This window comes from Bacteroides sp. DH3716P, assembly GCF_025914115.1.
Lineage (GTDB): Bacteria > Bacteroidota > Bacteroidia > Bacteroidales > Bacteroidaceae > Bacteroides > Bacteroides ovatus.
Genome location: NZ_CP083673.1, coordinates 383,693 through 499,035 on the forward strand (window position 1 = coordinate 383,693; position 115,343 = coordinate 499,035).

At 42.1% G+C, this 115,343-nt stretch carries 96 protein-coding genes, 1 tRNA gene and 1 pseudogene; 47 read left to right on the plus strand and 51 right to left on the minus strand.

Annotation, left to right across the window (positions count from 1 at the left end):
• From KQP79_RS01255 to KQP79_RS01305, 10 genes are all read right to left on the minus strand, one after another.
• The coding region (locus KQP79_RS01255; protein ID WP_264386611.1) for an endonuclease/exonuclease/phosphatase family protein at positions 1-890 on the minus strand (890 nt) is incomplete at its 3' end.
• Positions 891-935: 45 nt separating this feature from the next.
• On the minus strand, positions 936-3,593 hold the full coding sequence (locus tag KQP79_RS01260) for an ATP-binding protein (protein WP_008775888.1): 2,658 nt from the start codon (positions 3,591-3,593) through the stop codon (positions 936-938).
• 70 nt (positions 3,594-3,663) lie between these two features.
• Positions 3,664-4,878 carry a glycosyltransferase family 2 protein gene (locus KQP79_RS01265; RefSeq protein WP_004311596.1) on the minus strand — a complete coding sequence of 405 codons (1,215 nt, stop codon included), beginning with the start codon at positions 4,876-4,878 and terminating at the stop codon, positions 3,664-3,666.
• A 49-nt stretch (positions 4,879-4,927) separates the two neighbouring features.
• Complete coding sequence (locus KQP79_RS25880) at positions 4,928-7,420, minus strand: acyltransferase family protein (protein WP_004311597.1); 2,493 nt, start codon at positions 7,418-7,420, stop codon at positions 4,928-4,930.
• Between the two features lie 6 nt (positions 7,421-7,426).
• Positions 7,427-8,281: a glycosyltransferase family 2 protein gene (locus KQP79_RS01280; RefSeq protein WP_004311598.1), complete on the minus strand. Its 855-nt coding sequence runs from the start codon at positions 8,279-8,281 to the stop codon at positions 7,427-7,429.
• An 87-nt stretch (positions 8,282-8,368) separates the two neighbouring features.
• Positions 8,369-9,529 carry a glycosyltransferase family 4 protein gene (locus KQP79_RS01285; RefSeq protein ID WP_004311599.1) on the minus strand — a complete coding sequence of 387 codons (1,161 nt, stop codon included), beginning with the start codon at positions 9,527-9,529 and terminating at the stop codon, positions 8,369-8,371.
• A gap of 38 nt (positions 9,530-9,567) precedes the next feature.
• Positions 9,568-10,686, minus strand: coding sequence for a glycosyltransferase family 1 protein (locus tag KQP79_RS01290; RefSeq protein WP_234120556.1), 1,119 nt, complete (start codon positions 10,684-10,686; stop codon positions 9,568-9,570).
• Between the two features lie 20 nt (positions 10,687-10,706).
• Entirely contained in the window at positions 10,707-12,182 is a 1,476-nt protein-coding gene (locus tag KQP79_RS01295; protein ID WP_004311601.1) for a lipopolysaccharide biosynthesis protein, read from the minus strand.
• A complete protein-coding gene (locus KQP79_RS01300) occupies positions 12,175-13,287 on the minus strand; it encodes a hypothetical protein (protein WP_004311602.1) in 1,113 nt (370 codons plus the stop codon). The genes KQP79_RS01295 and KQP79_RS01300 overlap by 8 nt, the downstream gene beginning before the upstream one ends.
• Positions 13,288-13,361: 74 nt before the next feature.
• Positions 13,362-13,700 (minus strand): hypothetical protein, encoded by a 339-nt coding sequence (locus KQP79_RS01305; protein ID WP_022199356.1) that lies wholly within the window; start codon positions 13,698-13,700, stop codon positions 13,362-13,364.
• A gap of 148 nt (positions 13,701-13,848) precedes the next feature.
• Between KQP79_RS01305 and KQP79_RS01310 the strand changes: the two genes are divergently transcribed.
• Positions 13,849-14,817, plus strand: a complete 969-nt coding sequence (locus KQP79_RS01310; protein WP_022199357.1) for a Lin1244/Lin1753 domain-containing protein — start codon at positions 13,849-13,851, stop codon at positions 14,815-14,817.
• 181 nt (positions 14,818-14,998) lie between these two features.
• Entirely contained in the window at positions 14,999-16,792 is a 1,794-nt protein-coding gene (locus KQP79_RS01315; RefSeq protein WP_008997724.1) for a bifunctional DNA primase/helicase, read from the plus strand.
• Positions 16,793-16,888: 96 nt separating this feature from the next.
• Here the strand turns inward: KQP79_RS01315 and KQP79_RS01320 are convergent, their stop codons facing one another.
• Positions 16,889-17,146, minus strand: coding sequence for a DUF4248 domain-containing protein (locus KQP79_RS01320; protein ID WP_004311607.1), 258 nt, complete (start codon positions 17,144-17,146; stop codon positions 16,889-16,891).
• Positions 17,147-17,326: 180 nt separating this feature from the next.
• Here KQP79_RS01320 and KQP79_RS01325 point away from each other — a divergent pair, with 180 nt between their 5' ends.
• From KQP79_RS01325 to KQP79_RS01340, 4 genes are all read left to right on the plus strand, one after another.
• Complete coding sequence (locus KQP79_RS01325; protein WP_004311608.1) at positions 17,327-18,886, plus strand: ATP-binding protein; 1,560 nt, start codon at positions 17,327-17,329, stop codon at positions 18,884-18,886.
• 185 nt (positions 18,887-19,071) lie between these two features.
• Positions 19,072-19,614 carry an HU family DNA-binding protein gene (locus KQP79_RS01330; RefSeq protein WP_004306334.1) on the plus strand — a complete coding sequence of 181 codons (543 nt, stop codon included), beginning with the start codon at positions 19,072-19,074 and terminating at the stop codon, positions 19,612-19,614.
• 56 nt (positions 19,615-19,670) lie between these two features.
• Entirely contained in the window at positions 19,671-19,976 is a 306-nt protein-coding gene (locus KQP79_RS01335; protein ID WP_004300375.1) for a hypothetical protein, read from the plus strand.
• A gap of 4 nt (positions 19,977-19,980) precedes the next feature.
• Positions 19,981-20,424: an N-acetylmuramoyl-L-alanine amidase gene (locus tag KQP79_RS01340; RefSeq protein WP_004311609.1), complete on the plus strand. Its 444-nt coding sequence runs from the start codon at positions 19,981-19,983 to the stop codon at positions 20,422-20,424.
• On the opposite strand, the gene KQP79_RS01345 is transcribed toward KQP79_RS01340, so the two are convergent.
• From KQP79_RS01345 to KQP79_RS01375, 8 genes are all read right to left on the minus strand, one after another.
• The gene (locus tag KQP79_RS01345; protein WP_004311610.1) at positions 20,425-21,534 is read right to left on the minus strand and encodes a glycosyltransferase; all 1,110 of its coding nucleotides are present in this window, start codon (positions 21,532-21,534) and stop codon (positions 20,425-20,427) included.
• The gene (locus KQP79_RS01350) at positions 21,524-22,684 is read right to left on the minus strand and encodes a glycosyltransferase (protein WP_004311611.1); all 1,161 of its coding nucleotides are present in this window, start codon (positions 22,682-22,684) and stop codon (positions 21,524-21,526) included. Before KQP79_RS01350 ends, KQP79_RS01345 begins: the two co-directional genes overlap by 11 nt.
• Entirely contained in the window at positions 22,681-23,583 is a 903-nt protein-coding gene (locus KQP79_RS01355; RefSeq protein ID WP_004311612.1) for a glycosyltransferase family 2 protein, read from the minus strand. The genes KQP79_RS01350 and KQP79_RS01355 overlap by 4 nt, the downstream gene beginning before the upstream one ends.
• 5 nt (positions 23,584-23,588) lie before the next feature.
• The gene (locus KQP79_RS26000; RefSeq protein WP_004311613.1) at positions 23,589-24,611 is read right to left on the minus strand and encodes an acyltransferase family protein; all 1,023 of its coding nucleotides are present in this window, start codon (positions 24,609-24,611) and stop codon (positions 23,589-23,591) included.
• Positions 24,608-25,888, minus strand: coding sequence for an O-antigen ligase family protein (locus KQP79_RS01360; protein WP_032856183.1), 1,281 nt, complete (start codon positions 25,886-25,888; stop codon positions 24,608-24,610). The genes KQP79_RS26000 and KQP79_RS01360 overlap by 4 nt, the downstream gene beginning before the upstream one ends.
• Positions 25,875-28,106, minus strand: coding sequence for a GumC family protein (locus KQP79_RS01365; protein WP_004311615.1), 2,232 nt, complete (start codon positions 28,104-28,106; stop codon positions 25,875-25,877). Before KQP79_RS01365 ends, KQP79_RS01360 begins: the two co-directional genes overlap by 14 nt.
• Positions 28,107-28,119: 13 nt before the next feature.
• The gene (locus tag KQP79_RS01370) at positions 28,120-28,866 is read right to left on the minus strand and encodes a TolC family protein (protein ID WP_004311616.1); all 747 of its coding nucleotides are present in this window, start codon (positions 28,864-28,866) and stop codon (positions 28,120-28,122) included.
• A 137-nt stretch (positions 28,867-29,003) separates the two neighbouring features.
• Positions 29,004-30,275, minus strand: coding sequence for a BamA/TamA family outer membrane protein (locus tag KQP79_RS01375; RefSeq protein ID WP_032856184.1), 1,272 nt, complete (start codon positions 30,273-30,275; stop codon positions 29,004-29,006).
• 217 nt (positions 30,276-30,492) lie between these two features.
• On the opposite strand from KQP79_RS01375, the gene KQP79_RS01380 reads away from it, so the two are divergent.
• From KQP79_RS01380 to KQP79_RS01455, 16 genes are all read left to right on the plus strand, one after another.
• Complete coding sequence (locus KQP79_RS01380) at positions 30,493-31,887, plus strand: C1 family peptidase (protein ID WP_004311618.1); 1,395 nt, start codon at positions 30,493-30,495, stop codon at positions 31,885-31,887.
• A gap of 172 nt (positions 31,888-32,059) precedes the next feature.
• Positions 32,060-33,409: a Na(+)-translocating NADH-quinone reductase subunit A gene (locus KQP79_RS01385; RefSeq protein WP_032856189.1), complete on the plus strand. Its 1,350-nt coding sequence runs from the start codon at positions 32,060-32,062 to the stop codon at positions 33,407-33,409.
• A 133-nt stretch (positions 33,410-33,542) separates the two neighbouring features.
• A complete protein-coding gene (locus tag KQP79_RS01390; protein ID WP_004311620.1) occupies positions 33,543-34,715 on the plus strand; it encodes an NADH:ubiquinone reductase (Na(+)-transporting) subunit B in 1,173 nt (390 codons plus the stop codon).
• Between the two features lie 13 nt (positions 34,716-34,728).
• A complete protein-coding gene (locus KQP79_RS01395) occupies positions 34,729-35,403 on the plus strand; it encodes a Na(+)-translocating NADH-quinone reductase subunit C (protein WP_004311621.1) in 675 nt (224 codons plus the stop codon).
• 21 nt (positions 35,404-35,424) lie between these two features.
• On the plus strand, positions 35,425-36,066 hold the full coding sequence (locus KQP79_RS01400) for an NADH:ubiquinone reductase (Na(+)-transporting) subunit D (RefSeq protein WP_004300389.1): 642 nt from the start codon (positions 35,425-35,427) through the stop codon (positions 36,064-36,066).
• A 110-nt stretch (positions 36,067-36,176) separates the two neighbouring features.
• On the plus strand, positions 36,177-36,803 hold the full coding sequence (nqrE, locus tag KQP79_RS01405) for an NADH:ubiquinone reductase (Na(+)-transporting) subunit E (protein ID WP_004306319.1): 627 nt from the start codon (positions 36,177-36,179) through the stop codon (positions 36,801-36,803).
• 18 nt (positions 36,804-36,821) lie between these two features.
• Positions 36,822-38,096: an NADH:ubiquinone reductase (Na(+)-transporting) subunit F gene (gene nqrF, locus KQP79_RS01410; protein WP_004306318.1), complete on the plus strand. Its 1,275-nt coding sequence runs from the start codon at positions 36,822-36,824 to the stop codon at positions 38,094-38,096.
• 249 nt (positions 38,097-38,345) lie between these two features.
• Positions 38,346-38,525, plus strand: a complete 180-nt coding sequence (locus KQP79_RS01415; RefSeq protein WP_004306317.1) for a hypothetical protein — start codon at positions 38,346-38,348, stop codon at positions 38,523-38,525.
• 46 nt (positions 38,526-38,571) lie between these two features.
• Positions 38,572-39,906 carry a DEAD/DEAH box helicase gene (locus KQP79_RS01420; protein ID WP_004311622.1) on the plus strand — a complete coding sequence of 445 codons (1,335 nt, stop codon included), beginning with the start codon at positions 38,572-38,574 and terminating at the stop codon, positions 39,904-39,906.
• 205 nt (positions 39,907-40,111) lie between these two features.
• Complete coding sequence (gene serC, locus KQP79_RS01425) at positions 40,112-41,179, plus strand: 3-phosphoserine/phosphohydroxythreonine transaminase (protein WP_004300395.1); 1,068 nt, start codon at positions 40,112-40,114, stop codon at positions 41,177-41,179.
• Between the two features lie 99 nt (positions 41,180-41,278).
• Complete coding sequence (locus tag KQP79_RS01430; RefSeq protein ID WP_004300396.1) at positions 41,279-42,199, plus strand: NAD(P)-dependent oxidoreductase; 921 nt, start codon at positions 41,279-41,281, stop codon at positions 42,197-42,199.
• A gap of 162 nt (positions 42,200-42,361) precedes the next feature.
• Entirely contained in the window at positions 42,362-43,609 is a 1,248-nt protein-coding gene (locus tag KQP79_RS01435) for a DUF1015 domain-containing protein (protein ID WP_004311623.1), read from the plus strand.
• Between the two features lie 255 nt (positions 43,610-43,864).
• Entirely contained in the window at positions 43,865-44,482 is a 618-nt protein-coding gene (locus tag KQP79_RS01440; RefSeq protein ID WP_004300400.1) for an IMPACT family protein, read from the plus strand.
• 96 nt (positions 44,483-44,578) lie between these two features.
• Positions 44,579-45,328, plus strand: coding sequence for a C39 family peptidase (locus KQP79_RS01445; RefSeq protein ID WP_004300401.1), 750 nt, complete (start codon positions 44,579-44,581; stop codon positions 45,326-45,328).
• A gap of 79 nt (positions 45,329-45,407) precedes the next feature.
• Positions 45,408-46,493, plus strand: a complete 1,086-nt coding sequence (locus tag KQP79_RS01450) for an HpaII family restriction endonuclease (RefSeq protein WP_004311625.1) — start codon at positions 45,408-45,410, stop codon at positions 46,491-46,493.
• 68 nt (positions 46,494-46,561) lie between these two features.
• Positions 46,562-47,092, plus strand: coding sequence for a nitroreductase family protein (locus tag KQP79_RS01455; protein WP_264386612.1), 531 nt, complete (start codon positions 46,562-46,564; stop codon positions 47,090-47,092).
• Between the two features lie 225 nt (positions 47,093-47,317).
• Here KQP79_RS01455 and gcvP read toward each other — a convergent pair whose 3' ends face one another.
• From gcvP to KQP79_RS01485, 6 genes are all read right to left on the minus strand, one after another.
• Positions 47,318-50,167, minus strand: coding sequence for an aminomethyl-transferring glycine dehydrogenase (gene gcvP, locus KQP79_RS01460; RefSeq protein WP_004315900.1), 2,850 nt, complete (start codon positions 50,165-50,167; stop codon positions 47,318-47,320).
• 112 nt (positions 50,168-50,279) lie between these two features.
• Positions 50,280-50,918, minus strand: a complete 639-nt coding sequence (locus KQP79_RS01465; RefSeq protein WP_004311627.1) for an MBL fold metallo-hydrolase — start codon at positions 50,916-50,918, stop codon at positions 50,280-50,282.
• Between the two features lie 43 nt (positions 50,919-50,961).
• Positions 50,962-51,582 (minus strand): 16S rRNA (guanine(527)-N(7))-methyltransferase RsmG, encoded by a 621-nt coding sequence (gene rsmG / locus KQP79_RS01470; RefSeq protein ID WP_004300406.1) that lies wholly within the window; start codon positions 51,580-51,582, stop codon positions 50,962-50,964.
• Positions 51,583-51,695: 113 nt separating this feature from the next.
• The gene (locus tag KQP79_RS01475) at positions 51,696-52,547 is read right to left on the minus strand and encodes an RsiV family protein (RefSeq protein WP_004326964.1); all 852 of its coding nucleotides are present in this window, start codon (positions 52,545-52,547) and stop codon (positions 51,696-51,698) included.
• A 144-nt stretch (positions 52,548-52,691) separates the two neighbouring features.
• Positions 52,692-52,925: a YecH family metal-binding protein gene (locus KQP79_RS01480; RefSeq protein ID WP_004306297.1), complete on the minus strand. Its 234-nt coding sequence runs from the start codon at positions 52,923-52,925 to the stop codon at positions 52,692-52,694.
• Between the two features lie 72 nt (positions 52,926-52,997).
• The gene (locus KQP79_RS01485) at positions 52,998-54,083 is read right to left on the minus strand and encodes a metallophosphoesterase (RefSeq protein WP_004306295.1); all 1,086 of its coding nucleotides are present in this window, start codon (positions 54,081-54,083) and stop codon (positions 52,998-53,000) included.
• Positions 54,084-54,279: 196 nt separating this feature from the next.
• Here KQP79_RS01485 and KQP79_RS01490 point away from each other — a divergent pair, with 196 nt between their 5' ends.
• The 4 genes from KQP79_RS01490 (at position 54,280) to KQP79_RS01505 (ending at position 59,726) form a co-directional block, all read left to right on the plus strand.
• The gene (locus KQP79_RS01490; RefSeq protein WP_004306293.1) at positions 54,280-54,678 is read left to right on the plus strand and encodes a hypothetical protein; all 399 of its coding nucleotides are present in this window, start codon (positions 54,280-54,282) and stop codon (positions 54,676-54,678) included.
• A gap of 124 nt (positions 54,679-54,802) precedes the next feature.
• Positions 54,803-57,025 carry a TonB-dependent receptor gene (locus KQP79_RS01495; RefSeq protein ID WP_032844527.1) on the plus strand — a complete coding sequence of 741 codons (2,223 nt, stop codon included), beginning with the start codon at positions 54,803-54,805 and terminating at the stop codon, positions 57,023-57,025.
• A 69-nt stretch (positions 57,026-57,094) separates the two neighbouring features.
• Positions 57,095-57,418, plus strand: a complete 324-nt coding sequence (locus KQP79_RS01500; RefSeq protein ID WP_032844524.1) for a heavy-metal-associated domain-containing protein — start codon at positions 57,095-57,097, stop codon at positions 57,416-57,418.
• A 97-nt stretch (positions 57,419-57,515) separates the two neighbouring features.
• A complete protein-coding gene (locus KQP79_RS01505; RefSeq protein ID WP_004300414.1) occupies positions 57,516-59,726 on the plus strand; it encodes a heavy metal translocating P-type ATPase in 2,211 nt (736 codons plus the stop codon).
• A gap of 179 nt (positions 59,727-59,905) precedes the next feature.
• Here KQP79_RS01505 and KQP79_RS01510 read toward each other — a convergent pair whose 3' ends face one another.
• Positions 59,906-60,745, minus strand: coding sequence for a helix-turn-helix domain-containing protein (locus KQP79_RS01510; RefSeq protein WP_004311631.1), 840 nt, complete (start codon positions 60,743-60,745; stop codon positions 59,906-59,908).
• A gap of 66 nt (positions 60,746-60,811) precedes the next feature.
• Between KQP79_RS01510 and lipB the strand changes: the two genes are divergently transcribed.
• Positions 60,812-61,495, plus strand: coding sequence for a lipoyl(octanoyl) transferase LipB (lipB, locus tag KQP79_RS01515; RefSeq protein WP_004311632.1), 684 nt, complete (start codon positions 60,812-60,814; stop codon positions 61,493-61,495).
• Here lipB and KQP79_RS01520 read toward each other — a convergent pair.
• From KQP79_RS01520 to KQP79_RS01550, 7 genes are all read right to left on the minus strand, one after another.
• Positions 61,452-62,369, minus strand: coding sequence for a PorV/PorQ family protein (locus tag KQP79_RS01520; RefSeq protein WP_004311633.1), 918 nt, complete (start codon positions 62,367-62,369; stop codon positions 61,452-61,454). The two genes, lipB and KQP79_RS01520, sit on opposite strands and share 44 nt — an antisense overlap.
• Positions 62,370-62,371: 2 nt before the next feature.
• Entirely contained in the window at positions 62,372-63,928 is a 1,557-nt protein-coding gene (locus tag KQP79_RS01525) for an N-acetylmuramoyl-L-alanine amidase-like domain-containing protein (protein ID WP_004311634.1), read from the minus strand.
• 6 nt (positions 63,929-63,934) lie between these two features.
• Positions 63,935-65,923 (minus strand): OPT family oligopeptide transporter, encoded by a 1,989-nt coding sequence (locus KQP79_RS01530; RefSeq protein ID WP_004300419.1) that lies wholly within the window; start codon positions 65,921-65,923, stop codon positions 63,935-63,937.
• A gap of 105 nt (positions 65,924-66,028) precedes the next feature.
• A complete protein-coding gene (locus KQP79_RS01535) occupies positions 66,029-66,424 on the minus strand; it encodes a DUF1573 domain-containing protein (RefSeq protein ID WP_004300420.1) in 396 nt (131 codons plus the stop codon).
• Between the two features lie 97 nt (positions 66,425-66,521).
• Entirely contained in the window at positions 66,522-67,145 is a 624-nt protein-coding gene (locus KQP79_RS01540) for a DUF4923 family protein (protein WP_004306277.1), read from the minus strand.
• Positions 67,135-67,740 (minus strand): ribosome biogenesis GTP-binding protein YihA/YsxC, encoded by a 606-nt coding sequence (gene yihA / locus KQP79_RS01545; RefSeq protein WP_004311636.1) that lies wholly within the window; start codon positions 67,738-67,740, stop codon positions 67,135-67,137. Before yihA ends, KQP79_RS01540 begins: the two co-directional genes overlap by 11 nt.
• Before the next feature lie 124 nt (positions 67,741-67,864).
• Positions 67,865-69,319 carry a sodium:solute symporter gene (locus tag KQP79_RS01550; protein WP_022199365.1) on the minus strand — a complete coding sequence of 485 codons (1,455 nt, stop codon included), beginning with the start codon at positions 69,317-69,319 and terminating at the stop codon, positions 67,865-67,867.
• 91 nt (positions 69,320-69,410) lie between these two features.
• Here KQP79_RS01550 and recR point away from each other — a divergent pair, with 91 nt between their 5' ends.
• Genes recR through KQP79_RS01565 form a run of 3 tightly spaced genes read left to right on the plus strand, consistent with a single transcriptional unit; the run spans position 69,411 to position 71,046 of the window.
• Entirely contained in the window at positions 69,411-70,028 is a 618-nt protein-coding gene (gene recR / locus KQP79_RS01555) for a recombination mediator RecR (protein ID WP_008775856.1), read from the plus strand.
• 26 nt (positions 70,029-70,054) lie between these two features.
• Positions 70,055-70,513, plus strand: coding sequence for a hypothetical protein (locus tag KQP79_RS01560; protein WP_004311639.1), 459 nt, complete (start codon positions 70,055-70,057; stop codon positions 70,511-70,513).
• Positions 70,510-71,046 (plus strand): GNAT family N-acetyltransferase, encoded by a 537-nt coding sequence (locus tag KQP79_RS01565; RefSeq protein WP_004311640.1) that lies wholly within the window; start codon positions 70,510-70,512, stop codon positions 71,044-71,046. The genes KQP79_RS01560 and KQP79_RS01565 overlap by 4 nt, the downstream gene beginning before the upstream one ends.
• A 4-nt stretch (positions 71,047-71,050) precedes the next feature.
• Here KQP79_RS01565 and KQP79_RS01570 read toward each other — a convergent pair whose 3' ends face one another.
• Positions 71,051-71,641 (minus strand): YqgE/AlgH family protein, encoded by a 591-nt coding sequence (locus tag KQP79_RS01570; RefSeq protein ID WP_008775855.1) that lies wholly within the window; start codon positions 71,639-71,641, stop codon positions 71,051-71,053.
• 94 nt (positions 71,642-71,735) lie between these two features.
• Positions 71,736-73,052, minus strand: coding sequence for an aminotransferase class I/II-fold pyridoxal phosphate-dependent enzyme (locus KQP79_RS01575; RefSeq protein ID WP_004300428.1), 1,317 nt, complete (start codon positions 73,050-73,052; stop codon positions 71,736-71,738).
• 152 nt (positions 73,053-73,204) lie between these two features.
• Here KQP79_RS01575 and KQP79_RS01580 point away from each other — a divergent pair.
• A tRNA-Asp gene (locus tag KQP79_RS01580) sits at positions 73,205-73,278 on the plus strand.
• A gap of 73 nt (positions 73,279-73,351) precedes the next feature.
• On the opposite strand, the gene KQP79_RS01585 is transcribed toward KQP79_RS01580, so the two are convergent.
• Both KQP79_RS01585 and KQP79_RS01590 read right to left on the minus strand, forming a co-directional pair.
• A complete protein-coding gene (locus tag KQP79_RS01585) occupies positions 73,352-74,356 on the minus strand; it encodes a beta-ketoacyl-ACP synthase III (protein ID WP_004300429.1) in 1,005 nt (334 codons plus the stop codon).
• 432 nt (positions 74,357-74,788) lie between these two features.
• On the minus strand, positions 74,789-75,085 hold the full coding sequence (locus KQP79_RS01590) for a DnaB-like helicase C-terminal domain-containing protein (RefSeq protein WP_225483439.1): 297 nt from the start codon (positions 75,083-75,085) through the stop codon (positions 74,789-74,791).
• 379 nt (positions 75,086-75,464) lie between these two features.
• Between KQP79_RS01590 and KQP79_RS01595 the strand changes: the two genes are divergently transcribed.
• The 13 genes from KQP79_RS01595 (at position 75,465) to KQP79_RS01655 (ending at position 90,626) form a co-directional block, all read left to right on the plus strand.
• A complete protein-coding gene (locus KQP79_RS01595) occupies positions 75,465-75,872 on the plus strand; it encodes a hypothetical protein (protein ID WP_004300432.1) in 408 nt (135 codons plus the stop codon).
• A gap of 112 nt (positions 75,873-75,984) precedes the next feature.
• On the plus strand, positions 75,985-76,392 hold the full coding sequence (locus tag KQP79_RS01600) for a hypothetical protein (RefSeq protein WP_008647328.1): 408 nt from the start codon (positions 75,985-75,987) through the stop codon (positions 76,390-76,392).
• Positions 76,393-76,395: 3 nt separating this feature from the next.
• Complete coding sequence (locus tag KQP79_RS01605; RefSeq protein WP_004306263.1) at positions 76,396-77,700, plus strand: DUF3440 domain-containing protein; 1,305 nt, start codon at positions 76,396-76,398, stop codon at positions 77,698-77,700.
• Entirely contained in the window at positions 77,697-78,239 is a 543-nt protein-coding gene (locus KQP79_RS01610; protein WP_004300435.1) for an IbrB-like domain-containing protein, read from the plus strand. The genes KQP79_RS01605 and KQP79_RS01610 overlap by 4 nt, the downstream gene beginning before the upstream one ends.
• A gap of 483 nt (positions 78,240-78,722) precedes the next feature.
• On the plus strand, positions 78,723-78,998 hold the full coding sequence (locus tag KQP79_RS01615; protein ID WP_229065730.1) for a hypothetical protein: 276 nt from the start codon (positions 78,723-78,725) through the stop codon (positions 78,996-78,998).
• Positions 78,999-79,076: 78 nt separating this feature from the next.
• Complete coding sequence (locus tag KQP79_RS01620) at positions 79,077-79,442, plus strand: hypothetical protein (protein WP_004308193.1); 366 nt, start codon at positions 79,077-79,079, stop codon at positions 79,440-79,442.
• A 21-nt stretch (positions 79,443-79,463) separates the two neighbouring features.
• Positions 79,464-80,036 (plus strand): DUF3575 domain-containing protein, encoded by a 573-nt coding sequence (locus tag KQP79_RS01625; protein WP_004300438.1) that lies wholly within the window; start codon positions 79,464-79,466, stop codon positions 80,034-80,036.
• An 8-nt stretch (positions 80,037-80,044) separates the two neighbouring features.
• The gene (locus KQP79_RS01630) at positions 80,045-81,556 is read left to right on the plus strand and encodes a DUF3868 domain-containing protein (RefSeq protein WP_008640570.1); all 1,512 of its coding nucleotides are present in this window, start codon (positions 80,045-80,047) and stop codon (positions 81,554-81,556) included.
• A 57-nt stretch (positions 81,557-81,613) separates the two neighbouring features.
• Positions 81,614-83,326 carry an Mfa1 family fimbria major subunit gene (locus tag KQP79_RS01635; RefSeq protein ID WP_032849480.1) on the plus strand — a complete coding sequence of 571 codons (1,713 nt, stop codon included), beginning with the start codon at positions 81,614-81,616 and terminating at the stop codon, positions 83,324-83,326.
• Between the two features lie 274 nt (positions 83,327-83,600).
• Positions 83,601-84,599, plus strand: coding sequence for a FimB/Mfa2 family fimbrial subunit (locus KQP79_RS01640; protein WP_008640566.1), 999 nt, complete (start codon positions 83,601-83,603; stop codon positions 84,597-84,599).
• A gap of 2 nt (positions 84,600-84,601) precedes the next feature.
• Positions 84,602-85,714 carry a hypothetical protein gene (locus tag KQP79_RS01645; RefSeq protein WP_008775792.1) on the plus strand — a complete coding sequence of 371 codons (1,113 nt, stop codon included), beginning with the start codon at positions 84,602-84,604 and terminating at the stop codon, positions 85,712-85,714.
• Between the two features lie 41 nt (positions 85,715-85,755).
• Entirely contained in the window at positions 85,756-87,363 is a 1,608-nt protein-coding gene (locus KQP79_RS01650; RefSeq protein ID WP_008775791.1) for a fimbrillin family protein, read from the plus strand.
• A 44-nt stretch (positions 87,364-87,407) separates the two neighbouring features.
• Positions 87,408-90,626, plus strand: coding sequence for a fimbrial protein (locus KQP79_RS01655; RefSeq protein ID WP_061448360.1), 3,219 nt, complete (start codon positions 87,408-87,410; stop codon positions 90,624-90,626).
• Positions 90,627-90,740: 114 nt separating this feature from the next.
• Here KQP79_RS01655 and KQP79_RS01660 read toward each other — a convergent pair whose 3' ends face one another.
• Both KQP79_RS01660 and KQP79_RS01665 read right to left on the minus strand, forming a co-directional pair.
• The gene (locus KQP79_RS01660) at positions 90,741-91,700 is read right to left on the minus strand and encodes a hypothetical protein (protein WP_004306253.1); all 960 of its coding nucleotides are present in this window, start codon (positions 91,698-91,700) and stop codon (positions 90,741-90,743) included.
• A gap of 237 nt (positions 91,701-91,937) precedes the next feature.
• Entirely contained in the window at positions 91,938-92,897 is a 960-nt protein-coding gene (locus tag KQP79_RS01665) for a hypothetical protein (protein WP_032845048.1), read from the minus strand.
• Positions 92,898-93,097: 200 nt separating this feature from the next.
• On the opposite strand from KQP79_RS01665, the gene KQP79_RS01670 reads away from it, so the two are divergent.
• Positions 93,098-94,027: a UDP-glucuronic acid decarboxylase family protein gene (locus tag KQP79_RS01670; RefSeq protein WP_004300450.1), complete on the plus strand. Its 930-nt coding sequence runs from the start codon at positions 93,098-93,100 to the stop codon at positions 94,025-94,027.
• A 19-nt stretch (positions 94,028-94,046) separates the two neighbouring features.
• Positions 94,047-95,180 carry a hybrid sensor histidine kinase/response regulator gene (locus tag KQP79_RS01675; RefSeq protein ID WP_004300451.1) on the plus strand — a complete coding sequence of 378 codons (1,134 nt, stop codon included), beginning with the start codon at positions 94,047-94,049 and terminating at the stop codon, positions 95,178-95,180.
• A gap of 96 nt (positions 95,181-95,276) precedes the next feature.
• Here the strand turns inward: KQP79_RS01675 and KQP79_RS01680 are convergent, their stop codons facing one another.
• Genes KQP79_RS01680 through KQP79_RS01705 form a run of 6 tightly spaced genes read right to left on the minus strand, consistent with a single transcriptional unit; the run spans position 95,277 to position 104,224 of the window.
• On the minus strand, positions 95,277-98,156 hold the full coding sequence (locus KQP79_RS01680; RefSeq protein ID WP_061448361.1) for a PD-(D/E)XK nuclease family protein: 2,880 nt from the start codon (positions 98,154-98,156) through the stop codon (positions 95,277-95,279).
• Between the two features lie 31 nt (positions 98,157-98,187).
• The gene (locus tag KQP79_RS01685; protein ID WP_022199373.1) at positions 98,188-99,195 is read right to left on the minus strand and encodes an energy transducer TonB; all 1,008 of its coding nucleotides are present in this window, start codon (positions 99,193-99,195) and stop codon (positions 98,188-98,190) included.
• A 4-nt stretch (positions 99,196-99,199) separates the two neighbouring features.
• Complete coding sequence (locus KQP79_RS01690) at positions 99,200-99,817, minus strand: radical SAM protein (RefSeq protein ID WP_004300454.1); 618 nt, start codon at positions 99,815-99,817, stop codon at positions 99,200-99,202.
• On the minus strand, positions 99,814-102,984 hold the full coding sequence (locus tag KQP79_RS01695) for a UvrD-helicase domain-containing protein (RefSeq protein WP_061448302.1): 3,171 nt from the start codon (positions 102,982-102,984) through the stop codon (positions 99,814-99,816). The genes KQP79_RS01690 and KQP79_RS01695 overlap by 4 nt, the downstream gene beginning before the upstream one ends.
• Positions 102,985-102,992: 8 nt before the next feature.
• Positions 102,993-103,619 carry a YhcH/YjgK/YiaL family protein gene (locus KQP79_RS01700; RefSeq protein WP_061448303.1) on the minus strand — a complete coding sequence of 209 codons (627 nt, stop codon included), beginning with the start codon at positions 103,617-103,619 and terminating at the stop codon, positions 102,993-102,995.
• The gene (locus KQP79_RS01705) at positions 103,616-104,224 is read right to left on the minus strand and encodes an RNA polymerase sigma-70 factor (RefSeq protein ID WP_004313621.1); all 609 of its coding nucleotides are present in this window, start codon (positions 104,222-104,224) and stop codon (positions 103,616-103,618) included. The genes KQP79_RS01700 and KQP79_RS01705 overlap by 4 nt, the downstream gene beginning before the upstream one ends.
• 160 nt (positions 104,225-104,384) lie before the next feature.
• Here KQP79_RS01705 and KQP79_RS01710 point away from each other — a divergent pair, with 160 nt between their 5' ends.
• Positions 104,385-105,377 (plus strand): FecR family protein, encoded by a 993-nt coding sequence (locus tag KQP79_RS01710; protein WP_004306246.1) that lies wholly within the window; start codon positions 104,385-104,387, stop codon positions 105,375-105,377.
• 333 nt (positions 105,378-105,710) lie between these two features.
• On the opposite strand, the pseudogene KQP79_RS01715 reads toward KQP79_RS01710, so the two are convergent.
• From KQP79_RS01715 to KQP79_RS01740, 6 genes and pseudogenes are all read right to left on the minus strand, one after another.
• Positions 105,711-106,664 (minus strand): annotated as a pseudogene (locus tag KQP79_RS01715) (DUF4999 domain-containing protein).
• Positions 106,665-106,687: 23 nt separating this feature from the next.
• Positions 106,688-107,878, minus strand: a complete 1,191-nt coding sequence (locus tag KQP79_RS01720) for a DUF1735 and LamG domain-containing protein (protein WP_004308164.1) — start codon at positions 107,876-107,878, stop codon at positions 106,688-106,690.
• An 8-nt stretch (positions 107,879-107,886) separates the two neighbouring features.
• Positions 107,887-109,020, minus strand: coding sequence for a glycoside hydrolase family 18 (locus tag KQP79_RS01725; protein WP_004308163.1), 1,134 nt, complete (start codon positions 109,018-109,020; stop codon positions 107,887-107,889).
• 27 nt (positions 109,021-109,047) lie between these two features.
• Complete coding sequence (locus KQP79_RS01730; RefSeq protein WP_022199376.1) at positions 109,048-110,598, minus strand: SusD/RagB family nutrient-binding outer membrane lipoprotein; 1,551 nt, start codon at positions 110,596-110,598, stop codon at positions 109,048-109,050.
• Positions 110,599-110,614: 16 nt separating this feature from the next.
• The gene (locus tag KQP79_RS01735; RefSeq protein ID WP_061448304.1) at positions 110,615-113,419 is read right to left on the minus strand and encodes a SusC/RagA family TonB-linked outer membrane protein; all 2,805 of its coding nucleotides are present in this window, start codon (positions 113,417-113,419) and stop codon (positions 110,615-110,617) included.
• Between the two features lie 625 nt (positions 113,420-114,044).
• Positions 114,045-115,280: a site-specific integrase gene (locus KQP79_RS01740; protein WP_004310779.1), complete on the minus strand. Its 1,236-nt coding sequence runs from the start codon at positions 115,278-115,280 to the stop codon at positions 114,045-114,047.
• Positions 115,281-115,343 lie beyond the last annotated feature (63 nt).

Here is a 115,343-nt window from a genome sequence, read left to right on the forward strand (position 1 = left end):
GACGGCAGAGAGTTAAAGTCACCGCAGACTAGAGTAGGATAGGGGGAGGCGGCTATCAGTTGCTTGAGAAGATCAGCTTGTACGGCCCGTTTCCGGAAATTCTCATGTAAGCCGTCGATAAGTCCCAGGGCAGCATGTTCCACTCTTTGGGAATCATCCGTACGAAGTCCCTTTTCCAGTTTGCGCTTGTTCTGGCTTACTTCCGTTGTTTGGAGATGATTGTTGAACAGGCGGATGGTGCGACCATTGATTTCAATATCACATGCAAGACTGCAATTTTTCGAATCAGGATAGATGATAAGATGCTCCTCCTTGATAGGATAACGGCTGAAAACAGCCAGTTGCAACAGATTCTTCCCTTCGGGCGAAGAAGGAATATAATGATACGGCCAATTAGAAAGAGCTGCGTATATACTATCGATGCCAAACTCATCGTTAATGCCAAATTCTTGAAAACAGAGAATATCTGCTTGCAGATTTCTCATGTAAGAAGCAATCTCCTTGCATGAGTAGCCGGTATGCTCGTGGTTAAAGGCATCGACGTTGTAAGTAGCAACCGTCAACACTCCCGGAGTATATACATTCATTTTAACCATCGGTGACGAAGCCGGACTGAAAAAAGGCGATTGTAATACACAGCTTATATACCCCCAATTGCTGAATATAGCAATCAGAGGGATGAAAACCCAGCACCGCCAACGAATCGTCCAGTAGATAGCAGAAGCAAGATTAGCCAATAAAAGTATCGGCAGTATCAAACCGATGAAAGGCATAAATTTGAAACTATCCGGTGCGGCATTGCCTACGAAAGCACCCGCAATGGTAACTCCTGCCAAAATACTGGTCAGCACGATGGATATGTAATAAAACAGTCTGTAAAAGGCTTTCATTTAATCTAAATTATTTGCTGGTTGTATCATGAGGGATTAAGCTCTCTACGAAGGAAGCAACCATTTATGAATCATTGCTTTCAATTTATCATCCGCTATTGGTTTAGCTATAAAATCATTGCACCCCGCTTCTTCAGCCGCTTTCCTGTCCTGTTCGTATGCAAAGGCACTTTGAGCAATAATAGGAACAGTGGCAGACAGTTCACGGATGATTTTTGTAGCTTCCAGTCCGTCCAGATTCGGCATCTTGATATCCATCAAGATAAGATCCGGTTTCACCTCATCGAACATCGTGACAGCTTCCATTCCGTCATGCGCACGTATAAGCTGATGGTCTTTACCTAGAATAGCCTCCAATAAGTCGAAGTTACTGTCCGTATCTTCGGCAACCAAAATACAGGCGTGCCGTGTATTTGCAGAACTGTCAACACTCGAATCTGCAGTTTTCCCGGCAGATGCTATTCCAGCAATGTTCCCTTCACCATTCTCTTTCTTTGAAGAATCCACATTTGCAGGATTTGCAATCGTGTATGGTAAAGTAAATGTAAACGTCGTTCCCTTACCAAATTCGGAGCTGACGGAAATCTTGCCCCCGAGACGTTCAACGATAGACTTACAGATAGATAATCCCAACCCAGTGCCCTGTGCATGATTGTTCAGCTTTGCGAAACGCTCGAACACACGCCCCACTTTCTCCGGTTCAATTCCTGTTCCGGTATCCGTTACGTGGAATACAATCTGATTGTCCGCCAGTTTGTAACCATAACTGATGCTTCCTTCCTTCGTAAACTTGACAGCATTTCCAATCAGATTTGAAATCACCTGGAATACCCGGTTCTTGTCCGTTTCAATCATCAGACTTTCGTCCGAGGATTCATAGACAAGGCTTACTCCCTGCGGAGTACGGAATATATGAGCATCGTGCACTTCCCGGCAGAGATTATGGAGACTAGCCGGTCCGAAGGAAAACTCGATGGTTCCCGATTCAATCTTCGAGAGGTCGAGAATCTCGTTGATAAGTTGCAGGAGACGTTCGTTGTTCGCGTTTACGATGTTATAATACGTCTTCCGTTCTTCCGCATCGTCGCTTTCGGCAATGAGATGCGAGAAACCTACGATAGCATTCAGCGGCGTACGTATTTCATGACTCATATTGGCGAGGAAGGCCGACTTCAGGCTATCAGACATTTCCGCTTTCTCTTTCGACGATTGAAGTTCCCGTTTTATCATTTCCAGCTCCGTGATGTCCCATTCGATGCTGACGATGATAGGCGAAGACAATTCGTCACCGTCCACCCGGATTTTCCGTTTGTCGAGGATAATCATGTTTCCGTTTCTGTCCTTTCCTTCAGCAGTCCAGTGCAGACCTTTTCCGGTGGTGGCCACCTGGATATCTTCTTGTCTCTTCTTTTCGGCTACGATAGGCGGGTAGAAATCGAAGTCATTCTTGCCGACAGGGTCGTTCTTATAAAGATCGCGGTTGTAGGCCTCCCGATTCCGGTAAATGTATCGGAAGTCGTTGTTGATTTCCTTCACTACAATCCCGGCAGGGAGATTGTTGATGGTTGTATCCATGATTTGGTTGAGCCGTTTGATTTGGGCTTCGTACCGAATCCTCTCGGAAATATCATGGGCAAACGACCAGTAACTTTCTTCTCCGGAATCATTGGTCACGTTGTACATCGTGCCTTCATAAGCCAATATACCTTTATTGATTTTAGATGGGTGATGAGCCACAAAGTTACTGCTGCCACCGTGTATGACATCTTTGCAACGTTCGTTCCAAGCCTCTTGTGTAGGCATATCTGCGGCGACATTGTAAATCTTTAATTGACTGATGTCTTCGTTTTCTGAAATACCATGATTGTACAGGAAACGACGGTTGGCAAAGATAATCGTGCCATCGGGCTTGGCGGCAAAGATACTTTCTTTGGCGTTGTTGATGGCATGAGTCAGTGTATTGATGTCATTTCTACGATGCTGTATGTCCGTGATGTTCTGGATATAGCCTTCGATATTGAAACTACCGTCGGAGCGTTGTTCACGCAGATAAGTCTGGATACGCATATAGAAGATTTCTCCGTTCAGGCGGACACGGTAGCTGATGCTTTCCATGTTGAGTTCTTTTTCGTTCACCCGACACCATTCCATAAAACTCTGACGGTCTTCTTCTACAATCAGTTCCACATATTTCTCAATGGCAAGGTTTTGCACATTTTCCTCGCACAAAACACCGGTATATCCAAGATAATGAAAAATATTCTGTTTCGTATTGTACGTCCATTGTCCTATCTGGGCTACCTTTTGGATAGCCCGCAGGGTGAGATTTGCCTGTTCCAACTGTCTTTTTACGTTGCTTCTTTGCGTGATGTCGCGATATTGGCAAAGCACCATACCGTCATAAGGGAACATGAGGCATTTGAAGTAAAAAGTTTCGCCTTTCAGCACCAACTTGAAGTTCTTGCTGATGCTTCTTTGTTCTTCGAGTACAATCTGGAAGATGGGCATCACCCTCTCTCTCGTATATTCTGGTAAAAGCTCAAATATATTTTTTCCTAAAAGTATATCCTCTTGCAGAAACCATAGATCACAATGAGGCTCAATGTCTACGCAGACTCCGTGCCTGTCAACCAATAGCATTGTATCTGCCGTCAGTTTCAATATTCTTTGTGCGTTATTCGCATCATGTAATATTCTGTTCATGTCTGTTTTTTATTAGATGATAGAGACTAATGTCTTATAGTAAGGATAACAAAAGATAATAGCATTTGTTTTACTTTTCAGCGCGTTTCGCCTTTTCCCAGGCTCCGCTTCCTTTTTTCTTTTTCAGATAACGGATGCCTTTCAGCACATTGACATTCATAAATAAGAAATAGTAGGGGATAAAAAGCAACTTGTTTTTTATCTGTTTGGTGGATAGATAATATCCCCAATATCCCAATCCGTAAAAAAGAACCTGCATGGCAAGCAGCACTCCGTAGAATATCGCGGAACCGCCCAACAGCAGAATTGCAATATTCAGCGGGAAGAGAGCAAACAACAGGAACGGAGTAATAGACCATCGCAATACCCGGTGAGATGTATATTGAAAGCTAAGTATCCCGTAGCGGAAAGGATTCAGTAACGGACGAAGTCGCCAGATGGACTGCAATCCTCCGGCAGCGATGCGCACTTTCCGCTTTTCTTCTTCGCGCATATCTGCCGAACCGCTTTCGATGGCGTAAGCATTGGTGCAATAAGCAATGGTATAACCTTTCATGGTGATCCGGAGCGAAAGAATAAAATCATCGAGCAACGTATCCGGTTCCATTGCTTCGAATAGTTCACGACGCACGGCAAATAGTTCGCCTGCTGCTCCTACAGCAGAGTAGAGGCGGGCGTCAAGTGCTTTCAGTGTTGATTCGTATTTCCAGTAAATACCTTCCCCACCGGCAGCGGCTCCGTCTTTGGTCTGTACGGCGATCCGTTTTTCGCCGGCCACGCAGCCCACTTTCGGGTCTTGGAAAGCAAGTACGATTTCCCGTATTGCCTCCCGGTTTACCATGGTGTTGGCATCCGTAAAGACGACGAGCGGAGTGTCCACCAGCGTCATTCCACGTGTCATTGCGGCTGTCTTACCCTGTCGTAGGGGTTGGAAGTGTACGGTCGCTTTTCCCTGCCAACGGGTTTGCAGTCGTTCGTTTGTACTGTCGTCGCTTCCGTCTGTCACCCATACGATATGCAGTTTGTCCGCAGGGTAGTCCAGTTCAAGACTGTTCTCCATCTTTTCGTCTACAACATCTTCTTCGTTGAATGCTGTAATGAAGAGAGTCACTTCCGGCAAACCAGCGTCCGATGCCGGCAACGAACGCTTCACAGGTTTCACGAAAAGTTCTTTCAACTTGACGAGAACGTAAAGCACAATTCCGTAGCCCAGATAGGTGTAGAACACAATGAATAGGGCAAGCCAGAAAATAATTTCAAGGCAGAGGGTAATGGTTTCGTTCATGGTTAATATATATTTATTACTTTTTCTGTGTCTGATTTTTATAAACCGTTCACTTGATTCGCTTTTTTAATTCCTCCTTTTTATCCGAGTCTTTTAGCATATTTACAAAATAGAGGGCATCCGCTTTAACAGAAGCATCTGCTGTATTTGCTTCATACCGTTTCACGAAGTTTTCGGCATGTTCTGTCAGATACTTCCTGCAATCGATATTGAGCATAATCCCATTTTCATAGTTACTATAAGACAGTCCTGTAACACTGCTTCCGGCCTCAAGGGAGGTAATATCTTCTTTCTTTATACCAGATAGGTTGACTGTGAGAGAAGGATAATAAAAGTCTTCCTCACTGGGCAGATGAACGGTCAGTTTCAGTTTATGTTCATCTATCTTTGTCACTGCTGCTGTGCCGTGTGTACGATAGAAATTGTATTCATAATATTCTTCCTGGTTGGGTATCCACACGTTGTCCGCTCCCTTTTTTCCATAGTTATTGTTAATCCAGAGCAACAGATCCGCCCAAGAAGCATCTGTGCCATGAACACCGACATTGATAGCCATTCGTTCTTCCGGTGATAATTGTAGCTGTTTGTCGATTTCTTTTTTCAGATCCTCAATGGAATAGAACCCTCTGTTTAGTACCACCTTTTTTAAATCGTTTTCCGTTTTTGCCGGACATAGTGTTTCACCGTCGTTGGAAGTCATGGTCTGTATAGAAGAATGGACTTGTCCAGCGGTGATATATTCAGCAATTCCGCTTGGTTTAGCCAGCATTTTACATCCTCTGCCAGACAATTTCTCTTTGATGATATTCAAGGCAATGTCGTAATGTTTAAGTAGGTTATCGACAGTGATTTCTTCATTATCTATATTCACATCATGTATGGAGATGCCTGTTCCATAGTTCAGCATCTCTTTGACATCTCCCCATGTCAGCCCTGATTTCATGAAGAAGCGATAATATTCTTGCGTCTGTCCTTTGTAGATTTGTGTTTTGGCGTCCATCCATTCCCATTCTGGTGAGAGGGTGGTGGTAAATGAGAACCTGACTTCGTTTCCGGCTCCGTCCGTACTTCCCAATGTTTCACCAAGATAATAAATATCGGGTGGAAGGTCATCATATTGCAGGTGGCCGAGTTGATAATAATAACCGCTAGTCAAAGGTTTGCCATTGATGGCAGCCCACGTCCATGAGAAGGCGGCTTGTTTGCAGTCGTCTTGGGTAAGCATTAGGAGCCACGACTTATTGTATTTTAGTGCGGGAATAACCGTTTTTATGGTATTTTCTTCGGGCAAAGTGTTGCGGGTGTTGATTGTAATTTCCGCAGTATAGTTTTGGCTTTCATCCCCGAAAGGGTAGAAGAAGTCTGTGTCTACGATGATGTCTTTCCTTTGGGGAGAATTGTTGTTTCCTGAATTATCTTCTTTTTCATCGTCTTTGTCTCCTTGATATAAATTGATTTTTTTGATACAGGATACGTTAATAAGGCAGATTGCTAATAGCATGATGACTGTTTTTGTTTTTCCTAAAAACAATAAGCTGCTGAAGCGTGTCATTTCCAACAGTCTGATTATTCCCACGCAGAGAAGAATCAATAGAATGGAGATAGCTGGCGTTATAATAAAGTTGAACATGAAGAACCCGGTGTCCAACAGGTTGAACCGACTCAATACGTTGCCTTCAATCAAGATATGTATGGTATAGATGCCAAGTGTATATGTGCCCACTTTTTCGATTGCACGGAAATGCGGACGATAGATACGTTGCAGTAGCAAGAAGATAAACAGGCTTCCTGCGAAACCGATCAAATAGCGATAACAGATGATCGGCAATTTTTCCCATGGCGGATAACAAACGAACTTTCCTCCCAGATAATCGTACATACTCATTCCGGTGATGTAGATATAATCTTCTTTCTGATAGAAAGGGAGGAGTACAGCGAAAACGAGGAGTGAAGCGACCAGTAGTTTTCCCCGGTGTTTCATGATTACATCGATATATTTGTGCATAAAATACCCCATCCAAAAGAATGGATACATAAACTTGTCGAGGTGCAGACGTCCGTTGTCCGGCAATGCGAGGAAACACAGAAGCGAGATGACGAAAGCGGCTGTATCTTTTTTGAATATTTTCATGCTGACGATGGCAAGTGTGAAACAGATGAAAACGGAGCGTAAGAACCAGAAACGGGTGAATGTCTCTATAAAAAGAGATTTCAACGTTCCGGTTGGAGACGGGATCATTCCTTCATAGAGCATATATCCGATGTTGATTGCGACCAACACTAATGACCAGCCGAAACAAGGAATTATTAACTGTTTGAATCTTCGGGTTACATTCGGTATGAGTGGCTTTCCGATGGATTTACTGAAAAAGAAACCGCTGACCAACATGAATATGGGCATGTGGAAAGAACAGATAAATTCATGTACCGGATTGGTCCAGAAGTCGTTGCCGTCTCCCATATTTTGGATAGAATGTCCCCAGACTACAATAAAAATGCAGATACCTTTGATGAAGTCAATATATTCTATTCGTTTTCCCATACTTGTTTATTTGTTCTTTATCAGATTGCTGTCTTCGTCTTTATATTCTTTCTTTTTAGTAAATATTCCCCCCAGTCCTTTCAGACCTTTGGCAACGCGCACTTTAAAGCTGTTGAACAGGCTTCCGTCAGCTCCCACCGTTCCATATCCTGTTACGGCGCGTGCTTTGCGGTTGCGGATAAAGGCTATTTTGCCGAATTGCTTGAGTTGCAGAGCAAGATAACCGTCTTCACCTCGGATGATATCGGTGCGTATGCCGGTTTTCCGTGCATACTCTGTGCGATAGGCAAGAACCAATCCACGCACACTAAGTTCGGGACGTTTGAATGATTGCATCCACAAGTGCAAATCGCGGGCAGCTTCGTAGATTTTCAGTCCCCATCGCGAGTGTTTCTCATCCGGAATGTAGCTCCATAAAGAGCAGACGGCCACAATGCCCGGGCGTTCGAGGGTGTTTACCATCATTTCTACGTATTTCGGAGGGTACATAGTGTCGGAGTCAATATTGATATGATATTTACCTCGGGCATGGTTCAGTCCGCAAAGGCGGGCGAATCCGCAACTATGTTGGGTTTCTGTATAATAAGGTACACCGCATTGCCGGAATATCTCCGCCGTGCTGTCTTTCGATTCGTTGTCTACCCCGATAATTTCTACAGGATATTTGCATTCCATCTCGCTCAAAGACCACAGGCAGGCAAGCAGATGTTTCTCTTCGTTGTAGCCGATAATTGAAACGGTGACAAGCGGTTCATCACTTTGCAGCTTTGCAATATTCTGCCGCACTTCTTCAATGGCAGATGCGGGTGCTTCTGCAAACGGTTTTTCATAAACTTGTAAATACTTACTATACCAAATCATCTTTATAAAGGATTAAATTAAGTATTAAGTATCAAGTATTAGCCATGTGGGATAAATGTACTAGCAGCCACGCTTAATACTTGATACTTAATACTTAATACTTAAATTTGTTTCAAATAATTTTTTCCATTCTCGGGCAATATGTTCAATTTTAAAACGCTCTACGTCGGTGCGGGCTTGTATTCCCATCTTCCGGCGGACGTCTTCATGTTCTATCAGGTAGCAGATTTTGTCTGCCAGTCCTTCTATATCTCCATTTTCCACAAGCAGACCGTCTTTGCCATCGGTGATGATGTCTTTCGGGCCGCAGGGACACGTGAACGATACGGGTGGTACTCCACACGCCATTGCTTCGATGATCACCATGCCGAATCCTTCGAAACGTGAGGACAGAACAAAGATGGAACTTTCACAATATTTCTCAACAATATTCTGCACGTTATGTTCCAGGATACAGTTGGAGGTGATTCCGAGTTCGTCAATCTGCCGCTGGAGTTGCTCTCTCATGCCATCGCCGTAGATTCGTAATACCCAGTCCGGATGTTTCTTGCTGACGATGCTCCATGCGGGGATAAGTCGGTCAAATCCTTTCTGCGGCACATATCTGCCTACTGCGATTACTTGTTTCCGTAATCCGTCGGACTGACGTTCGGGGAAGAAAGGAAGCGGATTATAGATTACTTTTACATTATCGAGTTCCGTCCATTCAGCGGCATCTTCGTGGCTAAGCACAATGAAATTCCGCAGTTGTTTCAATTGGCGGATGAGTTGGTGCCGCCAGTATTTCTTACCTAATTTTTTGAGGAATCCCGGTAGACGGTTGTTGTTGAAATCCCGATAGTTGGATTTGTTAAAATGTATCTCTCCCAACTTGACACTGCCGTCTTTCATTTGGTTGATGAAGTTGATGTCGCGGCGGAGAAGGGAGATTGTGATGTCCGGACGGATTTTACATAGACATTCGTTCAGCCTTTTCTTGAATAGCCGTTGCTTGGTGCTGTATTCAAGAATCCGTGCGAATAACGGGCGTCCGTATAATGCGTCGTAGTTGATGTCGAGTTGGTGTATGGTGATTGATGGGTGCAGTTTATAATATGGCTCCTTGTCTTTTCCGTCGGTAAGGATGATATGTATCTCGTAGCCGAAGTGCTCCGTAAAATAGTTCGCCTTTAGTGTGAGAACCCGCTCCATACCGCTGGGGTAATAGAGAGAGGGGATACAGTAGGCTATTTTTATCTTTTTATCCATCAGATATTGTTTGTTTTTTCAGATATATCTATGTGAAATCAGATTTCGGTTTCATGAATGACTTTTCTCATTTGTGCTGTCCATGACAGTGCTCTGACCGTTTCGCGTATCTCCGGTGGAGACATTTGTTGAGAGCGTTGGAAGTTTATCAGTCCGCAAATGTCGATGGGCGATTCATCCGGTGGCACTTTCCATACATAAGGCATCCGGTCGAAATCTTCGTCCGTTTCCGAGTAGGTGAACGAAAGCCCTCGTGCGGCATATTCACGGTTTTTTAGTGTTTTGATGTAGGTGATTCCGCTCCGGTGACGTCCCAGGCTGCCTATGGCAAAATCTGCTTTTTCAAATTGTTCGTCCAGTTTGTCACTGTGTAGGGGGCCGTGCAGGATGACGTACGGTTCCAGATGGTTGTCGCGGATGGCAGGCAGTATTTCTTCCTGTTCGCGTATGCCGGACAGGGGACCTACGATGTGGAAATAAACTTTGTATTCCGGATTTGTACGGTAGTATTCGGCTAGTCCGTGTATCAACCGGTCGAATCCGTGCCAGTAGTGCACTTCGGCCACTCCAATCAGATGAAGTTCGCGTGAGGTGTCGTTCATCGTTCGTTTGATAGGGATTGCTTCGAAGTCTATTCCGTTGGAGATCCGTATCGTTTTTCCTCCAAAAATATGTTCGGCGTTGGAGAAGGTGACGATACCGTCCAGCTCTTTGGCTAGCCAGTGGCGGAAACAGCGGTCGATGGCGAGATTGAATTTCATCGACCATGCCACATATTCCTGATCGTAAGGATAGGTAGGTATTTCCATTACCACTTTCGCTCCCATCCGTTTCAATTTTCTGACTAGTTGCAGGGTGAACGGGCTTGCGTTGTGAAAGGAACGCATATATATAAATTCTATTTTCTCGCGGCGTACATATTCAGTGATGGGGGAGTAGTAGACACGTTTCCATATCTTTGCAGTGAATCCGGTTCCGAAATCGGCAATGACTTCGTCGTCTATTATCCATCGGCGCTCACCGTTGGGAGTGGTTTGATAGTAACAGGTACGCACGTCCAATCCGCACTCTTTGAGGGCTTTTACCTGATAATGTATTTTTTTACTTATTCCATTCGCTTTATCAAAGCCGTGGAACATAAGAAATAAGGCTTTCATTCTTTGTTGTTGTCTCAAATCTATAATTGCTTATTTTGTTTTTTTATATACTTGCCAGCTATTTTTTTCACTTTTCCTATGATGTCATATTCATGTGTAGCCTGTATATATCCTCCAAAGATAATAAAACTAATGATACTTTTGGTAATAATTGTCACGAAAATGTTCATTCCTTCCGTTGTATACTGCACAGGCAGGAGGCACGCTGTCATTAACCCGCTGACTGCCAGCGGGGAAAGGAGTTGACGGACGAACGTCCATACCTTTCTCCGGAACGTTACGTGATACATCTGCCAGTAGCATTGCACGAAGTTGACGGTAAATGTCAATACGATACAGGTTGCCACTGCGGTGAGCGTGCCGAAATAGAAGATACCAATCAGCATTCCCGCCACGTTGAGGGTGGATGAGAATACGCCGCAGATGAACAGGCTCCGGGTGTCTCCGGCAGCCTGAAAAATGGAGCCGGAAGAGGAGAGTATAATTTGCACGCCTACCGAGAGGGAGAGTATGCGGAATACGGGTACGGAGGGCAGCCATTGGTTGCCGAATATAATCAGTGTCACTTCTTGTGCTGTAAAGAAAAGCAATACGCTCATGGGTAACCCTATGAAAGAGAGTATGCGGACAATGCGTTCATAGGAGGACGCCAGTTTTGCTTTGTCATCTTGGAAATCGCTGAAGATGGGGTGCATCACCGGAGTGATGACTTGTGTGATGTTTTGCAAGGGAAGCATCATGAGCCGGTAAGATTTTTCATAATATCCCAAGTCGGACATGCTCATGTGTTTTCCTATCAGCAGTTTGTCCAGATTACGACTGAAATAGTTGATGACGTTGAACAGGAATTGATAGGCCGAATATGAAAAGATCTTGCGGAGTGCTGTCAATCCCCATGTGAAGCGCAATCGTTGCGGATAGCGCTGGTAGGAAATGACAAATATCAGTATGCTGGAGATGATCGGGGTGATAATCAGTGCGTAGAGTCCTGCTCCGCAGAGGGCTGCCGTAACCGCTCCCGCACCTCCGGCTATCTGGATAGTGAAACTGCGGACAGCGATGTATTTGAATTCTTTGTTGCGATAGAACATGGCTCCGGGCACGATGGTGGCGGAGGCAAAGAAGAGGTTGACGGACAGAAGTTGGCACAGGATGCGCAAGATCTGGCTGTCGTAGTAGTCGGCAATCAGCCATGAGGCGGCGAAGAAAAGCAGGCTGATAGCAATTCCTGTCCATACGGTGAATGAAAAAATATCCGACAGTTCTTCTTTTGTCAGCGCTTTGTGCTGTATGATGGCCGGGGAGATTCCCATATCGGTGAACAGGTTGAAAAATGCGATGATTACGGTGGCGATAGCTACGATTCCGAAGTCGTCCGGGGAAAGCAGGCGTGCCAATATTCCGGCTACTACGAGGGAGATGATGATGCCGCTGTATTTGGCTAGTGCCGTGTAGAATACGCCCGAAAATAGTTGACGTTTGATGTTGTTAGCCATTGATTACATCTTTATAGGTTTGTGCATATTCCTTTCCTATTTTCCGGATGTTCATATTTTCCAATGCGTATGCATAGTTTTTTTCTCCTTGTCCCCATGCGGACAGTTGACGTGCTCTTTCAAGTGCCTCCAGAATGTCGGATCTGTCGTCCGGATGGAACGTCGGATTTCCGGTTGCGGATAGTATTTCTCCGATGTTTCCTGTTGTCGGGCCTACTACTACTTTGTGGAAGAGGAAACCTAGGGGGACATTTCCGGAGTTCAGAATATCTTTCCTTTGTATGAATATTACGTCTGAAGCAGCGATGTAATAGGGCAGGTCGCAGTTGTCTATCAATTCGTCATTGGCTCCGGCATGAAACTTCAGAAGGCGGTTGAGCAATGGCATGGCGAGATAGTAACCCAAGCGCGAAGCCCAGCGCTTGAAAAGATTCCATCCGTATTCGTTGCGTCTGGAGAAGGGGTAGAGGCGGGGAGCCAACAGTAGCTTGTTCTTTTCATTCCATTTGCAGAAAGCACTGGCTACCATGCGGATTTCTTCGCGGTTGCGGAATTTTCCGAAGGCGGTGACGATGAATGCTTCTTGTGGCAGGTTCAGATATTGACGTGCGCGCTCTATGCTGATATCTTCTTTGTAGGTGTATTGGTAGATGTGGTGCGGGATGACAACATTCCGGCTGCCGGGATGTTTTTCAATGAATTCCGTCAGGCTGTAATGTCCCATGTGTACCACGATATCGCTTTCCGACTCGATGATGTCGTAGGCTCGGCTGATGACTTCATTGGCGTAGTGGGGGCGGATATTATGTCGTGTGTATACGAAATGGGCTCCCCGTGAGCGGAAGAAAGCGATGCGTTCTTTCAGGCGGCGGATGACGTCGTGGTCTTCGCATATCCAGCCCACTACCTCCTCCGGCCATTGGAAATGGATGATGTCATAAGTGGTGTCCGATTCCCAGAATTCTTTTTGGGAGCATCTCACATCAATTCCAGCCATTCTGATAGCATCGCATAAGATAGGAACAAATAGATTGTCGGTTTCTCCGTTTTCTCTGAAAACGATCAGTGCTTTTATTGATTGGCTGTCTGTTTCGCTATCATTCATTTTTTAGGTTTTAAAGACTTTTATTACATTGCAAATGTAATAAAACTTATGATAAGTTTCTTCTTTTCTGTGTTTTAATTGCAGTTTAAGTTGCTATTTGAGGAAATCTGAAACAGGTCTAATGTTTTTATAAGCCGTTTTTCTTCTTGGGTATAAGGAATGTGGTGACTTTCAATATATTGCTTGAGGAAGAGACAAGCATGTATGAAAATGGCTGCTTTCATATAGCTGGTGAAATTTATGTAACGGTAGTAGGAGGCTTCACTGATGTTGATATGCACGCAGAGCTCTACTGTGGCTAGCTGTGACGTTTTCAGGAGCTCTTTTATCAGCATTACTCTGTTCTGGTAATGCTCGTTCACTATTTTATTTTCTTCTATTTCTTCCAACGTTTGGTTGCGTTTTGTGTCCATATTGTTTGGGATTATTAATAATTTTTGGCAAAGGTCGGATAAAAAATATATAATCCCCCTCTCATTTTTGCGATAGCTGGAATAAAATACATTTTGCACCTTTGCGCCCCGGAAGTATTAAATGTGGAATAATAAATGATAAATGAAAATGAAGAAAGATCAGTATTTCAATTTGGAGGTAAATTTGTTGAATGACGACAATATTGCCTGTATGATGACGGAAATGAATGCCGCGGAAGCACTCGGAATTTACGTGATGTTGCTGTTGCATCTGCGCACTAAAGATACTTATGAGGCGTCGTGCAAACCGGTTTTACTGAAGGCCATGGCCCGGCGGTATGATGTGGATGAAGTTGCGGTGGAGCGGGTACTTCGCGAATTCGATCTCTTCGAACTGGATGAGGAACGACAGATGTTTCGTTCTTCTTACTTGGATAGGGTGATGAAAAGCTTGGAAGAGAAGCGGAAAATGGACATCGAAAACGGTAAAAAAGGAGGGCGTCCGAAAAAGGTGGCAAAAAGTGCTGAAACGCCCGTCAGTAAAGGGAGAAAACCCACTGAAAACCAGAAGAGGAGAGAAGAGGAAAGTAAAGAAGAGGAGAGTAAAGGAAGTGTTTCTGTTGTAAACAATAATAGGAGTAATATAGAAACACCGTCTCTTGTGAGCCGTTTGGCGGATGAAGGCAATCATGGCCCGTTACAACCCGTGTTGCCTTGGGAAAAGTTGGTGGACCAACTTTCTACTTTCCAGTCATATATGGAATTGGCCGGGCAGCATTCCGGTTTGGGAAAGCTTTTTGTAGACCATCAAAAACTTATTTTGGAAATCTTCAAAAAACATATCCGCCTTTATGACAAAGGAGCGGGACTGCTTTTTCCGGAGGACGTGAAACGGTATTTTTCAAATTATATCGCGGCCGGTTCCGTTACTTGTCGCACGTTGAGGGAAACCTTGCTGAAAGAGCTTGAGAATACGGTCGACAAGGATGTAAACCGCTTTGAAAGCGTCGTCGACGGGCGGCGAACGTATCTGGGACATCTTATTCCGGTTGATGCGCCGCCACGTCCCGATGCATCAGCTGTGTGGGATGATGTGAAGAAAAGATGGGCGCATTAATCCGGCAGATGACTGGCTTCGTCCGGTAGGTTGCCGATGTTCGTCTGGTAGGTTGTTGATGTTCGTCTGGCAGGTAACGGAAGCTCGTCCGGCAGGTGGCAGACACTCGTCCGGCAGGTAAGTCCTCTGCGTGTGAATGATTATTTTAAACTATTTTTTAATTAGAAAAAAGGAAAAAAATATGAGAAATTTTGCCAACTATGATGTCGACATCCACGGTAAATCGAGTGGAGTCCTCAAGACGATTTGTAAAAAATGTCTTCCTACCCGCAAGAATAAGCGCGACCGTTCGCTACGTGTCAACGTCGACACGGGCCACTGTCACTGTTATCATTGTGGCGCTGATTTTTATGTTCCCGATGATGTGGAAGAGCGCAAGAATGCCGAACGTGTGGCAGCCCGCAAGCGTCGTGCAGCAGCCATTCCGCAGCATTTTCAGCGTCCAGTGTTTGATGCCTCGAAAACCACGCTTTCCGAAGACACGGAGCGTTGGCTGGTGGAGACGCGTTGCATCCCGCAGTCCGTCATAGCCGCCCTACGCATCACCGAACAGGAAGAATTTATGCCGCAATCCGGCAAAAAGGAACGTTGCATCTGCTTCAACTATTTTGAAGGGGAACAACTGATAAACACCAAATTTCGCGCTCTCCCGAAACTTTTCAAAATGGTGCAGGGTGCCGAACTGATTCCCTACAACATCGACTCCATCCTGGGGCAAACCTCCTGCATCATCCACGAGGGGGAACTGGATGCTGCTTCTTCCATCGCCGCCGGATTCAAAAGCGCCATCTCCGTGCCGGCCGGAGCCAATTCGAACCTCTCCTGGCTCGACCGTTTTATGGAGACGCACTTCGAGGACCTGGAAGAAATCATCATTGCCGTTGATGCTGATTCTGCCGGAATCCGGTTGCGCAATGAACTCATCAACCGGCTGGGAGCTGAACGCTGCCGGGTGGTGACTTACGGTCCGGAGTGTAAAGATGCCAACGAGCATCTCTGCAAATATGGTATCGCCAGTCTCCGTATCGCCATCGAACAGGCAGCAGAAGTTCCGCTCGAAGGTATCTTCACCGCTGCCGACTTGCATGACGATCTGCGGGCTCTTTTCGACAACGGCTTCGGTCCCGGAGCGGAAACGGGATGGGAGGAGATGGATAAGATCTGCACGTATGAACGTGGGCGAAGTGTCTACGTCACCGGAGTTCCCGGTGCAGGAAAATCCGAGTGGGTGGACGAATTGGTGTTGCGTCTCTGCCTGCGGCATCAATGGAAAATCGGGTTCTTTAGCCCGGAAAATACCCCCATCGTCTATCATCTCCGCAAACTGATTGAGAAACTCACCGGACACCGTTTTCAAAACGGCTGTGGCATGACGGAGGGACTCCTTGCGAACTCGGAAGATTTTCTGACTGAAAACGTCTCTCATATCTCTCTGAAAGGTAATGTTTCTCCGGATCGTGTACTGGCTAAGGCTCATGAACTCGTTGTCCGCCGTGGCTGCCGCATCATTGTCTTCGACCCGCTCAACCGTTTCGACCATAACCCGCAGCCTGGACAGACGGAAACGCAATATATTTCGAACCTGTTGAATAAATTTACAGAATTTGCCGTGCAACATAATTGCCTGCTCGTGGTCGTAGTCCATCCTCGTAAAATGAACCGTAATCCTGTCACGGGCATTACCCCTCGTGTGGAAATGTACGACATCAACGGCTCTGCCGATTTCTATAACAAAGCGGATTACGGTATCATTGTGGAACGTGACAAGGAGGTTGGTGCCACACGCGTATACGTGGACAAGGTGAAATTCAAGCATCTTGGTGTCGGTGGAATGGCATCCTTTGTCTACGATCCCGTAAGCGGACGATACCTGCCCTGTGAAGAATCTCACGACCCTTCTCTCTCCGCTGACCAGCGTGTCCGAAATACAATGTTCGACAACTCCTGCTGGCTACCTGAAAAAGAGCTGTTTTAAAGTATTAGGTATTAAGTATCAAGTATTAAGTATTATGATGTTATCCATTGTTGCGATGCGTTTACCATACTTGATACCTAATACTTAATACTTCAATTAGGGTTCTTGGAGTACTTCGACGATGAGCCTTACTTGTGCGGGAGTGTAGTATCTGCTGCGTGGATTCATGCCGGTGGCCAGGAGCCGTTCTTTTAGTCCGGGTGCAGCTTCAATCCATTCGTTGAATCGGTCTACTGCGCTTTGTTGCAGGATATTGGGGAGGTACAACAAGGCGAGCTCGCCTTTCCCATAGGTGCGGTATTGGAATGTTTTTTCTTCTTCTTGTTCGGGGAGAATCTTGTTTTTTGTTTTCATTTATAGTTGTGCCTTTAGATTGTTATATTTGAAGTAAAGTTACTCATTTTTAGTGGAATAGGCAAATTTTGAGAGCGGATGTTCGGGCGTATTCATAAAAGAATTGATACTAATAGAATACCGATTCTTGAAATTTATCGTATCTTTGTTTACGTTTCACGTTAAAAGCATAGAAAAAGGATGGAAGGAATATTCAGGCGTTATCCGATAGGGATACAGAGTTTCGAGAGACTACGCAATGATAATTGTGTGTATATTGATAAGACAGAGTTGATTTATCGTTTGGTAAATACACATACGACTTATTTTCTTAGCCGTCCCCGACGCTTTGGAAAGAGTCTGTTAGTTTCCACTCTTGAAGCCTATTTCTCTGGTAAAAAAGACCTGTTCAAGGGGCTGATGATGGAACAGTTGGAGAAAGACTGGACGGTTTATCCCGTGTTGCATATTGATTTCAGTATCAGTAAGTATATGAATGCGGGGATGCTGCGCTCCGCTATCAACAATCGCTTGGTGGAATGGGAACGAATTTACGGATGTGACACGAGCGAAGACACTTTCAGTCTCCGTCTGAAAGGTATTATCAAACGTGCTTACGAGCAGAGCGGGCGTCAGGTTGTGTTACTTGTAGACGAATATGATTCTCCTATGTTGGATAGCAACAACAATGAGGAGTTGCAAGCTGAAATACGTGGCATCATGCGCGACTTTTTCAGTCCGTTGAAAGCGCAGGGAGAATATCTTCGTTTTCTTTTTCTGACCGGTATCAGTAAATTTAGTCAGATGAGCATCTTTAGTGAATTGAACAATCTTCAGAACATAAGTATGCAAGATGCTTATAGTGCCATTTGCGGTATAACGGAAAATGAATTGCGTACACAGTTGGAAGAAGATATAAGAAGGATGGCCGAAGCGAACGGTGAAACGTATGATGAAGCGTGTATACATTTGAAACAACAGTATGATGGGTATCATTTCAGTAAGAAATGTGAGGATGTGTACAATCCGTTTAGTTTGTTTAATGCATTTGCGCAGAAAAGTTATGAGAATTTCTGGTTCTCTACCGGTACTCCCACTTTCCTGATAGACATCTTGCAGCAAAGCAATTTCGATATTCGTCAACTGGATGGCGTTTCGGCTACTGCCGAGCAGTTTGATGCACCTACCAATGTCATTACAGACCCGCTTCCGGTACTTTACCAAAGCGGTTATCTCACTATCAAAGAGTATGACCGGGATTTTCAGATCTATACGTTGGCTTATCCTAACAAAGAAGTTCGGAAAGGCTTTATCGAATCATTAATGCCGGCTTATGTGCATTTGCCTGCTCGCGAGAATACATTTTATGTAGTATCGTTTATCAAAGACTTACGGGTCGGCAATCTGGATCAATGTATGGAGCGGATCAAATCATTTTTCGCCTCTATCCCCAATGATATGAATAATAAGGAGGAGAAACACTATCAGACCATCTTCTACCTCCTGTTCCGGTTGATGGGGCAATATGTGGATGCAGAAGTGAAGAGCGCTGTTGGCAGGGCTGATGTTGTGATAAAGATGCAGGAGGCTATCTATGTATTCGAATTCAAAGTAGACGGTACTCCTGAAGAAGCGTTGGCACAGATCAATAGTAAGCAGTATGCGATTCCTTATCAGGCAGATCATCGGAAAGTTATCAAAGTGGGAGTTAATTTCGACAGTAGTATGCGAACTATTGGAGAATGGATCATTGAAAACTAGGGAATGATCTTACATATTCCTACATATTTCCACATATTCCGGTATAATTCGGTATAATCCGTTTTAATCCGGCATAATCCGGTGTAGTCCGGCGCAATCCGGCAAGTCGTCAACGTGTTGTCGTATCTTTGTTTCATCAACAGAAAGGGAGAATGTACTTCTTTTCGTAGAAACAATTTTTAAATATGGCAACAGTTACAGTTGTGCGCTATAAGCGCAGAAAACGGCTCGGTGATGATAAATCACCGATGATGTATCTTCTCAAGCCCAAGGCTGGGGAGTCGAAAATCTATTCAATTGATTCACTGGCACAGGAAATCGAGTCTATCGGGTCGCTTTCGGTGGAAGACGTGTCGCATGTGATGAAATCCTTTGTCCGTGCGATGAAAAAAGTGCTTGTGGCAGGGAATAAGGTGAAAGTGGATGGACTGGGTATTTTTTATACCACGCTGACCTGTCCGGGTGTGGAACAGGAAAAGGATTGTACGGTGAAAAATATCACTCGCATCAATCTCCGTTTCAAAGTCGACAACTCATTGCGTCTTGCCAATGACAGCACGGCAACTACTCGTGGCGGGGATAATAACATGATGTTCGAATTGTATACGGAGAAGAAGTCCGTTGCCGGAGGAAACGGTGGTGACGGCTCCGATGATGATGGTAAAGGCGATGGGGGAGAACCCGGTGGTGGTAGCGGTGGAGGAGAAGCTCCGGATCCGGCAGCATAAACCGCTTTGATTGACTCTGTTCTTAATTTATTAATTTATCATCTCAATCTATTAAAATGTTAGATAAAATTATCGAAATCATCATGACGATTCTGCCTTTCCTGGGCAGTAGCCGCAAGAAGCGCCAGATGATGGCGCAAGAAGTGAAAGAGTTCAGTGAACTAGTGAAAGACCAGTATACTTTTCTGATGCAGCAGTTGGAGAAAGTGTTGAAGGATTATTTCGACCTTAGTTCGAAAGTGAAAGAGATGCACGCGGAGATTTTCTCGTTGAGAGGACAGCTGACGCAAGCTGCGGCTCTGCAGTGTAGTAGCAAGGAATGTGTGCAACGAGTACAGATGGTCACTGAAACGGAGGGATGAATTTATGCGAACCATCAACTTGATTGTGATCCACTGTTCCGCCACAAGGGCGGACAGGGATTTTACGGAAGATGATTTGGAAGTGTGCCACCGTCGGCGTGGTTTCAACGGGACGGGGTATCATTTTTATATCCGTAAAAATGGAGATATAAAGACCACCCGTGAGATTGAACGAATCGGTGCGCACGCAAAAGGACACAACCAGAACAGTATTGGCATTTGTTATGAGGGCGGACTTGACTGCCACGGTCATCCCGCCGATACCCGTACCGAATGGCAAGTTCATTCAATGCACGTACTGATTCTTACGCTCTTACGCGATTATCCCGGCTGCCGGGTGTGCGGACATCGGGATTTGAGCCCCGATCTGAATGGAAACGGAGAGATTGAACCCGAAGAGTGGATTAAAGCGTGTCCGTGCTTCGAAGTGAAAAAAGAATGGAACTGATCACTGAAGAATGTCATAATAGACTTCTGTGACTTGCTGTGATACGCGTCGGCTGTCGAAACGTTCCTGAATGACAGCCATAGCTGCGTTTCCATAACTTTCTATCCATTCCGGATAATGGAGATATGTCAAATAACATTCCGCCAACTCCTCCGGTTGACCGAAATCTGCAATCAATCCGCTTTCCTGATGTGTGATTACTTCTCTGGTACCGTCTGTAGGGGTCACTACCAATGCTTTTTTCATAGCCATCGCTTCGAGCAACGCAATGGAAAGCCCTTCCCATAAACTTGGTAGACAGAAAACATTGATAGCGTGCAATACATCCGGCACATCATTACGAAATGGTGAGGTCCGGATGTATTCTTCTATTCCGTTTTGCCGGATTGCTTCCTTGGTCTCTTCTTCCATATCGCCTTCTCCTACCAGCAGTGCTTTGATTCTGGCATCTTTCTGGTGAGCGATAGCAATACTTTTTACGAAATCCAACGGAGCTTTCTGGAGAGTGATCCTGCTGACGAAGCCTATCACGAAATCATCTTCTGTAAATCCGAATTCCTTACGCAGGTCTTTGCGGTTTCCATCCGGATTGAATCGTTTCAGGTTGATACCATTTTCTATCACGAGTGCATTCTTCAGTCCGAAAGTTTCTTGGCCGGTAATCCAGTTGCTTTCGGATACACAGATGACTTTTCGGCTTAATTTACAGATAATTTTCTCACTCCATGCCCGGAGACTTTTGATTAGAAACGACTGGTCTTGATGAAAGCTCCATCCATGCACGGTGTATACCATCGGAATATGTAGCTTCCGGGCAATGAACGCTACATTGGAGGCCGCACGACTTCCGTGGGCGTGAATGAGTTGTATGTTTTCATCAAGTATCAACTTCTTGATTTGTTTTGTGATACGTATGTCAAAAGGATGCGCAGTGTTAATGACGTAACATCTGACACCTCTTCGGGTGAGCTCGTCAATCATTTGTCCGCCTGTGAACGCTAGTACGATGGGATTGACGCGTTCGTCAAACCCTGCTATGAGGTCGAGCAGATGAGATTCTCCGCCACCCACTTGGCCTTGTCTGATTACTTCCAATACATTAATGGTCATGTTCGGTATGTATAAATTGTTTGTTGACTCCTTTCAGTTTAAACAGATTACTCACAATGCCTGCCAGCAATGAGGGCAATTGAAGGATGCCTTGTAGCAGTCGCTTATTGAGCATACGCTTTGGAATTGCCGTAAATAATGCCAGAAAGAGGGAAAAGGACAATATCCACCATTTGATACTCATGTGCGGATGGACAATTGTGAATATGATTGTGAAGAAAAATGTGCAGAAAATCAGTACGATACGTGGTAGGAGTGTCCATTGGAATACCTTGTCACAGTAGTTGATATTACCGCGAAGCAGTTCTCCGGGAAAAGAGGGGAGTGCCCGGCTCAACGAATCGAACTGGGCAGCGATCCAACGTTTGCGCTGGTTTTTGATCACTTCTTTCTTTTGCGTTTTTTCATCTTTCACGTGGACGTGTTCCAGATATTCGATATGGATGCGCTGTTTAAGTAGCAGCGATTCCAGTTCTTTGTCTTCTCCTGCTGTCTCTAGTTGGGGAACATGCTGACGGAACCACTGTGCTTCCAATGCCATGCCGGAGCCAATAAGGGCGGAAGAAAATCCGAGAGCAATATGCCCGCTACGAAATATTGAGTTGTTGATTTCTTCGCTGGCGGCATCAAGAACGGCGACATCTGTATTCATATTTTTGGCGGTGCGATGTGCCTGAATAGCTTTTTCGCCTGCTTGAAAGGCACGATTGATTTCAGACAAAAAATCTGGGTCTGTTGTGTTGTCGGCATCCATGATGACGATCATGTCATAAGGAGTGTCAGCTGTAGCTTTCATGGCGAGATTCATGGCTTTTGCCTTGGAGCTGTCAGTATAGTCGGCTGTCAGCAGGCGGATCGGAAGTTGGCGTAAGGCTTCATTGGTGCTTTCTTGCATCTGGTCTGAAATCACGATGATGTCGTAGAATTCTGCCGGATAATCTTGCTGTAAAAAAGATTGGATAGTCGGCAGAATGACTTTATCTTCTTTATAAGCTGGGAATAGTACGGCGAATTTATTGTGTTTGGGAGTATTGGGATAGTTACGACGACGGTAGAATTTGGATGCCAAGGCAAACAAAAGCAAATAACCTATATTGATAGCCAATATTGTGTATAGTATAATTTCTGCGATGTACAGTATAGTTGTCATATTTGTTCTTTTTTATGGGGAATACGAATAAATGCTGATATGCCTTTCAGTGTGGCGGTTAGAAGTTCAGGATGACCTTTTAACAGAAAGCTTATTCCATTTTTTCCGGCTGCCACAGTCATTTGATAGGCTATAGAGAGAAAGCGTCTGCTTCCGTCAAGGTTTCGCCATGCATAGAGCAAACGGTTGCGTGTCAGGTAGTAGGTGCGGAGCGCACTCAATTGCCCTGTGCTCTGGCTTTCTTTGTGAAAAACCGTGCAACGGGGTTCATACCATAACTCGTAGCCGACACGTGTTATGTGAGTGCACCAGTCGAGCTCTTCATAATATAGAAAGAATATCTCCGGCATCATTCCGGCTTTCTCTATCACTTCACGCTTCACCATCATAGCTGCTCCATGCAAATAGGGAGTAGTATGCGGGGTGTCGAATCTTCCGTCGTCCGGACATCCGAATCCAATTCCTTCATTACGAAGAGTAATAGAGCTAAGCGGAGTATATCCTGCGAATTGTATGTTTTGGGGTGGAAAGGCAAAGCGTATTTTCGGCGATACGCCTCCGATTTCCGGACGGCTTTCCAGTCGCTCTATCAGGCAAGTGATGTTGTCTGATTCAATATAGGTGTCATTGTTTATCAAGAAAAAATATTTGCCTTTTGCTACACGGAGTCCGATATTGTTTCCGCCCGAAAAACCTTTGTTTACATCGCTGCGAATGGTGATTACCGTAGGGTATAACGCACGTATCTTCTCTGCTTCGTTTTCGCGTGAAGCATTGTCTACCACTATGATTTCATAACTTATGGAATGAATCTTGTCCAGAAGTGACTCGATTAGCTTACAGGTGTCTTTAAAACCGTTGTAGCAAATGGTGATGAATGAAATTGTAGGGCTTTCCATATCTTTTACTGTCCTAATAAAGTTGCTATTGTTTTTCCATAACGTTTGTTGTTCTTTATGTATATGATACCTTTATATATATAGAAAGGTATATATATTTGAAAAACAGTACTGATAATAGCCCATAATTTCCAGTCCAATGCATATTTTTTCATCAGAAATGATTGGATAATAACTAACGGATACCATGAAAATAAGTAAATAGCGTATGAACTGTTGGAAAGATGGTCAAGAAACTTCAGATTGTATTTTATGTATAGTGAACTTAGTGAGAAACTGAACGCTATTCCGATAAAAGCATATACTATTCCTATGAATGGTGTATCCCAGACTATGAAATAGATTAATGCAGAGTAGATTATTAAAAGTCCGCTTGCTGTGTATATATTTGCGAGTTTTGCTTTGTCGCTAATCATTGAATTATATTGGGCATATATACATCCGGTGATGAAAAATATCAAATAGCTAGCCACTCCACCTAGATTTAAAAATTCAATATGTTTGAGAGGGTTGAATTCGTATAATAAAATGAGCAGAGGAAGGCAGACTAAAAAGGTATATTTAAACTTTAGTTTCTTGTTTGCTTTGTATAGTATTATTGTGATGATACTAACAATAAATAAAGTAGGGAGAAACCAGAAGAATTTGATAACGTTGTCCATAGGATACAATAGCATGTGAATGTATGAATGGATGGAGAAATCTATAGGGCGTAGAGCGTGTGCACTTAATAGTACTTTGGGGATATAAGTAATGGAACTAATAATGAAATAGGGAACAAGGAGCCGGATCGCTCTTTTGACTATGTATCCTTGTTTGCCCAATAAACTTATATCTGATATTTCTTGCTGTTTATGCATAGTTGCATAATTTAATAAATAGCCTGATATGAACATGAATAATGGCATGTGAAAACTATATATCCATTTATGACCATAATAGGACTCTACGGCTGTAAAAGAATGTCCTATACATACCATGATGATAGCAAAAGTATTTAAGACTAATATCTGTTGGTTCTTTTTCATAACTTCTTGTTTTCTAGTACCATTCTTTTTTCTATATGCGGAGCTGCAAAACAGAGTGCAAATCCTATATAAATGGGGAGTTGGTTAGGGTATTGCATGACATCACTTACGTAAGCGGCAATGAAGAACCCGGCATTCATACACACCCAGGCTGCTACTAATCCCCGCAGACTCTTGTCGCGTATTTTAAACATCAATATCCACGAACACCAGACAAAAAGAATTCCATGAATGGCAAGGTAAAGAAGCAGCCCGACAATTCCTGTCTCTACCCACACGCTGACCAACCATGAGTCGGGAGGGTAGGGCATCTGTTCTTTTGAATTGAAATTACCCGCTTTTGACAGTCCGATTCCATAACCAAACGGCTTTTTCGACATCAGTTCTTTTATTAATATCCGGTTTTCCACACGCACCATATAGGATGCATCTTCAGTGGGATGGAAAGAGGAACGCATTTTACGGATATACTGATTCCCATTTCCGGCATTTGTATAATAAAAGAAACAGAAAATGGCTATTGATGCAATAACACCTGCCAGTAATGCTTTCCAGTTTTTAGCGATGATAGTTACCATCAACAAACCGCCCATGATGACTCCCATTGCTGTTCTTGTTCCGGATATTCCCATCCCATAAAGCGCGCAGATAGCGATGAAGAAAAAATAAACGCGTTTCCATTTCGATCCTGCATAAAAAGAGGAGATGGCAAATACGACTGCCGACAGCGCAGCATGCACCCCGTAATTAGCGGCATCGGAGAAACATGAGAAATAACGTATGCCGGACCAGATGAGATGCGTACGCCATCCTCCCAATGCATACAGAAAGTGAAGGTCTTTTTCGCTGAAACCGTGGTTTTTTTGCCAATAACCTTTTATGGTAAATATGAGAACAAATATGGACCATACTATTAATAATAACTCAATATCTTTTTTCGTACGGATGACAATAGGAACAATAAAAGCACATATCAAAGGAATCAGCGCATAAGGAGTGAGGCCAATGTTCCATGCTTCCATTACATTATTAGGATTCAAGATTTCGAAGAAATAATAGACTAGCCAGACTGTGCACATATAGGTCATTATGTTTTGTCCGGGTTTCCAGTTTGTTTGCTTGTCATTGGCCAATTGTATCAAACAGATGGTTGTAAACATCAATATGAGTGCCATAGAGGCTAAACCAGTCTTGGTGTTTACAAACATTCCTGATATAATCACCACAAATTGAGCGGCAAATAACAAGTGGAAAGTTATTATTCTATTCGTCATCATCCTCCTCTTCTGCTGATCCTTCTTTGGTTTTCTTTGTTAGGTTGAACCTTATTTTTTCTGTGAGCGACAGTTGGCTAAGACGATAACCGATATTCCGCAGTATGGTGTATGGTGGAAGTTGCCCGGTGAAATCTTCAATTGCTGCCCGGGAAGCATTTGTCAGGCATATACGGAATGGAACGTTTGTTTTATCCAATTGCAGCATGAGCTGTTCGCAAAGTTGCTTGTCAATCGTTTTCCACCCACGGTTTGCGGGAGCTACCAAGATGTTTGCGTTTGCATCATGTAACAAAGCACTGGGGATGTTGCTTTGCGCTAAAGGTGGATAGGCGACGATCAGCACATCTTCTCCCTGCAGGGTATAAAAGTCTGTGATGTTTTTGGCAAGTAAATATTGAGTGGAATCTGTGTTGAAATCCACCCCATAGGTGATAAACCTTGCATTTAACATACGGCTTTGCATATATCCGCAAATCAGATTTCCGACTTCTACTTCTCCGGAATCTTCACAAGTGCTAAATAGGTTGATTATATATACTCCGGGAGATTTTCGCTCGGTGAGGAAACGGAGCAATGAGTTAGTCAACTCTTTCACGGATGACTGGACGTAGGTTTTCGTCATTCCGCCATAGCGGGAGGAAAACATACTGGGAATAGCACCTATCACGTTGAAATCTGTCACACGTTTAGTACGAGCTGCGTCACGCAATGTTTTGTCGAACATTTCTACTAACAGCAAAAAAACAATAATAAGTATGAAACTACCTGCACAGGCAGCCATTATGATTTGCTTTCTGTTTGTTGCTCCCGGAGAAATAGGATAGGTTGGCTCATTCAGAACTTTCAGTGTGGCGGAAGTCATCTCCAGATTTTTCCTTCGTAATAATGCTTCATTATAACTTTGCAGAACGGTCAGGTAGTTACGTTCCGTGAAATTGATGGTTCGCTCTTTTTGTTTGATGGTGGTACCCACGGGGGCATAAAACATATAGCGTTCACTGAGTTCACGGCGTGCATTTTGTACGACCAGCAGTTCGGCTTTCGCTTTTTCATTGGCCAATGTCTGTTCCAGCCATTGTTCTATGATATTCGTTCGCGAAGTTCCTTCTTTCGTATATTTATGTCCTACGTATGAATCCGTTAAATGATTCAAATCTTTTTGTAGCTCGTGCAGTTGCTTCTTTTGACTTTCCAGATTGTCGGTATCTTGTTTCTTGGAGTCGGACATGGCTTCTATTTCAGCAATCTTTCCGGTGACATTGGATACTTGACGTAACTTGTCAATAAATTCCAGATTCTTTAATACTTGTTTGGCATTGCTGTCCATGTGTTTTTCTAATTCCGCAAGCATGGCACTGCTGCTATTGAATGCAAAAAGGGCATCTTGTTCTCTTAATTCAAACTCTTTATTAATAGCTGCTATTTCTTTGGTTTCGTCAAGATAGTTGATTACGCGTTTCTGAACATTGTATTTGGTAAGGTCTTCTTCTTCGTTGCGAAGTTTACCACCGATTCTTCTCAATTCTTCTTCAAAGTATTTGATTACTTTGTCTGTCTCTCCATAACGGATACGGCGATATTCATCAACGAACTCATCCATCAAAATGCTTACGGTATTGTATGCGATACCCGGATCGCTGGAAGCATAGCTAATATCCAGCAAGTCACTTGTCAGACGGCGTTGTACTTTGATGTTTTTCAAAGTGTTGTAACTGTAAAAATGGGGATTGTAGTAAAATAGCCCGTAGACGTAATTGTCTTTGTGAGGGCGCATATACTTTTCCAGATTAGACACTGTCTTATCTTCACTTGTTTTGTCGATCAGTGCCAGTATTTCTTTTCCATGCGGACTGTTCTTTAAGTGATTGTAAGTGTAATTGTAACTGGAAGGGGTGATTCCGTCAACTTCTTTGTTCGGATCTCCTTTGATAAGAACTCTGGCATATAATCTCATGGATACTCTCTTGAGGGTACTCTCGGCCTGCATTATGCTTATCAGGTTATCCATAGAATTTTGTACCATAGCCCAATCTGTGCGCTTGTCACTCTCCAAATTGTATCCCGATGCTACTCCTGTATATAAAGTGGCTTTTACTTCGTATCCTCCAACCATGTGGCGGGTGTAATAAATAACAAATAGTGTGAAAAGTGCGGTACCTACTAGTATCATCCAGAGGTGGCGGAGTAAGGTCCGTATGGTAGAAATGATAAAATCCATATTTTGTGCGTTATTATTTTTGTATAAGGGGGGTACGTGAAATCACTTCGAGTATCATCAGACTCTTTGTCAATTCGAATTTACTTTTTTCGTATGCTTCGCGAGCTTGAGATTGACGTTCCTTGTCTACTGATAGTTCTGACGAATCAATGGTGCCATTGGCAAAATTCTTTTCAGATATTTCATATTGTACGTTGGCAAGTACCCAACCCTCACTTCTCATCTGGAGAACTTTAATTTGTGAAGTAGCCATTGCATACAACTCAATAATATTCTTTTTGATTTCGTCATACTTCACTTCCCGTTCCAGTTCTGCACTTCGCAGCGTGAGTCTTTGCCGACTGACGCGTCCTTTGAGATCGAACAGATCATCTAAGGGGATGCTTAAACCCGCGCCTATCGTGTAACCGTTCTGTGCCTGGGTGGAGTAGGTAAGGTATGGGGCGACTGCCACGTCCGTATAGGTGGACTCATTGCCGAACATTCCGTATTGATAGCTCCCTCGTAAACTGAAGAAACCTAGAAATGCCCATTTTTCTTTTTTGAGTAATTTGCGTTCTATTATCGCCTTCACGTCCGCTACCTCATAGGCGGGACTGTTCTTGGCGTTCTCGAATAAAGCGGATAGTGGGGGGAGAACTATTTTACTATAATCTTCATCACTTAGTTGAGAATAGTCAGACACTTCTTGTGCAACTACACGGGTTGTAGAGACGAATAGAAGTAATAACCCCGAAAAAAAACATATAAATTGCTTCATAAAAAAATCCTATTATTTGCTCTTGCTGTGTTATAGCTTGCGCAAATATAAGGATTAATTTCATTTATGTGCAGTCTTTTATTATCTATTTTACAATCTTTCTTGTAAATTGTGCACAATTTGTCGCGTAAATGGCGTCAAAAGGCTTCTGTCATGTTGAAGTAGAACAAATTCTGCTTGTTCACCATGTCTCTGCCGAAATCAAGGCGTACATTCATACGGGGTTGCACTTCGATACGTAATCCCAATCCGAGGTTGGGAAGCACACCTTCTATTTTGCCCGGAGTGGGTCCCATGAATCCGCATCCTCCCCAGGCTACATATCCTATATGACTTAACATCTTTTTTACCCAAGTGCTTTTGTCCGTATTTATCATCTGGCGGTATTCGGCCATCATGACATGCGAGGACTTGTCGCGAAACTGTCCCATGTAGTAACCGCGAAGATCGAAGGGGGTTCCACTAAGTACATATTTTGTTAGGGGTACATCTCCGAATGCGTTTTTGCTTTGCACTGTCCAGGCTATCACTTTGCGGCGTCCTACTGTTTTGTATTGGCGGTAATCGATTTCCAAACGGTAAAAGTTATTATCACTGCCGAACGTTTTATTGTACATCATTCCCCGGAAGTCAAGGTAAGTTCCGCTATAAGCATTGGCGGGAATATCGCGTGTGTCATACGTCAACAGGAAGCCGAGTCCCGAACTGAAATTTTTGTATCCGTGCTCCGTACCTCCTGCCGCTATGTACGAGGGCTCATTAACCATCCCGGCAGCCGGTTTAGTTATCTTGTCATAGTTCAAATCGACTTGAGGGCCTGCAAAGAAATTACTTTCTCCCAGACGGAACAAGAACCAGGGGTTTACTTGAATGCCGCTATAACGGTACTCGCTGGTATCTTCTCCACGTTCATAATCTTTATTAGTGGAATATCCGATGCCATAAAAATTCTCGATTGTATTTTTATAAGAGAAGGTTCCGAAGATACGGAAACGGTCGCCTTTAAAGAAGAGTTGTGGTTTCGTCATCAGATTCAAGCCGCCCTTGAACATCAAGGCGATGGCCATTGGCACTACTGAACGCCGTTGAGTGGTATCACTCGGATTCATCCGAAACGTCATCAGTGCGCTACCGCCTACTAATAAACCGAAGTCCGGCGTATAACTGGGACCACCTAATATGTTATAGTGCAAATTCCGGTTTGCCACGCGCTGGCGACGCAACTCGCGCTTGGAAAGGGCAGGAATGGTGTCTGACGGGGTGCCTTCAATATCTGTAGGAGTAGTATCACTGATAGAAGTTGTAGACATTTGCAGTTCATCGCTTTTTACTGCCGTACTATCAGCCGTAGCTGACATCATATTGATGGATGGAAGCATCACCAATATTCCTATTATATATTTCTTCATATTTCTCTTTGAGGAATTCGACTGCAAAGAAAACTATTTTATTCCGATTAGTTTTGATGTTCTTAGATAATAAATCTAAAAAAGAATCGTATTTTTGCAGAATAAGATGTTTTTCGATATGCTGGTAAATAAAATTGCATGATTTAATCCCATACACCAAAACAAAATTTATCAGTATATCATGATCCGTCAGCCTATTAATTAATTATTTATATCAATGAATAAACAGATTTTATCAATTTTTGTTTTCTGTGCTTTTTCTTATTCTACACAAGCGCAAGAAGTGAAAGGAGGCATCAGCGACTCCATGATGCAACAAATCAAGCAGAGTTATGCAAACACTCCTACCGACAAGGCTATCCGCAACGCCATCGGCAACAACGACATCCGTAAACTGGCTCTCAACCAGGATAACCTGAAAGGCATGGATACGCATTTTTCTATCAAAGTGTCTTCTAAAGGTATCACCGACCAAAAATCTTCTGGTCGTTGCTGGCTTTTTACAGGTTTGAATGTGATGCGTGCCAAAGCGATCGCCAAACATAACCTCGGTTCCTTCGAATTCTCGCAAACTTATCCTTTCTTCTTCGACCAACTGGAGAAAGCCAACCTCTTTCTGCAAGGTATTATCGACACCAGCAGTAAGCCGATGGATGATAAAATGGTGGAATGGCTCTTCCGTAATCCTTTGAGTGACGGTGGAACATTCACCGGTGTAGCCGATATTGTCAGTAAATACGGGCTTGTTCCCAAAGATGTGATGCCGGAAACCAACAGTAGTGAAAATACCTCCCGTATGGCAGGTCTGATTGCCCTGAAACTTCGTGAACAGGGGCTTCAACTCCGTGATCTCGCAGCGCAAGGTGTCAAGCCTGCTGCCCTTGAGAAAACAAAAACAGAGATGTTGAGCACCATCTATCGCATGTTAGTGTTGAATCTCGGTGTTCCTCCTACTGAATTTACCTGGACTGAATATAACGCTAAGGGTGAACCTGTGTCTACCGAAATTTACACTCCGCTTTCTTTCCTGAAAAAGTATGGTGACGAAAAACTGATTGATAATTATGTCATGTTAATGAACGATCCGAGCCGTGAATATTATAAGTGTTATGAGATAGACTACGACCGCCACCGTTACGACGGCAAAAACTGGACGTATGTCAATCTCCCCATCGAGGATATCAAAGAAATGGCTATTTCTTCTCTCAAGGATAGCACAATGATGTATTTTTCTTGCGATGTAGGTAAGTTTCTAAACTCTGACCGTGGTCTACTGGATGTCAAAAACTACGACTACGAATCTCTTATGGGTACTTCTTTTGGCATGAACAAGAAGCAACGTATCCAAAGTTTTGCCAGTGGCTCCAGTCACGCCATGACTCTTATGGCCGTCGATCTTGACAAAAATGGAAAACCGACGAAATGGATGGTTGAAAATAGTTGGGGGCCTGCTGCCGGTTATCAGGGTTATCTCATTATGACAGATGATTGGTTTAACGAATATATGTTCCGTCTAGTAGTAGAAACGAAATATGCATCGAAAAAAGCTCTCGAGGTGTTGAAACAGAAGCCTATCCGACTTCCTGCTTGGGATCCTATGTTTGCTGAATAGTTCTTTTTCTTTGCTTCTGTCTTTTGTTTCGGAACAAAAGATAAAAGATTACGTGCACGAACACGAAAGGAATTACGGATATTTTTCCGTAATTCCTTTCTTTTTTCCTATCGAATCCCAATCTTATTTATTACTTTTGCGGCAAATTTATGAAACCATTATTTTATATAGCATGGCAAATGTAATAAAGTTACGTAAAGGCCTTGACATAAACCTGAAAGGAAAAGCTGCTGAAACGTACGCAACAGTAAAAGAACCGGGATTCTACGCACTTGTACCCGATGACTTTCCTGGAGTGACGCCTAAGGTAGTTGTGAAAGAGCAGGAATATGTAATGGCTGGTGGACCCTTGTTTATCGACAAGTATCATCCTGAAGTGAAATTTGTTTCGCCGGTGAGCGGCGTGGTGACGAGTGTAGAACGTGGTGCTCGTCGTAAGGTATTGAACATCGTAGTAGAAGCTGCTGCAGAGCAGGACTATGAAGATTTTGGGAAAAAGAATGTTGCTTCGATGGATGCTGAAGCTGTGAAATCCGCTCTGTTAGAAGCCGGACTTTTCGCGTTTATCAAACAGCGTCCTTATGACATCATTGCAGATCCGACGGTAACCCCGAAAGGAATCTTCATCTCCGCATTCGATACTAATCCATTGGCTCCGGATTTCGAGTTCGCCCTCAAAGGCGAAGAAGCAAACTTCCAGACAGGGCTTGATGCTCTTGCCAAACTGGCAAAAAACTACCTGAACATCAGTGTGAAACAGAACGCTGCCGCACTGACACAGGCTAAGAACGTTACAATCACCGCATTCGACGGACCGAACCCTGCAGGTAATGTAGGCATTCAGATCAACCACCTCGACCCCGTATCCAAGGGCGAAACGGTATGGACTATTGATCCGCAAGCCGTAATCTTCATCGGTCGCCTCTTCAATACAGGCCATGTAGATTTCACCCGTACAGTAGCTGTGACAGGTTCCGAAGTGTTGAAACCTGCATACTGCAAACTACAGGTAGGCGCATTGCTCACCAACGTGTTTGCCGGCAATGTAACAAAAGACAAAGATTTACGCTACATCAGCGGTAACGTGCTGACAGGAAAGCAAGTATCTCCGAACGGATTCTTGGGCGCATTCCATAGCCAATTGACTGTTATCCCCGAAGGTGACGACATTCACGAAATGCTTGGATGGATCATGCCGCGTTTCAACCAGTTCAGTGCCAATCGTTCTTATTTCAGCTGGTTGATGGGTAAGAAGGAATATACGTTGGATGCCCGTATCAAAGGTGGCGAACGTCACATGATTATGTCGGGTGAATACGATAAGGTATTCCCAATGGACATTCTGCCCGAATATCTGATTAAAGCAATTATCGCCGGTGACATCGACCGTATGGAAGCACTCGGCATCTACGAAGTAGCTCCCGAAGACTTCGCCCTTTGCGAATTCGTCTGCTCTTCAAAGATGGAACTGCAACGCATCGTTCGTGCCGGACTCGATATGCTCCGTTCAGAAATGGCGTAATCGAATAAGAGATTAAATAATAAAAATTAAAATAAGCGATAGTTGAAATCTTGCGAAACGGCTCTCTGTGGATACAGCATAAACCCAGTACAGCCAATTTTCAACTCTCAACTTTCAATTTTCAATTAAATAAATGAAAGCGTTAAGAAATTATCTCGATAAGATAAAGCCGAACTTTGAGGAGGGCGGCAAATTCCACGCATTCCAGTCGGTGTTTGACGGCTTCGAAACATTCCTGTTCGTGCCCAGCAAGACTGCGAAAACGGGAACGCACATACATGACGCAATCGATAGCAAGCGCATCATGTCGATTGTGGTTATTTCGTTAATACCGGCTTTGCTGTTCGGTATGTACAACGTAGGTTACCAGCATTTCACTCACACAGGTGCTACTGGCAGCTTCATCGAAATGTTTATCTACGGATTCCTGGCAGTACTGCCTAAAATAATCGTATCATACGTAGTAGGTCTTGGCATTGAGTTCGTCGTAGCTCAATGGAAGAAAGAAGAAATCCAGGAAGGATTCCTTGTTTCCGGTATCCTGATCCCGATGATCGTTCCGGTAGACTGTCCGCTGTGGATTCTTGCCGTAGCTACTGCATTCTCTGTTATCTTCGCAAAAGAAGTATTCGGTGGTACAGGTATGAACGTATTCAACGTTGCGTTGATTACTCGTGCATTCCTGTTCTTCGCATACCCGACCAAGATGTCCGGTGATGCCGTTTGGGTGTCAGGCGACAGCATCTTCGGTTTAGGACAAAGCGTAGACGGACTCACCGTTGCCACTCCACTGGGACAGGCTGCTACAACAGGTAGTGTTCCTGCGTTCAACATGGATATGATTACAGGTCTGATTCCGGGTTCTATTGGTGAAACCAGCGTAATCGCTATCCTGATTGGTGCCGTTATCCTGCTTTGGACAGGTGTTGCAAGCTGGAAGACAATGATTTCCGTATTCGTCGGTGGCGCATTCATGGCATGGGTATTCAACTCAATCGGCATGGAAAACAACACAATGGCTCAAATGCCTTGGTACGAACACCTCGTTCTTGGTGGTTTCTGCTTCGGTGCCGTATTTATGGCTACTGACCCTGTGACTTCCGCACGTACAGAAAGAGGTAAATATATCTTCGGATTCCTGATCGGTGTGATGGCTATCGTTATCCGCGTACTGAATCCGGGTTATCCGGAAGGTATGATGCTTGCCATCCTGCTGATGAACATCTTCGCTCCGCTGATTGACTACTGTGTAGTACAAAGCAATATCAGCCGTCGCGAGAAACGCACTATCAAGTCTAACCAATAAATACCGAAAGAAAATGAATACGAATAGTAATAGTTATACTATCATTTATGCTTCGGTAATGGTTATTATCGTAGCATTCCTGCTGGCATTCGTTAGTTCTTCACTGAAATCTACACAAGACAAGAATGTGCAGTTGGACACTAAGAAACAAATCCTCGCTGCATTGAACATTAAGAATGTGGAAGATGCGGATGCTGAATATCAGAAATATGTGAAAGGGGATATGCTGATGAACGTAGACGGTACGCTGACCGAAAATACGGGCGAATTTGCTACCAACTACGAGAAAGAAGCAAAAGAACAACAACGTCTGCACGTGTTTGTATGCGAAGTGGACGGTCAGATTAAATATGTAGTTCCTGTTTACGGTGCCGGTCTTTGGGGCGCTATCTGGGGATACGTTGCACTGAACGAAGATAAAGATACCGTTTACGGTACTTACTTCTCACACGCTAGTGAAACTCCGGGTCTGGGTGCTGAAATTGCAACCGACCATTTCCAAAATGAATTTGTAGGTAAGAAGACTTTGGAAAATGGAGCTATCACTTTGGGAGTCGTAAAAAATGGCAAGGTAGAGAAACCTGATTACCAAGTGGATGGTATCTCCGGTGGTACAATCACTTCAGTAGGTGTAGATGCCATGTTGAAGTCTTGCCTGAATAGTTACTTGAGTTTTTTAACTAAATAATAAGGAGGAGAAAGATAGAATATGGGACAACTGTTTTCAAAGAAAAATAAAGAAGTATTCTCTGCTCCGCTGGGAATTGATAATCCGGTAACCGTACAGGTGCTCGGTATCTGTTCTGCACTTGCTGTTACCGCAAAGCTGGAGCCTGCCATCGTGATGGGACTTTCAGTAACGGTGATTACTGCATTTGCCAACGTTGTTATTTCACTGTTGCGTAAGACTATTCCTAACCGCATCCGCATCATCGTCCAGTTGGTTGTGGTAGCTGCTTTGGTAACTATCGTAAGTGAAATCCTGAAAGCGTTTGCTTACGACGTAAGCGTACAGCTTTCTGTTTATGTAGGTTTGATTATCACTAACTGTATCTTGATGGGACGTCTGGAAGCATTTGCCATGCAGAACGGTCCTTGGGAGTCTTTCTTGGATGGTGTAGGTAATGGTTTAGGCTATGCCAAGATTTTGATTATCGTTGCTTTCTTCCGCGAACTGTTTGGCTCGGGAACATTGCTTGGTTTCAATATCCTGAATTATGAACCGATTCAAAATATCGGATACGTAAACAACGGCTTGATGTTGATGCCGCCGATGGCATTGATTATCGTAGCATGCATCATCTGGTATCAACGTGCACGTCATAAAGAATTGCAAGAACAAAGTAATTAATTATTTCTGATTTCTGAATTATGATTTATGTCTAGCTTTATAGTCATAGTCGCATGATAAGTCTGCTGAATCATAAATTATAAATCATAAATCATAAATCAAAAAGAATTATGGAACATTTATTAAGTTTATTCGTCCGCTCTATCTTTGTGGACAACATGATATTCGCATTCTTCTTGGGTATGTGTTCATACCTGGCTGTTTCGAAGAATGTGAAGACTGCCGTAGGACTGGGTATCGCCGTGACTTTCGTGTTGCTGGTGACGCTTCCGGTCAACTACCTGTTGCAAACTAAGGTGCTGGCTGCCAATGCTATCATTGAAGGTGTCGACCTTAGCTTCTTGAGTTTTATTCTTTTCATTGCCGTAATTGCCGGTATCGTGCAATTGGTGGAGATGGTGGTAGAACGCTTCACTCCGTCACTGTATGCTTCGCTGGGTATCTTCCTGCCGTTGATTGCCGTTAACTGTGCGATCATGGGTGCCTCTCTGTTTATGCAACAACGTATTAACGTTGGTCCGAGTGATCCGAAATACATTGGTGATATTTGGGATGCCCTCTCTTATGCATTGGGTTCCGGTATCGGTTGGTTGCTGGCTATCGTAGGTCTGGCTGCTATCCGCGAGAAAATGGCTTACTCTGACGTGCCTGCTCCGTTGAAGGGCTTGGGTATCACATTTATCACAGTAGGTCTGATGGCAATCGCATTTATGTGTTTCTCTGGTTTGAACATCTAAAAAGAAAGGAATAAGACAATGGATATGAATTTAATATTAGCGAGCATTGGGGTATTCCTTGTGGTTATTCTGTTGCTTGTTGTTATCTTGCTGGTTGCCAAAAATTTCCTGGTGCCATCAGGAAACGTGAAACTGACAATCAATGGCGAAAAGGAATTGGAAGTTGCTTCCGGTTCTACTTTGCTCAATACGCTGTCTGTAAACGGAATATTCCTGTCATCCGCATGTGGTGGTAAGGGATCTTGCGGGCAATGTAAATGCCAGGTGCTTGAAGGTGGTGGTGAAATTCTGCCTTCTGAAGTTCCTCACTTCAGCCGTAAACAGCAGCAAGACCACTGGCGTCTGGGTTGTCAGGTAAAAGTGAAGGGGGATATGGCTATCAAGATTGATGAATCTGTACTCGGTGTGAAAGAGTGGGAGTGCGAAGTAATCTCCAACAAGAACGTGGCTACATTTATCAAAGAGTTCATCGTTGCTCTGCCTAAAGGCGAACACATGGACTTTATCCCGGGTTCTTATGCACAGATTAAGATTCCTAAATTTTCAATGGATTATGATAAGGACATCGATAAGAGCCTGATTGGTGATGAATATCTGCCAGCATGGGAGAAATTCGGTTTGTTAGGTTTGAAATGTAAGAACGACGAGGAAACAATTCGTGCTTACTCTATGGCCAACTATCCTGCCGAAGGTGACCGTATCATGTTGACAGTACGTATCGCTACTCCACCGTTCAAGCCGAAAGAACAAGGTCCTGGATTTATGGATGTGATGCCGGGTATCGCTTCTTCATATATCTTTACTCTGAAACCGGGTGACAAAGTAATAATGAGCGGTCCTTACGGAGACTTCCACCCAATCTTCGATTCTAAGAAGGAAATGATGTGGATTGGTGGTGGTGCCGGTATGGCTCCGTTACGTGCGCAAATCATGCACATGACTAAGACATTGCATACAACTGATCGTAAGATGTCTTACTTCTATGGTGCCCGTGCGCTGAATGAAGTGTTCTATCTGGAAGATTTCCTGCAAATCGAAAAGGACTTCCCGAACTTCACTTTCCATTTGGCACTCGACCGTCCGGACCCTGCTGCTGATGCTGCAGGCGTGAAGTATACTCCGGGATTCGTTCACAACGTAATCTACGAAACTTACCTGAAGAATCACGAAGCTCCTGAAGATATTGAATACTATATGTGTGGTCCTGGTCCGATGTCGAAAGCTGTTGAGAAGATGCTCGACGATCTTGGCGTTCCGGCACAGAACCTGATGTTCGACAACTTCGGAGGATAATTTGCAGAAGAGAACAAACCGGTCGGGAAAATGACCGGAAAGAATATATAACACAGGGTGGGAAATCTGAAAAGCAGTAGTGCTTCTTGGATTTCCCGTTTCTTTTTTAGGGTATTCCATGATGTCTTTACGCTATGTTTTCTATCTATTTTATGTCTGTTTAAAAGATAGTTCTCCTTTTTTATCTGTACTTATCTATTATATTCGTATATTTGGCTACACAATAGAATTATTAAAGTACAATAGGTTATGGAATATCATCGTATATCTTTTATTCACAATGATACAGAGTATTCATTTGTCAAAGCTATGAGTTCAAGTTTAACGGGATATGCCTTGGTTACCGCTTGTAGGGCAGAAGTAACCATTTACATGAAAGAGAATAATCTGAAAGGTTATTATATATTGACCGGCATGGCTAAAGTTTGATTGTTTTTTTATCTCCGTACTCTTTCCTTTTTGTATCTTTGCCTCCATGTTAGAGAAAAATGAAATTATACAGTCGGCTCTCCGCAATTTGAAGATTGAGGAACTGAATCCGATGCAGGAAGCATCACTTGAACAAGCTACCGGAAGAAAAGACGTTATACTGTTGTCACCGACAGGATCGGGCAAGACATTGGCCTATCTGTTACTTTTACTCCTTACTCTAAAACCGAACGACGACAGCGTGCAGGTTTTGATTCTCGTTCCTTCGCGTGAGCTGGCCTTACAGATAGATTCTGTATTCAAAGCAATGGGGACTTCCTGGAAAACCTGCTGTTGTTACGGTGGGCATCCTATCGCCGAAGAAAAGAAAAGTATATTGGGCAATCATCCTGCTATCATCATTGGTACTCCGGGACGTATCACCGACCATTTGTCGAAAGGCAATTTCAACCCTGAAACCATTGAAACTTTAATTATCGACGAGTTCGACAAATCGTTGGAGTTTGGTTTCCACGATGAAATGGCAGAGATTATTACCCAGCTTCCGGGATTAAAAAAACGTATGTTGCTTTCAGCTACTGATGCGGCAGAGATTCCCGAATTTACAGGATTGAACCGCACAGTTAAGTTGAACTTCCTTTCGGACGATTCTGAAGAACAAGAGTCGCGCTTGAAATTGATGAAGGTGCTTTCGCCTTCCAAAGATAAGATTGATACTTTATATAACCTGCTTTGTACATTGGGGAGCAGTTCGAGCATCGTGTTTTGTAATCATCGGGATGCGGTGGACCGTGTACATCAGTTATTGGCGGATAAAAAACTACTCGCAGAACGTTTTCATGGCGGTATGGAACAGCCGGACCGTGAACGTGCGCTTTACAAGTTCCGTAATGGCAGTTGTCATGTATTGATTTCTACCGATCTGGCAGCCCGTGGACTGGATATTCCGGAAGTCGGACATATCATCCATTATCATTTGCCGGTCAATGAAGAAGCCTTTACGCACCGCAACGGACGTACAGCACGTTGGGATGCGACCGGAACGTCTTATCTGATTCTTCATGCCGAAGAGAAACTTCCTTCTTATATCCCGGAAGAAATGGAAACAGTGGCGTTGCCTGAAAACCCTCCCCGGCCTCCGAAATCGGTCTGGGCTACCATTTATATAGGTAAAGGAAAAAAGGAGAAACTTAGCCGGATAGATATTGCCGGATTCTTATATAAAAAAGGAAATCTGACCCGCGAAGATGTCGGAGCGATTGACGTCAAAGGACATTATGCTTTTGTCGCTGTTCGCCGGGCTAAGGTGAAGCAACTCTTGAATCTGATTCAGGGGGAGAAAATCAAAGGAATGAAGACTATTATAGAAGAAGCGAAGTAAAGATCTTTTCTGTAAGATACCTTACTTGACATCTATGGATAACAAAATGGTGTATATATCCTGTATAAACCAATAAAAAGAAAGGAAAATCTGCTTTAAAACAGTATTTTTATAAGGAAAGATTTGTGCGGCGGAAATAAATTCGTAAATTCGCAAGGTCAAAAGACAAAAGTAACGAAATTGTTAAACCAAAAACAAACTTCAAATGAAAAAGCATAATTTCAATGCAGGACCTTCCATTCTTCCGCGTGAGGTGATAGAGGATACAGCGAAGGCTATTTTAGATTTCAACGGTTCTGGTCTCTCTTTGATGGAAATCAGCCACCGCGCCAAAGACTTCCAACCTGTGGTTGACGAAGCAGAGGCATTATTCAAGGAATTACTCAATATCCCCGAAGGCTATTCGGTACTGTTCCTGGGTGGAGGTGCTAGTATGGAGTTCTGCATGGTTCCTTATAACTTCCTGGAAAAAAAAGCTGCTTACCTGAACACTGGTGTATGGGCTAAGAAAGCAATGAAAGAAGCTAAAGGGTTTGGCGAAGTTGTAGAAGTTGCTTCCTCTGCTGAAGCTACATATACTTATATCCCAAAAGATTATACAATCCCGACAGACGCAGATTATTTCCACATTACGACTAACAACACAATTTACGGTACAGAATTGAAGAAAGATCTCGATTCTCCAGTTCCGATGGTTGCCGATATGTCTTCTGATATTTTCTCACGTCCGATCGACGTTTCTAAATATATCTGTATTTATGGTGGTGCACAAAAGAATCTGGCTCCTGCTGGTGTTACATTCGTTATCGTTAAGAATGACGCATTGGGTAAGGTTTCCCGTTACATTCCAACGATGTTGAATTATCAGACTCATGTTGACAGTGGCTCTATGTTTAACACTCCTCCTGTTGTACCTATTTATGCAGCATTGCAGACGCTTCGCTGGATCAAAGCACAGGGTGGTGTGAAAGAAATGGAACGTCGTGCCATTGAAAAAGCGGATATGTTGTATGCTGAAATCGACCGTAACAAAATGTTCGTGGGTACTGCTGCCAAAGAAGACCGTTCACGTATGAACATCTGTTTCGTGATGGCTCCCGAATACAAAGACTTCGAAGCTGACTTCTTGAAGTTTGCTACTGAAAGAGGTATGGTAGGTATCAAGGGACACCGTTCTGTAGGTGGTTTCCGTGCATCTTGCTACAATGCTCTGCCGAAAGAAAGCGTACAAGCTTTGATTGATTGTATGCAGGAATTTGAAAAACTTCATTAATAATATTTTCACCACAGATTATACAGACGGACGCAGATTTTTTTTATTCTGTGAGAATCTGGGTAATCTGTGGTGAGTCTTTATAAACAGAATTAGATTATGAAAATACTTGTAGCTACTGATAAACCGTTTGCTAAAGTTGCAGTAGACGGTATCCGTAAAGAAATAGAAGCAGCCGGATACGAGTTTGCTTTACTTGAGAAATATACAGAAAAAGCCCAGTTACTGGATGCAGTGAAAGATGCTAATGCCATCATTATCCGTAGTGATATTGTTGATGCAGAGGTGCTTGATGCTGCTAAAGAATTGAAAATCGTAGTTCGCGCCGGTGCAGGATACGATAATGTGGACCTGGCTGCTGCCACAGCTCACAATGTATGCGTGATGAACACTCCGGGACAGAATTCTAATGCTGTTGCCGAACTTGCTTTGGGTATGATGGTATATGCTGTCCGTAACTTCTATAACGGAACTTCCGGTACAGAATTGATGGGCAAGAAATTGGGTATTCATGCTTATGGAAACGTAGGCCGCAATGTAGCTCGTGTTGCCAAAGGTTTCGGAATGGAAGTGTATGCTTATGATGCATTCTGCCCGAAAGAAGTAATCGAAAAAGATGGTGTGAAAGCACTTGATTCTGCAGAAGAATTGTACAAGACTTGCCAGGTGGTATCTCTTCATATTCCGGCAACTGCCGAAACAAAGAACTCTATCAATTATGCTCTGTTGAAAGATATGCCGAAAGGTGCTATGTTGGTAAACACTGCCCGTAAGGAAGTGATTAACGAAGCAGAACTAATCAAACTGATGGAAGAGCGTGCAGACTTCAAATATATCACAGATATTATGCCTGCTGCTAACGCAGAGTTTGCAGAAAAGTTTGCCGGACGTTATTTCTCAACTCCTAAGAAGATGGGTGCTCAAACTGCCGAAGCAAATATCAATGCCGGTATTGCTGCTGCTCAACAAATTGTGGGCTTCTTGAAAGATGGTTGCGAGAAATTTAGAGTAAACAAGTAAGATTCTGAATAAGTCTGCCGGATTTTTCAGGATAACTATGGTAGTATCTGAATAAAAACAATCCGTTGCAGAATGTCTTTTTTAGAAATAAGTAGTATATTTGAGCCACAGATTTTCAAGAAGTCTGTGGCTTTAATTTTTTACATATAAAATACTAATATCATGGCAATAATCAAACCTTTCAAGGGCATTCGTCCTCCGCAAAACCTCGTAGAACAGGTCGCTTCACGTCCTTATGATGTACTGAACTCTGAAGAAGCCCGCGCAGAAGCGGAAGGTAACGAAAAGTCTCTTTATCATATTATTAAACCGGAAATAGATTTCCCTGTTGGTATGGATGAACACGACGAACGGGTGTATGCTAAAGCTGCCGAGAATTTCCAACTGTTTCAGGACAAAGGCTGGTTGGTGCAGGATAATAAGGAAAACTATTATATCTATGCCCAGACGATGAACGGGAAAACGCAATACGGATTGGTGGTCGGTGCTTATGTTCCCGATTATATGAATGGTATTATCAAAAAGCATGAGCTTACCCGTCGTGACAAGGAAGAGGATCGTATGAAACATGTACGTGTGAACAACGCAAACATTGAGCCTGTTTTCTTTGCTTATCCTGATAATGAGAAGCTGGATGTTATTATAAAGAAATATACAGCAAACAAGCCGGTTTATGACTTTATCGCTCCGGGTGATGGCTTTGGACATACTTTCTGGATTGTCGACCAGGATGCAGATATTGCTACCATTACTGCCGAATTTGCTAAAATGCCTGCTCTTTATATTGCTGACGGGCATCACCGTTCTGCCGCTGCTGCATTGGTGGGAGCAGAGAAAGCAAAGCAAAATCCGAATCATCGTGGTGATGAAGAATATAATTACTTCATGGCTGTTTGCTTCCCTGCAAACCAGCTAACCATCATCGATTATAATCGTGTAGTGAAAGATCTCAATGGTTTGACTCCCGAGCAATTCCTGGCTGCACTTGATAAAAACTTTATAGTAGAAGAGAAGGGTGCGGATATCTATAAACCATCCGGCTTACATAATTTTTCACTCTATTTGGGTGGTAAATGGTACAGCTTGACTGCTAAGGCCGGTACGTATAATGATAACGACCCTATTGGTGTGCTTGATGTTACAATCTCTTCCAACTTGATTTTGGATGAAGTTTTAGGTATAAAGGATCTGCGTTCTGATAAACGTATTGATTTTGTCGGTGGTATCCGTGGATTGGGAGAGCTCAAGAAGCGTGTGGATAGCGGTGAAATGAAAGTGGCTTTGGCTCTCTATCCCGTATCTATGAAACAGTTGATGGATATTGCAGATACAGGCAATATTATGCCGCCGAAGACTACTTGGTTTGAACCGAAACTTCGTTCGGGACTGGTGATTCATAAGTTAGATTAAAAAATATCTGTAAGATGATGCGAAAATCATTGTTGATAGGGACTATATCAGTAGATGTGACGCTTGATTGATGTAGAAAAAATAGTGACGGGATATGCCCGGGATAGTGACGGTATCGTTGTGGTATACCGTCACTATTTTTATTGGATAGCGTCACTATTTTTAATTCCCCCAACTGCCTATCATCGATAAGTGGAACATTAATATTTCCAAATGATAGATTGACTTTTCTCATTAAAGCCGTATCTTTGCAACATGACTGCTGAAGATACTTATAAAACCATCATTGAGCCTTCCGAAGGTATTTATACGGAAAAACGAAGCAAGTTCATTGCTATAGCCCTTCCTGTGCGTACTCTCGATGAGATAAAGATGCATCTTGAAACGTATCAGAAAAAGTATTATGATGCACGGCATGTATGCTATGCTTATATGTTGGGAGCTGCGCGAAAGGATTTCCGTGCCAATGACAACGGAGAACCTTCCGGAACAGCGGGTAAACCTATTCTCGGACAGATAAACTCGAATGAACTGACGGATATACTGATTATAGTAGTTCGTTATTTTGGAGGAATCAAGTTGGGGACAAGTGGATTGATTGTTGCTTACAAGGCCGCTGCTGCCGAAGCGATTGCTGCCGCTACTATTATAGAAAAGACGGTAGATGAGGATGTGACGGTAATGTTTGAATATCCTTTTATGAATGATGTCATGCGCATTGTGAAAGAAGAGGAACCGGAGATTCTTAATCAGTCGTATGACATGGATTGTAGCATGACATTGCGGATTCGTCGTTCGATGATGCCTAAGTTGCGTGCACGTTTGGAGAAGGTGGAGACAGCGCGGATTCTTGATGATGAGAATATTTTGTAGGTAAAGTATTAGAAGTAGTAATAGAGATAGAGAGTGGATTGCATGATAAATAAATGTCACATAATTTTTAGTCTGTTTTTAAGTTCCTTTGTATGGATGAGCGTTCAGGCGCAAGCACAAATACAGGAAACTCAAAAACTGGCTCCTAATAATATTCCTGTTCCGTGGTATTCGCAGAAAATCGCGGGATGCCCTTACTCGCATTGCTCTCTGGCTTCTTCGTTAATGGTCTTTGATTATTTTAAGGGAATGACGGCTGATACACAACGTACAGCCCAGGATGCAGAAAAGAAACTGATTGAATATCAGCGGAACTACTTTCTGAAAAAACGTGCTCCTTTCCGTCGCCGTACTTCAATAGGGCAGGGAGGATATTATTCTTTTGAGATTGATTCGTTGACACGTTATTATGAAAACATGATAAGTGCCGAACATTTCCAGCAGAAAGATTATCGGATATTGAAAGATTATATTGATCGTGGCATTCCTGTGCTTGTAAATGTGAGATATACAGGTGCAGTTCGTGGTTTGCGTCCTGGTCCGAGAGGGCACTGGATGGTGCTTCGTGGCATTGATGATAAACATGTGTGGGTGAATGATCCCGGACGTTCGCCGGAGATGCGGACTAAAGGAGAAAACATCTGTTATCCCATTAAGAAACAGCCGGGTAACCCTTCCTATTTTGATGGTTGTTGGACGGGACGATTTATCATAGTCACTCCCAGAGAATGGATACGAAACTCCCTGTTTGCACAGGTAGGCAAGCTCCCTCCATTGGAGGAGGTGACTCATATAGTTCCTCCGGTTGTGTCGTCTGTAACCTTACCGCAGGTTATCAATCAGTAGAAGCAACTCATAGTTAGGAAAATTCAGTAGTAGAATTAAGATAGAACATTTGTAGTAAAATAAAGAAGAACAAAAATATATGGCATTTGAAGCAACCAAAAAAGAATGGTGCGAACTCTATTCTTTCTTTCGTCTCTTAGCAGATGGAAAAGTAGTGTTAGGCACAGCAGAAGCAAAGGCGGGAGATACATTTTGGCCTGTTGCAATGATTCAACGGGAAGAACATGATGGAACACGTCAATATTATATTGAAGAAGATACGATTCGTATAGAAGGAGAGAATGGGAGTAAGTCCATGCCTCGTGAAGATTTTGGTATTGTAGCTGATCTGATATTACAGGCTGTGAAATCTTCGCCGGAAAATGATGTTGCTTCTCCAGAAGGAGTAGAAGAGTTTTTAGACGAAGCTGCCATTTTCGATTTGGAAGCAAAAACAGAAGATCGCACAGATTTTTCCATTACATTTTGGCATCCGAAAGCTCCGTTAAGAGGTTTCAATGTCCGTTCACGGTTGGGCGTAATGAATCCGTTGTTGGACGGAGGACGTGCAGCGAATCTTAAACTGGAACAGAGTGGAGTCAAATTTGCCACTCCAACAGTGAATAAAATCAATGCTTTGCCTGAATCTCCGAATGAAGTTGCCGAACGGATGATGATGATCGAACGTTTGGGGGGCGTACTTAAATACGCTGATGTAGCCGACCGCGTATTCCGCAGTAATCTTTTGATGATTGATCTGCATTTTCCACGTGTACTGACAGAAATGGTTCGTATCATGCATTTGGATGGTATCTCCCGTATTAGTGAGTTGACGGAAGTTATTAAACAAATGAATCCGTTGAAGATTAAAGATGAACTAATCAATAAGCATAAGTTCTATGAATTCAAGATGAAGCAGTTCTTGATGGCATTAGTATTGGGAATGCGTCCTGCAAAGATTTACAATGGATTGGATTCGGCAGTGGAAGGTATTCTATTGGTGGATGGAAATGGAGAAGTGCTCTGTTATCATAAATCGGAAAAGCAAATAATGGAGGATTTTTTGTTTTTAAATACCCGTTTAGAAAAAGGATCTTTAGAGAAAGACAAATACGGGTTCCTGGAGAGAGAGAATGGAGTCTATTATTTCAAACTGAATGCAAAGATTGGGCTGGTCAAACGGTAGAAAAGTATAATGTATTGATGCAGTTAAACTAATAATGATGGCATACTTATATAAAATACTTGTTATCCATGAAAACAAATGAAGTTTTAGAGAACATTAAAGCACGCCGTAGCGTACGGGCTTATACTGGCCAGCAAGTTTTAGAAGAGGATTTGCAGGCTATTTTGGAAGCTGCAACTTATGCACCGAGTGGAATGCATCTGGAAACATGGCATTTTACGGCTATTCAAAATATGGATAAGTTGACAGAACTGAATGAACGGATTAAAGGGGCTTTTGCAAAAAGCGACGATTCTCGTTTGCAGGAACGTGGACATAGTAAGACTTATTGTTGCTATTATCATGCTCCGACTTTAGTGATTGTATCTAATGAGCCTACTCAATGGTGGGCTGGTATGGATTGTGCTTGTGCCATAGAAAATATGTTCCTGGCTGCCCAGTCTTTAGGTATCGGCTCTTGTTGGATCAATCAGTTGGGGACAACATGTGATGATCCGGAGGTTCGTGAATTTATTACTGCTTTAGGTGTTCCTGCCAATCATAAAGTCTACGGTTGTGTAGCTTTGGGTTATCCTGATTCGAAGATTCCAATAAAATAGAAAAAGGTAAAGGCTAATACAATAACTATCGTTAGATAGAATACAGCTTCTTGTCTGATAAAATAAGAGGCTGTGTCGAAACTCTCATATAAAAATCACCCTCGCCACAGAAAGTTGTAGCGAGGGTGATTTCGATAAAAGGGGAGTTTTGATACATCCCCTTATTTTTGTGAGGTGATTCTTTAAGAGACAGTGCTCTGTAAATCTCTTTGGATAGACCTCTTTTTACTCGAAAGTACCATAGCGAGTGGGTAGTAGCTTACGGTCTCCCAAGGTGTTATCTACGCGAGCTACATTTATCCAGAATTTATTATCACGTACACTTTCTATAGGATAAGCTGCTTTCTCGCGTGTATATGAGTGCTCCCAACGATCACTTACAATTTCATATTCTGGATGAGGAGCATTAATCAATACATTATCATCTTTATCCGCTTCGCCATTCTTCACTTCTTGAATTTCTTTCCAGATATTCAGCATGACATCTACGAAATTGTCTAGTTCTGCCAGACTTTCACTTTCTGTTGGTTCAATCATCAACGTACCGTGGACGGGGAAGGAGAGGGTAGGAGCATGATAACCGTAATCCATCAGGCGTTTGGCAATATCATTCTCCGAGATTCCTGCTTCTTCATGTACTTTCCGGCATTCCAGAATCATTTCGTGCCCTACGAAACCGTTGGCTCCCCGATAAACAACTCCATACGTATCTTTCAGACAAGTAGCCAGATAATTAGCGTTCAGGATCGCAATTTTAGTTGCCTGTGTCAGTCCTTCTGCACCCATCATGCGGATATATCCGTATGTGATAGGCAGAATACCTGCACTGCCGAATGGAGCTGCCGATACTTGATTTTGTGAATTGCCGAAGATTCCGTGTCCGGGAAGGAAAGGAACCAAATGTTCGGCTACGCAGATAGGACCGACTCCCGGACCTCCGCCACCATGAGGGGAAGCGAATGTTTTATGAAGATTCAAGTGACAGACATCTGCACCGATGAATCCCGGATTGGTTAATCCTACCTGTGCATTCATGTTGGCTCCGTCCATATATACTTGTGCACCACAGGCGTGAATGATGTCGCAAATCTCTTTTATCTCGGTCTCGAAGATACCATGTGTAGAAGGATAAGTAATCATCAGTGCAGCCAATTCATCTTTATTTTCTTCAGCTTTTACACGTAGGTCAGCCATTTCTACATTCCCCTGCTCGTCGCATGCACAGGTAACAGTTACGAAGCCTGCCTGTATAGCAGACGCAGGATTTGTTCCGTGAGCCGAAGCTGGAATCAAGACTTTGTTACGGTGTCCCTGACCGATACTTTCGAGATAGGTGCGAATCACACGAAGGCCTGCATATTCTCCTGCAGCACCCGAATTGGGTTGTAGGCTGACCCCTGCAAACCCGGTGATAACTTTCAAATCTTCACTTAGGTTCTTGATTAATTCACGATAACCTTCTGCTTGGTCTTCCGGAACCAGCGGGTGCATACCCATAAACTCGGGACGGCTTAAAGGCAACATTTCTGCGGCTGCATTCAGCTTCATTGTACATGAACCGAGGGAAATCATGGATTGTGCAAGAGAAATATCTTTGCGGTCCAGACGTTTGATGTAACGCATCATCTCTGTTTCCGTGTGATACTTGCTGAATACTTCATGTGTCAGGAAAGGAGTTGTACGTTTTAAATCCTTGTCGATGTTGCTTCTTTCCGGAATGTCGTCTACTTTCTGGTAATCTTTTCCGGCGGCAATGGCAAAAATCGAGAGCAACACATTGGCAGCTGCCACATCTGTTGTTTCGTCAATGCTGAAACCAACATTGCCATTTTCATAATAGCGCAGATTAACTTCTTTGGTAAGTGCTATCGTGCGGATTTGCTGTGCCGAAACGTGTTCGGGCAATTCGAAACGTAAGGTGTCAAAGTATTGAGCGTTGACTTGTGTATATCCGCATTTCTTTAATTGCTTTTCAAGAAATACAGTAATGCTGTGTATACGTGATGCAATTGTAGTGATACCCTCCTGACCGTGATAAACGGCGTAAAAGCCTGCCATAGTAGCTAATAATGCTTGTGCGGTACAGATATTTGAAGTTGCTTTTTCCCGTTTGATATGTTGTTCACGTGTCTGTAAAGCCATTCGGTAGCAGAGTTTGCCATATTTGTCTTTAGACCATCCGATGATTCGTCCCGGCATATTCCGTTTGTATTCGTCTTTGGTAGCAAAGAAAGCAGCCGATGGACCGCCATAGAACATTGGGGTACCCAAGCGTTGTGTGGTTCCGAATACAATATCTGCTCCCCATTCTCCCGGAGGAGTTAGCAGGGCGAGACTTAAAATATCAGCGGCAACAGCTACTTTGCAGTCTGCGGCATGTGCTTTTTCGGTAAATTCAGAATAGTCCTCTACGTTTCCATGTGAGTTCGGATATTGCAGAATACAGGCAAACACTTCCGGTGAAGGTTCAAAATCTTTATATTTACCTACACGTAGTTCGATGCCTTGAGGTACGGCACGTGTAGTCATGACAGCTAATGTCTGCGGAAAAATATTCTCGTCTACGAAGACTACGTTCGCATTGGCTTTCTGTTGCGCGCGGGAGCGTAAGGCATACATCATGCTTACGGCTTCGGCGGCGGCAGTTGCTTCGTCCAGAAGTGAGCAGTTGGCGAGTGGCATGGCAGTAAGATCACATACGGCTGTCTGGAAATTCATCAATGCTTCCAGACGTCCTTGCGATACCTCTGTCTGGTACGGAGTGTAAGAAGTATACCATACTGGGTTTTCGAATACATTCCGCTGGATAACGGCCGGAGTGATCGTGTTGTACCATCCCAAACCGATATATGTGGTATATAGTTTGTTTTTAGCTGCCAGTTCAGCGATGTGTTTTCCAAATTCGTATTCCGTCAGTGGACTAGTCAATGCAAGCGGCTCTTTCAGCCGTATATTGGCGGGAATTGTCTGATTAATCAGTTCGTCCAGTGAGTTCACGCCAATTTTGCGGAGCATTATGGCTGTATCTTGTTCATTGATGCCGATGTGACGGCTAGCTAACAAATCGGTTTTCATAATAATCAAGTATTAAATTAAGTATTAAGTATCAAGTATTAAGTATTACTGCGGTTAATGGGCGATTAGCCTTGTTAATACCTAATACCTGATACTTAATACTTCTTTTTTATTATCTAAAAAATGGGTTTTCAGCTTTTTCCATTCCGATAGTCGTGGGAGCGCCGTGTCCCGGATAAACGACTGTTTCGTTGGGAAGAACAAATAAACGGCTGCAAATATGTTCTATCAGTTCATCGAAGTTGCCTCCTGTGAGATCAGCACGGCCGATGCTGCCTTGGAACAGGACGTCACCGGAGAACATGCAGTTGTCTTCTTTGCAATAGTACACCAAGCTGCCGGGTGAATGTCCGGGCACGTGTATTGCTTCCAGTTTGGTATGTCCGAAAGTGATGATATCTCCGTCATGCAGGTATTTGCCCAGTGGTACAGGTTCTTCCTGCAACTGAAAACCAAACATTCTGCTTTGTTTCGGTGCTTCGTCAATCCAGTACTCGTCTGCTTTGTTTGCTTCTGCCGATAACCCGAATTCTTTCAGCATGAACGGATTTCCGAAGATATGATCTAGGTGTAAATGAGTATTCAGCAGATGCTTTACATTCAGTTCATTGGTAAGAATGAACTTTTTCAGTGCCTGCTTTTCTTCTTCATAGAAACAGCCCGGATCAATTACGACTGCTTCTTTAGTGTCATCCCATAATACGTAGCAATTTACGGGAAACATATTAAATTCAAATCTTTTTATTTTCATGGTTTCTCTATGATTTATCATCTATCAGAACATATAGTCTTGTTTAAATCGGAACATATACCACTTTTTTTGTTTTAAAGAACTCTTCCTCGAAGTTGTCGCTCAAGCTATGAATGACCGTTTTATGTTTGAACGGCATTGTTTCATGCTCCAGTTCACCGCCTTTGAGACAGATAAGTCCGTTGGGCAATGCATTCTGTTGTTTCGAAGAGATATTCTTTTTAATAATCTTAATCAAATCCGCCAAAGGCATTACGGCACGGCTGACAACAAAGTCGAACGTTCGTTTCTCCTCTTCTGCACGGGCATGGCGGAAAGTCACATTTTTCAGTCCGATGGCATTTGCCACTTCGGTTGCTACACGTACTTTTTTGCCGATACTGTCTACGAGGTGGAATTTTACCTCGGGAAACAGGATTGCTAAAGGAATGCCGGGAAAACCTCCTCCTGTACCCAAGTCCATGATGCTGGTTCCGGGGCGGAATTGGATGACTTTGGCAATGCCTAATGAATGGAGCACGTGATGCTCATATAAATTCTCAATGTCCTTGCGGGAGATAACGTTGATTTTTGAATTCCAGTCAGTGTAGAGGTCGTATAGAGCTGCGAATTGTTTGCGCTGCTCTTCCGTCAGATCAGGAAAATATTTCAGTATGATTTCCACTGTTTGAATTTTGAATTATAAGTTTTGAATGATAGATGTGGATGAATATCCTATTCTGTCACATGGAAGTGATAACAACAGGATATTCATTGGTGTTCAGCTTTTTATGATTTTTAATTTTTTAGCTCTCCCAGAATCGGGTTACTGCCTAATAGATGTTCCATCATAGCAAATGGGATTGTTACCTTTACAGGTCCCATAGAATAAGGAGTGATATCGTATACATTATAATAGAAGGTGATTCCTTCTTTGCTTAGATAGAAATTTTCTGTCGGAGCGATGTCCCCGGTGGAAGCATATCCCATATCTTCCAATGCTTCGTGAGTGGTCACTTTGTTATCTGCCATGAGCTGATTCCAGATCAGGTCGGTCAATGCGTCTTTGTAGTCTCCGACAAAAATATCATCGAGGCGGAGCGGACGCATCAGGGTGAGGTCCATATTTAAATAAGTTGCCATGTAAATTCCATGTGCACCTCCGGTATATTCGTTATAGTCGATGCGATATACAAGTAGATCTTTATCATACAGTTGCACATGGCTTTCTATACCTTTATAATAAGAATACCAGGCACCGATGGAAGATTCGTCTTCCTTGTCTTTCTCATCTTCGGTATACATAGGCTCGAGATCGCGACGGTATTCGCTGATATAATTCTCGGTATATTGCTTTACAACTTCTTCCGGTTTTTCGCCGATGTATTTATCTCCGAAACAGGCCGAAATGAAATAAGTATTCAGACTGTCTTTCAGCATATCATCCGATGATTTTATCGGATAAGCAAAATTAATAATAATATTGCAGGCCGGTTTGGCTGTATCATTGAAGAGGTGAGCTGTCTTATTCACTTGAATGCTATCAAACTGTAACGCACCTGTGTTTTTGTTCATCTTGTCATGACAAGAAAACAAAAAGCCGCTTACCGAAAGTATAATTGCAAGCAGACTGACATATTGTTTTTTCATACCCATTTTTTCTGTAAATTCAACATTTGTTTTATCATTCACTATTGACAAATATAGATGAAATTCGTGAATCGGGCTAATAAAAACAGAAAAAAATGCAGCTATTTATCCCCAAAAATGGGATTGGCGGATATTATCCGCCAATCAATGCTTGCAAACTTTAGTGATATCTACTGTGAATCCATCTTCAGCAGGCATAAATTTCCCTTTCATTTTCAGAAATTCGATAAGGGTATCTACATCCATGTTTTCTGCCGAGCAAGCATAAAAACGTTGCTGTGAGCCAAACTTCTTAATGATTGCTTCCCGCAATGATGATTCCGAGTAGCTATTTCCTTCCATCATGTGGAGGACTTCATGAGCATGTAATTGTTCCATAATCTTTTTTCTGCAAAGATAGGGCAGAGATTGCTTGGAAACTGTAACATATGTGACAAAACTGCATAATATTCATTGAAAATTGAAAATAACCATTTCACTATGCGTTCCTATTCTGAAGGGTGGTCCCCAAAGAGACAATCCGGAAGATACATACACGTGACTGTTTCCCCATTGGCGATAACCGTGGCTTTGCTCGAAGATATAATCGGTCACCCAATTAATAGGCCATATTTGTCCGTGGTGTGTATGCCCACTGAATTGCAGGTCGATGCCGGCAGCTTCCGTTTTTTCCAAATCAAAAGGTTGATGATCCAATAAAATGATAGGTTTGCTTTTATCGATATTCACCATTAACTCTTGCAGGGAATGACGCTTGCGGTTATGACGGTCATCACGTCCTATCAGTTGTATGCCGTTGGGAAGTGTAACTACTGAATCGCGCAATAATTGTATTTGAGTGCTTTTAATATATCGGATACTTTCATCGATACCGCTAATGTATTCGTGATTGCCGAGAACCATATAGATACCCATAGGAGCTTTCAAGTTAGCTAATTCTTCCGCCATATTCTCTGTATAAAGAGGTACGACGCTATTATCAATCAAGTCACCACTAATCAGTATCAGGTCGGGATGCTGCGCATTTATCATTTCCACATATTTTTTTAATGCGGCTTTCCCTGTACCATTTCCCAAGTGAACATCGCTGATTGCGACGATTTTAATTGCTTGGGGAGTATCTTCATATCGTTTATTGGTTAAAATGCTGACTACATTGGTTTCCGGGTGATGATAGTTATATACCCCACATCCCAGCAATCCCAACGTGAACACTAAAGACAGATAGAACCTATATTTGTAGACAACTTTGAATAATTTCAAGATATCAAACAAAAGCAAGAATAATGCCATGTATAGAGTAAATATCAACCAACTTGTTCCAATGGTGTACATTGAATGGGAGATAAAGACAGGCATCTCAAGGTTACGAGTTAGCATCGTGCCGAAAAAGGATAAAGCACATATCCAGAATAAAACGGTCAGGAATATTTTTACTCCGAGAGATTTAACTTTCAGAGCTTGCTTTGCTCTGATAAATATGTAGGCATTACCTGCCAGATAAAGAGTGATAATGATGAGTAAATATGTAAGCATAGCGTTTACTTAAAAATCAGAGAATTTATTGGGGCAAAGATAGGTTTTATTGTTGAGTAAAAAGAGTTAATAGTGCTGATATGACTCTAAAATAGCCAAATAAAGGAAAGAGAATGTGTCTGTATCGGATTGATTGAATCTTAATTACGAAAAATTATAGGAAAATCTGTTTTTATTCTTATCTTTGTCCTCTGAAATGAAAAAACTAGCCTACATAACAGCACTTATCCTTTCTCTCCTGATTATCTATTCAGGAGGTGGAGTCTCTATTGTGCATTATTGCTGTGTCCGTTGTGAAACGGTGCAGAGCTGTTGTGATACAGGCTGTCCGAAGTGTAAAAAGACTCATACTTGTGATTCAAAAAAAGGTTGTAAAGATAAGGGTTGTACAGCTATTATCTATAAGCTTGATTTGATGAAACATACTACTGAACTGACAACATCAGCTTTAGTAGTCGATCTTTTGTGTGAGCATTTTTGCTATCTGTTGACTCCGACCTATGCGGATAAATCGGTAGAATATGATAGTCTGACCTCTCCGCCACCTCTCTGTTCGAGGCAGAAGCTGGCGCTATATTCCACTTATATTATTTAGCCACTATTTCTTTCTTATTTAATCCTTTGCTTTCAATAGAACATGAAAGTAAAGCAGCACTGAATGCAACTAAGTTGCATGAGAAATGAATTAATTTTGTATCTCGAAAGTAACTTTAGAAAGAATGAAATATATGATAATAGGACTGTTCCTGTTATTTGCCGGTAATATATATGCGCAAGTACGGGGAACAGTGAAAGATAGTACCGGGGAGGCTATTCCGGGTGCCAATGTGTTCTGGATGAATACAGGACAAGGAGTGACAACCAAAGAGGATGGTAGTTTTTCTATCACTAAACCTTCCAAAAGCCACATGCTGATTGTCAGCTTTATCGGTTTTCAGAACGACACGATTCATGTGAGCAGTAAAAATCAACAACTGGATATTGTGCTTCGTGATGGAGTGGAGCTGAATGAAGTAAATATTGTCACTCGTAAACTGGGAACGATGAAATTGCGCAGTAGCGTGATGAACGAAGACATGATAAGCAGTGCCGAATTGAGTAGAGCCGCTTGTTGTAACCTGGGGGAAAGTTTTGTGACGAACCCTTCAGTAGATGTGAGTTATTCCGATGCGGCAACAGGAGCCAAACAAATTAAATTGTTGGGGCTGTCCGGCACTTATGTGCAGATGTTGACGGAAAACATCCCGAATTATCGGGGAGCCGCCGCTCCTTATGGATTGGGATATGTCCCCGGTCCGTGGATGCAGAGCATACAGGTTTCCAAAGGAACATCTTCGGTGAAGAATGGTTATGAAGCCATCACAGGACAGATAAACGTAGAATTTAAGAAACCACAGTTGCCGGAAGCCGATTGGGTGTCTGCCAACCTTTTTGCAAGCACTACCAACCGATATGAAGCCAATGCGGACGCTACATTGAAACTTTCCAAACGATGGAGCACTTCTCTGCTGGCGCATTACGAAAATGAGACCAAGGCGCATGATGGCAACGATGACGGATTTGTGGATATTCCGCAGGTAGAACAGTATAATGTGTGGAACCGGTGGGCATACATGGGCGACCATTATGTTTTCCAGGCAGGTATCAAAGCCCTTTCTGAAACACGTACCAGCGGACAGGCCAATCATGGAGGGACAATGCACTCCGGTGACCTGTATAAAGTAGGGATCGATACGGAGCGCTATGAATTCTTCACCAAGAACGCCTATATCTTTAATAAGGAGAAGAATACGAATCTGGCTTTGATTCTTTCCACCACTTTACACAATCAGGATGCTACGTATGGACGCAAACTGTATAATGTGGATCAAACCAACGTCTATGCTTCGCTGATGTTTGAAACGGAATTTAATCCGCAAAATAGTTTCTCCGCAGGGTTGAGCTTCAATTATGACGCTTATGACCAACATTACCGTTTGGAAAATACAACGGACAATCCGCTCAAAGCCTTTGAAAAGGAAGCTGTTCCCGGTGCTTACGTGCAATATACGTTGAACCTGAATGATAAATGGATGGTAATGGCCGGTCTGCGTGGTGATTACAGTAACGAACATGGTTTCTTCGTGACTCCGCGTGCGCATCTTAAATACAATCCGAATGAATATGTGAATTTCCGTCTTTCTGCCGGAAAAGGATATCGTACCAATCATGTGTTGGCAGAAAACAACTACCTGCTTTCCAGCAGCCGTAAGGTGGAAATAGCAAAGAACCTGGATATGGAAGAAGCATGGAACTACGGTGCCAGCGTCTCTACTTATATCCCTATATTCGGCAAAACGCTGAATGTGAATGCGGAATACTATTATACGGATTTCCTGAAACAAGTGATAGTGGATATGGATAGCAACCCCCATGAAGTAGCTTTCTACAATTTGGATGGACGCTCTTATTCGCATGTGTTCCAAGTGGAAGCAAGTTATCCTTTCTTCAAAGGATTCACTCTGACAGGTGCTTACCGGCTCACGGATGCGAAAACGACCTACAAAGGTGAACGAATGGAGAAACCGCTGACCAGCAAATATAAAGGACTACTCACGGCTTCTTACCAAACTCCGCTGGGAATATGGCAGTTTGACGCTACACTGCAACTGAATGGCGGCGGCAGGATGCCTACTCCTTATGAACTGGGAGACGGACAGTTATCCTGGGAACGTCGTTATGGCAGTTTTGAACAGTTGAGTTTACAGGTGACCCGTTACTTCCGCCGCTGGTCTATCTACGTAGGAGGCGAGAACCTGACAAACTTCAAACAAAAGAATCCGATTATCGATGCGGCAAATCCCTGGGGGAACAACTTTGATTCTACCATGATTTGGGGACCGGTGCACGGAGCAAAAGGATATATCGGAATACGTTTTAACTTAGCTAGAAATAGCGAGTAAAAACGGGAAATAGCGAATGAAAGAAACGATCGCATAATAAAGAATATTAATTTTAAACTGATAAGAAAAATGAGAACAAAAAGATGGATGGCCACTTGCGTGGTGGCTCTTTTGAGTGTAACAGTTGTATTGGCAAAAGATATTCGTGTTGTTGTATTTAAAGTGTCGCAGATGCACTGTGAGAAATGCGAAAAGAAAGTAAAGGACAATATGCGTTTTGAGAAAGGGCTGAAGGATATTTCGACCGAAGTAAAAACGAAAATGGTAACCATTACGTATGACGCTGAAAAAACGAATGTAAAGAAGTTGCAGGCAGGGTTTAATAAGTTCAGTTATGAAGCCGAATTTGTAAAAGAAACAAAGAAAGACGATCAGAAGGCTGATAAGAAGTAATTGAACAAATACCTGTATTAGCTTGTTTCTATAAACAAACAAGGGTTCTTCCCCAACTTCTTTTTGAGAGGAGGGGAAGGCCGTAAACAATAATTATATGGGTAACACAACAAAAAAGGCATTTCCTGTGCTTAATATGCATTGTGCAGGATGTGCCAATAATGTAGAAAAAACAGTAAAAAAATTGCCGGGAGTCATTGAGGCTTCCGTTAATTTTGCTACCAATACATTGACCGTTTCTTATGAGAAAGAGCAGCTGACTCCCGGAGAGATTCGTGCGGCTGTGCTTGCGGCAGGTTATGATCTGATTGTGGAAGAAGCCCACAAAGAAGAACGCCGGGAAGAGGAACAGCATAAGCGTTACACTCGTTTGAAATGGAAGGTAATTGGAGCGTGGATTTTGGTAGTACCATTGTTGGTATATTCCATGATACTGATGCATGTACCATACTCTAATGAGATTCAAATGGTACTTGCTATCCCTGTTATGGTCTTTTTCGGAGGTGGTTTCTTCACCGGAGCCTGGAAACAGGCTAAATTAGGACGGAGTAATATGGATACTTTGGTTGCGCTTAGTACTTCCATTGCTTTTCTGTTCAGTCTGTTCAACACTTTCTTCCCCGAATTCTGGTATGACCGCGGATTGGAACCGCATGTCTATTATGAGGCTTCTGCGGTGATTATCGCTTTCGTTCTTACCGGAAAGTTGATGGAAGAACGTGCCAAAGGAAATACCTCAACAGCCATTCGTAAGTTGATGGGAATGCAGCCAAAAGCGGCTCGCGTTCTGCGCAATGGAGTGGAGGAGGAGATCTTGATTGAGAAACTCCAGGTAGGTGATTTGGTGGTTGTACGCCCGGGAGAACAAATACCTGTGGACGGTCAGCTTTCCGAAGGCGACTCGTATGTCGATGAAAGTATGATTAGCGGTGAACCGGTTCCGGTAGAAAAGAAGAAAGGTGATAAAGTATTGGCGGGAACGATCAACCAGCGTGGCTCATTTATCATTCGTGCCGCACAGGTAGGCAGTGAAACCGTGCTTGCCCGTATTATCGCTATGGTGCAGGAAGCACAGGGCAGCAAAGCTCCCGTGCAACGCATTGTCGATCGTATTACGGGGATTTTTGTACCTGTCGTATTGGGCATTGCCATTCTGACATTTGTATTGTGGGTTACCATTGGTGGTAGTGAATATATTTCTTATGGTATTTTGTCGGCTGTTTCTGTTCTTGTCATTGCTTGTCCATGTGCTTTGGGGCTTGCTACACCTACTGCGTTGATGGTGGGTATAGGTAAAGCTGCCAGCCAGCATATTCTGATTAAAGATGCAGTGGCTTTGGAACAAATGCGCAAAGTAGATGTCGTTGTTCTGGATAAAACGGGAACACTGACTGAAGGACATCCTACAGCTACCGGATGGTTATGGGCGCAGTCGCAGGAACCACATTTCAAAGATGTACTTTTAGCTGCGGAAATGAAATCGGAGCATCCGCTTGCCGGCGCTATTGTCTCTGCGCTTCAGGACGAAGAAAAAATAAAACCTGCCGCGTTGGATAGCTTTGAAAGCATTACGGGAAAAGGAATCAAAGCCTCGTATGAGGGACATACTTACTGGGTAGGCAGTCATAAACTCCTGAAAGATTTCAGTGCGACAGTAAGCGATGTGATGGCTGAAATGCTGGTTCACTATGAATCGGACGGTAACGGCATCATTTACTTTGGACGTGAAAACGAGTTGCTGGCTATCATTGCTGTTTCCGACCCGATAAAGGCTACTTCTGCCGAAGCAGTGAAGGAACTGAAACGTCAAGGGATTGACATCTGTATGCTGACGGGGGACGGACAACGGACTGCACTAGCCGTTTCTTCCCGTTTAGGAATCGAACGTTTTGTTGCCGACGCTCTACCGGACGATAAGGCCGAATTTGTACGTGAGCTTCAAATGCAGGGAAAGAAGGTTGCGATGGTGGGCGATGGTATCAATGATTCGCAGGCACTGGCATTGGCTGACGTCAGCATTGCTATGGGAAAAGGAACTGATATTGCTATGGACGTGGCTATGGTGACTTTGATGACATCGGACTTGTTGCTGCTTCCTAAAGCCTTCCAGTTGTCAAAGCAGACAGTCAAACTGATTCATCAGAACCTTTTCTGGGCGTTTATTTACAACCTGATCGGTATTCCTATTGCTGCCGGTATCTTGTTCCCGCTGAATGGTTTGTTATTGAATCCGATGCTGGCAAGTGCCGCAATGGCGTTCTCCAGCGTGAGCGTAGTGCTCAATTCGTTGAGCTTGGGACGAAAATGAGAAATGAACTATAAAAAGACAGGAACCTGTAAGCTGTAAACGATGAATGGTAAGCTGTCATTTATGAACAGCGAACTGTAAATAATAGACGGTGAATACTTTGCGGATAATACGCAATTTATTCACCGTTCATTGTTTTACAACTCACCATTTATGTTTTCTATCGTCCTTCGTATAAATTATCTGTTTCTAAATTCCAATGGCGTCATTCCTACATATCGTCTGAAATACTTGCCAAAGAAAGAGGCACTGGGGAAGTTTAGAGAATATGCTATCTCTTGGATAGTCATATTGGTTCCTTTCAGTTTGGCTTTAGCATCCATAATGACAATATATGCAATAGTGTCCAATACACTTTTACCTGTCACTTGTCTTACTGTCGTACTTAAATGTTGAAGAGATATACCTAATTTATCTGCGTAGAACTGTGCACGACGTTCGTTTTTATAATTCTCGGTGATAACATGAATCAGTTCCCGGCAGATTTCTTTTTTTCGATTCGAACTACCGTTTTCACCCGGAAATTTATGATATATCAATCGTATGCTTGTCAGGATGGTCTGAAGAGACAATTCAACCAATTCAGAATCCATTTCGAAGTTCTCATTGCAGCTGGCCCGTGATAATAGAGCAAAATAGTCTTTCAGATAACTGGCTACCTCTTCATTAAGAGGAACCACCGGCTGTTCTATCAGTTTGGGATATGCGTTACCAATATTCTTCATCAGGTTGATTCGTCCGGCGCAATGTGCGGAAAAGCCGGCAAAGCAAAGGCATACCTTTTCTGTTCTCTCCCGAAACTGAATGATTGTTCCCGGTAACAGAGTTATCAGGTCATTAGGACGAATCTCATAATCAAGCAGATTGATGGAGGCTTTCATCGAACCTTCGGTACAGATGGCAACAATACATGCTTGCAACCGGCAAGATTGCTTGTAAATATTGAGAATGTCTTCTGTTACATTCGTCCATGCTAATACTTCGGTAGGCAAGTCTACCTGTGGAAAGTCCATTTTCATAGTTGTGTGTGTTATATTAGGCCAACAAATGTACGCATTTTCTTTTTATTTCTTACCTTTGTTTTTATGAAAACATTTTTTATTGATTGGAATTTGATACCATACGCCGAAGCATGGCAACGGCAGACAGAATGGTTTGATAACATTGTCCGGGCAAAAGTTCAGGGCGAGAGTTATGAAAACCGTATTGTGATGTGCGAACATCCCCATGTTTATACATTAGGACGTAGCGGGAAAGAAAATAATATGTTGTTGAGTGATGAACAACTGAAAGCAATTGATGCCACCCTTTATCATATTGATCGGGGAGGGGACATTACTTATCATGGTCCGGGACAATTGGTATGTTATCCGATATTAAACCTGGAAGAATTTCAGTTAGGATTGAAAGAGTACGTGCATTTGCTGGAAGAAGCGGTGATTCGGGTATGTGCTTTTTATGGCATTGAGGCCGGACGTTTGGAGAAAGCGACAGGAGTCTGGTTGGAAGGTGATACGCCTCGTGCGCGTAAGATTTGTGCTATCGGAGTGAGGAGCAGCCATTATGTCACGATGCATGGACTGGCTCTGAATGTGAATACCGATTTACGTTATTTCAGTTATATCCACCCTTGCGGATTTATAGATAAAGGCGTCACTTCTCTTCGTCAGGAATTAAAGCACGATGTGCCGATGGACGAAGTGAAGCAACGCCTCGAAGAGGAGCTTAGAAAACTATTCCAACTCCCAGTTGCCAGGTGCGGCGCATAAAGCAATCTTTATCAGCCAAGGCGTATGAGAAGTCTGCACGTATCGGCCAGAAGTTTATTCCGCAGCCTAGGGTGCCGTAGTTGCCCGCTCCTTTGTCTTTGTCTCCGAAATGATATCCCGCACGGACAACACCATATTTCAGGAAATTATATTCAGCTCCTATGCCAGCCTGGAGATGACGGATTTCAGAGGGGAGCAGATAGTTGAAGTCGAGAGCCACTTGCAAACGGTTTTCTATGCTGAATGGCAGGTCGATTGTACCTCCCAATCCTAATCTGGCGGGTAACTTTTGTCCGTCCAGCTTTTTACCTAAGTTGGCAGCTTGGAAACCAATGCTCCAGGAAGCCATTTCGTCCAATAGAGCCATATTGCGATAGTAGGTCGCGCCGAAGTCCAGACAAACGCTATTCTTGCTGTCTGCGTTTTCCGCGGCTTTGGCTTGCAGGTATCTGAACGTTAATGAAAGAGACAGATTTTTGGCTACATTTCTGAAATAAGCAGCTTCTAAATCCCAGATATGAGGACGGTAATCGAATACCTTAGGATCTTTGAAATGCCGGAAACCTACAGCAAATCCATGTATGCCTTCCCTTCCGATCCGGTAGAAAAGAGAGGCGCTATGTAGCGCATAATCTTGGTTGATCTTAGCGTATGAATAACTCGCACCCATCACTTCTTGTGAGAAAGCGATGGTAGAAGCATTATGAAAAATAGCTGTACTACCGTTATCGGTGGTAGCTAATCCTGTACCTGCCATACCTGCCGATTGGGCGTCCGGAGTAAGTTCCAGAAAATAGGCGCTTGCCATTTCTTGTGCTCCCAGCAAAGTGGGGAATAAGCACGAGGCGAGAAGGAAATGTTTTACTCGTTTCATAATCAGTTATTTTTAGAGTGAGACATCCGGACAACACGTATGCCTGTCCACGATTTATTGTTGTTTAGCATGTGATTGAGAGGTTCGTCGCTGACAACTACTTTTCCCAATGTAGAAGAAGCGTGCAGCAGGTGCAGTTTTCCCTCTTTATATTCTGCTATTCCCACATGAGCAATGTCCAGTCCGGGCATCTTCGTTGTAATAGCAATAATGTCTCCATTCATGATCCAGGGCAATCCGGCTTCCGGCAGTTCGCTTTTCGGCAACCAATGTACGACTTTTCCGGAGATTGCTTTTTCATATTCGGCCATTTGTCGTACATTTTCCGGCGAATCAGCCAATTTTTTATATTGCTTGGGATGGGTAGACATATACGAAAGAGAGATTTTCTGGGTATGCGCACTGTTTTTGGCAGTAATGTCGGTGAGGAATCCGTGGCGGATTCCGTTCTCTATCCATTCGGAAGTATAATGCAACCGGGAAGGATAACCGTTGATGATGCCGTCCCGATAACGTATTTTTTGCAGATTGTCGGCAAAGGAAGAGCCGAGTGCCTGTGCCAACGTGTATTCTACGAAAGTGAGGCAATCTACGGCATCAGTCCGGATCACTAATGATTCTTCTCCGTCTTGATCTAATGTGTTAGCCACGTATTTAGTTCCCAGGTAAGATTTCCCGATTCGTAACATGGGTTCGGGGTTTTCCGGGAATACAACGCCGTCGCGCAACCATTTCTCCAATTCCTGTGTCCATTGTTGCTTATATTTAAAATGATCCTGAAATCCCCAGCCATGTCCTCCGGTAGGATAAACATGGAGAGTTGCCGGAACCTTGTTTTTCTGTAAAGCAAGGTAATAGTTTACTCCGTGGTAAGGTGCTACGGAAGGGTCGTCGGAGGTAAGAGCGATAAATGCTTGTGGAGTATCGGGCGTTACTTGCAATTCGGCGGAAAACTTCTGTATTTGTTCCATTGTTGGATTTTTGCCTAGCAATGCAGTTCTTGTATTTCCACGGGTGACTTGCATCATCGTAACCACCGGATAAAGTAATATCTGAAAGTCCGGACGTGTTTCCGAATTGTAGTGAGTGGCGAGTGTAGCAGTTAAATGTCCTCCCGCAGAGGCTCCCATTAATCCTACCTTGTAAGGGTCGACATTCCATTCTTTGGCATGTTGGCGTACCATGCGAATGGCTTGTTCGGCGTCTGATACGGGGACTTCCCAATGTCCGTTCGGCATCCGGTATTTTAATACTATATAGGTAATACCTTGTCCGCAGAACCAGGGAGCCATATCATACCCCTCTCCATCCATACCCAGTCCACGATACCCGCCTCCGGGACACATGATAATAGCCATTCCATTCGGCTTTTCCGGGTGGTAGACCGTCAGGGTGGGATGCGTGACATTCGTGACAAAATGAGGACGCGTTTCCTGCTCCTCTCCGGTTAGTCCACTGGAGTTGGGAGCACCGTCGGGCCACAAAGGTAGCTCGACGGGCTGCTGCGCAAATGATATGGCAGTTACAAGTGATACTATAATGGATAATAGTCTCCTCATAATGATTTATTTAACTTTCATTGAAGCCTTTATAAAGTAAAGAATCAGTAAGGCATACGCTCCTAATGCCAACACTTCTGACCAAGTATTGTTCAACCATGCCTCATTAACCAGATTGATTCCACCAAAGCGCATCGCGGCACTGATTACTCCCATCAATGCACCTCCGGCAATGAAACCGGATGCCAGTAAAGTTCCTTTTTCACCTCTTTCCGTATTCAGAGATGCATCTTTGCTACGAGTTGTAACAAACCAATTCACTGCTCCACCCACTACCAGCGGCACATTCAGTTCCAATGGAATAAACATACCCAATGCGAAAGCTAATGCAGGAATTTTACAAAGAGTCAGAATAATAGCTAAGACAGCCCCAATACCATATAACAACCAGGGTGCACCTACACCACTCATCAGTGGTTCGATCACGGCCGCCATCGCATTTGCTTGCGGAGCAGCCAATGCGCCACTTGTAAATCCGTATGTCTTATTCAGGATAATCATTACACCGCCTACTGTTGCAGCCGATACGATTGTTCCCAAGAACTTCCATGTTTCCTGTTTGGCAGGCGTACTTCCGAGCCAGTAACCAATCTTCAAGTCGGTGATAAAACCTCCTGCCATCGACAATGCGGTACATACTACACCACCCATAACCAATGCGGCAACCATGCCCGAAGGACCTTTCAGTCCGACAGCTACCATCACTACGGAAGCCAAAATCAGTGTCATCAATGTCATTCCCGAAACCGGATTAGTACCAACAATCGCAATGGCATTAGCTGCTACTGTGGTGAACAGGAAAGAGATGCCGGCAACCAATACAATGGCTACCAATGTATGCAACAGATTCCCTTGCATGACATCAAGGTAGAAGAATAATACGATTAATATCAGTGTGATGATGGAACCGATAGCGATAATCTTCATGGAAAGATCCCGTTGGGTACGGATAATGCTCTTCTCTACATTCCCTTTACCGCCCATCTCTTTGGCTGCCAGCCCGACAGCGCTCTTGATGATACTCCAGGAACGGATAATACCGATCACACCTGCCATAGCGATACCGCCGATACCGATGCTCTTGGCATAATATTTGAATATTTCTTCCGGGCTCATCATACCTACGGTAGAGGTGATTTCCGGATTCCATGCATTCAGTACACTGTCACCCCAGATAGCAGACATTCCCGGAATGATAATCCACCACACAGCCAGTGAACCGGCACAAATGATGGAAGCATATTTCAGTCCGACGATATATCCCAAACCAAGCACAGCGGCACCGGTGTTTACCTTGAATACCAATTTTGCCTTTTCTGCCAGCATTTCTCCGGCACTGCAAACACGGGTAGTAAAATTCTCGTTCCACCATCCGAATGTCGCTACGATGAAGTCATATAATCCGCCGATCATACCTGCCATCAATAATGGTTTGGCCTGGCTGCCGCCTTTTTCTCCGGAGATCAACACCTGTGTAGTAGCTGTTGCTTCCGGGAAAGGATATTTTCCATGCATGTCGCTGACGAAGTATTTACGGAAAGGGATCAGGAATAGAATACCCAATACGCCACCCAATAAAGAGCTGATGAATACCTGCATGAAGGTAACCGTCATCTCGGGATATTTAGCTTGGAGAATATAAAGAGCGGGGAGGGTGAAGATCGCTCCGGCAACGATTACTCCGGAACAAGCTCCGATAGACTGGATAATCACATTTTCGCCCAACGCATTTTTTCTTTTGGCAGCTCCGGAAACTCCTACGGCAATGATCGCAATTGGAATAGCTGCTTCAAATACCTGTCCGACCTTCAACCCCAGATAGGCAGCGGCGGCTGAAAAAAGGATTGCCATGGCAATACCCCATGCTACTGACCAGATATTAACTTCCGGATAATTTTTAGAGGGACCCATCAACGGGTTGTACACTTCCCCAGGTTTCAACTCTCTGAACGCATTCTCGGGTAACCCGGTGAATTTGTCTTCTTCTTGTTTCATAGTTTTTATAATTTGCTAATGTGTTAATTTACATTTCCGTCCTCAAAGTAAACAAAAAAAAAGGAGAACCGAAAGATTCTCCTTTATGTAATAGTCTATTTTTTCCTACTTTGCATCTTTTGCCGTCATATCGCCTTCGATATACAATCTTACCATCTCTGTTTTGGCGTTGGTACGCAAGGTGATTGATTTTTTGAAATGTCCCGGATATTTGCCTGTTCCGTTATAAGTCACCTTGATTGTTCCCTTTTTACCCGGCATGATGGGTTCCTTTGTATATTCGGGTACTGTACATCCGCAAGAGGCTACAGCCTGATGGATCACCAGCGGGGCATCGCCGATATTAGTAAAGGTAAATGTGCAACTGACAACCGGGCTGTTTTCAGAAAACTTACCGAAATCGTGAGTTGTTTTGTCAAACTTGATATCTGCATTTGTTTGTGCAAATGCAAAGCTTACGCCCATTACTAACAGGGTCATTAAAAAAAGTATCTTTTTCATTTTTCCTTCTCTTTTTGATTACAAACGACAAAGATAATGCTTTTCCCCTAAAATATACTTTATGGAGTGCGAAATAGTATTAAACGATTCTCTTTTGCTATTTTGAGAGTTGGAATCCGAGCATCATTCCATCGTAATTTTCGGCCAGTGAACTAACTGTTTTCAGTGCGGTACTGCTGCTTTTGCTGCCGATGAAAGCCATTAATTTCAACAGTTTGTCCGAGTTGAACAGTAACTCCAGTGAACTGGAACTGCAATTTACTTTAGCGTGCAGATTCAGAAGTTTCAAATACTTCAAATCAACTTGTTTGGTTGAAGCATTGTAGGAGTAAGTGCCTTTCAATGTTTTCTTGCCCACCGTGCTGGTGAAAGTACTGTCGGCATTGAAAGTGAAACTCATTTGGCCGTCTTTAATACCTATTTTGCTTAATTGTTCGTTCAGCTTATTTTCAGCCATAGTGGCTGCGGCAGCTCCGCCTGCTTTCATTAGTAAGTTATCCGATTCGAACTCTACGGCCGAACCTTTGTAGTTCCATGTTCCGGTCATGTCGATAGATTCGGTGGTTCCGGTGATGGCATTCACTACTTTTGAAATGTTGTCCTTATTTAATAAGTCGGACCATGATTGCGCCTGGCTGTTAGTCGCCATCAGCATAAATACTGCCATAAAGGCAATAGATAAAAAACTCTTTTTCATTTTCATTCTTCTTTCATTTAACATTGAGATCCTTGTTTATGTTTTCTATGTAGTTGAGTATATCAATACGTCCTGTGCGGTCTTCCGAGGAAGATACGAAGTGAGGAGGGAGCTCTTCCCATTGTTTACTCAACTCACGTAAATAGGCATTGATATTCATTTTTAAACGTCCACCTTTGAGTTTATCGGCTTTGGTAAAGATGATAGAGAAGGGGATACCGTTCTCGCCCAGCCATTCCATAAACTCAAGGTCTATTTTTTGAGGTTCCAGCCGGCTGTCTATCAGGACAAAGAGGTTGGTCATTTGCTCCCGTTCCAAAATATAATCTTCGATTATGGTGCGTATCTGGTCTTTCCCTTTTTGTCCGCGTCGGGCATAGCCATATCCCGGAAGGTCGACGAGATACCAATTCTTATTGATAAGGAAGTGGTTGATTAACATCGTTTTTCCCGGAGTAGAGGAGGTCATGGCCAGACCTTTACGACTGGTCAACATATTGATAAGACTTGATTTACCCACATTCGAACGGCCTATAAAGGCATATTCCGGGAAAATACCGGCTGGGCATTTCTTCACGTCCGTATTGCTAATCACAAATTCAGCACTTGTTATTTCCATTTTCTTGTCATTTATTTCTTTGTAAAATCGTTTATAATAAACTTGTTCATTGTTTATAATAAACTATTGCGCAGTTTATAATAAACTCTGCCATTATTTATTATAAACTTCGGAGTACCTGTTTTCATGGTACTTTCAGCGTTTTCCCTTTTTTAGACATACAAATTAACCCCGCAAAGGTAAGCGTTCCATTTAACATTAGCAATTCATAACCGAATTTATATCCGGTTTCTTTTTCAATCCACCAGTCGGCAAGATAGCAGATCAGTGGTGAAAGGATGGCTATGAGAGGAACCCACCGGTCGTTCGTTTGCCTGCGTGTAAAAAGTCCGAAAGCAAACATTCCAAGCAGGGGGCCGTATGTGTAGGAGGCGATGATATATATGGCGTCAATAACGCTCTTATTATTAAGTATTTCTACCAGGCAGATGAAGAATGCCAATAAGACTGATAACGATAAATGCACTTTGCTTCTTTTGCGACGTGCCGTTTCTTCTGTGTCTTTTTCCGTATTCAGCAGGTCTACGCATACACTGGTTGTCATGGCTGTCAGGGCGGAATCCGAGTTGCTGAAAGCTGCTGCGATAATACCGATTGTAAAAAGTACCAATACGGATTGTCCCAGATAACCTTGGGCTGCAAACATGGGTAGTATATCATCATTCATGGCTGGCAGTTCGAGGTGCATCTGTCCCGCTAGCGCTATTAATAGAATTCCCAAGCATAGAAAAAGGAAATTTAGCGGAATGAATGAGAAACCGTAGCAGTACATGTTTTTTTGTGCTTCCTGGAGGTTCCGGCAAGAAAGATTCTTTTGCATCATATCCTGATCCAGTCCGGTCATTACGATGACGATGAAGATACCACTGAAGAACTGTTTGAAGAAGTTCTGTCGGGATACCCAGTCGTCAAATACAAAAATACGGCTGTGTTCGCTGTTTTGGATTGTTTGCACAATGCCGCTGAAGTTAAGGTCTAATCTTTGGATCGTAAAATAGATGATAAAAATCAGAGCGGCAATCAGGCAAAATGTTTGTAAGGTATCTGTCCACACAATGGTCTTTATTCCGCTTTTATGAGTATATATCCATACCAATGCAACCGAACCGACAGCAATCAGCCAAAAGGGAACGTGCATTTCCTGAAATACATACGTATGGAGAATGAGGCATACCAGATAAAGTTTGGCTGCGGTTCCCAACATGCGTGACAGCAGAAAGAAAAAGGAACCGGTGCGATAGGCACGCATCCCGATGCGGGTGCCGAGATATCCGTAGATACTTGTCAGATTCAACTTATAATATAAAGGAAGTAAGATATGGGCTACGGCCATGTATCCGAAGAAAAATCCGAGTACCGTTTGCATATACGTCATATCCATTCCGCGCACCATTCCCGGTACAGAGACGAAAGTGACTCCGGAGATAGAGGCGCCAATCATTCCAAAAGAGACTATATACCAAGGTGATTGGTTCTCTCCCTTGAAGAACGCTGCATTCGATCCGCCCTTACGTCCGGTGATACGGGCTATTAGTAATAATACCGCGAAGTAGCAAAGAATAGTGACTAGTATCATCATAACAGATGCAAAGGTAGCAATTTTTGTAGGTATTAAAAACAATAATCTGTATCTTTGCAAGGTTTTATCGATAGAACAGCAAATATTATCTATGAACCAACAATATCCTTCTATACTGCTTGAAAAGGCAGTCGGCGAATTTTCCAAACTTCCGGGTATCGGGCGTAAGACGGCTATGAGGCTTGTTCTGCATCTGCTCCGTCAGGATACGGCTACGGTGGAAGCTTTCGGAAATTCTATCATAACGTTGAAACGTGAGGTGAAATACTGCAAAGTGTGTCATAATATATCCGATACTGAAACTTGCCAGATTTGCGCTAATCCGCAACGGGATGTTTCCACTGTCTGTGTGGTGGAAAATATCCGTGATGTAATGGCGGTGGAAGCAACCCAGCAGTATCGCGGGCTTTATCACGTTTTGGGTGGGGTTATTTCTCCAATGGACGGAGTCGGACCGAGTGACCTTCAAATTGAAAGCCTGGTGCAGCGGGTGGCTGAAGGTGGAATCAAAGAAGTTATTCTGGCATTGAGCACTACGATGGAGGGGGATACTACCAACTTCTATATCTATCGCAAGCTGGATAAACTAGGGGTTAAACTAAGTGTGATAGCCCGTGGCATATCGGTTGGTGATGAACTTGAATATGCCGATGAAGTAACTTTAGGACGCAGTATTGTGAACCGGACGCTTTTTACCGGAACTGTATAATCATTATTAATCATTTAAGAACGAACATGGAAGAACAGATAAAACGAGCTGTCAGAAATTTGAATATCAGTTATGTTTTCTTTTGGGTGCTCCCGGCATTTTTGCTTGGGGCAGGAGAATTTGAACTTTTTCCCGTAGGAGGTTTGGTAGATAACGCATCAGCTACCTATTATTTTGAGACGGTCGGCATTTTGCTCACTGCTTTGTGTGTGCCTCTTTCTCTCAAATTATTTAGCTTGGTGCTTAAGAAAAAGATAGATCACATGACTATCACGCTTGCCTTGAAGCGATATGTGCAATGGAACATTGTTCGCTTGGGAGTGCTTGAAGTAGCTATTGTAGTGAACCTTTTGTGTTACTACCTGACGTTGAGCAGTACGGGTAACCTCTGTATGCTGATTGGCCTCACGGCGTCACTTTTCTGCCTGCCCAGTGAGAAGAGATTGCGTAACGAACTTCACATTGCAAAAGAAGAAAAGCTATGAGACAGTCTTTCTTGATGAACGAGCGTATCTATCTTCGTGCGGTAGAACCGGAAGATATGGACATTATGTACGAGATGGAAAATGACCCTTCAATGTGGGATATTAGTAATTTTACGGTTCCTTATTCCCGTTATGTGCTTCGTCAATACATCGAAGGCTCACAGTGCGATGTGTTTGCCGATAAGCAATTGCGGCTGATGATTGTACGCAAATCTGACCAGTGTATACTCGGCACAATTGATATAACAGATTTTGTACCCCTTCATTCGCGGGGAGAAGTAGGGATTGCCGTCCATAAGGATTATCGGCAACGAGGTTATGCTACTGATGCATTGAAATTGCTTTGTGAATATGCTTTTGATTTTCTGTCTTTAAGTCAACTCTATGCACATGTCATGACGGATAATGAAGTATGTGTAAAACTGTTCACCTCTTGTGGTTTCGTTCAATGCGGATTATTAAAAAACTGGTTGCAGGTGGAGGGTTGTTACAAAGATGCATTGCTTCTCCAATGTTTGAATCCTAAGAAATGAGAAATTAATTGAGAGTAGGCACTTGTGGGAAACGTGACCACGTTTCATACTTGCTGCCTAACTTCTCTAAAGCTTTCCGCCACATATCTTTAATATTGTTTTTCATCAGATATGATTTCTCTTCCTCGGACACCAACCAAGTGTTTTCTCTGATTTCGTTGCTCAACTGTTCGCTATCCCAACCGGAATATCCCAAGAAGAAACGAATGCATTCACTGATTTTATTCCCTTGTAATATATATTTCTTTATTTCATCAAAATCTCCATTCAGATAAAGCCCTTTACTGATAGAAATGGATCCGGGGATATCAGATAATGTGTGGAGATAAAATAGGGTATCAGTGGCAATAGGTCCACCTTTGTATAGAGGAATCTCATCCAGGTATTTAAATTCCATGATGATATCGTTAAGGAACAATGGCAGTTGCTTGTTGATAACCAATCCCATACTTCCTTCATCCGTATGATCGACCAGTAAAATTACGGATCTGCCAAACGTTGCGTCACGTAGAAAAGGTTCTGATATTAAAATCCTTCCTCTCGATGGCAACACATTATTCGATTGAATCTTAAATATGTCAGAGTCGATATTCATGCCACTAAAGTAAGAAAAAAAACGGAATAACAATCGTTCTTTCCGTTTTTTTTCATTTTAAGAATGGCTTTTATGAATATCTTATGTCAAATAATCAGGCTATCGGATGATTTTCAGCAAATAGTTTCATTCTTTCATCCAGTTGAGCATATTGGTGGTCTTTAATGAAAGAGGTACACGCGCGCAATCCTTCCTGATGGCTTCCTGTAGTTACTAATGAGATAGCGCTGACTCCGTAGTACATCAATTCTTTCGCCAGTTCGCCACTGGTCATTCCCGGATAACCGATGGTGAAATAAAATCCGTCTGCAATCGGCTCGCCCAGATCGTTGTCATATACCAGATGAAAACCGTGACGGAGGAAGATTTCTTTTAATTTCCGTGCTCTTTCACCGTATATCTTCACTTCGTTAAGGAAATTATATTGTCCTTCGTTGGCAGCTTTCAGCATGGCGGCCATGGCGAACTGTGCAGAATGACTAGTTCCTGAAGAAAGCGCATAAAGCACACGGTGAATGAAAACCGTTCCGAAAGTTCCGCCACCATATCGTTTGGTCAGTCCCGGATAGCTTCGGTGGTATAGTTTATCAGAGATACAACTTACCCCAATACGTTGCCCGGCGTAGCTGAATGCTTTTGAGCCGGAAATCAGCAATACGTAATTGTCCGTATAATGGGCAACTGATGGCTGGAAAGGAGGTTGATACGGTTTACTTAAATCTTGGCGGAAGTCCATGGCAAAATAAGCCAAATCCTCCAGAACAATCACATCATACAGTGTTGCCAATTCACCGATAATCCTCAATTCTTCTTCTTTCAGGCAAATCCAGCTGGGATTATTGGGATTTGAATAAATGATGGCTGATATATTTCCTTTTTTCAGATAGCTTTCCAGTTTCTCTTTCAGTTTTTCTCCGCGGTAGTCATACACATCAAATGTTTCAAACTTTTGCCCCATTACAACCAACTGCTGTTTCTGTACCGGAAACCCTGGATCGATAAACAAAATCGTATCTTTCTTTTCGTCACATTGGCTGCAAGTAAGAAATGAAGCGAATGTACCTTGCATGGAACCAGTGACAGGCACACAACCTTCCGGACTTAAATCTACGTTGATGAATGCTTTGATAAAGTTGGATGCCTCTTTCTTTAGTTCCGGCAATCCGTTGATGTCGGGATATAGACTGGCAATGCCATTTTGTAATGCTTCAATTTCCGCTTTCACGCCTACAGCGGAAGGAGGAAGTCCCGGAACACCCATTTCCATTTTGATAAATTCAACTCCCGATGCTGTTTCTGCTTTTGAAGCAATAGCTTTCACTTCACGAATGGTAGCTTTGGAAAAATCGACAATTTGAAACTCATTGATGGTTTCGTCAATCAGATGTCGTTCAATTGGTGTATTTTTCATTCTATTTTCTATTTTATTAGTAGCTGCAAATGTACACGATAATTCTTAATAAACCCACTTTTTCAGAAAAAAGATACTGAAGCTATTGCAGGTTTCAAAAAAATATCTACCTTTGCATCCGCAATCGAGAGAGATGCTAAAGTGAATATTTTGGTGCGTTAGTTCAGTTGGTTAGAATACATGCCTGTCACGCATGGGGTCACGGGTTCGAGTCCCGTACGCACCGCATTAGGAAATAAAAAATCCTCTGATTTACTGAAAATCAGAGGATTTTTTATTTTGAAGATAGCGAATAATCGCTATCTCTTTTTTCCATCATATCCCCATTTCACATAGATGGCTCCCCATGCAAATCCTGCTCCAAATGCAGTAAGAATTAGGTTATCTCCTTTTTTGAATTTATCTTCAAAATCCCAGAGGCAGAGTGGGAGAGTGCCGGCACTAGTGTTACCGTATCGTTCGATGTTGACCATGACCTTTTCGACAGGAACTTCCAAACGTTGTGTTACGGCGGTGATAATACGTTGATTAGCCTGATGAGGAATTACCCAGTCGATGTTTTCTTTGCTTAGATGGTTTCTTGCAATGATAGATTCACAGGCATCAGCCATGTTGGATACTGCATATTTGAATACAGTACGTCCTTCCTGATAGATATAATGCATTTGATTATCCAATGTATAATAAGAAGGAGTACATATAGAGCCACCCGCTTTAATGTGCAAAAAAGGCAATCCTTTACCATCTGTTCTTAACACAGCATCCATAATGCCAAAATCTTCAGTAGTAGGTTCAAGCATGACAGCTGCTCCGCCATCACCGAAAATCGGACAAGTTGCCCGGTCGGCATAATTTATTATTGACGACATCTTTTCAGCGCCTACAACTACCACTTTCTTGTAATTTCCAGAACGGATAAAATTGGCTCCAGTCTCCAGTGCATATAAAAAACCGCTGCAAACAGCTTGCATGTCAAAAGCAAAAGCTCTTTTCAGTCCCAGTCTTTCACATAAAATAGAAGCCGTGGAAGGAAAGCGGTAGTCAGGGGTTGTTGTAGCTACAATTATCAGATCAATATCATCCGGATTTGTTCGGGTGCGTTTTATTAACTGTTTGACAGCTTTACGAGCTATGTAAGAAGTTCCCAGTCCTTCCTCTTTCAAAATACGTCTTTCCTTAATACCAATACGCCCCATAATCCATTCGTCGGTAGTATCTACCATTTTGGAAATCTCATCATTGGTCAAGATGTAATCGGGTACATATCCTCCGACTCCTGTAATTACTGCGTTTATTTTTTCCATTCGTTTTATCTAGTTTTGGTAAATTGAATAAGGAGGTTCATTCGAAAATCAAAAATGCGGGCGCAAATATATGGAAAAGAGACCGAATTCCAATAGTAGTTTGTGAAACTGTAGCCTTTTTAATTAATAAAAAGGAATATTTGACCAAATTTTGTCTAAATTTTTAGCAGGCAATTTTTGTTTAAATGAATGAGTTGTTGTAAATAATTGATTCATAGGTAATTGTGAATGTTGCTCCGGTATTGCTAACTACGAAGTTTGTCAAACAACTCGTCATTGTATAAAGATGACTTATTGGTTAGAGACTATTTAAATTTTATGCAAATCATATTTTCGCTTCCTTTCTTGTCTTGCAGGTTCAAGATTTTCTTGATGACTTGCAAATGTGTGTTCTTCTAAATCCATACTGCCATCGGTAATGTATGGTAATAGTCAGTTATTCATCAAGAAAAATATTGTATATGTGAAAATATACACAGCGATATGATAACCGGCAGAAGCTGCAGTACGTACCAGATGCAGTGTAAATGCTGTTTTACCTACCGCAGGACGGGCGGCAATAACGATCTCCTCACCGGGTTGCCAGCCGCATGTCACCCGGTCAAGGTCGGCAAATCCAGTAGTCAGTCCTGTAGCACTGTTCTTGTTGCTGGCCATGCGGGCCTCTATCAACTTATAGTGTCCTCTATGAGTTGTGACGTGGAACAGAGATGTTCGGCAGTACCACATTCATTTTCCAATCGGTCGAGGAGGGTATGGGCATTTGCCAGCGTATCGTCTGTATCAGTTATCCTGATAGTTGGGAAAATAAGCCACTGCCATCTCGGATAGTACGTGGCAACCGTGAAGCAGCCAGTCAAAAGATTGATTATCCATTGTTTAAAATATTTTAGTACGCCGCAAAATTATGACTCGTTTCATTGGATGAAAAAAACGTTTTTCTGATGCTGGTAATTTAAATGTAAAATAAGTATGAATATTTTTAAATAAAAATCTAATTATTTAAACAATCTTTTCTATATTTGCATTCGAAATTAGATTTTATATGGCAGTTTTGTCGATTAATAATCAGTAATATCAAACCATTTATATATAACTAAATTTTATAATGTTGAAAGGAATAGAAATAATAAAAGATCGTTTACAACGAAAGCGAAAACAGTACATCCATCAGGGAGAGAAAATAGAACAAATGAAGTGTACAATGCAAAACACCGGTGAGGAAATTGAGCAACTGGAATATGTGCTTAATGAGATGGAGCATATAGCGGATGTAAATCGTGCTCCACGAGTGATTCCAAATGCTAGGGTGGAGGAGGTGTTTGCATATCTCTGCCGGGTGTTTGAGTTTTTGCAGCACCGTTTAAAGCTGCATTTCAAATATAAATTGGCATGCGAAGTCATCTTTGCCTACTATCAGTTTAAAAGTCGGTTGCATACTCCTGGACGGGAATATTTAAGCTTTGCAACTATACTGACTTACTTTAAACGTGAAAGAGGAATGGCGTATGGGTGATTTCAAAAATATCGAAATATAGAGATAATAGTGTGAAAAACAAATGTTTTAGGAACAGAAATGACGAATTTGATATTTTTTCCTTATTTTTGTGTGTCCATTTTTGAATGATATGATACAGATAATACGATTAAAAGGAAAAGACAAACACTTATATCGGCTTTTAGCGCCGATGGTGATGGATCCCGAAGTGATACGCGCAAACAATAATTACCCTTTCAAGACGGGCGAAGAGTATGTGTGGTTCATTGCGATTGAAGATAAAGAAGTGGTGGGCTTCGTCCCCGTGGAACAGAAAAGCCGGAAGAAAGCTGTAATCAATAATTATTATGTGAAGGCAGAAGGCACCGTACGGGAGGAAATCCTGTCACATCTGTTGCCCGCTATCGTTGCGGAATTTAGGCCCGAGAGTTGGTTGCTCAATTCGGTCACACTGGTACAAGATAAAGAAACATTTGAAAAGTTTGAATTTGTATCGATGGACAAGAAATGGACACGGTATGTAAAAATGTATAGATAACTTATGACGAAAAAGAAAATAGCAGGCACAAAGAATGTATATGAATTAGCACAAGAACGACTGAAAGTTATATTTAATGAATTTGATAATATATATGTGTCATTCTCCGGAGGTAAAGACAGCGGGGTACTGCTGAATATGTGTATCGATTATATCCGGAAGAATAACCTGAAGGTACGTTTGGGAGTTTTTCACATGGATTATGAGATCCAGTATAAAATGACCATTGACTATGTAGACCGGATGCTGGAGGCCAATAAGGATATTTTGGATGTATACCGGGTATGCATCCCTTTCCGTGTGGCTACCTGCACCTCGATGTATCAATCTTTTTGGCGTCCGTGGGAAGACAGCAAAAAGAATATATGGGTTCGTTCCATGCCGAAAAAGGCAATGACCAAAGAAGATTTTCCTTTTTATAATACAACCATGTGGGATTATGAATTTCAGATGCGTTTTGCGCAATGGATACATAATAAAAATGATGCAGTGCGCACTTGTTGTCTGATCGGGATTCGTACACAGGAAAGTTTCAATCGGTGGAGATGTATCTATATGAGCCGTAAATTCCAGATGTATCATAAATATAAATGGACTTCAAAAGTAGGGAACGATATTTATAATGCCTACCCTATTTATGACTGGAAAACAACGGATGTATGGACTGCCAATGGAAAATTCCAGTGGGATTATAATGTTTTATACGATCTTTATTATCGTGCCGGAGTCAATCTGGAGCGTCAGCGTGTAGCAAGTCCCTTTATTAATGAGGCACAAGAGAGTTTGCAGCTTTACCGGGTGCTTGATCCTAATACCTGGGGTAAAATGGTGGGAAGGGTGAACGGTGTGAACTTTACCGGTATGTATGGTGGTACTCATGCAATGGGATGGCAATCGGTGAAACTTCCCGAAGGATATACATGGCGCGAGTTTATGTATTTTTTGTTGTCTACTCTGCCGGAGCGGGCGAGGAAGAATTATCTACGGAAACTTTCAGTGAGCGTGAATTTCTGGCGGACAAAAGGCGGATGCCTGAGTGATGCCACCATCCAAAAGCTGATTGATGCGAAAGTACCAATTATCGTTATGGACAACAGTAACTACAAAACGTTGAAAAAACCGGTACGTATGGAATATCAGGATGATATCGACATTCCGGAATTCAAAGAAATACCCACGTATAAGCGAATGTGCGTTTGTATTCTTAAGAATGACCATGCCTGCAAATATATGGGATTCTCACCTACAAAGGAGGAGATGAGTAAGAGAAGTCAAATTATGGAACAATATAGAATCATAGTATCATGAGTGTAGATAAAAGCCCTGTTTACGAGGTAAAAGCGGTGCCCGTAGAAAAAGTATATGCGAACGATTATAATCCGAATGTCGTTGCACCGCCTGAAATGAAGTTGCTGGAACTTTCTATTTGGGAAGATGGCTTTACGATGCCATGTGTATGTTACTACAATAAAGATGAAGACCGTTATATCCTGGTGGATGGTTACCATCGCTATACGGTATTGAAGACTTCCCAACGAATCTATAAGCGTGAAAACGGTTTGTTGCCGATTGTGGTGATAGACAAAGACTTGTCTAACCGTATGAGTTCAACAATCCGGCACAACCGTGCGCGTGGAATGCATAACATTGAATTGATGTGCAACATTGTTGCGGAGCTTGATAAGGCAGGTATGTCCGATCAATGGATAATGAAAAATATTGGTATGGATCGTGATGAATTGTTACGTCTGAAACAAATTTCAGGACTTGCTGATCTGTTTGCTAATCGCGAATTCAGTATTCCTGATGAGGTGGCACCTACGGAAACTGAGCGTAAAACCTTATAATCTGATAGTTATATATACAGAAATTGAGTATTTTGTCATTTAGGCACAAATTATACAAGTTATTAGCTTATTTTGTTGTATAAAATAGTTAGTTCTTTTGTCTAATTTGTGCCTAAGTTGTGTCTAAATGACACGGAAAACTATAACTTCCCTCTATTGTCCAAGTTTTTATGAAAGAAACTTGGGAATTTTAAAATGTTCGCATATCGAAAGAAATGAGGATATTGAATATTTTTGTTGTGAATTTCGTAACCTTGTTGTTCGCTACCTACATAATTAGTCCCTTTATTCTAAATTGATTCTCTGTAACAGAAATGAATACAATTTTGTATCTCCTTTAATATTCCGAAATTTGCAATATGAGATTTGGACAAAAATATTGTCCTGAGAGAAAAGCAAAAAGAGAAATATATAAGAAGTAGAGGAAAGTATATTAGAGAATTAATGAGAGAAATAACAAAACTTACAATCAGTTTTTTATATTTGATTTTTTTATTATCTGTGGTGTGTGTGCAGGGGTCGAATGTGACCGGCACTCTCTTTCAATTAACACCGAAAGTGACAACTTGTGCGGATATATATGCCAAGTTGTTGATTATGCCGTTGAGCAATCCTTGGCTTGGCTCTCTCTCTTATAGTGACACTCAAGAATCAATCTCCATGAATTATATTATGTATGAGTCCGGCATTCAGAACAATACCTGTCTGCACATCAAGGGACTTGGTCTGGTAATAACATCGGTAACAGATGGGGGCTGACTGGTTGATGTAGTATGAAGAAGGACAAAGAGAAACAGGTGACAGGATGATGTGTATCTAACATTAAAAACAGGAAATTTGGAAAAAGAAGTTCATATTAGACAAAGGAAAGTTGTTCCTGCTGCGGGAAGTACGCTTCAGCTCATGCCTACTGAAAATTCAAATTCGGAGGTATATGAAATCAATTATTTCTGCCTTACGGGCGAAGTGGATGAAAGTGCTAAAAATTGGATCCGTCTGTATTCTTCCGTAATGCCGGAGGAACATACAGGAGAAGAACGCATTATCGTTGAAGACGGTAAGATATATATTAAGGTATTGCCCAATATAGAGGCGGATTCCAGAAACGGAATCGTACATCTCACAACAATGGCGTCTTCCGTTAAAACGGGCATCAGTAATGTGCAACGCATAAAAATAGATGTTACTCAATTGGGGCAATAAATAACAGTAAATGTGATATAAATGAAGAAAGTTGCTATACTCATATTATTCATGCTCGGATGTGCTATTTCCGAGGGTTATGCCCAGAAGGTTGCGTTGAAAAGCAATCTGCTGTATGACGCTACCACTACCATGAATTTGGGGTTGGAGATCGGACTGGTGCGTAAATGGACGCTGGACATTCCGGTCAATTATAATCCGTGGAAACTTTCCGACGGCAAACGCCTCCGTCATTGGGGGATACAACCCGAAGTTCGTTACTGGTTTTGTGAGAGTTTTCGCCGTATGTTTATCGGAATGCACGGACATTATGCCGATTTCAATGTAGGAGGGTGGCCCGACTGGTCTTTTATCAGTGACAATATGCAGCATACGCGTTATCAGGGATATCTTTATGGCGGTGGCTTTTCCGTAGGATATTCGTGGATTCTGAAAAAACGCTGGAGTATAGAAACGTCTGTCGGAGTGGGATATGCGCACATTGTATATGACAAGTATCCTTGCGCTACCTGTGGTACGAGATTGAAGGAAAGCAGCAAAAATTATTTCGGACCTACCAAAGCAAGTGTGTCACTTATTTATGTAATTAAATAATAAGGAGTATGATAATAAGAAATATAGGTTTCCTTGTGTGTATGTTGGTGGTTTGCAGCCTGAATATAAACACAGCTATGGCTCAATCCCGCTCTTACGAAGGTGGCATTACCGTGAATCCGGTGCGGTTGGAACAGAAAGGTGATTTTATTCATGTCGATATAGATTTTGTTTTGAATAATGTGAAAGTGAAATCTGCCCGGGGAATGGATTTAATTCCGCGGCTGGTGACTTCCGGACGCACTCTGAATCTTCCGAAAGTTTCTATTAAAGGTCGTGACGAGTATTTGGCGTATGAGCGTGGGCTTGCGTTGATGAGCGCCAAGGAGAAGAGAAGCTATGAGAAGCCGTATATAGTGGAAAAAGCCGGAAAACTAAGAAATGATACGATTCGGTATCAATATCTGGTTCCGTTCGAATCATGGATGAAGGATGCGCGTCTGGACATGCAGCGTGACGAATGTGGTTGCGGTGAAACGGCATTAATGAACATCGAGGAATTTGGCAAAGTGACGTTGGAACGTGTATGGACGCCTTATGTAGTGGTTCCTCAGTTTGCTTATCTGCAACCGAAAGCGGAAGAAATCAAACAACGGGATATTCAAGTAGAATGTTTTCTGGATTTCGAGGTGAATAAAGTCAATATTCGTCCCGAATACATGAATAACCCTCAGGAACTGGCTAAAATCCGCAAGATGATCGATGAGCTGAAGTCCGATCCGAATGTGAAAGTGAACCGTCTGGATATTATCGGTTATGCGTCTCCGGAAGGAACATTGGCAGCGAACAAACGTCTGTCTGAAGGACGTGCCATGGCGCTCCGGGATTATCTGGCATACAGATACGATTTTCCGAGAAACCAATACTACATTGTCTTTGGAGGTGAAAACTGGGACGGACTGGAGAAGGCGCTTGAAACAATCGAATTGGAATATAAAGACGAAGTGCTGGATATTATCAGGAACATACCTATTGAAAAAGGAAGAGAAACAAAACTGATGCAACTTCACGGAGGGACGCCTTACGGATACTTGTTGAAGTATATTTTCCCAAGTTTGCGTGTGGCTATCTGCAAAGTGAATTACGAAGTGAGGGATTTTAGTGTGGAGGAAGCAAAAGAGATTATCAAGACGCGTCCGCAGAATTTGAGCTTGAATGAAATGTTTCTGGTAGCTAATACCTATCCGACAGGCTCGCAAGAATTTATTGATGTGTTCGAAACGGCTGTCCGGATGTATCCGCAGAGTGAGATTGCAAATATAAATGCTGCTACTGCCGCTTTATCACGCAATGAATTGGTTTCGGCTGAACGTTATCTGGGCATGGTGAATTCGAATAAGAATTTGCCGGAATATAATAATGCTATGGGAATATTAATGTTAATGAAGGGAGATTATGAATCATCGAAGAAGTATTTGAAGTTTGCAGAGCAGTCAGGTCTGGATGCAGCTAGGGGCAATCTGGAAGAATTAGTCAGGAAGAAGGCTAATGCTGCTAAAATGAAAAAGAATGGTAAGTAAAACTTACTGATTAAGTGGGAAATTATATAAGTATTAATTCTAATATTTTTTTGTATTATGCTAAAGATTAAATCAATTTTAGTTTCATTGCTGGCTGTTGCGGCACTGGCAAGTTGTTCAAATGAGAATCTGGAGGAAAATCCGGAGGTTGAAGGGGGAGCAGGTTATGATGTAGCTTACGTATCAATTAGTCTGACTAATCCCAAAATGCCTGGTTCACGTGCTTCTGGTGAACAGACGGCTTTAGAGGAGGAAAGTGCGATTAATGAGCTCTATTTGATTACGTTCAATGCGAGTAAGGTGGTGACTAAGGATGAAAAGGCAACTAAGTATGCCACGGTATTGGGATCAAGTTCTTTCGGAACAAATAGTGGAGTTACGACTCCGAATACTCCGGTTAAAGTGGATCCGAATACAAAGTATTTGCTTGTTATTGCCAATCCAGGTTACCAATTAAAGGATCGCTTGGATAATCTTTCAGCGGGTGCAACCTATGCTACCATCAATGGAATGATTACAGTTCCTGAAAACAATACTAAGCCCAACAATGCTTATCTGGTAGAGGAGGTTGTACACTCCAATGGTTGTGCAATGATTAATGTCGGATTCTACGATGATTCCGATTCAGATCCATCCAATCATGCATGGGAGGATGAATGTCTGCTTGATGTATCGGACAAGATTGTTTTGGTCAGCGACTATAAATCGGAAGCGCAAGCTCAGAATGCGGCGAAAAGTAATCCGGCCACTCTTGAGATAGAACGCCTTGCTGCAAAATTGGAGGTTATGATTGGCAGTCCATTAGCAGTTGGACCTTTTGAAGATGGAACAAATGCAAGTCTAGGACAGTTTGATTTTGGAAATTGGACTATAGATTACTACAACTCCCTGTTCTTTCCTTTTGCAAAGGAGACTACCACAGCATCGTCTCATACTACCGGATTTTACAAAAGTAACTTCTATACAGTCGACCCGAACTTTACGACTGCGGGTGGAACCGAATATCTTACAGGCATTATTAAGAATACACTCGATGCTGCAACTCGCGAACCTAAGGTGGAATGGGTTGCTGAAAGTGCGACTGTAGGTGATAATTACAAATACTGTATCGAGAATACGATGGTCGCAGGATATCAGAAGTTCGGTGCGGCTACGCGTCTGGTACTTAAGGGACAGTATGCACCTTGGAAGTCTGGTGAATTTACTTTAGGAAATGACTGGTATCGTCTTCCTAACGGAACTAACTCTGTAAACTTCAAGAGTTTTGCCGACTTGCTGGCTGCTTATACGCCTGCCAAAGCTAAAGAAACAGCCTCAGACCCTATGACCGCCCAGGAGAAACTTTTAGTTTCGGCATGCGAACTGTTCTATACTCAGATAAAATCTGAACTTACCACTAATGATCCGGGTGATTTTGCATCTCTTACGCAGGCTATTCTTGACGACAACAACATTCAGAATGGTGGTGAACTGTGTAAAAAAGAAGGTTGCATTTATTGGTATCCAAAGAGTCTCAACTATTACTACTATGAGATTCGTCATGACAATGCAGCCAACTCTTACATGGAGTATGGGAAATACGGTGTAGTACGTAATAACTATTATACGCTTACGCTGACAAAGGTGAATGGTAACGGTACACCGTGGTATCCTGGTGGTGGTCCCGAAGATCCGGATGAAGAAGAAGATATCGATAAGAAAGGTGCCTATCTCCATTTTGAGATTAAAGTTGCTCCGTGGATATACTGGACTACAAATTTCGAAATCTAAATAAATTCTTTACTTTCAAAGAAAACAGGGCAGTGCGGACTGCCTGCCCTGTACTTTTAAAATAGATATTCCGTACGGAACAGACCGCCGAAAAAAGTAAAAACAAGCCGGTGACAGGCTTCCCAAAAACAGCACTGAAATATACCGGCGCATCCGAGATGCAATGAAATGCAAAGCGCGCCCCAAAAAGAGGAAATAACCGGAGGTCACAAAATAGAGGTCTCTGACAATATAAAATGGCAAACCGATAGGGTTGCCCCCTAAAAGAAAAGATATGTTCGGAAAAACTAAATCGCTGTTCCTTATCGTTGCTTCGATGCTATGTATGGCTTCGTGCGACAGTATAAGCGAAGACCTGCCACGGTGCGAGCTTTGGTTGGAATTTGTATTCGACTACAATATGGAATATGCGGATGCATTTAATCCGCAGGTTAAATCGGTGGATGTACTTGTGTTCGATAGCGATGATAAATTGCTTTTCACCAAAAGTGCCAAGGTTGCTGCGTTGGTTGGTGGAAACCGGATGTCGTTGACCGACGAGCTCGATTTCGGAAGTTATAAAGTACTGACCGTCGGAAGTCTGTCTGACAGATTCCGGCTTTCGGACAATGCAGGTAATAAACTGGTGCCAGGAACAACCACCCTCCAACAAGTCATTGTATCCCTGAAGCGGGAGATGGGTGTTGTTAATTTCGAATTTCAGCATCTTTACTTCGGAGAAGTTGTGGAAGTGGACCACCTGCCATCCAATACCAACCATAAAATTTATCCGGTGAACCTGATACGTGACACCAATCGGTTTAATCTCGCGTTAATGGGATATGAGGAAAATAAAGTGGATGGCACACAATATACATTTGAAATTCAGGCACCGGAAAATGCGGTTTATTCCTGGGAAAACGAACCCACAGGACAAGGGCCGGTTACTTATGTGCCTTACTATACAGGTCCGGGTGAAATATCCGATGTGGTTATGTCTGCACGCCTGAATACGATGCGTTTGCTCAACAGGAGCGGATGGGATTATAAATTTATTATAAGGGATGCGAATACCGAAGCCGAAGTCTGGAGCTACAATCTGATGACACTATTGAGCATTGCCCGGCCGGTTTCCCGTTACGACGGAACGGAACTTCCCTTTCAGGAGTATCTTGACAGGCAGAGTGAATGGAACCTGATATTTACAGTTGTTGAAAAACCCGGAGGAGGATTCCTTCAAATTGGTATTGTCGTGGGGACCTGGATTCATTGGCTCCACGGGATGGAAGTTTAAGAATGAGAAAAAAGCTATTACATATCATTTATCTGGCATCCACCATCCTTTTGTTCTCATGTAGTAGAGAAGCTGATGTGGCTTATGAGTTGCCTGCCCATACTACCAGGGCGCAACTTAGCATCGACTTGGTGAACAATGGGGATGTGGAACAACAGGAGAAGATAAACTCCATGCGGTTTATCGTATTCGGCAGTACGCCCGGTGGCGTGAGGCTGGATGTGAATGAACACATCCTGTTGAGCACTCCGGAGACAGCTACTGATATAGATGCGCAACTTCTCGAAGTGACTTCCAGCAATGATATTCTGGTCGTAGTTATTGCCAACGAACCGCAGAGTCTCACAAGCCAACTTGACGGTATAGCTAATCTTTTGACATTACAAGAGATGATTTACGACATCTCCAGCATACTGAATAATGACGGGCAGATTATTTCGGCGACCGGAATGCCTATGACAGGAGTGATCCGGGATATATCCATAGCACCCGATGAAACCAAAACAGTGCAAATGGTGATCGAACGTGCCGTAGCCCGGGTAGATGTCTTTATCGAAGCTATAGACGGCGGGGCAGTGACCGGATATACTGCCGGAAGCACCAGTGTCACCTTGCATAATTTTTCCCATGATAGCTATTTCGTGATGGGAAATGTGGGCAACGGCACGCGTGATAACGCCGACTCTTCAAAAAACTACGGAAAGGTGAAGGAAGACGTGTCGGAAAGCAATTTATTAACGCATAGCTGGACGGCTGCGACTACAGAAACTTGGGCATATTCATCGGCTCCCGGAGCTGAAAACCGGAAGTTGCTTTGCTCGTTCTACACAGCCGAACGCCTATTCAAGTCGGATTATTCCGACCGACTGTCTATCAGTATGACTAATGTTCCGAAAGGGCCTTCGGACGTCACCGGAATAACCGGGAAAGTAATTGAAAGCGTAACAAAGGTTGACGGCACAGGTAGTCCGACAGCGCAACCTTTTACGGAGATCCGTCGGAACAACGTGTATCAGGTAACGGCACGCGTAGGAAAAATAGGTATTCAGATACTGACGATAAGCGTAGAAGATTGGGGTGAAAGACAAGACATTGATTTGGATATGGACTTGTAATATCTTTCGCTGATTGTTTTTAATTTCGGAAAAGAAGTAAGATGATAAAGACTATAAATAATATTAGGATGATTATGGCAATGGCTGTCCTTTCGGCTGTCCTCTTTTCGTGTGTCAGAGAAGAGATGACGTGTGATAAGGAATTAATTGTTGTGCAACGTATTGGAGAAGGCGGCTATGTCTACACTCGTGGTACGGTAATCTCTTCGAATACCGATCTGAAAGAAGAGACTTTCGGTCTTTACGGTTCACTGACTCCCAATGCTTCTGTTCCCCAACCATACTTCAATGCAAGTGCTACGGTTAACGCCGACCTGACAGCCACCATCTCGCCGTTGCAATATTGGCCCGGATTGTTGAATGCGAGCATGAAGTTCTTCTCCTGGTATCCGTACAGTGATGCGAATGCGCCTACTGCGAGTTTCACTGATCCCGGAGAAATGGTGCTGAATTATACAGCGAATGAATCCGCCGCCAATCATGTCGATGTATTGGCGGCTATATCGGGCCCTATATGGGTTGAAGGTGTGAATATACACTTCTACCACACATTGACCAAGGTTACCTTTACATTCAAGAAAGTAGCTCCTGTACCGAATGAGGTGACTATCGAGAAAATAGAATTCCAGAATGTGGGAAAAAGCGGTAACCTTGCGATGACTGAAATTCCGACCACCACGACGAAAAACGGCAAACCGAAGTTTGTCTGGAGCGATGTCGCCACCGGGAAGGTCGCTTCTACTCCCACCGGTAACAAAACAGTTACTGAAGATGCCACCTTGATAGGTGATACATTCCTCATGTTGCCGACTGACGCTTTCTCCGCAACCGCCAAAATCGTTGTTACCACCAACTTTGGCGATCGGGAATTCCTGTTCAGTGATATTCTCGCCAAGAATCCGCATTCTTGGGAATCGGGCGAGTACATCAACTACAATCTTACGATATCCAACGAAACCTATCAGCTTTCAGCTACCCCGCTTGAATGGACGGAAAGCCAGGTGAATGTAATTTTCGATAAACAGTATTATCTCAAATTATCGCAGACCAAGGTACAGACGGCTGGTGATGGGGTCACTGTCAATATAGAAGTGAAAACGAATTATGATGCTAATCCGGATACAGGATTTCTGCCGGGGGCGTCATTAAACAAAAGTACCATGGATACGTGGCCGACAGTTAATATGACTCAGATATCCCTTTCGGAAGGAGTGTATACGTATAATATCCAGGTTGTGATGCCCAAATTTAATTCAGGAACCGGAACTAAGCGGGAAACAGGCTTTTATATCAATGCCGGTAATTTGCGGCACCATGTACTGTTGAGTCAGTGGAGAGAAGACGGAGAGTGGCTGACCTCGAACGTAGAGTTGGACAGCAACGATAATGGAACCGGAAATATGCGACGTCGCAAGATTGTCTTTACTTCGGGCAATCCGGGAATATGGGAGTGGAAGATAACCCAGATACAAGATCCGGATAAAATTCTGCTTAACAGTGAGACAATGCTCGAAACAAGTGGCGTGAGTGGTGATGCGGTTTACTTCTACTTTAGAGCCGATGCTGTGTCCGGTGATACGGCTAGACTCATACTAACCAATACGAATGGTGATAATCTGCCAATAACGGTGACATTGACCGCACCATAATGACGAATATGCAATATCAAAGTTTAAGGAAAGGAAATAGAAATATGCAATATAAGGTTTCAATAAAAAGAAAGTGCTATCTTTTGTCTGTTCTGTTGATGACGGTATGGCTTACCGGATGCGTACAGGAAGAATTTGAGTCGACGCCTTCTCCGGCAGGAAATGGCATTCGTTTTACATTAACGGTTCCCGATGTAAACCTCCCGTCCGTATCTTCGCGTACGATGACCGGAACGGGAACAGCAAAGAAAGAAGACGAAATAGAAACGGTGGATATTCTTGTTTTTGATATGTCAAAAACGCCGGCAGTATTTCTGGAATGGGTCAGCGCTACAGGAGTCACTCAGGACTTGGCTGACAATTCCACTGTGAGTTTCTCTGCTGTGCTTTCTCCCACTACCGCATCTACCTGCATCGTGGTTGTGGCAAATAAGGAACTTGATAATATTGTGTCGGGCTTCACGAAGGGAGCGACCACCAAGGTTGAGGCAATGGAAAAGATGCTCCACACCCAGACCGGCAAATGGTTGGCAGATGGCTCGACAACTGGTGGGTATACGCGGATTCCGATGTACGGGGAGAAGGTAATAAGCAAAATCACTCCTTCGATGGATCCGATAACCGGCATAAATATGAAACGTATGCTGGCGCGTATTGATATCCGTAATAACAGTGCCACTTCGAATTTCACGGTCGAAGAGGTTTACCTGGCCAATTACAATACCACCGGATATATTGCTCCGGCATGGAACACGAACGGGCAGGTTACTGACCCGGTTCCGGATACTCCGGTTCTCCCCGCGGGTAGTGGTAAAATGACGGAAGAAGGGGATGCAATCCTTTATTCCGTAAATGGTAACACACCCTACGATGGGGAGATTTATACATTTGAATCCCTGGCGGCAGAGGATGCCGGTGGTGCGGGAGCAGACGGAGAAGCGAGCCGTAAGGATGCTACTTGCCTGATTGTGAAAGGAAGGATCGGTACGGGTGAATCGACATTTTACCGGGTGGATTTTACCAAAAACGGAAATACAGGAGAACAAGTGGAATATTTGCCTTTGAAGCGAAACCATAAATACATCATTACCATTACCCAAGCATTGGGAACCGGTTATAAAAGTTTTAGCGAGGCGCTGGCATCATATACAGTCATGTCCAACTTGAAATTCTGGCTGATACACTATGATCGTGATAAGGTCAAAGATGTGGTCTACAATGGGCAATATATGCTTGGAGTGGGTGAATCGGAGCTCGCTGTTACTCAATACCAGAATAATAGTTATGCCATAGACGTTTTTACTGACAGTCCCGGAGGCTGGAAGGCCACCATTACTGCAGGGAACGACTGGCTCAAATTTGAAGGTGGAGCTGATGCGGCATCGGGCGTTGCGAACGATGATACCCAACTCAAATTGAAGATTCCATATTTTAATAATGAAAATATTGGCGTTGGGCGTAAGGCTACTGTTACGTTGACGGCAGGTCGCCTGACTCACAATATTGAAGTGACACAGTATACAATAGATCCGGGAATTATCAAATTTGTCGATGCATACGGAAATGTGTTGGAGAGAGGTCTTTTTTTTCCAATTCGAAATCCTGATGGCGACGAACTCCCTCTTGAACCGCAGACGGTGTATGTCATGTTTTCCGTGGATAGGATAGAAGGTAAGCTTTATGGCACTGGTGGTGTCAATATGGTCCAATATAATGCCGGCGGTTTGATTCCGCAATTAGACAGGACGAATGCGATACCGTTCAGTGAAAGGGTGCAGGCGTTTACTATACAGCCTAATCCGCGAAGAGCAGGCGATGGTACTGTTGAAGATGGTGCAGGCTGGTGGTGGCGTTGGGACTTTATGTTGTTCGACCTGTACGATAAGGAAGGATACCTTACTCAAGTACAATTCCCCATCAATCAGGGGGAGCTGGAGTTTTCACTCCGATATCTTTCCACTACAGTCAATAGTCGTACTTATAAAGTCAATCTGGGTGCGGAACAATACTTGCAATTGTTTGTCAATAACAATTGGGAAATTATGGATATTGAGGAATTGAATATAACGAACGATGATGGCACCGGACTGATTCGGACCGATTCGGATAATGATGTAATTATAGGTAGAAAGAATGCGGACGACAAGATGTATCTTGAGTCTATCATAGGCTATGATGACGGCAAGGGAAATGATGTGGTTGGTCATGGATACGATTTCAGGCTGAAGCTTCACCCCGGCAAGTGGAAAGAAGGAAAAAGCGGAACGATAAGAATCACGTTCAGAAATGTAATGCATACCGTGGCAGATGAAGAATTCCCGTTTTATCGTACGATTGACCTTCAGATGGTGTCCGAAACCAAATCTTACACAACTGCCGGGGAACCTCTTTTCTATCTTTATTCGCTTCGGTTTGATAATAGGAGATATTATAACGGAACTAACCAAAGTGTGGGGCGATTGGAAAATGTAGCCGATGCGGAGGATATCTGTAGGAATATAGGCGATGGTTGGCGTCTGCCTACTGCTAGTGAACTGTTGCTGTCATTTGTCTATGAAAATGCTTTGGGTGGTAATGCGATTAACAGTAATTATCATGACGGTCAGAATATATATGGGTGGTATCAAAACTGGACAGGTAACTACTGGTCTTCATCATACTATGAGGCTAAAGGCTCTACAACACGTTTTGGGATGGAAATGTCGGCAGGTTATCCGGATTCCGCACCTGTTAGTAATAATAATTATTTTCGTTGCGTAAGGGATAATACAAATAGCGGAAAGAAGTACCCTTATTTGATGGTAGAATCCTCGGGGGTCACTATTGTCTCTCGCGATGCCAGTGGAGGAACAGATCCTTTGGTGTTATTTGCTTCAGGTGAAACTCCGGATACAAGTGTCGCAATGAATAAGGTTGCTCCTAAGTTTCAGATTGAAAATTCCAGTAGTAATGGTAAAACTTGGGCGGAAGCAAAAGCGGCATGCGAAAGCAAAGGGAGTGGCTGGCGTCTACCTACTCAGCGTGAGATGTATTTAGTACTTAGTATGGGAGGGGCTGTAACCAATATCGAAAACCAAGGTTTCGGTGACTCGACTACTTGGACAGGGAACGGATTCGAGAAGATTAGTACTGTGCACTGGACATTGACTTCACGCGATAGCAACTATTGGCTGGTCGGACATAATAATGGTGAATTCGGCGCATGGGCTACGGTAGAGTCCACAACTTGGGCTTGGTATCGTTGTGTGCGCACAATAGAATAAAAGCTAAAAGAACTGTATCAGAATGTTGTTTGTCTTCATTCTGATACAGCTCGTCTATTAAATCCTTTTCTTTTTATTCCTAGAATCCACAATGTTTAGTGTGTTTCCCTTTGTTTACAACGTATTGATAACTTCCAACTGCTTTTGCAAGAAAGCAATACGCTGTGCTTCTCCACTTTCCGAAACCAGAATAGAGTGGCGCTTCAACGATTGAATCCAATTGCGTTGCATCTGGCAGATATATGAGCTTTGCGAATCCATCGAGTTGATAGAATATACCCGCAGCAGACTGACTTGGTAATCATGTTTCTCGATATAGCTGTAAGTGGCTTCGAAACTGATATTGGACAGATAGAAAGACACTTTCTTGTTTTCGCTGAACTCTCCCTTTATGGACAGATGTTCTACCACGCCAAGTAACTGAAGAAGTTCTTCTTTCAAATGCATGACATCGTCCTTGTTTATCAGATTCAGGCTGGCAAAGTACTTGATCTCTTTCACAAAAGAATAAAAGATATTTGTGTCCCAGATGAAAAACGTTTTTGGACACTGTCTTATACTTTCACTCAACTTCTTATGCACATTGACGATCCGTTCATCCACAGACATGTCTTCCAAAGAATGTGGCGTCTTTATATCTCCATTCTGATACATCCATCGGCAAAGACGGAATTTAGACAAATTCTCATAGGAAGAATAAAGTGTAAAGGGAAGGGAATTGGATGCAGTATACACCTCCGTCGTATTATCTGTTTTCACATAGTCGAAAATTTGCAGATAACGGTTGATTATTTCGTAATAACTTTCCAGCGCACTAGTGGCATGAAGTAAGTTCAGGTCGAAAGTAACTTTATTAGATACATGGCTACCGACAATCTGGTCAATAGAAATACCGAGTTTTTGAGAAAGCAGCGCTACTTCGTCTATTGTAAAAGACACCTCACCTCTCAATCTGCGATAGACAGCTTCCTTTCCCATGCATAAAATGTCAGCCAAAGTATTGGCCAGATTCATATCTTGAGGAATTCGCTCCTTCATTGTAGATATTAATTCGTTTAGAATACCATTTTTCATTGTTTGTTCCTTTAATTTTAATGTTAATAATCTTTGTGATACATTCTATGCAAAATTACGTCTTGTGTTTGAAAGATTTGTGTGGAAAAACAGAGATGAATGTATGTGTCTTTTTCTGATTGGGAATCAAACGGAAGCGGTGAGGACAGGGAATGAAAAAAAGTAGATAAGAATCTTATCTACTTTCATTTATTGGAACTGATTTTTTTTTTGAAGTTCTAATCTGCGAAAATAAAATTAAAGAGCGTCAATAATTTCTCGCTGTTGCTTGAAGAATTGAATACGCTGCATTTCACCGCTTTCGGATATCAAAGTGGAGAACTTTTTCAGAGGTTGAATCCATTCTTTCAAGGTACAGAAAATTTCGTTGTCCATCGTGGTAATGGAGTTGATGGAATAAATACGTATGAGGCTCATTTGCAGGTTATTGGTGTCTACATAGCTATATGTTGCCTCGAAGTTGATATTCGACACATAGATGCGTACACGATTGCCATCGGCTGTCTTGCCATTGATAGCCAGTTCTTCCAGTTCGTCCGCCAATAAGAATAATTCATTTTTGATTTCTTCTTTTGTTTCGTCGGAAATGAGATGGATGCTGGCGAAGTATTGGATATCGTTGATAAGGTGTTGGAAAATCATATTATCCCATATATAGTCTATGGAGTGGATATGACGTGTCATTGCTACATAGTCTTTCTGGATATTGACCAGTTTCGGTGGAATATCCAATTCTTCGAAACTCTTGCAATCAATATATTTATTCTGGTACATCCATTTGAATAAACGGAATTTTGCCAGAAGTTCATGTTTCAGATAGAGAGTCTGGGGAATAATGTTGGCAGAAGTTCCCATTACAGAATTCGGGTCATCCGGCATCGTATTGATTAGCGAGACATATTTTTCAAGGATATTGTAGTAACTCTCGAACGGGTCGTCATAATCTACAATGTTTATATTAAACATGGCGTTCGATTTGAAACTTAGTCCTATAATCTTGTCTAGCGATATACCCAGTTTTCTTGAAATAAGAGCCGACTCTTGTAAGGTGAAAGGTACTTCACCGCGCAATCTTCTGTATACTGCCTCTTTTCCTATGTATAGCGTGTCCATTAACATATCTGCCAGTTGTCCTTTGAGCGGAAGCTTTTCCTTCATCGCTTCTATGAGGTTTGCATTTGGATTATTTGTCATCATAATAGTTCTAATAAATAATACTTTTCTATTATAAACATTTGTCAGTGGCAAGTTGTTTCGGAAATTGAAACTATTTAAATCTGCTTTTTTTTTAAATATCCTCTCCGAAAATTGTTTATTTTAAGCAAATCGGTTACATTTGTGACCATAAACAAAACGAAGAGACAGCGTCTCTTTAGTAAACAATAGAAATATTTAGAATGAAAAGAATATTGGTAAGTGGCGGAGCCGGTTTTATAGGCTCTCATCTCTGTACTCGGCTTATAAACGAAGGTCACGACGTGATATGCCTGGATAATTTTTTTACGGGTTCGAAAGATAATATCATTCACTTGATGGATAATCATCATTTTGAGGTGGTGAGGCATGATGTCACTTATCCTTATTCGGCTGAAGTAGATGAAATTTATAATTTGGCTTGTCCGGCATCTCCCATTCATTATCAACATGACCCGATTCAAACTGCCAAAACATCTGTGATGGGAGCCATTAATATGCTGGGATTGGCAATGAGACTGGATGCCAAGATTCTGCAAGCTTCTACGAGTGAGGTATATGGAGATCCAATCGTTCATCCGCAACCGGAAAGCTATTGGGGAAATGTGAATCCGGTAGGTTACCGGTCTTGCTATGATGAGGGAAAGCGTTGCGCAGAAACATTATTTATGGATTATCACCGTCAGAATAATGTGCGTGTGAAGATTATCCGTATTTTTAATACGTATGGTCCGCGAATGTTGCCGAATGACGGACGGGTTGTTTCTAATTTTATTCTTCAAGCGTTGAATAATGAAGATATAACAATATATGGTGATGGGAAGCAGACACGCAGCTTCCAGTATATTGATGATTTGATTGAAGGAATGATAAGAATGATGAATACGGAGGACGAGTTTACAGGTCCTATAAACCTGGGGAATCCGAATGAATTTCCGGTATTGGAATTGGCGGAAAGGATCATTAGTATGACCGGTTCATCTTCGAAGATTGTATTTAAGTCTTTACCGGATGATGATCCGAAGCAACGCCAACCGGATATTACATTGGCTAAAGAGAAATTGGGCTGGCAGCCTACTGTTGAACTTGAAGAGGGGCTGAAGCGTATGATTGAATATTTTAAAAATGTCTGAAGCATAAAAAAAGAAAATTATGAATATGGAAATTAATCCTTCTGAATATAAGGTCCTTATTGTGGACGATGTAATATCAAACGTCCTTTTATTAAAGGTACTTTTGACCAACGAGAAATTCAAAATTGTGACTGCCGGTAATGGAACACAGGCGTTGGAACAAGTGAAGAAGGAAAATCCGGATCTTGTATTACTGGATGTAATGATGCCGGATATCAGTGGCTTTGAGGTAGCTCAACAAATGAAAGCAGACCCCGAAATGGCTGAAATTCCCATTATCTTCCTGACTGCTCTAAATAGTACGGCGGATATCGTAAAAGGATTTCAGGTGGGTGGTAATGACTTTATTTCAAAGCCATTCAATAAAGAAGAATTGATTATTCGTGTGACGCACCAGATTTCGTTGGTTGCAGCGAAAAGAATCATTGTTGCACAAACGGAAGAGTTGCGTAAGACGATCATGGGACGCGACAAACTCTATTCTGTGATTGCACATGACTTGCGTTCACCAATGGGATCTATCAAGATGGTGCTGAATATGCTGATTCTGAATCTGCCAAGCGAAACAATTGGTGATGAGATGTATGAATTGCTGACAATGGCTAATCAGACAACAGAAGATGTATTCTCATTGCTTGATAATCTGCTGAAATGGACGAAGAGCCAGATTGGTAAACTGAAAGTGGTTTATCAGGATATTAATATGGTGGAAGTCGTAGAGGGCGTAAGTGAAATCTTTACGATGGTGGCCAGTCTGAAAAATATTAAGATAGTACAAGATGTGCCTGTAGAGAATGTGGCTGTTCGTGCTGATATTGACATGATTAAGACGGTGATTCGTAATTTAATCAGTAATGCGATTAAGTTTAGCAATGAAGGTTCGGAAGTAGTGGTGTCACTGGCAGAAGAAGACGGTATGGCAATCGTAAGTGTGAAAGACAGTGGTTGCGGTATTGATGACGAAAATCAGAAGAAGTTGCTGCATACCGATACTCATTTCAGTACCTTTGGTACAAACAATGAAGAAGGTTCGGGACTCGGATTGTTATTGTGTCAGGACTTTGTTGTCAAAAATGGCGGTAAACTTTGGTTTACTTCAAAGAAGGGAGACGGGTCTACATTTAGTTTCTCAATTCCATTGTTGGAGAAATAAGATAACTATAGATAATACGACTAGAAATAATAAGGGCACGGTTTGCATGAATATGTAAATCGTGCCCTTATTTAATTGGTATATTCTATTTTCGGTTTATCGTTTGCAGATAGCCTTAAAATCGCAATACGAACATTTTTTAGTATCTTCTGTCTGCGTAAAAGGCTCTTCTTCGCTGAATATTTCTTCTAATAATGTTTGCAGGCGTTCACGGAATTCATCTTCAAAGAAAGCGAAGTTGTTTACCGGTATTTTCGGTTTACGAGGTTCTCCCATTTCAATAACAGGCGAATAGTTTTCCGATGCTGCCCGGTGGATGTAGAGCAGAGCAGGAGCTACCATTAACGATTGTTGCCGGCTCATGATAGCAGCATACAGAAAAGTCTGGAAGATATAGTTCGGGCGTGTTTCCGATGGGGTGAACAGTTGCTCGATATTAGCAGGTATTTTAGGGCTTCCTCCTGTTTTGTAGTCAACAATCCGCAGGGTACTTTCTTTTGCATCCATACGGTCGATTGTGCCACCCAGACGGAGAGTGAACGGTCCTTGTCCTGTTTGTATAGTAATCTCTTCTGAAACTTTCTTTTCCATAGCGACCATTTCGAAAGGAGTATATTGAAGGTCGTTACGCAGCAATTGTTTCAGATAGGAAACAATTACTTTGGAGTTGATAAGTTGTATGCCGTTATATTCCGGTTTTTCTTCGGGAGAAACTTTGAATAATTCTTTTTTGAAGGCTTGGTCAACGTAGCTTTGTAGCTTCACGTCATTGCGTAATAAGCGTTCAAGATCTTCTTTCTGTATCGTTTTTCCGGTTGCAGTCAGGTCGGTGTATGCTAATTGGGCGGAGAGGTGGAAAATGGTTCCGAATAGAGCGGAATCAATTTCAGCACTCACTTCGTCCGGTGTTTTCAAGCCCGCTACATAGCGGTAGTAGAATCTCAACCGGCAATCCAGATAAGCATTAAGGGCGGAAGGAGAGAGAACCAGTGAATTTGGATGAGTGCTATCGTAAGCACGATAGATTCGTCTTAGTACTTCAGGTGTTTTTTCTACTCGTATCTCTTGGGTACTTTGCGGAGATTGTCCGGCTTCCAGATACTCGCGAGTGATATCATGTGGACCTTCTACAAGTAATTGCAGCATGAAGCGGGATTCTTCTCCACGGTTGAGACCGTCCGAAGAAGTATTGTAGAGTAGCGTGATATTCTCTGCCCGTTGTATCAGTCGATAAAAGTAGTAGGCATACACTGCATTTTTGTGTTCGATAGTGGTCATGCCAAATGCTTTCCGGAGATTATAGGGAATAAAAGAGGAATCTCCTCCGGATTTTGGAAGTTGTCCTTCGTTGAGAGACAATATAATGAGATTCCGGAAGTCCAGATTACGTGTTTCCAATACTCCCATGACTTGCATTCCGATAGCAGGTTCTCCGTGGAAAGGAATGTTAGAAGATGTCAGTACTTTGGTAATCAGTCGTTTCAGAGTATCGGTGCGTATATTTAGTTCTCCGCTTTCAATCAAACTGTAGAGACGGTTGATTTTGGTATGGCTTTGAAAGAGCGATTCTCTATATAGTTGATTGAAGATATCATTGTATTCTCCTTCTTTCCGATAAATGGTTGAAATGTTTTTGATTAATTCGATCAGATAATCGCATAGTTCTTTTATACCATTACGGGGAGTGAAGAGGGTAGTTAGAAAATCATCCTGTTTAAGTTCTGACGGAAGTGGATAAAAACGGTTTGTTTGGGTCAGTTCACGTTCCAGGGGACCGGCATGGGATGATAATTGTTGGGTATAGGGATGCTTCAATATGGCGGATACTGCCTCGTAAGTGAATCGGTCGGTATCGGAGCGGTAACCATTGGTTTGCAGTTCCATTACGGCATTGATAAAGCTATAAACAGGAGTTTGAGCCAATGGGAATCCCATGGTGATATTGACATTCTTCACTTCCTGCGGAATGGAATGAAGTACGGGAAGCAACAGAGCTTCATTACAAAGCACTACAGCATTTTCTTTTTCCTTTTCTACGGTAATTTGTGAATGATCGTTTGTTATCGCCTTAATCCATCCGGGAAGGAAACGTGCTTGGGCATTCTCGGTAGAAGCGGAAATATAACGTATTTTCTTCGATTCTTTAAAGGTGTTGAAAAAGCTTTCCGGGAGTTCGTTCGGAAATTCCTCGAGATTACGTTTCAGGAATTCTCCGGCCTCATGTTTTTTGATTTGTTGGGTGTAGAAGATATCATAGTCCCAATAGAAGAGTGCCTTGCCCGCATCTTTCAGTTTTCTGAAAAAGTCACTTTCTACTTTGTTCAAAACATTGAACCCGACAAATATGTATTTGTCGTATTTGAGTTGGTCGGTATCGAGTTGTTCGATCACGTTCCGGTAGAGCATGCCTTCGTAAGCAATGCCTAACTCTGTCAGGTTCGCACGGTAACGATGGTAGATAGTACCTAGCTTGTCCCAAAGGGAAATAAATTTTTCTTTTAGTTCGGTCCGTTTTTCAATGGAGAAATTCTGAAAAAACTGTTGTATGGCTTCTTCCTGCTCTTTGTCAAGGAATTCATAGTCATCCATCAGATTTTTCAAATCTTGTAGATTGCTGAATAATTTGTCGGCATCGACCATATTCTTATCTACATCATCAAAATCACTAATCAACAATTCGCCCCAGAAGTAGAAATCGTCCAATGTTTCCTGACTCCGTGTTTCCTCTTTGAACACTTTATAAAGTTCGCAGACCAATCGAATAGGATCGCCGCCTTTCTGTACGGATAGTTTCTGAAACAGGTCGCTGATACTCATGGCAGCTGGTGACCAGATCGGTTTATCGGATTCTCCTGCTAAATATTCATTGAAGAACAAGTTAGCACGTTTATTAGGGAAAACGAGTACCGTACGTGACAGGTCGTTTCCTATCTTGGTATATAAATCATGAGCGACTAGTTGGAGAAATGATTGCATATTGATTAAACTATTTTTCTGATTCTTGTATTTATTGTAATCGGAACATAACAGGAACGGTGAAATAAACGGCAACTTTAGTACCATCTTCCAATTCTCCCGGTTTCCATTTAGGCATTTGATTAATGACACGTAAAGCTTCTTTGTCTAGATAAGGATCTACGCCGCGTACAACTTTTGGTTTGACTATATTTCCTTCCTTATCAACGATGAACTGAATAATAGTACGCCCCTGTACACCATTACCTCCTAATCCTGCATTAGGGTGTTGAATCTTTTTTGCAAGAAATACCATGAGAGCTTTCTGTCCTCCAGGAAATTCGGGCATAACAGCTACTTCCTCATAAACGTCAGGATAGTTTATACGAGTATAAGTGATTCTCAATTCCGGGCCATACATCGCACTGAATGAAAGCATCAGATTGTATGTCACTTGTACTGTCTCATTTGCCAATATGCCGGGTGTCCAACGAGGAATGAGAGACATGACCCTTAATATTTCAGCTTCAACTTTGGGGTGTATCTTGCGGGTAATCTTAGGGTTGATAACTTGTCCGTCATAATCTATAGTGAATTTTACATCAGTGTATGTATTATTAGCAATACTATCTATTTCTGAATAACGAAGATTTTCTTTCAGAAATTCTATAAATTTTTCTGTTCCTCCGGGAAATTCCGGTAGCTTTTCCGGACCATAAAAGGGGGCTTCCCCTTTCATGTCTTTTTCTTGTATCAGGCTGTCAGCAGTAATGGTCCAATTCATTTTAGGGCATTGCAGTGTTTCTGCGTCCAATGAAGTAGGAGGTATTATTGTAAGTATACCAGTTGATAGTCCAAACAGAGTGATGGCCTTACCTACACGGCGTTTTCGTTCAAGCTGTTGCTCCAAATATCGAACTTCAGCTTCGCATTTGGGGCAAGTACCCAAACAATCTCCCTGATACTGACATTCAGAGGTAATGAATTCAATATCATTCGCTTCGGCTATCTGCCGACGAATCTCTTTTAAGATTTTACAGGTTTGTTTTCCTCTTGCCATGGCATTAATCATTAGGGGTTTTATAGGTGAATCGGTCGAATTGGGTGATTCCCATTTCTTTCAAAAGTTCTATGCTTTGGTCAATATCCTTCTCCGTATTATAGGAAGGGATGAGTGGTGTCCGGATAACGATTTGCTTGGCTTTGTCTTTCCCGATTAAATATCGCAAATTACTTAAGACGTTTTCATTATTCTTTCCGGTATATCGCTGATAGATGTTATTATTCATATCTTTGATGTCGACTATGTAATTGTCTATAATAGAAATCAGTTCTTCTACATTCTGTTGCGGAACATTGAGAGAGGTTTCGACAGTGATTCTCCATTCTGGGCCACAGAGTTGGCGGAATTGCCTGATAAATTCGCTTTGTAACAAAGGTTCTCCACCGCCAAATGTGACTCCTCCGCAACTCGCCAGGAAATAAAGTTCATCTTTGCGTACTTCCTCGTAGAGCTGGTTACAATCATAGCTCTCCCAAACACCATCGGGCTGCAAAGATGTCGGATTGAGACAATATTTGCAACGCAACGGACAGCCATGGAAAGCAACTAATGTTGTAACTCCTTCACCGTCAATCGTTAGTCGATGACGGGCAATGCCGATGAGAGGAACAGCTTTCATACTTTTTCTATTTTTTCTTCATCCACATACCACAAGTAGCCGGTGATATTTTTATATCCCATCTTGGTAAGAAGTTGCATATATCCTTTCACTTGTTTGTTATATTTAGGATTTTCCTTACCAAACTTGAAATCGACTACAACAACCTGATCGTCCTTCATCATTACACGATCCGGACGACGGGTTTGCAGAACTCCTTTTTCTTTATAGATAATAGCACATTCATTAAAGAGTGTCCATTTTCCGGAATACCAATCTTGAATTTCAGGAGAAGAAAAAGCTTTCTTTGCAACTTCACGAGCCACTTTTTCTTTCTCATCATTTCTGATAACTCCTTCAAAAATAAGCCGTTCAATGGCTGGATCGATATCTTCTGCAGTTTCGATGACAGAAAATAAAGTATGTAACATACGTCCGCGGTTGATAAAGCGGTCGTCCGAATCTTCTTCTTCAATGCCCTGAATGAAGTCAGCAGAGCGGTTGGACTGACGAAATTCAATATCATGCCGCATGGATTCCATCCGAATAGGGAGTTTCTCTGGTTTCTGGGTTAGCTTGTTTGTGGATGTCTTGATTCTTTCTTTTTCGGAAGGGCATAGTTGTCCTTGCTCGTAACAGTCTTCTTCCCAGTCAATCCCTTCTTCTTGGGCTACTATCGGTAGGGTGTTTGCCAATAGTTCGGACATGGTACCTTTTTGACTTTTTCTACTCCAGATAATGAGATTTTTTCCAGCGCGGGTAAAAGCAACGTATAGTAGATTGAGATTATCTACCCAAAGTTGAAGACGTTCTTGCAGGTAGTCGTTACCATAAATCGATTCAGCCATTTGGGTGGAATAGTTAATAGGAAGAATATCCAATGTATTGAATGGTGCTGTTTGCGGGGCACACCATACAAGCTGATTATTGGTTTCATTCTCCAGCTTCCAGTCGCAGAAAGGAAGGAGTACGGTATGGAATTCCAATCCTTTGGATTTGTGTATGGAGAAAATCCGGATACCTTCTACTTCTCCACTCGGAATTGTTTTACTGCATAATGTTTCGTCCCAATACCGGATGAATCCGTCTAGCTCGGAAGAGTTGCTTTGCAGATAATCGGTCACCGCATCAAAGAAAGCAAATAAATAGGCATCCTGATCTTTGATAAGATTCATCTCGAATATGCTGAAAAGTTCTTCTAAAAGCTCATAAAGAGGCATTAGCCTTAGTTCCTTTGTCTTTTCAAGAAAAGCGGCGGGAAGATAATTCTCGGCAGGGAGGAGTAGGAGAGTATTCCAATCCAGTCCTTTCTGTAAAACCTCGTTTTGATAGGCTACGGCCAGTTGGGCACGTGCTATTTTATTATTTTCATCGGAAAGGAATCGCAGTGCATCCAGCATCATACAAATGGCAAGAGAGGCGTCAAGGCGGAAGGCTTCGTCTGATACCACTTTATAGTGTAGCTCCTTATCGAAGTAGTCGGCGATTCGGGGAATACTTTTATTTTTTCGTACCAGGATGGCTATATCATTCAGTCGTACTCCGGAGGTGAGGAGATGTTGCACTTCTTCTCCCAGACTGATTAATGTCTGTTCGGTATAATCATGTTCTTCGTCGGGTTCGAGAAAAGAGACTTTTACATATCCTTTTTCTGTACTTCGGGGAGATTCCTGCACAACGTCGGCATAGGCTTTCTGCAGATCCTCACAATCCTTGCCTAACTGTTGCTTATATACTCCGTTCAGATAGTTGGCGGCAGCTGTGAAGATTTGGTTATTAAACCGGATAACATTGGTTTCACTTCTCCGGTTGGTAGCTAATGTCTTGACGCGGATCGGGAAATGTTCGATGTGATTATTCAGGCTGTTGAGAATTCCCCAATCGCCATTTCGCCAACGATAAATGGATTGTTTAACGTCTCCTACAATCAAACTGTCTGCTCCTTGAGACAATCCTTCCAGTAAGAGCAATTTGAAATTTCCCCATTGCATCCGGCTGGTATCCTGAAACTCATCTATCATGACGTTATGGATATTCGTTCCTATCTTTTCGAATACAAAAGAGGAGTCACCGTCTTTCACCAGTTGATGGAGCAGGGCATTCGTATCTGATAATAGAAAACGATTGTTGTCGTGATTCAACTGACGTACTTCTTCATCGATATTGGCGAGGAGTTGCACTTTGTTGAGATGTTGCAGGGATAATCGGCAACTATTCAGTAACAAATTATTCTTGGAACGTAACTTTTCAGCATCTTCCAGAATTTGCATGAGACTAGAGTTGGCTAAATTAATGATGTCCGCGTAGCGGGGAGAAGTCTTGGTTGCCCAGTTCTTTGCGTCTTCCAGACATTTTTCTACTGTAGCATTACGGATATCATTGCCTAAAATACCATTATTAAGTTTACGAAAATAACTTCCGATTCCGCGTGAACCGTTTTTCAGATCATCAGCAGTCAGTGCGTGTCCATCTAGTTCTCCTTCGAATTGGTCATAGAATCCTTTCATTTGCTCCAGAATTTCCGTTTCCAGCGCTTTCAGTTGCTTGCGATACTCTTTGATGGTATCAGGGTTTCGTAACCGTTGCCGGAGTCCTTCTCCCTTTTCAATATAACCTTCATCGAAAATATTGCGTCCGAAACTTTTTACTTCGTCCGACACGTTCCAACGTTTATCGTCGGCAATTCGTTCGTTGATATAATCGAGTAACCATGCGAGAACGGGAGAAGTGGGTCCTAGTTTCTCAATCATGCTATCTACAGCGTCACTAAGAACTTCGGTGTTATTTAACTCAATATTCAGATTCGGGCTAAGTTCCAGTTCCCGTGCGAGATTGCGCATGACAGATTGAAAAAATGAGTCGATAGTCTCTACCCTGAACCGGCTGTAATCATGCAGCATATAGCTAAGGGCGACGCCTGCCGCTTCCCGTATCTCCTGTTCAGTTTTTCCTGTCTCTTCTTTAATTCGGTTGAGGTAGGCTTCGGAATCTTTATCGCCTATCTGTATGCCGTAAAGCTGACTAAGAATGCGTTCTTTCATTTCTGCAGTTGCCTTATTGGTAAAGGTGACAGCGAGAATTTGCCGGTAGGCGCGGGGATTGAGAATTAACAGTTTGATATATTCCACTGCCAGGGTAAATGTCTTACCCGAACCTGCGGAGGCTTTATAGACTAAAAGTTCACTCATGTTTCTGTTTATGGGATATATTCGATTTTAGCAACAATGACCCGTATGTCCTCCGGTTCTTTCCCTGCCTTTACCAATGCCTGATGAAAGTTTTTGGGGAAGAACATGAAGAATGTATCCGGAGTGGAATCTACATATTTTATTTTCTTGGCTTTGTAGAAAGTAACATCCGGTTTGTATTCAGTGATAGGCTCTGCATATTCTGCTGAAGTAATTCCGAAACGTTCGGTGCCTTTCACTACATATTGCAGATCAATACCATGGCGGTGTGCTTCAATTTTACGTTTACTGACATCTTGTGTTGTTGCATCCTGCACATTGATGTAGCAATGTTCACCATCTACTTCGTATCGTCCGGCAGGCATATTTACGAGATCGTGGGTAGCTAGCCATTGGAAAGTCTTGTCCCACACTTTCTTGTTCTTGTGATATTGTGAGGCAAACTCCTGATAATCGGTTGTCTTATGAGGCATTGCCTTCAGCCCGTTCGCCCATTCTTGCTTCTGTGTCCATTGGCGGGCTTGTTTAAGAGTCCAGTTGTCAGCAGATTCTTGTGAACATACATTTTCTGTGAAGAAGAAAAGAAAAAGTCCGATAAACAGGCTTGAACTACTAAATACGAAGTTTGATTTCATGATTGTTCGAAAAAATTAGGTCCGAAAATAAGTATGAATAAAGGTAGATAGTCTTTTAAAGCTACTCGTAATAGCTTTAAAGCTTGTCCAATTCTGTAATTAATCGTTTGTGGAGATACATTCAGTTTCTCGGCAATTTCTTTATGCGTCAGATGTTGATTACGGTTCATCTCGTAGGCTTCGAGATATTCTTTCGGAAGTCTTTTTAATGCTTCTTCATATAGACGGAAAAGCTCATCACTCAAATAGAAGTCCGGGTTATTGAGCTCACTATCATATTTATCTACGATTTCCTGATGTACTTTTCGTTTAATCTCAAAATGGGAAAGACGGTTGAGGGCTTTGTTCTTGACAATCGTAAAAAGAAGAGTTTTGAGTGTCAGATCTTCCATCAGAGTACAACGGTTTTCCCACAGCCACATCATTGTTTCCTGCACAATCTCCTCTATTTCTTCCTGCTCACTTACATACTGGGAACAAAAAGCACATAGCCTACGGAAATAATGTCTGTAGACGACGTCAAAAACTTTTTCTTCTCCTGCTTTTAGGGCAGTGATAACGGACTTATTATTATTAATATCCAAATATATCGGAGATTGTGACATTCTCTTTTAATTTATGTAAGACAAAAATAATGAAAGAAGTAGATAAATGAAATAAAAATGCGAGAAAAAATATTTTTTTCTTTTTCTCTTTAGTATATTTGTGCTCACAACTGTATTACTACAAAGGTATTATAGTTTTTTTGTAAAAAGATAAAAGAGCATGGATGAAACTATCTTGGTGAATTACCTGCAAGGTGAATGTAATGATGAAGAAGCTGCTCGGGTGGAAGCTTGGTGCGAGGAAGGGCCGGAAAACCGGAAAACTTTGGAGCAACTTTATTACACTCTCTTTGTAGGTGAGCGTATAGCGGTGATGAATACTGTAGATACAGAGGCGTCATTGGATCAATTTAAATCAGCTATCAGAGAAAAGGAGAAAAAGGCTAAGCGGAAAAGTATTTCAATCCGTTGGGGACGTTATGCTACTGTGGCGGCTGCTTTTCTTACCGGACTCGTTTTTGCCGGTGGAATTGCCTGGGGATTACTTTCTAATAAGCTTTCGGATTATGAGGTGATAACTGCTGCCGGACAGAGAGCGCAGACTGTGTTGCCGGATGGTAGTAAGGTATGGCTGAATGCATCTTCAAAAATAGTTTATCATAATTCTTTATGGAGTTCGGATCGTCAAATCGATTTGTCGGGTGAAGCCTATTTTGAAGTGTCTCATGATAAACATGCTCCATTTATAGTAAATAGTAAGCAAATCAAGACTTGTGTGCTTGGTACGAAATTTAATGTGCGTGCACGCCAAGATGAGAATAGGGTAGTGACTACCTTGCTTCAAGGACTGGTACGGGTAGATTCTCCGCGAACGGAAGAGAATGGTTATTTGTTGAAACCGGGACAGACATTGAATGTAAATACGGATACTTATCAAGCAGAGTTAATTGAATATAACCAACCTACAGATGTGCTTCTCTGGATTAATGGCAAGTTGGAATTTAAGCAACAGTCTTTATTGGAAATAACCAATATTATGGAGAAGTTGTACGACATCAAATTTATCTATAAGGATGAAGCATTGAAATCAGAACGGTTTACCGGTGAATTCTCTACTGATAGCACTGCTGATGAGATACTGAATGTATTAATGCATACCAATCATTTCTCTTATAAGAAAGACGGACGGATTGTCCGAGTGATGAAGAAATAAGAGATAGGTTAGTGTTTCTAAAAGGCTGTCTAATTAGATCTTGACAGATTAAGGTTTGTTCGTTATATAAAGATGTGAAGTGCTCCCAAAAGTTAGATACATAACTTTCTGGGGGCATTTCACATATATGTAGTGGCAAACTGATTGGAATGGGATTTGATTAGATAGTCTTTAACACGAGAAATCACCCTCACTACATGACTGAACTGCACTCCTTAAGTTTTGTGTTCAACTTTTGGGGTGCAGTTCATTGTAATGAGGGTGATTTTATGAACTTAAGGCCTGTTTGATAGCCTCTATTCTATATTTTTATAGTTATCTATTCATAAATACTTACTCACTTTTGGGTTCGTAAACATTAAATTCTGTAACATCCGTACGACCGTTTGTAGAGATAGTAATAATCTGATATTTTAGATATCGCGTAGTAATAGGAGAGATGAACGTGATGTTTTGTACTACTCTACCGGGTATTGCTAATGAACTTAATGATTTCCATGTCATACCATTTTCAGACTGTAATATTTCCACTTCTCTAGGAGCATATGCATTTCCCCAGTGATTCGTTTTGATGCCTGTTAAAACCTAAGTTTCTCCTAAATCAACGGTGAACCAGAAGCCTTTATTATTTAGAGCAACGTCAGTTCCAGTCTTGCCATCAATTAAATTATTAGGTGCGCCGTCTACTCCTTCTTTCACATTAACAATCCAACCTGCACGATTACTGATAAGTTGGCTATTGCTAGGAGTACCACTTTTTAGATTACAGTAGGCAGCTTTATTAATGATGACAGGTAAGATACTTAAATTACTGCTAATGACAGTGTTCTTATCATTGGTAGTTACATTACTGATTGATACACTGAAAGAGAAACTTGTTTTTTCCATGATACTGGCGAATATCGTTGGATCGACCGTTGCAGTGATTTCTTCAGAAGTCATCTGTCCTTCTTTGAGAGTAACCTGTGAGGAACTTAAAACGATCTGGCTTGCATCAAGCCCTTCTGTTTCACTTTTTGCACTTAATACGATAACCATATCTGTAGAGACTGCTTTCTGTGTTTTTACAGTAAAAGCCATCTTAATTTCATCTCCTCCGATTCCATTCGCATCATGAGTCAGATTGAACTTTTTTACATTCCCCGATAAATAGTCATTTCTCTGTAGAGACACATACGTAGCATTCCACTCGTTAAAAACTTCTTCATCATCGCTACAGGAGGAAATGAACGGGACAAACAAGCCGAGTAGAGTTGCTATTGATAGTGATTGAAATATATTTTTCATATGTACATACGATTAAATTATTACTATTTCCATTCGGTAGATTTATCTGTAGATAAAATACCGTCAATCCAGGTAGGAGTAGCAGAAGTAGTCAAAGTATGACCTTTGCCGGTTGCATCTTCGAATACATTGCCTTGTCCTTCATTGAATCGCCAATAGGCTTCCAAACCCACAGATTTTGGGCTAACTTGAGTCATGTTATTTTGAATTTGAGAAGCGGAACGAACTACAGACCAAATACGTGCTTCGCTCATCAAAATCTTACAACCACTCCACCATGTATCGGCAGAAAACCAACTTATACTGGAAAAAATAGTGGGTCCCGATGGAATACTCAAGACACCTGAATCTATTCCGTTAATATAAAGACGGTAAGATGAACCGTCGCATACTAGAGCTAGATGTTGCCATTCATTAGGCTTAAAAGAATTGCTTGGATTCAAATAAAGACTATTACGGCCCACAACTTGTACTAATGAATGAGCCTTGAAATTTTCATTATCAGACTGCGGGTCTTCAAAACGCAACAAGATATTATTCAGGGCATCACCGTTACCATTACTAAAAATAGCACGATTTCGATTATTCATATTACTTACTTGAAAACGAACCTCTATCGTATATTGTGCATACGTTTCAGATGATTCTGCATATTTATTAGAAGTTAAATTAGCAGAACCGGTAAACATCGGGGCTGAAAACTCAATAATACTTTCAGCTAAAATAACAAAAGTTCCGGTATTTGCCATTGGTGAAATGCTTCCATCCTGCAATACAAGTTTTACAGGCAGCGCATATGATTCTCCTGACTTCATCATTTCCTGACTAAAAGCTTTCAAGGCAATAGAGAGGGCATCAGTGGCATACTGTCCGGCTTTCACTGTAATAGTTTCCGGTAGTGTATAATATCCTTCGGGCAACATTATATATCCGGTTCCATTAATGTGGTTATAGGCATCCAATACAGATTGGTCCGTGACCAACTTATAATGGTTGTCTGTAGAAGAAAGATTGCTAAGATGCACATTTAGAGTAGTAAAACTTTCGCCAGAGGCTTGTACAGTTACTTTTTGGCTTGTACTTGAAAGTGCTTCTTCAATATAAGCATGTGTGTCTAAAGCATCATATTTCGCATCTCCGCAACTTACCATACTTCCTAAGCCTGCTATAATTGCAGAGAAGTATAAAGTTCTTATATAATTCATACGTTTCATAGTTTACATTAATTTTTAAGTAATGAATGTGATGATGGATTCATAATCTGGATGGCACGACGTATATTCTTATATTCCGGTGAAGTACCAAATTCTGCTTCCATGTGATAAGTTCCTACCCCACCTTTACGGAAACCATTTCTAGGCTGCCAACGTGCCATGCCTTCCAAAGATTTCATACTATTCCCATAACGGTCGGTATAGGGATAACCGCCATCCATCGCAGCATCGGTCGCTTCGAAGTTTTCAGTCATTATAGTTCTTCTCGTAATTACCTCTTCGGTCATTACTCCGCCAAAAGTTTCTACCAACCCTGGTCCCCAAACCTTACCATCAATAAGTCGTTTGTCTAAATTTGAATCACTTCCCGGTTTGTAGGCTTGGATAATGAAATAATCAAAGTAAGTTCCAATTTCAGGCTTGGTAGTAATTCTTTGAGGTTCACCATCAATGACCAATAGTCTTCCTGTTCCGGATTTCGGTCCCAGATACTTGCCTAATTCGTCAATAAAGAAAAACAAATGTTCATCTGAATTGACTATATTTCCGGTGTAGGGTCCGGCCACAGGTTCGTAATCTATATCAAATCCATCATAACCATATAGATTTAAAGTATCTACAATCGCTTTTGCATATTTGCGGATTGAAGTTTCTACTGCTTCTATATTACTTTCGTCTGACGGGTATCCCCAAAAATCATTAATAGCTTCCTGTTTACTATTGTATCCCATTTCTTCCCAATTATCCAGTATATTCTGTGGAGTCAGTTTGTCTCCTACACCACCGATAATTGAACAGTATATAATTTTTGTACCTTTCATGTTCTGGCAAAAAGCCATATCCTTACGTTGAGCTTCAGAAAGATTCGTTCCATTATCCCAAATAGAAACAATATCTACGCTATCCGGAATACCAGCTAGAGAGCTTTTCATAAAAGCACCTTCACCACTCCAGCCACCAAACCAGCCAAAGGCAACTTGGTGATCTGTCTGCTTATAGGCACGCAAGGCCGCATAATATTCATCCGATACGATCGATTCGGGAAAAGTTTTTGCTTCCGACTCCGTCCAGTCACTGCAACCGATCAATGAGGTCGTTGCCAGTGATATGAGTACAATGTATAATAAATAAATTTTCTTCATAAAAGTCCTTTTTATGCATTATATAAATTAGTTCTTTTTAGCCCACTTTAAGTCAGTAGCTTCATTATCAGCACCACCGAGTTCTGCTACTCCCAGATCATAATTGGCTTTATTGTTTTGTGCCTCTGTATAAGGGAAGCTTAAACGACGCATACCGCGTTGGCTGCTCACACCACAATCTGATAGATTGTCGATACAAGGATAAAGTTCCGGATAACCTGTACGGCGATATTCAGCCCATGCTTCCAATCCTAATGGATAATTGGCGATCCATTTTTGAGTAATGACACGTTGGAAATTCTTTCCATTTACGTTGTCAGACTCGCTGTCATCCCACATTACACTCACAGTATTGGTAATTGTAGCAGTAGCATTTTGCACAACATCACTTTCATGTGATACGACAGGAGCCTCGTCAATCTTCATGTATTCAGTGGCTGAAACCTGATATTGTTCCATTGATAAATTAATACCATCTTCGTAATAGGCTTTTGCTGTTTTAGAACCGACATTCCAACCACGCAATTTTCCTTCTGCACGTAAAAACGCTGTCTCTGCAGCACAGAAAACCATTAATTTAGAAGTTGCCGTATATGCAGGAATAGAGAATCCTGCTGCATCTGCCTTTTTAAAATCAGCATCTCCAGTACGCATACCTACATATTTATCTGTTTTCCCGGCAAGGGTAGACTTATTAAAGAACTTCGGCATACGTGGATCGCCATATGCATTCATATAATCTACAATATTTGCATTCACACGCAGATCACCCCAACTTACAGCTGCCAGTTGATAGGGATTACTCTGCGTGCCACAAGAAAGCATAGCATTATCCGAATTACTTTCAATCAATCCTGCTTTATGTGTTACTGCTGCTTCAGCTGCCTCTTGAGCAATGCCAGGCCATGTTCCGCTGATTCGCATTGCAACACGTAAACGCATTGAATTGGCTAGCTTAGCCCAACCTGAATAATTTCCATCGAAAACCGGGTCATTGGCACCTAATGGTGCGTTACCATTAGTCTCTACATAATAATTATAAAGAACGTCAGCAGCATTAGCTAAATCACTTAATATATTTGCATAAACTTGTTCCTGAGTATCATAAGAAACATAAAAATTACCTTTCTTTACTTGACTATAAGGCATCGGTCCATAACAGTCTGCTACACGAAGCATCGTTATTGCACGTATCATACACGCAAAAGCATAATAATGTCCCGTAGAATTAGTTGCTTCCTGTATTTGGAAAAAGTTTCCATATATTTTTTCAAACGGAGTGTTCCAGGGGGTAGCATTCCAGGCATCACTCTGATTGAATGTGCTGAAGTTTGTACCACTCCATGTGTTAGAACAGCATAGATAGCCGCCCAGCTGTCCCACCATCTGATCTTGCATTTGAGAGTCATTCTGTTGAATATTCACAATTGTTTCAATCATAGACTTCATCAAAGTCGCAGGGTCTGCATCATGAATTTGATATTGATTCGTATTATACTCCTCAAATTTATCGGTACAACTTCCTGCCAGTAACAACAGAGCGGCACCGACTGTGATATTTCTTAAATATTTTCTCATAACATTAGCTTTTCTTTTAGAATTGAACTTTCACATTAAAACCGAAGTTACGCAAGCTGGGTTGCATAAAGTAGTCTACATTCATATAATAGTTACTGGAGGTAGAGGCAGACAATTCCGGGTCAAATGGGGCTTTACAATAAATCATCCATAAATTACGTCCTACAATACCCAAAGTAACATTCGCCACATTTTTAAACCATCTTTTAGGAAGTGTATAGTTTAGACTCAATTCCTGCAAACGTACATTGGTTGCACTATATAGATAATAACGACCATAGCCACCTTCACCCGTACCAATAGTCTGGTAATACTTTTGGGCGTTAACTTTGCCGTTATTAATAGGTATACCACCATTATCACGAGCTGTTGCAGATGTTTCGGATACTCCATAATAATCTAAAATACCTTGAGTAGCCGAATAAGCTAATCCGCCTACACGGGCTGATAATACAATTCCTAAATCAATTCCTTTATAAGTGAAATGATTGGTCCATCCGAGGTTGAAATCAGCATCCAGATTACCTACTTTTACCGGAGTGTTTGATGAAGTGATACCCAGATTACCATTCTGATCGACTTTTATATTACCGTTATTGTCTTTTGTCAGCTGGTTGTATACATAGATATCAGTCATGGAGCCTCCTTCTGTCAGGATGACGCGAGGAGCTACATTCTCTTTACCTAACCAACCCACATTCATTTCATCCATTTGGATAGCTTCTCCTGTCACAGGATTCACGCTACCGCTTGCCAGTCGTTTCACCTTGTTACGGTTTAGAGTGAAGGTTGCATTAGAAGACCATCCGAATCCTGCCCATTTATCACTGAATCCTAAAGCTAATTCAATACCCTGATTTTGCACGTTACCAGCTTGTACAATCGCTTGTTTATATCCGGAAGAAGAGGGGATATCTACCTTAAATGTTTGGTTCAGTGTATTAGAACGATAGTAAGTAGCGTCTAAATTAAAACGATTTCCCCAGAATTTCAAGTTCAAACCGATTTCCCAGGATTTAGTCTTTTCAGGTTTCATATTGTCCATCGGATATACGGTCGGATTTGCCCAGTTATGTGTCTGGCTGTTGTATTCGTACCCCGGATTAGTAAGGAAACGATCGAAAGAAGAGGCTACCACTGTATACGAACCGCGTATTTTAGCATAAGAAATCACCTCTGGTAGTTTAACCATTTCTGATAATAAAGCCGATAAACCGACTGACGGATAAAAGAACGATTTTTGTTTGGAGAATGCGAGTTTTGAATCCCAGTCATTACGTCCGGTTACGGTTAGATACAGTTGATTTTTCCAACTTAATTCAGCACTGGCAAAAATACTTTGAATTTCATCTTCATATCCGGTAGGGTCCGGTTTATAGTTGGCGGAGAAATTAATATTGTTGATCTGGAAGAAGTTGGGAATAACCAGGTCACCTGCAATATATAACTGATCCATTGAAGTATGATATATGGAAGCACCAACATTGGCTGTTAAATGAAAATCACCAAATGTTTTATCTATATTAGCCAGGAAATCGGCATATAAAGAACGTTCCTGACGCATGGCATCTTCAAAACCACCGCTTACACCACAGAATGTTGTTAATGTAGAAGCAGATTTTTCGTTTTTATTCCGGTAGTCGGAGTTGTCCAGATTGACACGACCGACAACATTGAGCCAATCTGTAGCCTGCCATTTCAAAGAAGCGTTCATCATATAACGTTTCTTGTTGGAGGTACGGTTGATGCGATTTTGTATCCAATATGGATTTTGTAATGACAAACTTGCATCACCATAAGGCCAATATTGTTCCATATAGCCGTAGTTAGTATTATAACGTTCATACAAACGAATTTCGTCAAAGTTGTCTCCACGAGGGAATAGATACAGTGATGGGAGAGGGTTATAATACTGTCCTTGAGAAACCATGTTTTTGTTGTTCTGAACGATATATTGTGCACCGATATCCAGAGTAAGTTTATCATTCAGGAAATGGGTGGTATTACGTGCCGTAAAATTATAACGGTTATAGGAGTTATTCGGAAGAATTCCACCGGAGTTAGTTGTAGAAGCAGAAAGATAGGTCTGGTTTTTGGTATTTCCTGTAGATAATGCTACCGAATTGATAACATTGGATCCTGTTTCAAAGAAGTCAGATGGGTTATATCGACGGTTTGCCAATTCTCCCCAGCTGAATAATCCGGAACTTGTACCATAACGGTTCTGCATATCCGGCATAATATATGCTTTAGAGAAAGTAGTACTGTTGGATACTGTTATGGTCGTTTTCTCTGTTTGGCCTTTTTTAGTAGTAATTAAAACAACACCGTTTGCCGCAGCAGAACCATATAATGCTGCCGCAGAAGGACCGGTCATCATACTAATACTAGCAATATCATCAGGATTTAAGTCAGCAACAGCATCTGATCCTCCCATTTCTCCAAATAATCCTTCGCCACCGCTTTTTCCTGTATTAAAAATAGGTACACCATCAATTACATACAATGCATTGTTATCTTTAGTCAGAGATTTCATACCACGCATAACAACACGTGTGGCACCACCAGCACCGGTTGCACCACTATTAATTTGAACACCGGCAACCTTTCCTGATAATGAATTCATAAAATTGGCGTCCTTAACAGCTGTCAATTCATCACCTTTTACCTCTTGTACATTATAACTTAACGCCTTGGTTGCACGCTTGATACCTAATGCAGTAACAACAACTTCATCCAATACTTGTGTATCTTCTCCTAAGGTTATTTTAAGAGGTTGGGCATTGGCAAGCGTGATTGTTTGGGAGAAAATCAGTTTCATATACTTTCTCTAGATCCAATGCTTGTTAGATAAATAGATTAAATGTTCTATTTTTAAGATATCAGGCTAAATACAATTGAGCAAAATCAATGAATGAAAGAAAAAGTTAGTATGATTGCACATGAATATGCAGTAATTAAATTGTTTTTATTCATATATGCGGTATGAATATTCGATAAAAGACGTTTTTTCAGGAATGTTCCACACCGAGAATCACTTCGTTTCTCGGTGTGGAACATTTTGATTCTTTAAATGGAACCTAACAAATCATTTAAAGAATAATAATAACTTGCTTTATAGTAGTTGTTTTCTTCTAGTTAGTGCAGATAATACAAAGAACGGAATCTTTTCATTTGATTAATATTATCAATATTAGATATTATTCTATCACTACGCGGGCGATAAAAAGAATAAATTGCAATAATATCATCCTTTTTTTATTTGAATTACGTTTGGCTAAAGTGGAAATCCCTGCGGTTTTCGAAACACTCCTGATAACAAGATGCATATTCTAAATTATAGGTAATCTGAATATGCGTTTTTTAATATTATACTCACTTTTATCCTATATCAATTATTGGTCCATTTTTCATTGTACATACAATTTGCATGCAAATGTATTAATCTAGAGATTAAAGTTAGTCAATAATTGAGCATTCCTTATTCTTTCCTCTTTTTCAAAGTATGCTAAATAGTGCTCGGTTACAGATAAGTTAGAGTGTCCCAAGCTTTCAGAAATATATGAGGTTTTCGCACCTCCACGTTTTAATACTGTAGCAAAAGAATGCCTTGCCGTGTAAGTCGTCAACTGAAAAATTCCAATGTCTTGGGCTATTTTTTTAAGTCTTCTGTTACATTTGGTTATAATACGCCGTACCAATCTAATCTTTTCAAAGGCATCTTCAGTTCCTCTAGCATATTTAAAAATATACGTTTGCGGGCTTAATCTTGGATTACCCCATTTTTGAATAATATTCCACATTTCAGGAGTAATGATTGCATGTATCTCTTTGTTATGTTTGGTAGTTCGAGATGTCTTAGAGCGTACAAAGCATATTTCTCCATCCATAATATTTGAATACTGAAGAAATAATAAATCCATAAAATTAATGCCATTACATAAATAAGAAAACACCCAGAGATCCCTAAATTCTTCTATATCTTTTGTTTCACATTGATAGGACATTACTTTTTTTATTTCAGAAAGAGTAAGTGCTAATTTACGTCCACACCCTTCAGGAATTTCATATTTATTCTTTCCAAAAGGAAAAGATGATTCTTTTATAATACCATCATGTACAGCACGATTTAAGACACACTTTAAAGCTCGGAAATAAATACTTATGCTTGAATAGCTTTTACCTTCTGATATCCAAAATTTTTCACAACGTTTAAGCCAATCAATTGTAATGTTTTCCAAAGGTATAGTGGAACCTCCGAAATCTTCTAAACTTTTTAAAGCACTTTGATAATTTAGGTAAGTGTTTGCTTGTTCATAGGCTTCCAGTTCTTTCATTTTTAAGCGAAAAGCACTGCGTAAAGTCATATCATTCATCTGCCTTCCTAACCTGACGCTTAATGTTTCAATACTAAATTCCCCTTTTGTTATCAGTTCATTAACTTGTTGCTTAATAGTTGAAAAACTACTCTCTATATCTGATCGAATTTCTGCCAATAACCGGCTTTTTACTTTTAATAACCTTGCCCAATCTTCTTTTGACACTTCCTTCCCAGTTGAGTAATATTTTTGCTTTCTTCTATATACCACTTGAACTTTAACAGGAAACTGTCCACTCTTTTTTGCTCTTCTGGTATCTAATATGGTTAAAACCGAAATTCCATCTTTTGAATATTTGAACATAAAATGAATATTTATATCTATACAATAGGTAAAGCATACATATATTGTATGCAAAATGTATGC

Coding starts and splice junctions, on each gene's coding strand:
- KQP79_RS01395 (WP_004311621.1), top strand. CDS start 34,729: ATGAATACGAATAGTAATAGTTATACTATCATTTATGCTTCGGTAATG.
- recR (WP_008775856.1), top strand. CDS start 69,411: ATGAACCAACAATATCCTTCTATACTGCTTGAAAAGGCAGTCGGCGAA.
- KQP79_RS01510 (WP_004311631.1), bottom strand. CDS start 60,745: ATGAAAATGGACTTTCCACAGGTAGACTTGCCTACCGAAGTATTAGCA.
- KQP79_RS01360 (WP_032856183.1), bottom strand. CDS start 25,888: ATGATGACGAATAGAATAATAACTTTCCACTTGTTATTTGCCGCTCAA.
- KQP79_RS01700 (WP_061448303.1), bottom strand. CDS start 103,619: ATGAAATCAAACTTCGTATTTAGTAGTTCAAGCCTGTTTATCGGACTT.
- KQP79_RS01345 (WP_004311610.1), bottom strand. CDS start 21,534: ATGACCATTAATGTATTGGAAGTAATCAGACAAGGCCAAGTGGGTGGC.
- KQP79_RS01505 (WP_004300414.1), top strand. CDS start 57,516: ATGGGTAACACAACAAAAAAGGCATTTCCTGTGCTTAATATGCATTGT.
- KQP79_RS01375 (WP_032856184.1), bottom strand. CDS start 30,275: ATGAAGAAATATATAATAGGAATATTGGTGATGCTTCCATCCATCAAT.
- KQP79_RS01400 (WP_004300389.1), top strand. CDS start 35,425: ATGGGACAACTGTTTTCAAAGAAAAATAAAGAAGTATTCTCTGCTCCG.
- KQP79_RS01495 (WP_032844527.1), top strand. CDS start 54,803: ATGAAATATATGATAATAGGACTGTTCCTGTTATTTGCCGGTAATATA.
- KQP79_RS01365 (WP_004311615.1), bottom strand. CDS start 28,106: ATGGATTTTATCATTTCTACCATACGGACCTTACTCCGCCACCTCTGG.
- KQP79_RS01320 (WP_004311607.1), bottom strand. CDS start 17,146: ATGAAAACAAAAAACAAGATTCTCCCCGAACAAGAAGAAGAAAAAACA.
- KQP79_RS01665 (WP_032845048.1), bottom strand. CDS start 92,897: ATGATGACAAATAATCCAAATGCAAACCTCATAGAAGCGATGAAGGAA.
- KQP79_RS01350 (WP_004311611.1), bottom strand. CDS start 22,684: ATGACAACTATACTGTACATCGCAGAAATTATACTATACACAATATTG.
- KQP79_RS01315 (WP_008997724.1), top strand. CDS start 14,999: ATGAGAAATTTTGCCAACTATGATGTCGACATCCACGGTAAATCGAGT.
- KQP79_RS01300 (WP_004311602.1), bottom strand. CDS start 13,287: ATGAATGATAGCGAAACAGACAGCCAATCAATAAAAGCACTGATCGTT.
- KQP79_RS01560 (WP_004311639.1), top strand. CDS start 70,055: ATGGAAGAACAGATAAAACGAGCTGTCAGAAATTTGAATATCAGTTAT.
- KQP79_RS01485 (WP_004306295.1), bottom strand. CDS start 54,083: ATGCTTACATATTTACTCATCATTATCACTCTTTATCTGGCAGGTAAT.
- nqrE (WP_004306319.1), top strand. CDS start 36,177: ATGGAACATTTATTAAGTTTATTCGTCCGCTCTATCTTTGTGGACAAC.
- KQP79_RS01290 (WP_234120556.1), bottom strand. CDS start 10,686: ATGAAAGCCTTATTTCTTATGTTCCACGGCTTTGATAAAGCGAATGGA.
- serC (WP_004300395.1), top strand. CDS start 40,112: ATGAAAAAGCATAATTTCAATGCAGGACCTTCCATTCTTCCGCGTGAG.
- KQP79_RS01645 (WP_008775792.1), top strand. CDS start 84,602: ATGAGAAAAAAGCTATTACATATCATTTATCTGGCATCCACCATCCTT.
- KQP79_RS01355 (WP_004311612.1), bottom strand. CDS start 23,583: ATGGAAAGCCCTACAATTTCATTCATCACCATTTGCTACAACGGTTTT.
- KQP79_RS01550 (WP_022199365.1), bottom strand. CDS start 69,319: ATGATGATACTAGTCACTATTCTTTGCTACTTCGCGGTATTATTACTA.
- nqrF (WP_004306318.1), top strand. CDS start 36,822: ATGGATATGAATTTAATATTAGCGAGCATTGGGGTATTCCTTGTGGTT.
- KQP79_RS01415 (WP_004306317.1), top strand. CDS start 38,346: ATGGAATATCATCGTATATCTTTTATTCACAATGATACAGAGTATTCA.
- KQP79_RS01535 (WP_004300420.1), bottom strand. CDS start 66,424: ATGAAAAAGATACTTTTTTTAATGACCCTGTTAGTAATGGGCGTAAGC.
- KQP79_RS01730 (WP_022199376.1), bottom strand. CDS start 110,598: ATGAGAAAATATTTAAGAAATATCACAGTCGGTGCCGCTCTGTTGTTA.
- KQP79_RS01640 (WP_008640566.1), top strand. CDS start 83,601: ATGTTCGGAAAAACTAAATCGCTGTTCCTTATCGTTGCTTCGATGCTA.
- KQP79_RS01625 (WP_004300438.1), top strand. CDS start 79,464: ATGAAGAAAGTTGCTATACTCATATTATTCATGCTCGGATGTGCTATT.
- KQP79_RS01605 (WP_004306263.1), top strand. CDS start 76,396: ATGACGAAAAAGAAAATAGCAGGCACAAAGAATGTATATGAATTAGCA.
- KQP79_RS01590 (WP_225483439.1), bottom strand. CDS start 75,085: ATGTGGTACTGCCGAACATCTCTGTTCCACGTCACAACTCATAGAGGA.
- KQP79_RS01455 (WP_264386612.1), top strand. CDS start 46,562: ATGAAAACAAATGAAGTTTTAGAGAACATTAAAGCACGCCGTAGCGTA.
- KQP79_RS01705 (WP_004313621.1), bottom strand. CDS start 104,224: ATGTCACAATCTCCGATATATTTGGATATTAATAATAATAAGTCCGTT.
- KQP79_RS01340 (WP_004311609.1), top strand. CDS start 19,981: ATGCGAACCATCAACTTGATTGTGATCCACTGTTCCGCCACAAGGGCG.
- KQP79_RS01430 (WP_004300396.1), top strand. CDS start 41,279: ATGAAAATACTTGTAGCTACTGATAAACCGTTTGCTAAAGTTGCAGTA.
- KQP79_RS01480 (WP_004306297.1), bottom strand. CDS start 52,925: ATGGAACAATTACATGCTCATGAAGTCCTCCACATGATGGAAGGAAAT.
- KQP79_RS01600 (WP_008647328.1), top strand. CDS start 75,985: ATGATACAGATAATACGATTAAAAGGAAAAGACAAACACTTATATCGG.
- KQP79_RS01670 (WP_004300450.1), top strand. CDS start 93,098: ATGAAAAGAATATTGGTAAGTGGCGGAGCCGGTTTTATAGGCTCTCAT.
- KQP79_RS01310 (WP_022199357.1), top strand. CDS start 13,849: ATGAAGAAAGATCAGTATTTCAATTTGGAGGTAAATTTGTTGAATGAC.
- KQP79_RS01445 (WP_004300401.1), top strand. CDS start 44,579: ATGAGCGTTCAGGCGCAAGCACAAATACAGGAAACTCAAAAACTGGCT.
- KQP79_RS01265 (WP_004311596.1), bottom strand. CDS start 4,878: ATGAACGAAACCATTACCCTCTGCCTTGAAATTATTTTCTGGCTTGCC.
- KQP79_RS01710 (WP_004306246.1), top strand. CDS start 104,385: ATGGATGAAACTATCTTGGTGAATTACCTGCAAGGTGAATGTAATGAT.
- KQP79_RS01465 (WP_004311627.1), bottom strand. CDS start 50,918: ATGAAAATAAAAAGATTTGAATTTAATATGTTTCCCGTAAATTGCTAC.
- KQP79_RS01570 (WP_008775855.1), bottom strand. CDS start 71,641: ATGAATATCGACTCTGACATATTTAAGATTCAATCGAATAATGTGTTG.
- KQP79_RS01380 (WP_004311618.1), top strand. CDS start 30,493: ATGAATAAACAGATTTTATCAATTTTTGTTTTCTGTGCTTTTTCTTAT.
- KQP79_RS01540 (WP_004306277.1), bottom strand. CDS start 67,145: ATGTTAAATGAAAGAAGAATGAAAATGAAAAAGAGTTTTTTATCTATT.
- KQP79_RS01735 (WP_061448304.1), bottom strand. CDS start 113,419: ATGAAACTGATTTTCTCCCAAACAATCACGCTTGCCAATGCCCAACCT.
- KQP79_RS01330 (WP_004306334.1), top strand. CDS start 19,072: ATGGCAACAGTTACAGTTGTGCGCTATAAGCGCAGAAAACGGCTCGGT.
- KQP79_RS01435 (WP_004311623.1), top strand. CDS start 42,362: ATGGCAATAATCAAACCTTTCAAGGGCATTCGTCCTCCGCAAAACCTC.
- KQP79_RS01520 (WP_004311633.1), bottom strand. CDS start 62,369: ATGAAACGAGTAAAACATTTCCTTCTCGCCTCGTGCTTATTCCCCACT.
- KQP79_RS01655 (WP_061448360.1), top strand. CDS start 87,408: ATGCAATATAAGGTTTCAATAAAAAGAAAGTGCTATCTTTTGTCTGTT.
- KQP79_RS01385 (WP_032856189.1), top strand. CDS start 32,060: ATGGCAAATGTAATAAAGTTACGTAAAGGCCTTGACATAAACCTGAAA.
- KQP79_RS01610 (WP_004300435.1), top strand. CDS start 77,697: ATGAGTGTAGATAAAAGCCCTGTTTACGAGGTAAAAGCGGTGCCCGTA.
- KQP79_RS01575 (WP_004300428.1), bottom strand. CDS start 73,052: ATGAAAAATACACCAATTGAACGACATCTGATTGACGAAACCATCAAT.
- KQP79_RS01695 (WP_061448302.1), bottom strand. CDS start 102,984: ATGAGTGAACTTTTAGTCTATAAAGCCTCCGCAGGTTCGGGTAAGACA.
- KQP79_RS01685 (WP_022199373.1), bottom strand. CDS start 99,195: ATGGCAAGAGGAAAACAAACCTGTAAAATCTTAAAAGAGATTCGTCGG.
- KQP79_RS01450 (WP_004311625.1), top strand. CDS start 45,408: ATGGCATTTGAAGCAACCAAAAAAGAATGGTGCGAACTCTATTCTTTC.
- KQP79_RS01740 (WP_004310779.1), bottom strand. CDS start 115,280: ATGTTCAAATATTCAAAAGATGGAATTTCGGTTTTAACCATATTAGAT.
- KQP79_RS01525 (WP_004311634.1), bottom strand. CDS start 63,928: ATGAGGAGACTATTATCCATTATAGTATCACTTGTAACTGCCATATCA.
- KQP79_RS01285 (WP_004311599.1), bottom strand. CDS start 9,529: ATGGATAAAAAGATAAAAATAGCCTACTGTATCCCCTCTCTCTATTAC.
- KQP79_RS01500 (WP_032844524.1), top strand. CDS start 57,095: ATGAGAACAAAAAGATGGATGGCCACTTGCGTGGTGGCTCTTTTGAGT.
- KQP79_RS01280 (WP_004311598.1), bottom strand. CDS start 8,281: ATGATTTGGTATAGTAAGTATTTACAAGTTTATGAAAAACCGTTTGCA.
- KQP79_RS01490 (WP_004306293.1), top strand. CDS start 54,280: ATGAAAAAACTAGCCTACATAACAGCACTTATCCTTTCTCTCCTGATT.
- yihA (WP_004311636.1), bottom strand. CDS start 67,740: ATGGAAATAACAAGTGCTGAATTTGTGATTAGCAATACGGACGTGAAG.
- KQP79_RS01720 (WP_004308164.1), bottom strand. CDS start 107,878: ATGAAACGTATGAATTATATAAGAACTTTATACTTCTCTGCAATTATA.
- KQP79_RS01675 (WP_004300451.1), top strand. CDS start 94,047: ATGAATATGGAAATTAATCCTTCTGAATATAAGGTCCTTATTGTGGAC.
- gcvP (WP_004315900.1), bottom strand. CDS start 50,167: ATGAAAACCGATTTGTTAGCTAGCCGTCACATCGGCATCAATGAACAA.
- KQP79_RS01390 (WP_004311620.1), top strand. CDS start 33,543: ATGAAAGCGTTAAGAAATTATCTCGATAAGATAAAGCCGAACTTTGAG.
- KQP79_RS01725 (WP_004308163.1), bottom strand. CDS start 109,020: ATGAAGAAAATTTATTTATTATACATTGTACTCATATCACTGGCAACG.
- KQP79_RS01370 (WP_004311616.1), bottom strand. CDS start 28,866: ATGAAGCAATTTATATGTTTTTTTTCGGGGTTATTACTTCTATTCGTC.
- KQP79_RS01565 (WP_004311640.1), top strand. CDS start 70,510: ATGAGACAGTCTTTCTTGATGAACGAGCGTATCTATCTTCGTGCGGTA.
- KQP79_RS01475 (WP_004326964.1), bottom strand. CDS start 52,547: ATGAAAAAACAATATGTCAGTCTGCTTGCAATTATACTTTCGGTAAGC.
- KQP79_RS01635 (WP_032849480.1), top strand. CDS start 81,614: ATGCTAAAGATTAAATCAATTTTAGTTTCATTGCTGGCTGTTGCGGCA.
- KQP79_RS01660 (WP_004306253.1), bottom strand. CDS start 91,700: ATGAAAAATGGTATTCTAAACGAATTAATATCTACAATGAAGGAGCGA.
- KQP79_RS01585 (WP_004300429.1), bottom strand. CDS start 74,356: ATGGAAAAAATAAACGCAGTAATTACAGGAGTCGGAGGATATGTACCC.
- KQP79_RS01595 (WP_004300432.1), top strand. CDS start 75,465: ATGTTGAAAGGAATAGAAATAATAAAAGATCGTTTACAACGAAAGCGA.
- KQP79_RS01420 (WP_004311622.1), top strand. CDS start 38,572: ATGTTAGAGAAAAATGAAATTATACAGTCGGCTCTCCGCAATTTGAAG.
- KQP79_RS25880 (WP_004311597.1), bottom strand. CDS start 7,420: ATGGGAAAACGAATAGAATATATTGACTTCATCAAAGGTATCTGCATT.
- KQP79_RS01530 (WP_004300419.1), bottom strand. CDS start 65,923: ATGAAACAAGAAGAAGACAAATTCACCGGGTTACCCGAGAATGCGTTC.
- KQP79_RS01335 (WP_004300375.1), top strand. CDS start 19,671: ATGTTAGATAAAATTATCGAAATCATCATGACGATTCTGCCTTTCCTG.
- lipB (WP_004311632.1), top strand. CDS start 60,812: ATGAAAACATTTTTTATTGATTGGAATTTGATACCATACGCCGAAGCA.
- KQP79_RS26000 (WP_004311613.1), bottom strand. CDS start 24,611: ATGAAAAAGAACCAACAGATATTAGTCTTAAATACTTTTGCTATCATC.
- KQP79_RS01650 (WP_008775791.1), top strand. CDS start 85,756: ATGATAAAGACTATAAATAATATTAGGATGATTATGGCAATGGCTGTC.
- KQP79_RS01690 (WP_004300454.1), bottom strand. CDS start 99,817: ATGAAAGCTGTTCCTCTCATCGGCATTGCCCGTCATCGACTAACGATT.
- KQP79_RS01325 (WP_004311608.1), top strand. CDS start 17,327: ATGGAAGGAATATTCAGGCGTTATCCGATAGGGATACAGAGTTTCGAG.
- KQP79_RS01440 (WP_004300400.1), top strand. CDS start 43,865: ATGACTGCTGAAGATACTTATAAAACCATCATTGAGCCTTCCGAAGGT.
- KQP79_RS01305 (WP_022199356.1), bottom strand. CDS start 13,700: ATGGACACAAAACGCAACCAAACGTTGGAAGAAATAGAAGAAAATAAA.
- KQP79_RS01680 (WP_061448361.1), bottom strand. CDS start 98,156: ATGCAATCATTTCTCCAACTAGTCGCTCATGATTTATATACCAAGATA.
- KQP79_RS01630 (WP_008640570.1), top strand. CDS start 80,045: ATGATAATAAGAAATATAGGTTTCCTTGTGTGTATGTTGGTGGTTTGC.
- KQP79_RS01295 (WP_004311601.1), bottom strand. CDS start 12,182: ATGGCTAACAACATCAAACGTCAACTATTTTCGGGCGTATTCTACACG.
- KQP79_RS01260 (WP_008775888.1), bottom strand. CDS start 3,593: ATGAACAGAATATTACATGATGCGAATAACGCACAAAGAATATTGAAA.